The following is a 115,343-nucleotide window of genomic DNA, read 5'->3' as shown; positions in this document are numbered from 1 at the left end:
TTGATTCTGTATGGCTCTAGGCGTGTTCGCCATCCTTCACTCCTCCTATTAGGCTACAGCGATTAGCAAGAGTACCCCGGAAGGCTCGTAATAAACGCTCCTGCGTTCCAATTACGCCTCCCGGAAGACTCTATTTCACTTTTTCTATTTTTCCACTGTCCAGTTCTGAATCCGCCATTTCAATTGCTCGTTAATTCGGTCTTCATAAGCCTTCACATCGATTTTCTTGTATGCATCCTCATATTCGCTCCAGACAGAATCGAACTCATTTGCTTTGGACATGATCGCTCTAGGCAAGAACTTAAGGGAAGTATCGGTCATTTGCTTGTTAGCAACTGAAGCATCTGAACCTTCCTGCAGATCCACTTGCCATGCTGGATAATACACTGGGTTCTCAGGTGCAGGAGAGAAGAAATCACTCCATGTTTTGTAACCGTAAGCATCGAGCAACTCTTTATCCTCTGGCTTCAAACCGTCATAGAACTCTTCTGGTTGATTCGTTGCTCCGATCGCATTGCCGTCTTCAAAGGTTCCTTCCATCTTGGGTGCTGCACCGTAAAAGCCTTCCGCTTTGTTAGCCAGTCTCCAAGCTGGGTCTTCCTGCTCTGTGCGCTGCTCTGGTGTGCGATAGAATCGACCTTCTTCGTTCACCATGTAATCCACGCCTTCTTCACCCCAGGACAGCAGCTTCTGATATTTCTCATCCATGAGTGCATCAAGGAACTTGAGGACTGCTACCGGATCTTTGGCATCTTTACTAATACCAAAGCCGTTATTCAGGTTAATGACCGGACGATCTAAATAGTGATCCTTAATGCTTGTATCGTATACAAGCGGTAAGCCGACATAGGTTTGACTGATTTTGCCCTGAGCTACGAGTGGGTCTTCACCCTGCTGGAAGTTCCAGTGCTGGTCGAACATGCCGATAACCCGCCCGGAGGAGATTTTGGCCAAGTATTGGTCATAGTTTTGTACAAAGGCTTCCTTATCAAGCAAACCATCATTATATAGACTGTTCAGCTCTTTATAATAACGTTTGGAGATATCCTTATCCGCGAATACACTTGCCACCCCATTGTCATCTACAACAACACCGCCATCATTCGGATGACCCGTCAGATGCTCTGGTGGGTTAAGCAACGGGAACGTTCTCCAGTCGGATGCAAGTGTAGTGAATCCGATGGTTGGCTGACCATCCTCCGTTGTTGGGTGCTTGGCAGCATAATCACGAATCAGCTTCATATATTCATCCAGCGTCTTAGGTGTTGGATATCCGGCTTCTTTCAGAACTGCCTTTTGAATCCAGAAGGCAGGACCGGAGTAATAGTTACTAATGAATTCGCCGGTATAAACGCCATAGTTCGGTAACCAATAAATATGTCCATCGCTGGAATCCTTCATTCGCTCCCAATCTTTGGCGTAATGCTTCTTCAGGTTAGGTGCATGCTCCTCAATCAGTTCTTCCAGTGGAATAACGGCACCAGCCGCAACCAGTTTCGTATCTGCTGTGATTAGATCGGGGAAATCTCCACCTGCAATCATAACCCCCAATTTTTGCTGAAGATCACCCACTAGGAATTCCATGTTCAGCTTAACGCCAAGCTCTTCTTCGATCTGTTTGTATATCCGATTATCCTGAGCCGGCGCCTGGTTAGGCGTACCAATAAAAGCCGAGATGTTCAAAACTTCCTTGCCGTCCACCGTTGTTGTCTTGGCTTCCTCACCGCTGCAACCTACCAGCGCCAGGCTAATTGCCAGAACGAGTGAAACGGATCCCCATAATTTTTTCCTCTTCAAGACCCCCATGTATTGCCCCTCCTTGGAAGTTGGATTGCTTACAGGTCTTATTATGATGAAATGTATGCGTTTCCAAAATAGTTAAATTTAAGATCCTTCCCCCCTTAATTTCAGATGTTAACGACGAACAAGTCGTCTTTATCACGTTCAAAGCGTAGATTGCAGCCTGTATTCTGCTGGTTTCATGCCCACCCTTTTCTCAAACTGTTTCAGAAAATGCTGATAGCTGCGGTAGCCTACCTGTTCAGCAATAATATACAATGCCTGGTCAGTCTCTCGAAGCTGTTGCTTCGCTTCCTCCATTCTCAGATCATGCACGAGATCAAGCACCCCTTTGCCATATTTACGCATAAAGGATTGGCCTAGATGAACCGGATGAATATAGAATCGCTCGGCGAGCTCTTTAATCGTGATGGTTTCCTTATAATGATTGTGGACGTATTCAGCTACCATAGCCTGGGTTCCACCCACACGTCGTTCTCGCAGCGTCCCGATCTCCGATTGGCATTTGAGACAGAACGCTTCTAACATCCTGGCTGTCTCCTCAATATTCTGATAACGCCGTTCATGGAGATGGAGCGCTGAGTCCTGCATCAATGCATTCGGTTCTCCGCCCAGTTCCTTGAAGAGTGAAAGTCCGCGAAACATAATCTGGGTTGCAAAAATATGAACCAGCTCTGGTGCAGCCATCTGATCTTTGAATGTATTGAACGCTCGCCAGATAGACGTCGATAATTCTGCCCCGGAACCGTTTTCGATTAGCTCCATAATGAGATCTGCTTCCCTTAATGTATCTGGATCAAACAGCAAATGCTGCTCATTCATGTCCTCTGCGTACAGAAGCGGGGTATCATCAAAAAATAAAAAACGTCCTGCTTCTGCGGCAGCACGGTAAGAGACCGTTAATTCTTGCACTTGGCTGACAGGACAGCCTACAGCTATTTGCACCCGACTTTCTCCTGCGGGCTGATCAAGAAAGTGCTGGTCTAGAACGTTCAAGAGTCGCTCTGCAAATTGCCGTAAATCGTAATCCGATTCAGTAAAATCCTCGCTAGAGCCACCCCAAACTATGCCATAAGGACTCCATTCGGCATCCAGCAAATATCCGCAAGGCTCACCCTCCATAAATTGTTCGATTACCTGTTTGGCACTTGCGCCATCCCCTTGAATCATCACAAGCAAGTAGACCCACTTCCTTGCTTTGGCAGATAACTCATGGACAACCTCATCGATCTCCTCACCCAGTTCTGCCTGATCTTGATTCGTGACCATCGCAAGCAAAGCTTGCTTCGTTCGCTGAATATGAGCCTGATGCAACATGAGATCGTGCGCTTCCCGGTTCATCAATTCTTGTCTTAATCGTTGCAACACATCGTCCGCTTCAGACTCGATCACCGGTTTGGTCAAATAATGGGACACGCCGAGCCGTATCGCCTGTCTGGCATAATTGAAGTCACTGTACCCACTCGTGATGACAAACAACGTTGACTGATGACCCAGCCGGCGAGCTTCCTCAATGAGTTCTAACCCATTCATGACTGGCATCCTAATATCAGTTACAACCAGGTCAGGTTGCTCACGGGAAATTGCATCTACAGCATCCTCTCCGTTGGCACATACACCGTTTATTTCAAATCCATGCTTCTCCCAATCGATCAACAGTTGTAGCCCCTCAATCGCAAACGGTTCATCATCCACAAGAAGAACCTTATACATGTTCATTCCTCCTAACCTTTCGTCTCCATAATCGAGAATGGAATGAGAAATCCTGCTTCCGTTCCTTCATCTAGTCCACTACGAATGTTAAATATAGCCGCTCCCTCATAAAAAAGCTCAAGCCGTCTGTAGACGTTACGTATACCCACATGACCGTCCAACACGCGATCGGAACGTACGTCCCGCATGAGTTGATTCAGCTTCCCCTCATCCATGCCAACCCCATTGTCAATTACTCGAATATCCAAACCAGACTTCGTCAGCCTGGCCGTTACTCGAATTAGCCGACCATTCTTCCGAGCCTGTAATCCATGCTTACAAGCATTTTCTACCAGAGGCTGAATGCTCATGCGTGGAATTCGAAGTGAGTCCGCTTCAGGATCGATCTCGAAGGTATAATTGAACAGATCACCAAACCTAAATTTTTCAATCTGCAAATAGAGCGACGTGAATTGCAGCTCCTCCTGCAGGGGTACAAGGTTGTCTGATCTACTGAGTAATTGCCGCATGAGCAAGGATAAGCTTTTTATAATTTCAGTAACTTCCGTATAACCATTTTTCGTGCTGACAACGAGTAGTGCATTCAACGTATTGAACAAAAAATGGGGATTCATCTGACTTTGAAGCATCGACAACTCCGTTCTAACCCGATCAAGTTCGAGGTCCTTTTGTCTAATTTCTAATTTGTAGACATCGTTAATGAGGGAATGAATTTTGCCAACCATCATATTAAATGTACGGATCAATCCACCAATCTCATCACGGCCCTCTTGAATTTCAATCACATCAAAACGATCATTGCGCACTCTCTTCATATGCTTAGACAGCTTCTGAATGCGATAATGATACGAACGAAGAATAATATAAATCAGCACTGAAGGAATAATCGTGCTAATCAATGCGAGCCATAAGATCGAGTTACGTGCTTCTGCCAGCAACTGATCCAGATGAGCCGTGTTGGCGACCCCAATTAATTTCCATCCCTTTAGATAATCAAGGTTGCCTAATGTTTGCTCTAAACGATATCTGGAGTTCCCCTCATCTGTTGATGAAGACGAACTTTGGATTGCAGCCTGCTGGGACTGATCGCTAGACACGACAACCCGATTATTCTCGTCAACCAGACGAAGCTGCAGACTATTCGTTTCACGATTCAAAATGCTGTACACTCGACTGAGCTGCAGATCGATTTTTGAATATTTGGCATAGGTTGAATACGACGTATATGTATCCATTTTGCCAATCACACTAATGCGTTTGCCTGGATGAAACAATGTGGTTTCATCATAATCCACAACCAAAATTCCGCCTTTGGTTTCCTTCAAGCGCTCCATCCCCGGAACCGCCCGCTCCCCCTGCCCAATGACAGCGTAATGACTGCCCGTCTGAATGGTGTCGTTATCCGTTAATATGCGAACCTCTAGAATGTTGGCTGACATATATCGTGTCAACTTGTCGCGAAGAAATTCGTCATATTGATTGTAATACTCAACAGGCGAGTCATACGTCTGATCTAGCGCCTGATATAACGTATCATCGGCTGCAATAATCCGGCTCAAGGCCACACTCTCATCAATCATGCCCAGCAATTCTCCTGCCGCCCGTTCAATGGATTTACGTAAGTTTTCTTCTTCCCGTATTTTGATATCCGAAGAGGTCCGCTGATAGAAGAATACATTAATGATTATGACCGGCAGAAGAATGCTGAAGATATAGATTAGCAGTAGCTTCGATCGAAGAGGAATATCATTGACCTTGTGAAACATCCATCTATTTCTTCGCACATGATCACCCTTGACTTTTGTTTTTGTAGACAGATGGCAGTTCACCTGTAAGCGCTTTAAATTTATCTGTAAAATATTCTGCATCGTGATAGCCAAGCTTGGATGCAATATCCGAAATTTTCATATGGGTTCGGCGGAGTAATCTACGCGCTTCCTCAATCCGCAGCCTATGAATATATTCGCTGAAGCTTACGCCTACTTCCTGCTTGAACTGCTGACCGAGATAAGCCGAATTCACATGAATTCGCTGGGCGATATCTTGTAGTTTTATTTTCGTACAATAATGCTCATTCAAATATTCAATCGCTTCGGCTACCGGACTTCTCATGGAAGACTTCTTGGGTAAGGACTGAGATAGACGTTCTGATAATTGGATGCAAAGCCCTTTTAATTTGCCAGATGTCCAGCTCTCGGCTTCATGCCATGCTCTATCCTGGAGCAACAGCATACAATCTTTCTTTTCGCTGAACTTACGTAATAACTCACCATGCATATATCGGATGACGCTTTGAGCCTGGCTCAGGGACATTTCAGATCTCACGATCAAACGTAGTATCTTATCCACCACAGCTTGGATTTCACTAACTTCACCTGCTTCAATCGCACCCAACAGATGTCTCGACAAAGAAAGCATCCCTTCATGATCGTAATGCTCTGGCGCGTCTAATCCCATGGATCTGTGGGTAGTCACTTCATTCCCGGAATCAATTGTTCTGGTGTATTTTTTCTCATCTCTACGCTTGTTCAATGGTGTAATGAGCTCCAGCAAAATCTGATGAATCTCTTCGGTAACCAACGGTTTGAGCACATACTCGTCAACTTGATACTGGATCGCCTGCTTGGCATAACCAAATTCGGAATACCCTGTGGCAATAACGATTTTGGCATTATTTTTCATTTCCTCACGCATCGTTCGGATTAGACCCAGACCATCCAGCACAGGCATTTGAATATCGGTCACAACCAGATCCGGTTCAACCTGACCGATTAAGGAAAGTGCCTCTTCACCGTCCGTCGCCGTACCACACAATTCATAGCCACAAGCCTGCCAGTCAATCATCGTTCTCCAGCCTTCCAGTGTATACGGCTCATCATCTGCCACAATGACCTTGTGCATGAACCCACCTTCCATTTCCATTTTTGTATCCAGTATGGCATCATGTGACCCATGCGACAATAGAAATTTTTCTACATACATCCTGAAAAGCCTTACCTCCACAACCTTAATAAGGTCTGGATGAGTAAGGCTCTCCGTTATTCAGAACACATTAAGCACAACTATTGATAACCTCGTTATGTGAGACTTACTGGTCTAAGAGATTCCCCTACTTGTAGGTGCACTTCCTTTTGCCGTGTTTAACAGACGCGAGAACGATTCCTTGGGCTGTCGCTGTTGATCAAATACGAATGGCCAGTTCTTGCGTCCACGTACAGGAAAATTGTCTAACCATGTGTAGTGATCCGATGTTCCCCAGAAAGTCACCGAGGTAATCGAAGCCTGATATTCAAGGAACAGACGGAAAATCTCTTCATAGCGTTGCTCCTGTAATTCCATCATTTCAGCGGTTGGTTCGATCAGATCGATTCTTCGATCTTCATGGCGGAATACAGACAAATCCAGTTCGGTGATATGAAGCTGCACATTTAGTGATGCGTAACGTTCGATCGCCATGCGAATATCCTCAATGGATGGACCATGAATATTCCAATGCCCCTGCATGCCAATACCATGAATAGGCGCACCCTTTTCCAATAAACCTTTGACCAGTTCGTAAATCTTTTCCCGTTTCACCGGATCAGTCTCATTGTAATCGTTATAGAACAGCAAGGCTTGAGGGTCAGCCGCATGAGCTAAGCGGAACGCTTGGAGCAGATAGTCCTCCCCCAGAATCTGAAGCCACTTGGTATCCCGCATCGTCAGATCTGTCTTATCTTCAATGGCTTCATTAACAACATCCCAAGCGCTGATATGGCCTTTGTAACGTCCAACCACTGTATCGATATGTGACTTCAGGCGTGATAGTAATAATTCTCTAGACGCCGTACCACCAGCTGGATCTTGAAACACCCAATCTGATGTCTGGTTATGCCACACTAACGTATGTCCACGAACGGACATCCCGTTACGAACCGCGAAATCAACGATTTCATCACCTGCCTCAAACACATAACGTTCCTCTTCTGGATGAATCTCTTCAAATTTCATCTGATTCTCTGCAGTGATGCTGTTATAATGATGGGCAATAAAATCACCTTCTGTGCGTATAAGGCCTGTATGAACAGCGGCACCGATTTTGAAATTGTCTCGGAATGCATGGTGCAAAGATGGAATCTCTTTCGACATGTTTCATTCCTCCCGAAGGTTTTAATCTCATCATATCTCTTTATGAATACGCTTACTATGAACAAATTAAACTTCTTACCCCCATAGATTGAACCAATCGTCTGTTCATACAAAAATACGCCTCTCCTCATTCGTCGCTATTAACGACAATGGATGTGGAAGGCGTTTAGCTCATTTAACTCGCTTCATTTGTTTCATTGGCTACATTTGTTCCCTTGTGACTTACAACTTGTCCACCTGTAATAAGGTGACTGGCTTCACGGTAACTGCGGAGCTAATCTGCTCCTCGGAGAGCACATTGAGCTTGAGCAGACTCTTGAGCTTGTTGTTGTCCACCTTGGACAGTAAACGCCAGATTTCCGGATCTGGAAGAGCTGCGTATAGCTTCTGATCATCATATTCTTTCCGGTGCTGCAGCACCGTTTTTACAACATACCCACCAAGCTCTGTCTCATACACACCTTGCTCCGCGCAGTACCCCAAGATGTCATCCCGTAGGACAGAAAGACGTTGCTCGATCTCCTTTTGCTGCTGCTTTAACTCAAAATAATCCCGTACCTTCTGCTCCATCCTCATCACGCTCCCCTCTATACCATAGGTATGCGAGACATGAAGATTTAGGACAGGTTGTTGAGGATCACTCGCCAGGGCGTAGGTCCGTTCTCTTGAGGATGTAGAGCCATTACGATTATTTTTCAATGCTTACAATATGAGTCCTAGGAAAATAGTGTAAATTTTTTTATCGTATCGTTGTAGTGGATTTTTTAACACGTTTAAAAAAAGATCTCAATTCTACTCCATTATTTATGGTCGTTGTTTTAACACCACAAGCGAAAATGTTCTCGTGCACTTGTGGAAATAATCCCTCATTTGTTTTTTTGATATTGAGCATATGGTTATAATACTCTGTTCCTAAGTCAAACCCGATTAATTCAAACCATTTTGTAGCTAGTATAATGTTTTTTTCAATTTCACCTTCATAGCAGAATATACTTAGTTCATTTCCTTCATCGTAATCTTCTTTCACTATAGTCTCTAAAGGAGCTTTCAAATAAAATTTAATAATTGGATTACCAGACATATATTTAAACCAAATTGTATGATTGTTCGATGAGTCAACGATTATGTTATTTTGATTAGCAAAATTATCAGCCAACTTTAACAACTTTTCATATTCTTCTGAGACTTTCAAATATTTAAGTGAGTTTTTTGATTTCATATCTAACAATGAGTTAGGAAATAATATAGATAGACTTTCGAATACTTCTATTTTTTCCTCTGTAGTTACGTCAGTCTCCTCACTTAACAACAGATAATCACAGTATTTCTCAACCGACCTATCATTTTCAATTTGTATCAATCTATTATCGAACAAATCAAAATTATAGTGAGTTCCTGTGCTTGTTAAAGTCTCATAATCATCTGCTGTCCAATCACCTTCATGAACAGAATTCCAGAATGTCACATCGTTCAGTTCTTCATGATCGGTACTACTATTCGTTGAGTTTCTAATGTTATTCGTAGTTAAGTCTTTATTCTGATAATAAATTAATAAAACTTGAAGAATTGGAGATAGAAAGTCGGCATACCGTGATTCTTTGTAGGCTTCTTCCGCCATCTCCAGTGTGGATTGACTTTGGATCATTTTGAGTGCGATATTCAAATCTTCAACCAAGTTAATCTCACTAAAAATCGTGTCCTCGAAATCGTAATCTAATGTCACAATTCCCCTCCTCATACATATTAATCACTTCTTACAGTATCAGATTATCCGCCAAAATGAAAAAAACCGCGTGCTTCGCGGTCACTGTTTCACACGAGATGAAACCCATCTGTTCTTAATGTACAGGCCAACGTGTATAAAGAAATAGATTATTAGAACATTAATAATGAACGCACCTAGCCCAATGAATACATCTGAAATAAACCAAGGATGCCCCGTTGTATGTCCCAGATGATATTGCGTAAAAAATCGAAACGGGAACCCGTATTCTGTCCGCGATATTCCTTCGTTGTATACTTTTCCAGGAAGGAGCAGTACAGATAAGACCGTTAACCATGTTGATATATTAAGAACTCTATAGTTGATCTTCAAATCTATATCCTCCAATCTTTACAGGATTAGCTTATAACTCATAGACCTATTCGTCTTTCAGCCTTAGCTAATCTCTCTATTGATTCGGATACTTCTCTTGCAAGAAACGTACCGATTGTGCAATCAACGCTTGTAATACAAGTACGTCAATGTCTGCAACTTTGTTAATGTAGACACAAGCTTTTCCTGTTGTATGTTTACCAAAATCCTGTAATAGTTTCTCTCGCTGCGTATCTCCTGTCGCGAAATATAAACTGATCTTGGCTTTGCGGGGTGAAAAACCAACCAGCGGTGCATCACCTTCATGTCCTGATTCATATCGATAATGATAGCTACCGAATCCGATAATACTCGGTTCCCACATCTTGGCTTCATATCCCGTCGTTTCTGTAAAAATATCTAATAATTGATATGCATCCTCACGTTTCTTCGGACTCTCTACACTTTCAATAAACTCAATGACACTGCCGTCGGTTTCTTTTGTTTTTGGTTGTACCATGGTGATTTTCACTCCCTTCATTTCCACTACTTCCTATTTACTGCTATTAATTATACACGAAGTGACTACATATTTACCTTAATTATCCTCATTCAACAATTTGGTTGTTCAGTGTAAATTTTAATTTAGTTCCTTCCTTATCAGCTTCCAGTGTGTCTTGTTGGTACTTGCCAAGTGTATATCGCTCCAATGTCTTTTTCCAAAATTGCTGGGCCCTAACATTGATTTCCGCTGCATTCGTCTGCACCTCCCACGAACCTCGGTGCTGGTTCATCACATGAGTAGCCAAATGCTCAGCAATCCCCTTCCCACGGTACGGCCGCAAAATAAAAAATTCGTTCATATAAAAGTCGCTGCCATGAGGTGTGTATGGTGGTGTCGCCACCAAAGCAAATCCTGCCGGGATACCCTCTACTCGTACTAGATATGGATACAGTATGCCTGGCTTCGACCACCAGATATCAAAAACGTTATTCTGCTCTGCTAATGTCTTCGTCTCATCTTCTTCAAAGATTCCATAGGTGTTAGGTTTGAATCCCCATATTTCAGACAGATCGTGTAAGTACATGGGATATAGATTGTTAATGATGAATTTCGTTTGTTCATTGGTTAATTCAACAGTAATGTTCATTGATGTTCCATCCTCTCGATATAAGTTGTATATTAAGCAGTTGACGATTCAGTATCAGTATAAGGACATTCAAATGACATAAATAGATAAGGATTGAGTAGGACTCATTCTTTACATACTGAAAAATCCACATTAGAGATGGCTCTAACATGGATTTTCATAATTTACGCTTTATTTTTGCGAGAGTATACAATCTTTTTGATACTGTCCGAAGATAACGCGTATTGATCGATCAGCTGATCTACCGTAGCTCCTTCGGCAAACTTCTCACGTATTTCGCGATTTCTTAGGTTCAGCATAACCCGGGTGCCCGATTGTTCTCCCCACTTCGAATGGGTATCCTTGCGCTTGGGAATATAGATCATCCCACCATGCACATATCGTTGAATCTCTTGTAATAACTCTTCTGGTAATAATGAATCAGCATTTGTATATTTCATCTGGCTCGCTCCTTAAAAAAATTGATATTTAAGGTAGCAAAGTCAACCGATGAACTCTTTTTCGTGCAGAAAATGAAGGCGGACTATAATTTAGGCTCCATGCAAACAACCGCCGTTGTTCATACGTACTGACTTTGCATAGAGCAGATCGATAAACCTGTTATGACAAAATGCATGGTATCTCCCCTTTCTGGAACACTACTAGATAACTTGAATCAAAGAATATTTACACTTGCCACTCCGATGACAGAATAACCTTCCGATCGCTGTTATCCCCAGATTCTACAAATACTTCTTAAATGCCTTACTTCCTTCACCGTCATAACCTAACTTATCATAAAATTGATGCGCGTCTTGCCGCAATGCATTACTGGTAAGGAACACTTTAACGCAATTTTTCTCCTTGCAGACTTCTTCCAGGTGCTCCATTAATCTCGAACCATATCCTCTTCCCTGCATTTCCTGCGTCACGATCACTCGTTCAACTACACCGAAGGGTCTCGTTCCACTCAGGGCATCCAAACAAACATGTAAATGCGCCGTCCCCACAAGACTTCCATCCACATCATATACAAATAAGTAACTGTTCGGGTTGATTCGAATCTCTTCCAATCGTTCAGGCAATACATGAATTCCAGAATGATTCGGTAACAATTCTTGATATAGACGTTCAACTGCAATCGCATCCTTGCCCTCGGCTTCTCGAATCATTTGCATCACCTCTGTTCGTTATTTGCATTCCGTGCTTGGACTAAGCCCTTTATCCCTACATCAATCAAGAAAAATAACACCGCAGCAATGATGCCATATAAGGTCATGAATAAGACTTCTCTAACTTCTATTACTTTACCGATATTAAGCGCAAAAAGGTATAAATAAGTACCTAGGAAACCAACCATCGCATAAGCGATTACATGTATCCCTATGAAGTACACTTTGTTCTTATCGGCAATTGGGACTAACCACTTGTCTAACAGGATAGAGCTTGGGATACCAATCAGGAAGATAGGCGGTGTACCGAATAACAGAAATACGATCATATAGACTCTGAAACCCTCCATATCATTCACTGAAGGAATGCTCACAATGAAGGCAAAACTAAGAGAGGTTACGAGCGCAACGAGGAGTTTTCTCGTCAGATTTATCCGCCTTATACCTTGACCTTCTTGATCGAAATAGATCATCCTGCGTATAGACCGTTTTCTTTTCATACGTTGTTTCTCCTCTGAACTAGCATATGTTCGTTCATATCAACCCCGATGATTCGTTCCAAACCATACGAGATGAGACAGTTCATCACCTGAGAGGAATCCAACTTTAATATACAAATGCTCGGCGGGATTACCCTGTGTAACGAACAGACGAATGACAGGATAGATAGGTGCTAATGTCGTTATCGCATGATGTAACAAGTAACTTCCAAGTCCCTCTGATCGATAGGCTGGGGTCACAGCGATATCATAGATTAAAGGTAAATTTTCCCACAAGGTTACAAGACAGAAGCCAACTATACGTTCCGTATCTTGCTCAACCAAAATAGAAGAAGCACCGCGCAGTTCATCCTGCTCATAATGATCAAAATAATATGTGAGGTCATTCTGACAATCATCCATTGACTGTTCTTCTACTCCGCCGCGATAAGCCTCGATCATGATCTCAGCTAGTTTGGGCATGTGGACTCGTTCAGGCCGGATACGTTTTAACTTCGATGTCAGAGGATTTTCCAATGTCTCAGTGGGTCTGATCATACATTTCCGAGTGCTCAGCTTGTTGAATTCAGCATGTTCAAATAACGAAATATGTTCAGGCATAACATTATAGGCATGTAATTGATCAGGTTTGCTCTTCTTGCGAATCATATAATCTTTCAAAAATTCAACAGTTTCCTTCGTTAACGTATGCGGTGGAATCATAAATAAGGAACCTAGCTCATCATCAACCAAAGAAATTCCAGCAATCCGATGCTCTGCACTATAGATCCAATAACAATCCGTTGCTTCAAGCATCATAGAATGAATGTCCGACCAGCTCGGTCTGAACCAGACATTTTTGCGATATGTGGCGAAGTACGCTGCATATGTAGATGAGTCTGCTTGGATTAAACGATAGGGTATGTTCGGTCGCATGCTGCACCTCTCTTAAGATTTTATTTGCAAACGTATTTCTTCTACCCCTCAGGGTAAGTCACAATGTGATGACCGGGAAAAATATCATATGCTTTAATCCAGTGCGTTCCAGCTCCTGCGACAGTAATGATCTCCTTGATTTTGTTCTGCTCTCCATCTACTATGACATCCATCCAGCTTGTGTATAAGGTGTTACTGTCCTGATAATAGATCACACAGCTTACTCTCACCCGATAATCAGAACCTTCCATCGTCACATCCTGATAAGTCAGATCATGAAATTGCACGGCACCCTCACCGTAGGTACTCTTAAATTCTTTTGTCGTATACTTCCCGATCTCCGGATCGTTTTCTTCCACAGCCATAAAATATTTGGCAATCACATTTCTGAGCTTAATCCATTCCTCTTCGTGAAACTTAAAATAATCCCCATCCCAGATGTTAGGCTGTAGCTGTACAACACCTTGGTTCCGATCATACTTAAAATCCATATTTAGCGCCTTGGCTACTTCATTCAATGGAACCATCACTCGGCCATCTACAATCTTTGGCTCGACATTAGGTCGCTCCATCCCTTTAATGACTAGCTTCAAATGGGTCTTGGCTAACGTAATCGTCGAGATGCTTAGTAACAATACAACCAAGAATGAAGTTAATATCATTTTTTTCTTCACGAAGATTCCAGCTGCCTTTCATCGAAATATTTCATATACTTCCATCATAACCCAGATAATCATTTATGGACATATAATATATGGAACAAAAAAACCACGGTTTCCCGTGGCTAATGCATTCTCCATCTCTATATCATGCGTTGATCATTTTTGTTTATATCGATCCACTTACCAATTGCCCTTCATACCATACGGTCTGCCGTTTGGCTCTTCGAGCAACCGCCTCGGCGGAACAACTCGCGTGAACCAGCATAAAGCTGGCTGTATCGCCTACCTTCGGCCAAACCTGATTCCCTTGGGCATCGATTGGAGTTATGCCACCCGTAACGAATCCTAGCGATTGAGCTAAGGAAAGTTCATCCGAATATCCGTACAATTCTGCGTAACGTCCCGCTTTCTCCAATTGATCTCCATTTCCAAAAGGTGACCAGTGATCCGTCAAACTATCGGTTCCCAGCTTGACCTTCACCCCATGGCGGTGAAGCATCGGGAGAGGCATCATCGTTCTGCCGATTGGCACAGTAGATGCCACACTCATACCGAGGGATGCCATCTGAATGGCCATCTCTTCCGCTTCCTGCACGTCAGCATGAGCGAACCAGAACGCATGACTCACCGTGACTTTTCCATGAAGCCCTGCCTGTTCGGTTAGCTTAACTAATTGTTGCAACGTTTGTTTCCCAGCTTCATCACGTTCATGCAGATGGATATCAATACCTGCCTGATAACGAACAGCCAGCTCGACCATCGTATGCAACGATCTCTCAACATCTCCGTCCACAGTAGCTGGATCTAGTCCACCTACATGCGTTGCGCCTTCAGCCATGGCCTGATCCATCCATCCAACAGAATCGGAGCGAAGAAGTCCATGTTGTGGAAAAGCTACAATTTCGGAAGAAAGCTTGCCCGAGAATGCATCCAATGCCTGCTTGGTTGCTTCTAATCGTTTCAGTCCACTCACCGGCTCAATGTTACAGTGACTCCTTACATGCGTAGAGCCTAAGCGCTGAATAAGCTGTAAAATATGCTCTGCCTGACTTCTAGCTTCAGGCAGTAGTTTCGGGAGCAACTGCCGCTCCTCCTCAATACGCTCGAAGATGCTGCCTATGCGCTTAACCGCCTGCCACGGTTCTCCGTAATAGGTTTTGTCCAGATGAATATGAGCCTCTTCGAACGAAGGAAGCAACAACAGACCGTGACAATCGTATTTGGGTAGTGCACTTTGAAGCGCTGTTTCAATACCTCTGATCTCTGCAATAACTCCGTTCTCAATGCGAAGGTGACATAAGCTTGTCCGTGTTCCGGTCACTTCTTGTCCATCCATCACATAACTCTGCTCCAAATTTACGTTCGTTAACCAATAGGCCTGATTCAACATATGACCCTTCACTCCCACTCGGTTTTATTTAATATTTATCGTAGCATAACGGTTAACGCAGCAAAAATATGTATAACGTTGGCATACCATACGTTTAACGTTTGGAGTTTAGAGTCACTCTTAATAGACAGAAATACAGGCATGATTCATGCCTGTATTTCTAATTATTCATCCTATTTTTCTAGTGGATATATCTCATGTCTAACTCCGATTATGCACACACACACTAGCATAACGATCTAGAACCTAAACCTCGCATGCCCACCGTCAGATACACCCTCGATCTGTTCAATATCCAGCAGTCTGCGTTTCATGTCTAGCCCGCCACGAAATCCTGTCAACTTGCGGTTTGCACCAATAATGCGATGGCATGGCAATAGAATTGGAATGGGGTTAGCTCCGTTCGCTGCACCGACTGCACGAACTGCCGATGGTCTTCCGATCGCAGTCGCAATATCACCATAAGTTCGAGTCTCACCATAAGGAACTTGTCCAAGCTCTGTCCATACCTGCTGCTGAAATACTGTTCCAATCAGGTCCAATGGAATGTCAGCTGTGAATGCTACCTTTTCGCCGGCGAAGTACGATGTCAGCCACTCGGTAATACCTGTCTGCTTGATCGTCTGTTCATCCTCTATTAATTCAACTCCAGGAGCTATACGAGCAATCCAGCCTTCCCAATCCTGCAATGTTTCATTAGGCATAATAATACGACCTACGCCCTTCTCTGTTGCAAGTACGATCCAGGGCAGACCATCTAGTTCCAGCGGGGTCCACATGATCTTTTGCCTCATATCCATCATCCTTCCATCATGTTTCAATTGTATTCTTATGCGAATCAAACTGACCGCTTCAGCTTACGCTTCATTTCACGAATAACTTGTTTCGTCTGCGGATCAATACGAGTAGATTCCGTTATTTTCTGAAGTGCTTTGTTATACGTAAAATCATCGAGCGTATTGTCCTTAAGATAACGCATCGTAATATCGGGCAATTTAATGTAAGCAATCGAAATCGCCCATGCAACAGCCATTTTCACATAATATCCTTCATGTCTGATTTGATCCAATGAAGCAAGCACCTGATGGATATACGGTTCTTCCATATAATAGTTTAAGCACATCACGACGCCGAAGCGAATATCGTACTCAAGCTCGGACGCCAAGTAAGGCTGTATAAATTGCCACACCCGTTCTTGTTCTTTCTTCGTAAATTTCAATCCACCACAGAAGCTATCGCATACAGACCAGTTATTGATTTTGGGGACAAACCAAGCAATATGCCGTAGCCATTCTTCTGGATCTGTGCGGATATAACCAATAACCAGTGCCTGCAACATCACTTCTTCAAAGTAGTCATCGTCTGCGTTCTCCAGATAGACACGCCAATCTGCTGCAACAATCTGTTTCGCCAGCTTACGTAGTGCGGGTATTCTAACACCCAACAGATTCGTAATGTTAGGAATGAGTGCTGCCGTAAATTTCTGATACTCTGGCTCAGCCAGGCTGAGTAACTGTGTTCTAATATCTGCTTCCACTAGTGCATGTCCCCCTCGTTTGTTGCTGTACATCAAGTATATCCTTGCAACGCATGTTTGTAAGCCCATATTGCATGTTTGAGCAAGATTTCCATATCCTAAGACATCCCCTGAGGACTTCGGTTTCCCTGACCTGTTCCAGACAAAACGTTTCCTTTTTATTCATGCCTTGTTTAACTGCCAATCTATTTCGTTTAAAAATATGAAGTTGACCATACAGAAAGGAGTGTCGATATGAACGGATCTCATACTAAGAAAGATTTCTCCGTAGAGGAGATCACCGAACAACTTGTCCATCATGTGCAGTCCCAAAATCTACCTGAATTCTATAAACTGGTGAAGGAGCTGCATCCCTATGATCTTTCACTTATATATAAAAAGTTCCCTGAAGAAGAGAGAAATCGGTTTCTGTTGCTGTTCAAACCTGATGCGCTAGCCGATCTGGCTGAGAACCTGAAGCTGCATGAACAGATTCAGCTGTTCGAACGACTCGGGCCAGAACGAACGCTTGAAGTCATGCAACAGATGGACAAAAGCGACCTGATCCGGTTCATGCACGATATCCCAGCCAAACGTAGGGAAGAATTGCTGTCGGATATGAATCTCGATCACTCTGCCATCATCCGGTCTGTGTTGAATTATCCGCCGGAGACGGCTGGACGGATTATGACAGATCGGTATCGAACCCTGCTCATCCATGAGACCGCCAAGGAAGCGCTAAGACAATCGCAAGGCACCATGCATATCTCCGCCTCCAGTTATCTCTATGTGACCGACAATGAGGGTAAACTCGTCGGTGTCGTAAGTTATCGCTCCCTTGCTTTGGCAGATGACAAAACCAAGGTTGAAGAGCTGATGACCAGGCGTGTGATCCACGCTACGGTTGATATGGATCAGGAAGAAGCCGCGCAACTGCTGCAACGTTACGAGTTCATGGCACTTCCAGTCGTAGATGAAAATCACAGGCTATGCGGGATCATTCAGATGGATGATGTCATTGATATTATTATGGATGAAGCGAGTGAAGATATAGCCAAGATGGGGGGCGGTGGTAAAGATATTGATTTTGATACCAAACCACTGGTTGCGGTCAAACGCAGACTTCCCTGGTTGATCTTGTTATTACTAATCGGATTAATATCCGGAAGTATTGTAGACTTTTTTGAAGATACGTTAAACCAAGTCGTTGCGCTCGCCTTCTTCATGCCCATGATTGCCGGGATGACAGGCAATACAGGGACACAGTCCCTGGCTGTCGTTGTACGCGGACTGATCGGACGTAAGTTGGACAAGTCAACGGTGCTGGCACTGATTGGTCGGGAGATTAAGGTGGGCACGATGATTGGTTTAGTCTGCGGAATCCTGATTACCATCATCGCTTATTTCTGGCAAGGAGACTGGCTGCTTGGCGCGATTATCGGGGTATCTCTCTTCTTCACTCTCGTGATTGGTACGCTGACTGGAACGTGCATCCCACTCCTACTCAGTCGCTTCAAGGTAGACCCCGCTGTTGCCTCAGGGCCGCTGATTACAACGTTAAATGATATTCTGTCGCTCTTTATCTATTTCGGCATTGCCACTCGCTTCCTTGGCGCACTGATGTAAACGCAGCAGGAATGCAACTGTAATAAAATAAACATGTAAAGCAATAAACAGACCCTGATCCCGTGATCCAGGTCTGTTTATTGCTTTGCGAATCTTAAATGATGAGCGTAATATCAAGCTGTATTCATACATATAACACACGATTAGATTGAGCATCGGTTTATAACCCCGACATCAGCTATAACCATTTTACACTTAGGCAGCTCTTTTATTTTTGTTATAGATATCAAACGCAACGGCGAGCAGCAGCACGAGACCTTTGATCCCCTGTTGCCAGTCAATACCGAGACCAATCAAGGACATTCCGTTATTGAGTACACCCATAACCAGACCGCCGATGATGGCGCCGAAGACAGTCCCAATGCCTCCGGAAGCTGAGGCTCCACCGATGAAGCAGGCAGCAATCGCATCCAGCTCAAAGTTGGTACCTGCCCTTGGTGTAGCTGCATTCAGACGCGCGGCGAAGATTAAGCCTGATACTGCCGCAAGTGTGCCCATGTTTACAAATACCCAGAACGTTACTTTCTTCGTTTTGACGCCTGACAGACCTGCTGCCTTCTCATTACCTCCAAGAGCATATACGTGACGGCCCATCACCGTACGGTTCATGATGAATGAGTAGACAACGATCAAGACAAACAGCAGCACCAATATATTCGGAATACCTGCGTAACTTGCAAGCACCAAGGTGAACAGGTTCGTTACCACTGCAACCACAATCAACTTAAGCAGGAAGAGTCCCTGAGATACAACTTGGAAGCCGTATTTGCGCTGTGAACGACGTTCACGTAGTTCATTGAAGATGTACCACAAGGTAAGCAGAATCCCCACAATAATGGACACCAATCCAAGCCCCGAGAATTGAATATCCGGTAGAAAGCCTGAACTTATTTTCTGGAATCCACCTGGAAAAGGAGAAATTGATTGACCCTCTAGCACAATCATCGTCAACCCGCGGAACAACAGCATCCCCGCGAGAGTTACAATAAAGGCGGGAATTCGCACATATGCGATCCAGAAGCCCTGCCACGCACCAATCAAGGCTCCTACCAGCAAAGACGCAATCACCGCAAGCCATGCCGGAAGCTGCCAATCGACCATCATAATGGCTGCAACTGCACCAACAAAGGCTGCAATGGAACCAACCGATAGATCAATATGACCAGTAATGATGACCAGCACCATGCCGATGGCCAGTACTAGAATGTAGCTGTTTTGCAAAATTAGATTGGTTATATTGATGGGCTTAAGTAACAACCCATTGGTAAGTACCTCAAACAAAAGCATAATGACGACTAAAGCAATGATCATACCATATTGGCGAATGTTACCTTTAAACAGTTTCGTTATTGATTCCATGCTTCCCGCCTCCAGACTTGGTCATATATCTCATCAACGTTTCCTGCGATGCTTCTTCACGACTAACTTCTCCGGTCATTCTTCCAGCATTCATCACGTAGATCCGGTCACAGAGGCCAAGAACCTCCGGCAGTTCGGATGAAATAACCAGTACACCTTTACCTTCAGCGGCGAGACGATGGATGATGGTATAGATTTCAAACTTGGCTCCCACGTCGATGCCGCGTGTTGGTTCATCCAGAATGAGAATATCTGGTCCGGCAAAAATCCATTTGCTCAGCACCACCTTTTGTTGATTGCCCCCACTAAGGTTACCGGTCTTCTGCAAAATATTAGGTGCCTTGATGTTCATACTCTTTTTCATCTCTTCCGCTACGAGCACTTCTTCATGCTCATTCACAACCGCATTTTTCGTTAGTTTGTTGAGGCCTGTCAGCGAGATATTGCGTTTGATATCGTCCATCAAAATAAGCCCGTATTCCTTGCGATCCTCGGTGACATAAGCAAACCCATTTTGAATAGCCTCGGTAACACTATTGTTTTGGATGGGCTTGCCATCCTTTATGAGTTGTCCTGATATATTGCGTCCATACGATTTGCCGAATATACTCATGGCAAGTTCGGTACGTCCAGCGCCCATTAGCCCCGCAATACCCACAATCTCACCACGTCTAATATTCATGTTGATCTGATCCAGTACTTTTCGTTCAGCATGTTGCTCGTGGTACACGGTCCAATCCTTCACTTCCAGAACGATGTCGCCAATGGTTGCATGACGCTCAGGATAACGGCTCGTGAGATCCCGTCCGACCATTCCACTAATGATCCGGTCTTCTGTAACCTGATCTTTTCTCATATCCAGCGTCTCAATGGTCTTGCCATCCCTCAATATGGTTACGGCATCCGACACTTTGGAGACCTCATTAAGCTTGTGAGAGATGAGAATGCAGGCGATGCCCTGCTTCTTGAATTCCAGCATCAATTGCAGCAGGTTTTCACTGTCGTCCTCGTTCAATGCAGCCGTGGGCTCATCCAGAATAAGCAGGCGGACCTTTTTGGAGAGTGCTTTGGCAATCTCAACCAGCTGTTGTTTCCCCACCCCGATGCTGGATACCAGCGTATTCGGATCTTCACTTAAACCTACTTTGCTTAACAGTTCACGCGTACCTACAAACGTTTCCTTCCAATTAATAATTCCTTTGCTTGCACGTTCATTGCCCAAATATATATTCTCAGCTATGGAAAGATAGGGGATCAGAGCTAACTCCTGATGAATAATGACGATCCCCAGATCTTCACTCTGCTTGATGTCTTTAAACTCGCACGGTTTGCCTTGAAATAAAATATCCCCTTCATACGTGCCATAGGGGTACACACCGCTAAGCACCTTCATGAGTGTCGATTTGCCTGCCCCATTTTCGCCGCATATCGAATGAATCTCACCCTCACGAATTTGCAGATTGACATTTTCCAGTGCTTTGACGCCAGGGAATGTTTTGGTAATATTTTTCATTTCCAGAATAATTCCGGCCATGGGATATGCTCCTTTCGTTCCTTATTTCAAGCCGATTTCTTCCTTCGTGTAATACTTACTGCCAACAATATCCTGCTCTACATTGGTTCGGTCCACAGAGATGGGATCAAGAAGATATGCCGGAACTATCTTAATTCCGTTGTTATATGATTTCGTATCATTCACTTCCGCCTGTTCACCTTGCAAAATGCTATTAGCCATTTCCACCGTTTGCTCCGCCAGTTTCCGTGTATCCTTGAATACCGTCTGTGTCTGCTCCCCGGCAACAATGGACTTGATTGAAGCAAGCTCGGCATCCTGCCCTGTTATCACAGGTAATGGCTTGTTTGTTGTTCCGTAACCGATCCCTTTCAAGGACGAGATAATTCCGATACTAATGCCATCATATGGAGATAGGACTGCATCGAGGTTGTCACCAGAGTAATAGGCACTGAGAAGATTATCCATGCGTGACTGTGCAAGTGCACCGTCCCAGCGTAAGGTGGCGATCTGTGCCATCGTCATCTGTTTACTACGAACAACCAGCTTGCCGGAATCCATGTAAGGCTTCAGTACAGACATTGCACCGTCGAAGAAAAAGTAGGCGTTATTGTCGTCCGGCGATCCGCCAAACAGTTCAATGTTATATGGCCCCTTCCCTTCCTTAAGCCCAAGCTTCTGCTCGATGTAGGAGGCCTGGAGCACACCCACCTTAAAGTTATCGAACGTGGCATAATACGTCAGATATGGGGTGTTTCTAATGAGCCTGTCATACGAAATGACCTGTATCCCTTCATCATGCGCTTTCTTGATCACATCGGTTAGTGTGTTGCCATCCACAGATGCGATGACCATCACATCCACGCCCTTCGTGATCATGTTCTCAATCTGTGAAATCTGATTTTCGACCACATCCTCAGCATACTGAAGATCGGTTTTATAACCTTGCTCCTGGAACAGTCGTACCATGTTCTCTCCGTCCCCAACCCATCGTTCCGATGATTTGGTCGGCATCGAGATACCGACATAACCTTTTTCCTTGCTGCCCAGATCACTTTCAGCTAGATTACAAGCCGAGAGCATCAAGGCCATCACCAGAAGCCAGATCCATATCGCTCCTTTTTTCATATGAAGTTCCCCTTTCCTCAGATCATACGATTGTTCACAATAGCTGAGATAACGCTTACAACGAATGAAGTGTAGTATGTGCCTTGTCACTTCCTGTTCGAGAATTATCGTAGCATTTCAGCAGCAGGCAGGTCTTTGCAGGTTTTCAACCTTTTTTATAAAAATTTAACTTTTGATGGAAGTGAAAAAGAAGCCATCGTTATATTGTTGGAATCTTGCAAAACAATCTACAAGGTAAAACAAAAACAAAAAAGACATGTTCCACTTCACTTCACCGAAGTAGAACATGTCCTTGTGATCGCTAATCATGTTTTAACTTTCAAAATCACTGTACCGAAGAACGATCGCCCGTTCCTCCGTCCTTTCGATACTGAGCCGGCGAGATGCCCATCGCTTTCTTAAATGCAGTACTGAAATAGTGCTGCGTGTCATAACCTACCCGCTCCGCAATCGTATGAATGGGTAGCGTTGTTGAGTCAAGCAGTTGCACAGCCTTGCGAATGCGAGCTTGTGTGACGAGTGTAACGAAGGAGTTGTCCAGCTCTTTCTTAAGCACTCGGCTAAGGTATACAGCGGACACTTGCAGTCTAGAAGCGAGCGACTCCAGCGTTAGCTCCCGCTCCGCGTATTCTTCCTGAATGAGTTGTCTTGCTCTGCGAACTAGCGGAGACAACCGAACTTCTCCATAGACCCGCTCACGGCAAAGACGATACGTATCCGGGGTTTCCTCTAGTGTTCCTGAATGAAGCTCTACATGGGCATGAATGGCGATATTTAAGCAAGAAGTGATCTGTTGTTCTAACAGCGTAGCGATTTCCTCCGGGGCTTCTTGCCACACACATATGCCGATTAAACCGCTGGCGTCCCGAAATAAGACATGTGGGCAGTCTTCCAGCAGTTCACTAATAATATTCTCCACAGCATAAAGGAACAGTTGACGATCATTCTCTCTCATGACGTTCTTGCGCGCTTCAGCGGCAGGCCAACGCACAGCTCCAATCTGTACAGGTGGCGTGGAAGGCAGACGCAGAAAGGTAAGTTGCTCCATCAGATCTCTCTCTCCAATCTGCCCTTCAAGCCATTCCAGACAGAAGCGCTGTCGTAACAGCGGAATGTTGCGCTCAATCTGATCGGCTGCCTGTCTTACGTAGGCTGTCCGCTGGTATTCTTCATCCAACCGCTGACGCAGGCGCCCAAGTGCAGCGTACAATTGCTCAGCTTCAACGGGCTTCAGAATATAATCCTCCACCCCCAGACGAACAGCCTCTTGCGCATACGCAAATTCATCATGTCCCGAAATGATCAAATAACGACATCTTGGACACGTTTGCTGAAGAGCCCGAATCAGTCCGATTCCGTTCAGAAATGGCATATTCATATCAACTAGTACGACATCAACATGCAAATCGACCACACGTTCCAGTGCTTCCTCACCATCCTCGGCTTCACCAACAACTTCCATGCCGAGAGTGGCCCAGTCAATTGCATCCCGAATGCCCTCCCGAATGATTGGTTCATCATCCGCAATCAGCACTCGGTATTTTGGGGTTATCGCTGTTGGATCCATAGGCTCCTTCATTCCGTCTCCTGCCTCTCTTCATTATTAAGTCGCTGCGCTGGTGGGAGTGATGGCAGCTCTCGCATCAGCGGATGAACAATAGTTACACAAGTTCCCTCGCCTTCCCGGCTTGATAGTTCGATTCCGTATTCATCACCGAAGGACAGTCGTAATCGGGCTTGTACGTTCAACATCCCATAGCTTTTACCGGTCATGCTCGGAGAGGCTGACTCCAAGCTCTCTAGGGGAACATCAAGCAATTCTACCATTTCTGCAAGTCGTTCCGCGGACATTCCCGCTCCATCGTCTTCCACCATAAGAAGTAATTTGCCACGTTCTACCCTGGCCTCCACACGGATCAGGCCTGGCCCGCGACGTCCTTTGATCCCATGGTAGATTGCGTTCTCCACCAATGGTTGAAGCAATAACTTCAACATGTACAGGTTCTGCAGTTCCTCAGGAACATTCAGTGTGTACTGCAGTCGATCACGATATCGTGTCTGCTGAATCTGCAGGTAACTGCTAATATGCTCAAGCTCGGAACGCAGCGGAATGTAGTCCTGACCTTTACTAAGCCCAATTCGAAATAGTCGAGACAGCGCACCCACCATGCCCGATACATCATCTGCACCCTCTTTGCGAGCCATCCAGTGAATCGTATCCAGTGTATTGTATAAAAAATGGGGTTTAATATGCTCCTGCAAACTGCGCATCTCCGCTTCCCGCTTCTGTCGCTCCCGTAGTTCATTCAGCGATATGAGCTGCCGAATCTGTATGAGCATTCGATTAAAGCTGTTCCCCAGCATGCCAATCTCATCGGCACGATCACTCCAGCGACCTGCTCTAAGATTGCCCGTCTCTGCTCTACGCATATAAGACATTAAACGAAAAATAGGCTGAGCAATAGAACGTGAGAACCACAAAGAGGCACTTAAACCAAACAAACACACTACAAATACAAAACTGACTACATAAAATTGTATCTGGCGTACCTCCGTAATGGACTCCCTTGTTGGAAATACCCCTACGGTTCTCCACCCGGTAAAGGTGGAGGACTGATACATGAATAACAAAGTGCCACCATCTGTCTCGGCGGTAAATGTCCCGCTGTCCTCGGAGGGAAACCAATCCGCAGGGATATCTTCAATCAGGGGATGTTGAGGCTTATACACGCTCTGTCCCTCTGCATCCGTTACCATGACGTACCCGGATTTACCCAAGGTTACGTTGCGTGCGGCCTGCGAGACAGATCTCAGCTTGAGATCAATCATGATGACTCCTCGAACACGTCCCGATTCTTCATCTGTAATGGAGCGTGCAACCGATACAATCTCATCATCCTTGTAGCGAACATGCGTCGTAATATTACGCTCTTTAGGCTGACCAAGTACAGTAAAAATGCCTGGATGAGCTGAAGCTTCGCGGTACCATGCCTCTTCGGTCAGCCCCTGCTCCGTCCGGGGATACATCTCATTACTAATATAGTCCCCGCTGCCATTGACGAGCACGATGCCAGCGATTTCCGGGTACAGCGTTGTGAATCCCTGTAAGGTTTGTTTGATGTCATACAGTTGCTGCTGCTCCAATTGGGCACTCTGATCACTCTCTGCGTTGCTTATCGAACCCAGATCCTCATCCACATCCGAAGGAGTATTTCCGTGCATAAATGCATCGATATCCGGGTCAAATGCTATCAAGTAGGTCATATTCTGCAAATTTTCCATTTTGGTGTTCAGACCTTCATTCACTTTGCCAATAAGCTGCATCGTATGCCCCTCAACTTGTCTCTCCACCACCCGCTCTACCGTCCAGTTCACGAGCAATCCGAGTCCAACGGAAGGTACAATAGCAAATAACAAAAACAGCAGCATCAACTGGTAGCGAAGCGGCATGTTACGCAGCCATAACCGCTTAATACCGTTTCGGAGCGAAGAGCGCCAAGTTTGCCGACTCCAAGCACTATTTTCCTCAACATGTTCCTTGTTATTTGGCATAATAATCATCCACATTCGAGCGTGTCACCACAGAGATCCCCGTGTCTACCATTACCGGTAACGGCGCATTTTCACCAGAAGAGGATGGAGCAGGCACCGTTAACTGATGATGCAGATGGAACAAATATTGTAGCGACCAATACCCCATATTCCAAGTTCCCTGCGCAATCGTGGCTGATATCGTACCATTCTTGATCATGTCGAGTGTGACTTTGTTTGTGTCAAAAGAGATGATTTGCAGCGCATGACCTTGCCCTGCATTTTGCACAGCTTCGCCGACCCCTGCTCCACCTGTTGCCTCGGTTACAAAAATACCTGCCAATTGCGGATGAGCCTTCATCATCCTTAACGTCTCTTCTCTAGATATCACCGCATCTCCGTGTCCATCTGCAATTTCAACGACCTTCATGGACGGATATCGTTCCTGAATCGTATCCCGGAACCCCTTCGTCCGCTCTTCATGATTTTGTTGTCCGGGTAGGGTCAGAACGGCAACCTCTCCCTCACGCCCCAATAACTCAGCCATTTTATCCGCTGCCGTTACACCAGACTTGTAGTTATCCGTCCCGAGGAAGGAATAGGCCTGGCTATCCGGAGCATCTGCATCGAACAGGATGACGGGAATGTCCGCTTCGATCGCCTTATTAATCGCCGGGATCAACGATTGCGGGTCAATGGCAGATATAGCAATCCCTGCGGGTTTACGCGCGATCGCCTGCTCAATTACGGTTGTCTGCTCCTTTGCGTCATATCGGGTAGCTCCGCGGTATTCAACAGTCACACCAAGCGTATCCGCGGCGTCCTCGAATCCTTTGAGCGGACTCTTCCAATACTCTAGCCCGGATTGGAACGTTATCATGATGTATGTCTCACCAATATCACCACGCAGTCCCCGGTTCTCCCAAGAACTGTTCGCCTGGCTGGTGTATTCAAATCTCAGAACATACAATGCAAATGCTGCAATAAGCAAAATGTATACCAACAGCATTTTCTTCATTCCGTTCACTTCCCTTAAATGGTCTGATCACCTTACACTTCGTTCTAAATTGTAAACGCAATCATTCAAAAAGAAAACCACTCTTCACTTTTGGAAATAAACTGCTGTTGCTCTCGTCGATGATTCTGCTGCAATAATGTACTATAAGCTCCCAGCCCCTCTGGCATATGATCATAGAACCATATTACTTCTAGAGGGGACTTCAGATGAATATTACATCCTTTTTGATCTATTGCATTATCGTTACCTTCACACCTGGCCCTAGCAACATTGTTATTCTATCTTCTACGCAGAAGATTGGCGCACGCAAAACGATGAACTATGTGTGGGGTGCCACACTTGCGTTCAGTCTGCTGCTTGCCGCTTCCGCCTTTCTTAATCATCTGCTCGCAGGGGTTCTACCCAGTATGGTGAAAATAATGCAGATCGTAGGTAGCCTGTACATGCTATACCTCGCTTACCAGGTGTACAAAATGGGTTCCAGTGCGGAAGCACCGAAACAGGTTACTGGTTTCCTGAATGGGTTCATCATGCAATTTCTGAATCCCAAAGTCATTCTGTTTACGTTCACCGTCATGCCTAGTTATGTATTGCCCTATTATAATAGTTCACTATCTTCGTTTATGTTCGTTATGCTCATTACACTCATTGGATTTTTGGCCTACTCCAGTTGGGTCGTGTTCGGGTCTATCTTCAGAACGTTTCTTAATCATCATCAAAAAGCAATGAGTATCCTCATGGCCCTATTTTTGTTATACTCAGCCATTATGGTATCGGGAATCATCTCGTGATCGGAGGTTAGCTTGGTGGAATTGTTTAATTACAAAAAAACAGAGGATGTGCTGGCTCTATCCGCCAGCTTTACGGATTTCACTTACAAAAAACATTGTCACGAGGAATATGCCGTAGGCGTAACCCTTCGAGGCATTCAACAATATAATCTGGATGGTCATTATCAAGCTTCTCACAAAAATGGCGTCATGTTATTTAATCGAGAGCAGACGCATGATGGTAGCTCCTATGACCGTGAAGGAATCGATTATGTCATGTTATATTTCAAGCCAGATCTGATGTCTGAGGTGCTGGGAAAGAAGGAACTACACTTCTCAACACCCATCGTTTATGACCCTGAACTTGCGCGAGCAATCCTCAGGGTAAACGATGCTGTTCAGCATGGCCGAGATGAAGCTTTATGCAGCGAGCTACTGCTCAATCTAGCAAACCTACTAGCTAGAGAAAACGAAGTAAACGTACCGCATAAAGCTACGAGCAGCCTTGTGAGTACAGCAAAAGAAATGATGTTTTACAGCATCGACGATGTGCTTAAATTAGACGATCTCTGCACCCAACTCGGCATGTCCAAATACCAATTCATTCGTGAGTTCAAAGCACAAGCTGGCATATCACCGTACCAGTTTTTCCTGAATTGCAAAGTAGAGCGCGCACGCCAATCTTTGGAGAACGATAAGGACATCTACGCTGCTGTAGCTCAGTGCGGGTTCGTCGATCTCACGCATCTTAACCGTCATTTCAAACGTTTCTTCGGCATTACCGCCTATGAATATATGAAACAACTGAATTAAGGCTTGTCTACACACTCTCGTCGTTCAGAGTTTTCAGACAAGCCCTAGTGAAGCCGTTACTTCTGTCGTCTACGGACATATATTATTGCTACAACAATAACAAGAAATAGACCTATACTACCTAGAATGAGTGGGAATAAATAATTAGGAGATGAATTCGTTGAACCTGAGTCATCTTCAGTGACCCACTCTCCTGCTCCTAGTAATTGTACATCTTCATCCGCTTGGGAAATGAGTTTATTACCACTGCATAGCGTCGTTTTCAGTGTATGGTCTTTTTCATCCGAGGAAGCAAATACGAGATAGGTTTCACCTTTGGTAAATTGGAAGCCACATGATGAGGAACCATGATCCAGACTATGAATCGTAACCTTCTGCCCATTCACTCCCTTCCATGCTCTTACTGCTTCAAACGTATATTTGCGATATTCGCCAAATCCGAACTGGCTTCGGGCGCCTTTTTCAGTGACCTTCCCCTCAAATACCGCCGAGTAGGTATCTAGCTTTTCTAGGGCTGTGCTGTCTACACAGCTGCAGGCATAAGCTTTCTCTCCCGGGTAGACGGTAAATCCTAACGTAACGAGGACAATGAGTATGGTTAGAAAGGATATTCGTTTCATAACTTTCCTCCATTTCCTTTTTTTCATGATTATACCATATGGTTGAGAATCTACTATCTATGTATCTCTATAGTACGGTAGAGTAACGTAACTATAGACTAATAAACCCGCCCATCCCTATTACAGGATAAGCGGGTTTCATTTTGTTATCTTATCGTCAGCCAATGAATTGAATTACAGTTGTTCACCATTGGATTCAATCACTTTTTTGTACCAGTAGAAGCTCTTCTTCGGTGTTCTGCTCAGATCACCATTGCCATCATTGTCTTTGTTGACATGGATAAAGCCATACCGTTTTTTCATTTCCCCTGTAGAAGCACTCACAAGGTCGATACATCCCCACATCGTATAAGCAATAAGGTCTACGCCATCTGCTACAGCTTCTTTCATCTGCTCGATGTGACCTTTCAGATAGTCAATCCGGTAGTCATCGTTAATGGAGCCATCTTCCTCTACCACGTCAACCGCGCCCAGACCATTCTCTACTACCATCAGCGGAACCTGATAACGGTCATACAGGTGGTTCAGCGTGTAACGCAGTCCTTTCGGATCGATCTGCCAGCCCCAGTCGGAAGCTTCCAGATACGGATTTTTAATACCGCCGAGTAGGTTGCCTTCCGCTCTTTCCAGCGTCTCATCTGCACTTTCAACCAAAGACATGTAATAGCTGAAGGAGTAGAAGTCTACGCAACCTTCGCGCAGTGTCTGTGCATCATCTGGATGCATTTCAATGTGGATACCTTGCTCCGCAAAGAAACGTTTAGCAAATCCAGGGTATGCGCCGCGAACCTGCACATCTCCACAGATCATATTCGAAATCTGATCCTTCTTCTGTGCAAGCAGCATGTCATCCGGGTTACATGTATTCGGATATGTCGTCATGAAGGCGATCATACAGCCAATTTGGAAATCAGGATTGATCTCATGAGCAAGCTTAACTGCCTTGGCACTCGCAACGAACTGATGATGCAATGCTTGGAAACGAGTCTGTGGCACATCTACTCCATCCGTCAGCGTCTCTTTGCCTTCAAATCGAATACCACCAGCCATATATGCACCAAGCGGCATTGTCAGACAGTTAATTTCATTGAACGTCAACCAGTACTTCACCTGATCCTTGTAGCGGTTGAAGAGGGTTGTACAATATCGAATGTAGAAGTCAATCAAATCACGGGATGCCCAGCCATTATACTTCTCAGTTAGACCAAATGGTGTCTCATAGTGAGAAATCGTCACGAGTGGTTCAATGTTATATTTTTTCAACTCAGCAAAGACGTTATCGTAGAACTTCAATCCTTCTTCGTTCGGCTCCAGATCGTAACCGTTAGGATAGATTCTCGACCAGTTGATGGACATACGGAACATTTTGAAGCCCATCTCAGCCATAAGTGCAATGTCCTCTTTGTAATGACCGTAAAAATCAACCGCTTCATGGCTCGGATAATACGTTCCCTCTTCCAATACAGATGTAATGCGTCGTGGAGTCGTGTGCGTACCCCCTGTCATCATATCGGAAGTGCTTGGCCCTTTGCCATCCTTATTCCATCCACCTTCAAATTGATTGGCAGCCGTAGCGCCACCCCAGAAAAATCCATCATTCATTTTCATATGTTCGTTCCTCCTCTGTTCGTCTCTATTCGTTTAGCAACACTATATATCTAGTCTAACATCCATACCCTGACACCTTCTGTCATGGTATAATCACAACATGGAAAATAACCGACTATTCAGAATGCTACTGTTGTTATTGGAGAAAAAGAAATCGACTGCGCCTGAACTGGCACGGCTGTTTGAAATATCGGTGCGCACCGTGTACCGCGACATTGATCGATTAAGTGCGGCAGGCATTCCCGTGTATACCACAACCGGTAAACATGGCGGTGTACATCTCATGGACAACTATGTCATGGATAAGTCGCTTCTATCTGAAGATGATCAGAATGAGATTTTATTAGGTCTTTATAGCGTGAGTGCCATCCCGCATCTGAACAGCGCACATATGTTGAAACGGCTAACCGCCATGTTTGACCATGAGCTGGACTGGATTGAATTTGATTTTTCCCCTTGGGGTAGTATTCCCATGCAAGAGAGAGAACTATTTAATCAGGTGAAGCTCGCCATCCTAAGCAAGCAGCTCATGACATTTCATTATGTCGATTCAGAAGGCGAGTCTAGTATAGAAACGATTGAACCGATCAAGTTAATTTTCAAAAACAATACTTGGTACTTCAAAGGCTATGACCGGAATCGCCCTCACCACACCGAAGCCCAGACGTATAAAATGAAACGCATATCTGAACTCAAGCTGCGATCCACGCTTATGGACGAGAACACAACGATTGAGGGCTCGGGCACAAAAGACCACATTGCCAACACGCCTATTTCGTTAAAGCTACAATTCTCAAGCGCAATTGCGTACCGAGCCTATGATTATTTTGACCCCTCCCGGATTGAGAAGCTGCCTGATGGTAGATTGCTTGTGTCGCTAGAGATTCATGAGGGCGAACGCTTATATTTTTTCCTTATGTCATTCGGTGCTGAACTCACGATTCTGGAGCCAACGTATATCCGGCAGGAACTGCTCCATCGCCATCGCATGGCTGTCGCAAATTTGCAGGGACAATGCACCGATCAATCCAGTCTAGATCCGGAATGAATGGTATACTGTAAGAGATTGGGTTGGAAACATTGTAGTTGATTATGTTGTGGTATCTCATCCATCTATTCTCAGAAGGAGGTTTGTCCATGCAAGACATCAGACGTAACAATGTAGATCGATTTACCGGCTTTGGTGCGTTATACGACCAAAATCGCCCTTCTGCTCCCACCGAAGTTGTAGAGATTCTAACGACGTACTTAGGTCATAAACCGCGTATGGTCGCAGATGTAGGCTGCGGAACAGGGTTATCCTCATGGATCTGGCTTCATGAAGCAGATCGTATTATCGGATTTGAACCAAGTGATGATATGCGGGCAGTAGCCGAGTCCAAATGGGAGTCTGCAGGCAAACCGGATAACCTCCGATTTGTGTCTGGCTTATCGCATGAGCTTGGCTTACCTGACGACAGTGTAGACATACTGACCTGCTCACAATCCTTTCATTGGATGGAGCCTCAGTCCACGCTCTCCGAGTTCGCTCGTGTTTTGCGACCGGGAGGCATCTTCGCCGCTTACGACTGCGACTGGCCTCCAATGCTGGATTGGCAGCTGGAACAGGCATACCAGCAATTAGTGCTCACTGCAGACAACCGCGCATTGCAACTATCCAGTCCAGAGAGTCAGGCTTATAAATGGAGCAAAGACGGACATTTAGGGCAGATTCAGCAATCGGGATTGTTTCGCTATGTTCGTGAGATTGTATTCCACCATCGCGAAACATTCGACGCAGAGCGGTATGTCAATCTGGCTCTTAGTCAAGGTGGATTGCAAACTGCTCTGAAGCTTGGCGCAGATGAGGTTCGGACTGCCGCAGATGAGTTCAGACAACTGGCAGTGAAGGTATTCGATGGGCATGACAGATCAGCTTTATTTTCGTATCGCATGCGCCTGGGCATCTTATAGTATTCATGAACGAGAATACGTAAAATTATGTACAGATCTGAATTCATAAGGAGGTGTGTACAACATGCAGCAATTGGAGCAGGATCGCACCTTCATTGTGAATACGTTGGAGGCTTATTTTGACACCCCACATCGGGATATCCTGATGTCTCATCCTGCCAAAACGGCTGAGGATGATTATGGTGTACCTCATGAGATGCAAGTGGGTGAGGTCGATGAAGAGGGCTGGGTTCGTTGGAGGATGATCCCTTCCACGGTGACTGAAGAGCAGGTTCGAAGATTGGAACAATTGCATAATCTTCCGCTTCCGGTTCCCCCATTGTATTTGGCCTACCTTACAACCCGGCATGTCCTAAATGTGTATCTGCGCTATGACCACTTCATGGTTGGGCTCCCAGACTTGCCATCAGACAATCCATTGCGGAGTTTACATACGTTATGGGAAACATGGCAGCCCTTGATTGCGCAGGGGTATATTCCTTTTGCAACCTATGCAGATGATGCAGGGCCCGTGTGTTGGGATACTCAGAATCCCACTGAGGATCATGATTATGCCGTTGTTTGGTTTGACCACGAGGCTCTGGTTGGCCAGCCATCATGGACTCGTACACAGCTTGCTCCATTCGCACAGCCTTTGTTTCCTTCATTTCGAATGATGCTAACCTCGCTACATTCATCATAAATCGAACGGATGACGTGGCTATGCAGCCTTATATCGAGCAAGGCTAATTGATATAGTGAACACAGCTTCATTTTCTGTTTGTTCTAAGACAAATCCCCGAATGCTCTCTTCCTGCTGAAAGAGAACATCCGGGGACCATTATTTTTTAGGAGGAGAACAGCTTATTCATCTGATCTTCCTGCACATTCAAAGCGAGCACTAACTTCGAAGGATCTTGCTTGGAATATATGACGTTAATGATGTGCCCTTGTTGTACCTGTGGCAGTGCCGAAGATAGTAGCTCTTTTTGCGTTGTAACGTTAAATGTCTCTCCATTCGTCTTCGTCACACTTAGTGTAAGCTGTAGCTTCACTTTCCCTTCGCTTGCTCCCCCTAGTGGAGTAACATCGAGGATTTTGGCCATCGCTTTCTCGCCTGTACGAGCGATATCCATCATCTCAGGAGCCACGCCCTCCTTGATCATTTTCTCATTCAGTAATTCCTGCATATCCTGCTGCGATAATTGTCCATTCAAGTCCAACCCGACCTTACGTTCATCCTTCTCCGAAACAAGCAATGGAATGAAGCTGCCTGGCTGGAACTGCGCCATCGAAGTCAACGGAATGATCGTTTTGAACGTTGTATCGTACTTCTCATGACCTTTACGGGAGACGGTCACACTGATACGTACTTCAGGTTGCTCGTTAATATATGTACCCGTCTGTTGTACACTTGTAATGACTCCAAGGGCAGGTATGCCTGTCTTCACACGGCTTCTGCCGAACATAGCGCTTAGAATTGCAGGGACAAAAATCAACGCAAATCCCGTATAAATCGCAGGTCTATACCACCAAGCCTGCATCGTAATAAACGGATCATTCCACAACTTTTCCGCCAAGAATGGCGAGAATCCAACACCAAATACAAGTAATAACCCAATAAGTCTCAAAAATCCTACCATCAGAAACACCCTTCCCATATCTAAATCTAGTTGTTAAACGTACTTTTGATCTTTGTTTATACTTCAATAAAATCTACTTACTCCTTAATGACTTCCATACATTAGACCGATATTAATCCCATATAGATCAATTCTGTCGGGTTTGCCGGGTTCTGTCCCAGCCCCACTTGATCACCTACACGAGGAATCTGCATTTTGGATACCAGTGTTTCCAGTGTTCGCTGATATTGCTTCCCATTTGTCTCCGTCACATCAATCACAATTATAACGATGGGGTCAAAATTAATTAGTTTACCGGTATCCGTAATCTTTAACACTGTAGCCGTGGCAGTCAGAGGTAGTGAACCCGTTGCCGCCCATTGTGCTTGCTTCGCCGTATCTAAACTCTGATTAATCGCCTCTCGATGTGCCTTTGGAACCAACCCCTTCATCATCATACCTGTAAGTCCTTTATTCATCATGTTGTCCGCTTTCGCAATCGCATCTTCCTGCTTGTTCTTTCTACTAAACCATCCCATGATAAGCACCTCTTTTGTTTGTGTTATTTGTTATATATTAAGTATAAACATAACAACCCGTGCTTGAATACACTTCTAGGCACATACAAAAGAAACGACGAATGTGGAGATTCTATCCTTTAACTCATCGCTTATATGGTGAACATATTGAAGATTTCCACAATAAAATGAGGCTATATTCAACTTCATTTCATGTTTTAGAGCAATTTTTTGTGCTCATCCTCTAAACGAGAGGGAATTTATATATTATTTTTATATATATTTACAAACAAAACGAAGGTCATGTATACTTAGCAGCAAATATCATGTATGTGTGACTGGCGTAGAAGTGGAGCAAACCACGAGGAAGCACATATTTCATATGCCGTACGCCTGGGCTAAGTGTTTGATCTAATGATCAAACACTTTTATTCATTTTATATGAGATGAAAGGACGGGATCAGCAATGAAAATGGCATTTGTGATATTTGATGGAATGACAAGTATGGATTTCGTTGGATTTTATGAAGCTGTGACCTGGCTATCCATACTAAAAGCAAAGGAAGACGTATCATGGACGTTCTGTGCGGACAAAGCAGAGATTACGGATGATCGTGGACTGAAAATGAAATCCGATGCAGTGCAGCCTAATCTGGGGGATTATGATCTCGTATTTTTCCCTGGCGGATTATCCACCAGAACGCTTCGATTCGACGAGAATTTTATGGATTGGATTCGAACGGCGGAGCCTGTATCGTATAAAATTTCTGTATGCACAGGGGCTTTATTGATGGGTGCGGCTGGTTTTTTGAATGGAAAAAGGGCTACTACTAACTCATCCGCATATGAGCTACTAGCTCCCTACTGTGCGGAAGTCATATCTGCGCGCGTCGTACGTGATGGTCATACAATCACAGGCGCCGGTGTTACAGCCTCCATTGACCTGGGATTATACTTGGTTGAAATGCTGACAAATACAGAGACTGTACTTCAAGTTCAGCAGAAGCTAGAGTATCCATACTACCAAGCAGGTAAACTTCAAGATGTATACATGCCCACTTGACCCTAGGAGGACAAGATTAAGTCAATGGAATAAACGAGGAGGAGCAACATGAAGAAATTATGTTTACTTGTACTTCTGTTACTCAGCGGGCTTGCCGTTACGGCTTGTAACGAACCTCAAATCGAGAAGCTGACCACCAAAACGTTACAACAATTCTACCCAGGGGATATGGCAAAAGTAGATTCTATTGAGATTACGGATGGTAGCTCAGGCGTAAGAAAAGTATTCTCTAACAAAGAACAGATCCAAGAATGGATCAATCAAGTAAAGGACATGACCTTCGTGCCTGATTCAAACCAAGAAGACAGAAGTGGCTTTCTGTACGCGGTATCTTTGCTGGAAAACAATGAGATTAAGCTAGGATTTACTCCAAGTTCACAGGGTGGGCATTATTATATCCACAACGAAGAATTAACAACACAAATTCAAAGTTTATTAGCGAACGGGAACCTCTCCAAAAATGATTAATAGGAACGTAGATCATGAAAGCTATAGTAAAAAAACTCATCCACAGCACGACAAGCATAGGACAGTCAAAGGTTATTGCCCAAGCTGCCCTATACTTTTTTTATTGATCGATCAGAGCGATAACTCGAAGAGAAACCCTATTTATTACGCAACAGATAAACCAGCTTCTTATAATATATCGCCGCTTCTTTGTACTTTCGCTGATCCTCTGACACAACAGCTAGCCCTTCATACAAATGCTCCAGCCTTAGGAAATGCTGTGCGGATTCGAAATAAGGTAAACATGCCAAAGCTCGCTCCATAAATACACTTTGATTCCCATGTGCTAGCGCAAGCTGGCTTTGATAAAAGACTCCGCTCATCTGTTGATCCTGTGTCGTCGCACAGTGCAACAGATGATCCACACTTAGCGCAAGCATGCCCCAATCTTTGCGTGCCAGGGCGATTTCACAGCGATAAATGAGAATGAGCGGCTTCATACCGTGCTGCGTTTCTTCTGATTCCTGTTGCAACAGCGACTCGAATCTTTCAATTTCAGTCATGGCCTGATCCAGCTCACCTGATATCGTCAGCATGACGATCCGATTGTTCGCAATAGCGGTCATCAGCTCCCCCTGATTGCTGGTGTACACCAAGTTTGCCTCCGCCATCGTCAGCGCTGAGAGCGCCTCTTGCACAAGCCCCATGGTGAAGCAATATCCACTATAAGCTACATACAGTCCAGATAAACGATGAAATAATCGCTGATCTACAACATGACGCATCGTCTGCTCGAACACCTGCTTGGCCTCTTCATACTGTCTGACCTGAATGTACGCTTCCATCTTGATGTTCTGCATTGACAACCAAAACTCGCTTCCTTGAAGAAGCAACGAACTAAGGCGAGTCGCGTGTGTAAGAACCTCCACAAAAGCATGTTTAGAACGATAATATTGTATTTTGTAATATAACAATGCCTTGTATAATGGGCGCGGTAGATCCGAATCATCCGGACGACCGTACTTCTCCAGATAGAAGTTCAGATATGAGCTATGTATATATTCATGTGCTGACGCATCATTTAATTGCTGGTAATAGACCGCCTTCATTAAGGCAGTGGTTAACTCCACCGTAAGTGTATCATCACGGTCATCCAGTGCATGCACCTGCTCCTCTGGGATCGCCGAGGCGGCAACAGACAATCGGTCAAAGATCGCTTCGGCACGCGAAAGTGTCTCTTCATCCTGCGCAGCAGCAAGTAATAAGTACGATGGCTGTACCCCTAACCGCTCTGCGATGGCTTCTGCCAAGTCTTCAGGAAGTGCGTAGCGTTCTGCCAAAATATTAGCAAAGTGTGCCTGGGTAACCAGGCCATCCACCAGATCCTTGCGCGAGATTTGTTTCTTTTTACTTAGAAATTCAATTCGTTCCTTGAGCATAATTTTATATATCCTTTCTATCATTTTGACAAATAAAATAGATGAATAGTCGTCTTCATGCTATGCACTATCATCGCAAACTTAAACGCCGAATGCCACACTATTCCTAAAAATGAATCAAACGGTTTCCGTTTCGGAGCCAATTGTTTTACAATAGGGAGGTATGTAACATTTGAGCTGAATATGAAAGGATGCCAATATATGATTATTAAACCAAGAACACGTGGTTTTATCTGTACAACTTCCCATCCTGTAGGCTGTGCTGCACAGGTACAGGAACAGATTGAATACGTTAAATCCCAGCCTGAAATTAAAGGTCCGCGTAATGTGCTCGTCATCGGCGCTTCAACTGGATATGGACTGGCTTCACGCGTGGTCTCTGCCTTCGGAGCAGGTGCCAATACAATCGGTATTTACCGCCCAAGCACGTCCACAGACAAACGTACAGCTTCCGCAGGTTGGTACAATTCTGCCGCGTTTGAGACAGCGGCCGAACAAGCCGGTCTTCAATCGTACAGCATTACGGGCGACGCATTTGCAAACGAAACGAGAGAGAAAGCTGTTGAACTGATCCGTAGCGAATTCGGTCAAGTGGATCTCGTTGTATACAGCGTTGCTTCCGCACGCCGCGTTGATCCCAATACAGGTGAAGTGTTCAACTCCGTTCTGAAACCGATCGGACAATCGTACACGAACAAAACGGTTAACTTCCATACGGGTGAGGTTAGTTCAGTTACCTTGGAACCAGCAACCGAAGAAGAAGTTCGCCAGACCGTAACCGTCATGGGCGGAGAAGACTGGGAACTGTGGATCGACGCATTGCAACAAGGTGGCGTACTTGCTGATCATGCTACAACGATCGCGTTTTCTTACATTGGACCAGAACTTACGCAAGCCATCTACCGTGAAGGTTCCATTGGTCAGGCGAAAGATCACTTGGAAGCGACAGCGCACAAGCTGAATGATCGTTTGAGTACTACGGGTGGACGTGCTTACGTTACCGTTGCCAAAGCACTCGTTACTCAATCCAGCTCAGCTATTCCGGTGGTACCGTTGTATATTTCCGCATTGTACAAAATCATGAAAGATAAAGGATTGCATGAGGGCTGCATCGAGCAATTACAGCGTCTCTTCGCGGATCGTCTCTATGCAGGTGGCGATGTGCCAACCGATGAACAAGGTCGCATTCGCATTGACGATTGGGAGATGAGAGACGACGTGCAGGAGGAAGTTGCGAAGATCTGGAACGAGCTGACCACCGATAATATCTATGATCTGTCTGATCTCGAAGGTTACCGTAAAGAGTTCTTCCAACTGTTTGGTTTCGAAACCGACGGCATAGATTACGAAGCAGATGTTGATCCTAATGTAGAGGTTCCACACCTTCGCTAATTGAAAATTGATTTATTTCATCCCGTACAATCTCCAGTAACAAACTCTAGGTTTTAGTTAAAGTTATGATCATACCTAAACGGCAGTCCAAGATGCTATTAGCACCTCGGACTGCCGTTTATTATTTGATAGGTTTATTTCTTTTATTTAACCATGCCTGATTTCGCTCATTAAATACGCCATTATGTGAAGAAACATAAGCTGTACTTGCGGATTGCGGATCAATATATAGCTTGGCTCCATTTACAGCTACAGCAGCATCGTTGAACGCCCCAGCAATAAGCTTCAGCTTATCGGGGTAATAGGCCATGTCACCCGCTACGAAAATCCCTGATAGATTCGTAGTAAGCTGATCATATGCATAAACACTGCTCGATTCCATATCAAGTCCCCAGTTTAGTAAGTCCGCATGATTTCCTGATGAGCCATGATTGATAATGACATCATCTATAGCAATGTTCAGGGTTTCGTCTGTATGATCCCCATTGTTATCCACCCCCGCAAGAGTAACTGCGTCAATTGCATTTCCCTTCCCATGGAGCTGTGCGATTTGATAGGGATGAAGCACTTGGATGGATGATTGCATGACGTAGCTCACATTTTTTTCATGACCACCCAGACGCTCTCTACGGTGAACCAATATGACCTCTGACGCAATGTTCTCCAAGGCCATCGCCCAGTCTACAGCCGTATCGCTTCCACCCGATAACAGTACGCGTTTGTTTCGAAATCGCTCCAGACTGGTGACCGTATAATGCAGATTCGTCACTTCGTAACGATCCGTCCCCTCCAGTTCCAGCTTAGTGGGCTGCCAGACACCGTAACCACCTGCCAAGATGATTGTTCGTGTATAGTGACGTTCACCCGAATGGGATGTCATCAGCCATGTGCCGTCATGCATTCGTTCAACATGGGCAACTTGCTGTTCGAGTACAATGGTGGGATCGAAAGTCTTTGCTTGCTCGATTAATTGCTCAATCAATTGGTCACATCGAATTGGCGTTATCCCGCCCACATCCCATATGATCTTCTCGGGATAGATTAGCAGCTTACCACCCAGCTCATTCTTCGCTTCAATCAGCTTTGTTTTCATATCCCTCATCCCGCTGTAAAAAGCGGCATATAAACCAGCCGGGCCTCCTCCAACAATGGTTACATCATACAACTCATCTTCATGCTGCATCGCGTTTCTCCCCCTTCCTCCCTGACATTAATTAACTACTCCTGTTAACACGTGAACCGCTTCTTCCAACGTCACGCCTACCGAGATCGGATCATACGTAAACCAGGTTTTTGCGGGTATTTCATATACTTTATTATTTTTGACCGCCGGCAGCTCTGACCAGATCGAAAGTTTCTGTGCTTCTTTATACGCGTTATCACCATCAGAATCGGTGACCACTACAACCATCCGATCGGCAGCATACTTCGCAATTTCTTCAAGGGAAACATCCTCTGTGCTAGTGAAATTTGGATTTTTCTCCATCTCTTCCAAAATGAGTTCAGATGGCTTCATACCTAACCCATTGTAGAAGGCATGACCGATATCTCTTCCTCCGTACACACGAATGGATTTCCCGAAGAATCGAATAATGGACAACGTTTCATCAGCCTGAATGACATCCTGTACACTCTCTTTCGCTGCAACAGCTTGCATATCATAATCTTTAATAAAGTCCTCAGCTTCTTTTTCCTTACCGAATATATTGGCAAACGTACGCAACTTGGTCCATACATCATCACTGCTCCATGGGACGATTACAGTAGGAGCAATTTTGGCATAGGTCTCATAATCGATCCCGTCAAAGTCAGTAGCTATAATTAAATCGGGCTGGAGTCCAGCGATGGCCTCGAGATTCGGCGTTTCGCCTATATCCACCACGCCTTCGGTGAACTTGGCCAGATTGGGACTTGCTTCGCCTAATAGGCGGGTAACCGTTCCAACCGGTTTAATGCCTAAAGCGCTCAATTCACCTACATAATATGTGGCAACAACACGCTGCGGAGCCTTTGGAATAAGCACCTCTCCGTTCACCGTGTTTACACTTTTCATTGCGGTCTGTTCTACCGCTACAGAGTCATTTCCGGTTCCATTTGTTACGGTACTTGTTGTCTCAGACCCAGTGCATGCTGAAATAATCAGCAGAAGTATTGCCATACAGCCACCAAAAATCGATTTTTTTATCCAATGCATTCGTCTATCCCCATCCATTCAATAATGATAATCATTATCATATTATAAAAATAGAACAGGTTCACCGCTAGATCGAATCGTTCACTTTTACTGGTCCTATTGTTCGATTAATGGACGCTGATCAGCCAAAATAGATTGTACCTTTTCCAACTGGATGGCGATATTAATCGGATCATAATGCAGCCATTCACGGTGATCCAAGAAGATGATCGACTGATTGACTGCAACTTCAAAGCTTCGCCAATGTGCGTTTGTTCTCAAAAAGTCAATTTGCTCCTCCCCGCCAGGGTACAATACAACAACATTCAACTGTCCTCTAAAATCAACCATTTGTTCCATGCCGATCTCTACGCTATGAAAATTCGCGTTCTGATCCAAACACCGCCGAACGTAGGGATGCGGTTCATACTCCAAAAGTTCATAGAAAATGCAGCCTACATCACGATTACCGTATAGGTAACAATGCTCATGGGCGATTTTGAACACGCTAATCCGGGTATCAGGAGAGATACGGGAGTGGAGCTGATTGCGAATATGTGCCGCCCGGTTATCCAGTTCCTGTATGTATTCAGATGCGTTGCTCTCCTTGCCAAAAAGTCTAGCCAACGTCATCATGTGCTCACGCCAATTCATCGAAAGCCAGGGAACATGTACAACTGGAGCTAGCGCTCGTAACCGATTTTGCCATTTTTCATTATCGTAGCTTAAAATAATCTCCGGAGCATACTGCGCCAAAAACTCAGCCTGCGCTTGGACAGATAACGTTCTTGGTAATTCTGCTACCAGCTCACGGACCTTCTCATCGAATTCCTCACCCATACTATTAAAGCTAGCCACTTGGGGAAACACACCACACGCGAACAAATGATGTGTAAGCGGGTAGCTAAGAGATGCCACAAGTTGAGGCACAAATTGGTGCTTAAAAGCCGAAGGGGAAATGCCCATCATTTTACGAAACCGTTTGCTCAAATACCAAGCATCGCTGAACCCAGACAATCTCGCAATTTCCGTAAGATCGGTATGTTCTCCTTCCAATAATAGTTCAATGGCACGATGCACACGTAAGCGATCCAAGTAAATCGAAGGCGTTACATCAAAACTTTTTTTGAATCTAACCGAGAAATAGGCTGGTGTAATTCCTGCTTGAACGGCCAGTTCGTCTCTAGTAATGATATCCATGTAATGGTCTTCCATAAAGTGCTTAACCTCAACCATAACTTGATCTGTGGTCAGAAGAGAGGCTTGTTCTTTTTCCCTATGATCCATCCACCATAGAAGCATTTGTTGCAAAAGAATATGCGCTTCCAGATAGCCTCGCTCAGTCTCGATCTGTTCAATGGCAAGAGTGTGCAGACGATTAGAAAGCACCGCCAGCTCTTCTGCATGAACAACATAGCAGCTAGTTGGACGATCTGTTTCTCGTTCCCATGTATTCCTCTTCTGCGCCTCATTCGGTTGGTTCATAAGCTGAAGTGGAGCAATCTCCACCCAGATCATCTCCCACTCTCCACCATGCTTCATGGTCTGCAGTTCGATGGTTCCCGGCTCACCAAGAATGGCGCTGTCTGGAATCAAAGCATAGCTGTGATGTTCTGTATGCACCATACCGCTACCTGTTACCCCCACAAGCATCCACGGAGAAGCCGTCTGTAGATGCTGCTTACCTTCAAGCGCTAGCCTCTTCAAACGTCTGATTGATTCAAGCACATACACCTTTTTACCGTGAAACTGCATCTCACTGCCCCTTTCCTAACACCTTATGCGGCTATCAGATTTCCGTCGTCCGGTGAACCTACAAAGATAAAAAAAGAAGCACCACCCTCTTGGATGAACTGCTTCTTATGTTTGGTCTTTTGCAATTGCTCCTGTTTGGTCGGTTTAACTCTGACATGCTGGGATAATGCTCCGTAGTTTGCGTTAACTCTGCGGCTCTGCTCCGGACAATAGACGCCAGCGCGCTCTGCTTTGCGTAATGCCTTTTGTGTTTGTGTTCGTGCCATGATGACAACACACTCCTTGAATTGGGATATCCCCAATATATCATGTGTATCAGGAGAATGTGAAGGCATGAATGCCCGGAGGCAGTACATCTTACCGACACATTCAACAAACTATTACTCTTTAGACAGGAAGCCAGTGATTGTTATTTTTCTGCTTTGGTCGCTATCTTTTGCCGGGTTTGCCACGTTTCAATCGGTTCGTGATCCTCTTCCTCAATTAATTCCATCGCCTCTTCGATTCTTCTCGATTTGAACAAAGTAATTAAGTCCATTAGATCTTCTCGATCCAGTAACTTTACACCATTCACAGCAGCGAGTGTGCGACACGCCTCCGTGTATCTAGCCGACGTTAATACAATCGAACGATCAGCTTCATAATAACGCATGGATGTAAAGATCTCCTGCACAGCACTTAGCCCTACGGGATGGTTAGCGCCATATCGCTTCGCCTGGATGACATTTCTTCGACCCAATCTGTCGGTAAACACGAGGTCTGCTCCAAAATCTCGGCTGCTTGTCGTCTTGTGTACCTCGTCATATCCCATCTGTTGAAATAAATGAAATAGATACAGCTCGAATTCCGATCCATCCTGCATTTTATCAATGTCTCGAATTGTAATTTTGCGGGGATTGGCTTCTCTGCGTATGCGCTGCCCTCGCCCAATAATACGGCGAATAATCCATACAAATAGAAGTAATGCAGCGATACAGCCGATGACCCAGATGGTCCAATTGTCGTTCCAATTCATGTCTGTTCTCCTTATCCATTCCTTATCAAAATGATGCCAAATCTATGATTCCTCTTCACCACCGGACTAAATATATCAGACTTCCATCTCGACCGAAAGAAGATGAATTCCTTGTAACCGCCAAAATTCTGCAAACAACTACAATTACCTATTTATTGTGATAAAAGGTTACAGCGCATTAGGTTGAATTCAACTAGATATAAATGGTAGAATTCAACAATCGGTTCTATTGCGAACCGCAGAAAGGTGGTTTATAACTTGCACACACTTAACAAACGAAATACCAAAACATGGGCTGCCCTCATTCTTAGCGGCATGCTCCTCTTCAGCATGAATACACCAAGCTACGCAGCAACTTCGTCGGAAGCGTTGACCAAGCCTTCCTGGACTTCCTCATCGCTCATGCTCTCTGAAGTGAACGCTCAGGAAGACGTTAGAGTTAAGGAGATTCACGCCGTGCCCTCCAAAAATCTCGTGTACGTGCACTCTTATCAGCCTGTAACCAAAATCAACAGCAAAACGACGCTGGATTGGAATCTGGACTCACTCCAGGCACTGGATGCTACAACAGGTAAACTGAAGTGGAATGTTATTTTCCATGAGAAAAGTGGCCCTTATACTACATACTCCAATTCATTGTACGCCGATAACGGAACAGCCTATGTATACATGGAATATTCCGATGGAACGAAAAAAGTGTATTCCTACAATACATCCGGTAAAACGAACTGGGTCAAAGCGGTAAACGCGCCATCTGACTTATATCTAATGAATAACGGCACGATCATGATCGCTTCCAGCACAGGGCCTCTATCAAACGGTTCTGTTCGTTCATCCATTTCACTCTATGACGCGAAGGGCAAGCTGATCACAGCGAAAACCATCAATGGTGCTGTGCTAAAAGCAGGGAATGACCGCATCGTTGTAGATGCCAGCAAACAGACCAAAGTAGGCAACAACTGGCAGCAAGCAGGGAATCCGAAAGTCGAAATTTATGATCTCACGTTGAATCGTCTTTCCTTCTACCAATTCCCTGCGAACGCTAACACAATTGGAGACGGCGGCGGCGAATCACTGGCAATCTTGGAGGATGGCTCAGTCATTATGCGTGCCAACTTCGACAATACAGGCAACAAACTCATGGGCTTTGGTTCAGATGGTAAACTCTCTTGGGGTCGATCCATTGCTGGCAATGCCTTTGTGCAAACAGCAGGTAACGGATATTCCGTGTTTACAGGACAGAAGCTTGAACTGTATACGATGAAAGGCAAAGTAACGGAGCGCATGTTCAAGGATCAGCAAGATGTATTAACCGTCGTAGAACACACACAGGATGGGAATTATAAGATTGATTTTGCTAACACAGGGTATATTCTTGATCCTACGACGTTGGAAAGCATTCATGAATATACATTTACCTCCTCTCCTGAAGATATGAAGGGTTACTCCACCTATACGGATGATATGATATATACCTTCAAGGACGAGGCACTGTCTAAGTATGTCCTGAACACAGCGAGTAATTAATACGTAAATGTTTATAAACATCTGTTTCCTGTCTACTACATTTATAATGAAGTAACAGAATATTTTACAGGTAAGTCATCGTGCAGATGCAAGCAAAAATCCAGGAGCGTTCCAACCGGAACTCCTGGATTTTTCACTTTTCGTCGCCCTTTAATCTTGTTGACCTTCAGATTACCACGACGTTATTTCCAATTCTCTTCAATGAATTCATCGCGCCCAGATATCGCACGGTCTTCTTTATAATGCTTCTCGTTTTTCTTATGGTAGTCTTGATGATAGTCCTCTGCTGGGTAAAACACTACTGCATCACGAATCTCTGTTACAATCGGTTGATTGAAGCGACCGCTAGATGCTACAGCCTGTTTGGATTGTTCTGCAAGTTCACGTTGACGTTCATTATGCACAAAAATAGCTGTTCGGTACTGTGAACCCCGATCCTGGAACTGTCCGCCATCATCGGTAGGGTCAATCTGAGGCCAATATAATTCCAGTAATCGTTCATAAGGGAATACCTCAGGATCAAACGTGATTTCCACCACTTCAATATGTCCCGTCTCTCCTGTTTTGACCTGCTCATATGTTGGATTATCGACGTGACCGCCGGTATAGCCGGATATGATACCATGTATGCCCGGTTGCTCTTCAAACGGTGTAACCATACACCAGAAGCAACCTCCAGCAAATGTAGCTTTCTCCACTCCACCTCATCCTTTCTAATTAAGCAACACGCGCCCTAACCAAAGTATAAGAAATACATCTATTCAAGTAAATATAATAACAAATAAGAGGTTGATGCAAATCCACTAATGTGGACTTGCATCAACCTCTTCGTCGTCATCCGTTATGTGATCGAGCCCTTGCGTTACCTACTACACACACCTTCATGCGTGTTTGCAAGAATTCGCAGTATCTTGGATTTCGTTACCCGCGGCTACGACCCATAGAACGGAAGATCAAGCTCACGATGGCTACCAGAACGATAGCACCGATTAATGCCGGTACGATGAAGAATCCGCCCATTTCTGGACCCATATCTCCCAGAATGACTCCACCTAACCATCCACCGATGAAACCAGCTACGATGTTACCAATTACACCGCCGGGAATGTCACGACCAACGATAAGTCCTGCCAACCATCCAATGATACCACCGATAATTAATGACCATAACCAACCCATATCATTCACCTCTAATTAAAAGTTTTTGTTGTTGTCTGTCTACTATTAACCGCTACGGAAGCATTTAAACACCTATACGAAATTTGTTGTATATTACCTTATTTCCATAACATTCATTTCTAGGCTGCCACCCACGACGGTATCAGATTCATTCTTGATATAACTTCCGGTAACGGATTACTTACACAGCAGAGCTGTTTGCTACCTCCCGAAAGTCATTGTATGTCTTACCAGACAACGTTAGTATAACCAATTGAGATTTATAATATTTTGGGTGCATCCGATCATGATCGTACAACAGGATAGGGGCAGATCAATAAAAACCAGCACGTCCTTTGCCAGGCTGCGTCATCCAATTATGCTTGTGGCTCTTGTCCAACTCACCACGCATGGCTTGAATGATCTTCACCATATCTGTCTCTCCGTTCTGGTGCCATTCCAATGCTGTACTAACATACAATTCTCCTAGCTGTGCGAGTGAAAAGGTATCCGTCAAACGCGCTGCTTCCTTCGTGCCTTCCTCACCAGCGAACACTGCGAAGCCCCGCTGCTGCAAATATTGCAGGCGCAATGCTTCATCTGGCATTGGAATCTCATACGCACGGTCGAAACGTCCGGCACGGTTCATCAGACCCGGATCTATTTTCTCTGGATAATTCGTTGTCCCGATCAAGAAAATTCCTTCTTTGGACGTCGCACCATCCAGCGTGTTCAGGAAGAATGAACGTACCTCCTCCGGCATGGAATCGATATCCTCAATAATTAGCACCATCGGTGCTAAACGCTTCGCTGCGTCGAACACATCACGTACCGATTCACTATTCGTGTATTCCGTGATCTGCCAATAAGCAGCAGGACCCGGAATGCTTCCCGCAATCGATTTGACCAATGTTGTCTTACCGTTACCCGGATGACCGTAGAGGAGAATTCCACGTTTGTAAGGGATATCGTAATCCCGATAAAAGGATCGATCCGCTTCGAAGAACTGATCCAGTGAGCGGAAAATATCTTGTTTGATCTGTGGCGATAATACCACCTCATCTCTGGTCACTGAACGAGTAATCGACTCCGAATGACGGTCACTGCCATTGCGCGCATCGGTGTACACCGTTACTTTTTTCATATTTTGCTGTCGTTCACGCTCACGCACACTGCCGAGAAATTGCTTCAGCTCTTCTTCGCCGATGGCAAAAACAAAGTCCTCGTTATATATTCCATTGTCCCGGAAAAAAGGAATCCGTACAAGCGCCACACCCCAGCTTGGATAAGCAAACACATTGTTGCGGATGGAGTAATGCACACCATAAGATGGCATATCTCCCTCGTCATCATAATGCAATGTACGCAGCTCCAAATCATCGAAGATTCGAGCGACAAGCTCCACTTCAGAATTGTCGCTACGTAGATCCTCTTTCAGCAGATCCCAATATTCACTATTGGGATCATCGCTCGCAAACAGTTCATAACGAGTTCCATATCGCTCATAGAGCGCCTCCGAAATGCCGCGAATAAGACGTGCATATGCTGAATATCCTTCAATTCGACCATCATTATGTTCGTCGAAGGCATAAATTGCTCTCGTTGAATTTGTTTGCTTCACATGTTCCTTGTGTACTGTCATTATTTAGCTCCCTTCACAGCGGCAAGCGGTTTACATTTGGCAACAACTTGAGCCAATCCCGCGCCGGTAACACTATCAATAATTTCATCAACATCTTTATAAGCCTGTGGTGACTCATCAATAATTGATTCAAGTGAACGCTGGTTGACCACAATCTCATTCTCTGTCCCTACGCCCAGCGCGCGTTCAAAATCCGCCAAAGTGACTAGACGCTTCGTTGCATTACGTGAACGGATTCGCCCCGCACCATGACAGATGGAATAGAAGTTATCTTCTCCTTGCGGTTGACCCACCATGATATATGAAGCTGTGCCCATGGAGCCTGGAATTAGCGCAGGGTGTCCAGTGGCGAGATATGGCTTCGGATTATCAGGATGATGCGCTGGCAATGCACGTGTTGCCCCTTTGCGATGTACGAAGACTGTGCCTTGATCTGCATGGGTTTCCTCCCAAGCATAATTGTGCATCAGATCATACAGTGTTCGGAATTCACATTTGGAGCCAAATACCTCACGGAAGGCTTCACGAATCGAGTAAGCAATCAGGTGACGGTTCACCACAGCGTAGTTTAGTGCGGAGTACATCATATTCACATAATGACGGCCTTCGGCATGTTCTAATGGGGCAAAAACCAATCTTGGATCAGATGTGCCGAGCCCATTTCGCTGCATCATTTTGGCGATTGCCGTTGAACTGGTCTGACTTATATGCCCTCCCCAAGTGCGAGAGCCCGAATGGATCATGACTACAATTTGTCCGTCAACTAGCCCCCATGCTTCAGCAATATCACGATTCTCCTCGGCGATCTCAATTGCTTGAATTTCGGCAAAATGATTCCCTCCCCCCAACGTACCTAGCTGGCGGTGAGAACGATGCCACGTCATATCCGGGACAAGATTCAACACTTCCTCGTCAAATGTGAACTTACTGCTCTCCACATGAGTAATGGACGTAGACTTCTTAGGGGTGTAGCCGTCCGGAATATATTTCTTCGGTAATCCAAGTAATCCTTTGCGAACAATATGCTCTAATCGAATATCCGAATAATGCCCCCGCTGGTTCGCTTCCATTGGCAATACCTTTTCAATCGCCTTGACAAGTTTTCGCCGTAATTTTACATCTTTCAAATCATCTTTATGCAAATTGGTCATATGCACTCTCATGCCACAGCCAATGTCGCTGCCTACAATCGAGGGAGATACATAGCCATTGGTGGCATCCCACACTGCTGTTGTTCCAATACATGTTCCTACACCAACATGAACGTCAGGAGTATAGCTCATATACGAAATTCCAGGGATCTGTAGATTGTTATTGGCCATCTCGAACACTTTATAGTCTAGAGAGGAGAATAGCTGTTGTGCGGCATATACCGTTAGATCTCCCGCCGGCAACTTGACCTCATGCCGGTATCCGCCCAAGGAATCATTGGCATCCGCAAATAAATTAGGTTGTGTATTCATAAAATTGGTTTATTCCTTTCATTTATCCGTAAGTTTTAAACATTTTCTATATTGCCGTTATATCCAGATTCGTTGTCCCTCTTCTGCAAAAGGCACAAAAAAAGAAGCCATGGACAGAACGCCCATGACTTCTTCATCACCATATCGGAAAACAGTTGCAGCATGAAGAAGCTGCGACTCTATTTTCCATCGCTAAATTAGCGGAGAACAGCCTATCCATACAGAGTCGTTCTGACTCTTCACAGATACGCTCCATCTCCTATGTTGCCCGTATGAGGCCGATGAGACAATGAGCTGGATATGCAATTGTGTGTGAACTGCGTTGTGATTTCTGTTGCGTGTTATTCCAATTGTAGCCCAGCGTCATGACTCGCGACCTCCCTTCGTAAATGATATATACAATATTAAGCGGATTTCTTTCCATGTGTCAACCCTATTCTTGGAAATTCTATAAGCTCTGCGATCGGAAACCGTATCCAGTGGTGTAGCTCTTTAACATGATGCACAACAAAAAGGCAAGATCCGCTGTAAGCGAATCCTGCCTCTTTACTGTCCTTTATACCTGTTATTTCAAGAAAACTTAAGCTTACTTTCCTGCTTGTTGCTCCAACTCTTCGACCGGATTTTCGTTCTCTTTTTCCGGTACTTTGGAAGAGAAGAACCAGCCGCAAACGGCAATCGCAATCAGGACAATATAGAATCCGAATTTCCAAATTTTATTTTCCGGGAAATGCTCATCCAGTACACCGAGGGAAGGATGGGCAAGTGTGATAACTGAAAGCTTAACCCCAACCCAACCTACGATGACAAACGCAGCTACTTCAAGTCCTGGACGGGAGTGCAGCAATTTAACGAAGAATGAAGCTGCAAATCGCATAATCACGAGACCAATGAATCCGCCCAAGAAAATAACGATAAACTGTCCGCCGTCGAGACCACCAATTGGTGCTAATCCACTTGGCGGCAACGCAACAGCAAGAGCAACAGCGGCCAAGATCGAGTCTACAGCAAATGCAATATCTGCTACTTCAACTTTGAAGACGGTCATCCAGAAGCCAGCTTGTTTCTTCGGTTTCTTCGGTGTCTGATCGGCCGCTTCATCTGTTTTGTTACGACTACCCAAAATCTTCTTGACGATATGGTTGATGGAGATATACAAGAGGTACAGTGCACCAATCGCCTGAACCTGCCACACATCAACGAGGAACGAAATTAGGAACAACGATCCCAAACGGAATATAAATGCTCCTAACAAACCATAAAACAACGCCTTTTTGCGTTTATCATCTGGTAAGTGTTTGACCATGATTGCGAGCACCAATGCATTATCTGCTGCCAGCAATCCCTCCAGGACAACTAAGACGGCGAGAACCCATCCATACTCCAATAATAATGATAACTCCAAAATTGACTCCTCCTTAGTATCCTTATGATGTACAAAAAAAAGGACCTTTACCATCGCTGGTAAAGATCCTTTTTATCCACAAAAAGAGACCTTTACCCAGCATGAAAACTTGGTAAAGGTCTCGCTAACAACAAATTGCTGCCAATAAAGCCGGGGATAAATCCCGAATTGACGACTTTACTGTGAAAGCTACTCCCCTTTAACATCAGGATATGTAGTTTTAGATGAAACAGGCTTAAATAACCTGTTCTCATCATATTCATAACGTTAATTAAAGTCAAGCTTTATTTAACGAACCATTTTTCGAATAATCAATCCGTTAAAATGTTATCTACGGTATACGCTTCTGAACCAAAAGCTTCATCTGAACATAGGATATGACGAAGATTGTTTAAGCTGGAGGGACAAGGAGGAGACAGGTTGATGAAAATAGCTATGGTTGCACCAGAAAAACTGCCTGTACCTGGAAACGGATCTGTCGAGATCTGTATCTTAGGTATCGCTCGCGAACTCGCCCTCCGACATGAAGTTACCATCATCAGCCGTGAAATGCCCGGACTGCCCACAACGGAATATGCCGAGGGAATGACTATACGGCGTTTACCTGCCTCCAGTACAGAGAAATATACTCAAGCAGTTATTCGTTTATTGAAACACCACAATTTTGACCTGATTCAAGTCGACAACAGGCCGCGCTGTATGGCTGCCATTAAACGAAGCCTTCCTCACATTCCTGTAGTACTCTATCTCCATTCCCTTACGTTCGCACAGCCTGGATCAGCACGTCTTGCTTTGATGCGACAGGCCGATCTGATTGCTGTCAACAGCCTTTCACTCAAACAGCGACTCAGCCGTCGATTCCCCCAATTAACAAGGCTCATGTCTGTCATTCCGTTAGGTGCCGATCTGGAACGCTTTAAGCCTGCTACAACGATTGAACGACTATACCTTCGAACAGAATTTAATATATCAGAGCCTTTCTCCGTCCTCTATGTTGGCAGACTCATCCCTGGCAAAGGAATCGATGTACTGATTCGTGCGATAGCACTCCTGCAACAAGAAATATCGGTCAAACTCATTATTGCAGGCAAAGGGCCACCCCAATACGTTCGTAAACTTCGTCAACTAGCCAAAAAAATGAACGTACATGCTTCTTTTCGTGGACAGATTGCGCATAAACGCATCGACCGTTTATACCGAGCTGTAGACTGCCTTGTGTGCCCCTCTCAACAACATGAAGCTTTTGGACTGGTGAACGTTGAAGCTATGGCCTCAGGTATTCCTGTTATCGCCTCAGACAATGGCGGAATACGAGAGATCATTGATTCTGGGCATAATGGTTATTTAATATATCCATATAACAGACCCGAGCCTTTTGCTACAATCCTATATAAGCTAGCTGATAATCCTTCGCTGGCTCGTTCCTTAGGGGAAAACGGAAGAGAGCACGCCGTTCAAAAGTTTAGCTGGGAGCGCACGGCATTACATCTAGAAGCTGCCTATACCCGGATGATTCGCGAATAGTTCTGTTTATGGCTTCAAAAATCCAGGCAGACTTTCACATTGAACGAAGCTTGAGAGATCAAGCCTTTTCACGTGATTGCCAGCCTGTTATAAAAGTATCCATATGTGGAACGGGTACCTGCACAATCTCGATTAGCTCAACGATTATCATATCCTTCATCGCAAATCTTACCTTAGCGCAAGTCTGTTGACTGAAGATATCATAGAAGTCTGAACCGCTCCAACAGCCGTGAGGAATTAGATGCGGATCGTTAACAATATATCCTACGGTTCCAATTGGGGGCATGACAACCTTGATTGCGTGTTGATCCCTACGATTATCAGGATCTTTGACCAGAAACAACATGTCTCCTACATGTAAAGCTCCAACACCGTGATAGTGTTCCATCCCATACATGGCTGTAAATAACTCTTTACTCATGAATTATACTCCTTTATGTTTTTTCATCATTTCACTTGGGAACTTACGCTTCCCTATCATAAAGCTCCAACCATTGATTTAATTGATTACGAATTTCCTTTCGGAATTCACGGGGTTCTAACACCTCAGCTTGAGGCCCGAATTGATACAGCCACTTCAGAAATTCACGACTGCTGTTCAACGTCACTTCGAATAACAACCCACCGTCAGGCATATCTGTCATACGTGGACGAACAAACATCTCCTCTTCCTTTATGTAAGGGGCTACTTTATCCGAAAATCTAACTTTAAAATGGATATGTTCGTCCCCACGGTCGATAGACCATGTATTCTTCATGTACTGCGTTATGTTGAAATCACTTTTGTCAAAATGATTGTTGATTCGAACTACGTCAAGAAATCGACTGATTCGAAATAAACGCACCTTTTGCAGCAAATGACAATAACCAATTAGATAAAAGCGTTGATCACGCGGTATAAGATAATAGGGGTCAATGTCCCGAATTGTGATTTCATTATTCGTCAGTGTATGGTACTGCGTTCGAATCGTTTGTTGATGAAGAATAGCTTCAATAATCGGAATTAACAAATTGGGATCTTTACCTTCTTCCCGATAGGCAGGAGTGCCCATACGAATAATACCTGCAATATTTTCCACAATTTCACTGCTTTTGGCATTTGCTCTGGAATGAGCGGACATCACTTTATCAAACGCAGAATCGAATTCAATAGGCAGCTTAGAGGTATCCACGACAGATGGAAGCATGGAGAAAACCATCGCTTCCTTTTCCGTAAAATCAAGAGGATACATGGAAAATCCCCCAATAAAACGGTAACCTTTGCCATAACCTTCATTTGTTATAGGGGCAACCCTGTCCAAAATCCGTAGGTCACGATATATCGTGCGTACCGTTGTATTACATTTTACAGCCAATTCTTTGGCTGTAATACCGGGATTTGCTTGTATAGCCTGAAGTATACGTAGCAGACGAATTAATTTCTCTGTCATGTAGTTTCTCCCCTTCGATACTTTATCGGCAAGGAAAACTAGTTCCTTTAGTACACTTGTAAATCTTTAGACCCAATTTTATTTCGCAATTTCACCACCAACATCTAGTTCTCTTGCACTTATAACGCTATTCCAATATACATTCTCTTACTTGCTTGCGTAAATTAATAATTCAAAGCCCTATTACCCATGTCTGATTACCTATATTAATTTTCACAAAAAAAGCCTTATCTCTGATTCAAGAGACAAGGCTTTAGCTTATAAGGTATGCAGTACTACCAATTGCGTTAGTACATGGATCATGTGCTCGGCAAGTTCAGGGATATCCCCCATCTGTTCCTCGTTCACGTTACGGTCAAAATGAACTTCGGCGGAGACATGATATACCCTGGGCACCTCTTCATATACGTACTGAAGCTTCAGGACAATGCTCTGCTGCGGCCAGCTCTGTTGCAACAACATATGTATTCTCTCACAATCTGAGTCAGGCTGTACAACCTTCATACCAAACCGAAGTTGCAAACGACAACCGGGTACCCCATCAGGCTTCTCTAATATTTCAGCAGCAATGGCTTCAAGAGAACTGCTTAATACCACTTTCCCAGTCACTTCAGGGTGTGACCGCAAACTGAATTGCAACGTAAACTCTCTGGACATGCTCGCCATCTCTAGGCGATCTTGGCGATCCGTAATATGAATGAGCTCATCCAGATTATCGAGGTCATAGAGCGTATTCTCGAAGCCTACTTTCAGATTATCAAATACGATTGGATCAAACATGATACATACCTACCTTCTTTTCCTTCAACTTAACTAGACTCAGCCATTCCTATATTATAAACGCATGAGCACCCTAATTCGTTCCTACCTCATCGTTTCATCTGGCAGTGGTTACATCTTATCATCTGATGAGGGTTGTTCATACGTCCATTTGCTCTCCTATCCATACAATTAAGAATAGCCCAGTCCAATGGACTGGGCTTGATAAGGTGGGAATCCCTCAGGATCTTACACCTTGCTTATTCTTCTGAAGACTTCTCTTCCTCAGACGCTGGTTCTGCTTCATCTGCAGAAGCCGTAGGCTCTTCCTCAACCGCTTGTGGCGGCATCACGGAAGCGATAATAGAATCAGGTGACGTAATTAGCGTCAAGCCCTTATCTAGTTTGATATCGGCAGCTGTTAGACGATCACCGATCTCCAGTCCACTTACATCTACCTCGATAGAAGTAGGCAAGTCAGCTGGCAAGCCTTCAACCTCCAACTGAGTTTCCTGTGTCTGGAATACGCCGCCTGCCTTTGAGCCAGCCGCTGTACCTTGGAAATCAAGAGATACACTTACGCTGATTGGTTTATTCTTAGAAATCTGCAGAAAGTCTACATGCAACAAGCGTCCGTTACGTTCCTGTTGATCCTTGATCAACACTGGAACCGTTTTGCCACCCTCGACATTGAGGTTGAACATTTCGGAGCGTCCTGTACGCGCTACCTTCAGCATTTCTTTTTCATCTACATGTATTGAGGTGCCATCTTGTCCTGGGCCATACACGACAGCCGGAACTCGTCCGCCCTGTCTCAGCAGGCGCAAGGCTGCACCTTTCTTTTCAGTTCTTGGGGTTGCCGTAAGTTGAGCCATTTTTCCGTTGGATTTCATGATTGAACATCCTCCTTCAAGGGATCCCTACTTCATATTGGTTTGAGGAAGCCAGATGCTTCGCAATTAAACCAAATGGGTCTTTATATTCTGTGGCCTAATTAGGAGCCATATCTATATTTACCCCATTGAAAGAGGTTCTCAAACATGACTTGTACATTTTTTTATTTTTTGGCTATCATGTCCTCCCATTCCTACAACCAATTATGCTTATTTCATCATTGGATTGTGTCTGCTATTTCAATTAATGTTTCGTAGTCATATAAGGGTTCAAGATTGTTATTTTTTCCTGCAACCAGTGAGTAGGATAACCCCTCATTCCTCCAATAGACCGCACTTACATGCTCATTTCCTTGATCCCATGTTTGCGAGCCGTTGGCTAGTTTTAACCCTTTCTTTCCATTAGGAGACGTATTAACCTTTGAGTTGGTAATCATCATAATCAGGTTTAATCCCTGGTCTGTATTGGCATACGTAATTTCTACAGCATCATATGGCTCATTGGCGGCTAGAACTCTTGTTGATTTTTCAGTCACTTGAAATGGAATTGAAGGTTGTTTGATCTCAAATGGAATCTTCGCCTCTGCCTCTTCAAATGGAATTTCGACTGGAGGATTCAGATCCGAATCATAGGTCAGTTGAGGACTTTCCGTGTTATGTAAACAAGAAGACAGCAGGATAGGAATCATACAGAGAAGCAGCAGCTTACTTATAGCCTTCATTACATCACCTCATTATAGAGTCGTTACTTTCATTACGTTCCCAAGCACTAAAAAGTTCCATAATTTTACCAATTAAGGATATAACGAATACTATACATCCAGAATTATTGTGGTCATCTTTATTCTCTTCAAGCGATTAACCATGTATCTATATTGCATTAAAAAGCAGCCGGAATTCCTTCCGACTGCCTGCACGTAATGTGGTTTTATGTTTTGTTTACACCTTGTCGATTACAACCTGATTAAATTATGCACTATCCTGTTTTTCTTCAGCCGTTGCCCGAATAACCTGCATCTGATCTGACCCACTGCGCACGATAATTTGCACATCTCCATCTTCAGGCACGATATCCACATAGCGGTCTCCGCACGTATCTTTGGCCTCCCACTCGTTCAATCGTATGATCAGGCCAAGATGATGCAGACCTGCGGCAACACGGAATCTAGCTTCTGCCGCATTTCCTACACGTTCTAGAGGAACAGCTCCATCTTGCATACCTGTGCCCCAGACCCATACATCCCATCCTTCATAGCGCTGATCCTCTCGTTCATATCGAAGGGTAACAACGCGTGAAATTTGCTTATGCACCTTTGTCGTCACCGAGGCACGAATGCCATCAGCCTCTGCAACGATGTCGCTTGATCCAGGCGTTAGCGCACGTACAATGCCAGCAGTACTAACTGCCGCTACTTGTGGATTCGATGAACTCCAACGAAGTTTGCTTCCTTGAAGCGGTTGCCCAAATTGATCCAGCACCAATGCTCGAAAACGGCTAATGCGCGTGGTGTACATAATCGGCTCACCCACGATCTCAATTCGCTCAGCATAACGTTGCTCCACCTGCAATGTACAGGTCGAGGTAAGTTCGCCAGAATGAACAGTGATGGATACTTCTCCTGTCTGCACGGCCTGAATTGCACCATCAGGCTGGATACGCATCACATCAGGATTAGAAGAAGTCCACCGTACCGCTGTGTTCTCCACAACATTGCCCAGAAGATCCCTCACGATGGCTCTTAGCTCTGCTGTCTCCCCAGGACTGTACACCTGGCGTGGACTATTAATCTCAACCACGGCTGGTTCTGCAACACATGCACGCTCTGTATCATATAGCACCATCAGCGACCACCGCTCAACAGAGACGGTTGTATTAACGGTTGTGATTGGCTCCGTACCCGCATGTTGATCATCCACCACAACATGCCAGTTTCCTTCCGGCAGATGAACCTGCTGCTGATTAGCGGAGCCGTTATAAATAACGATGATCTGATTCCACGTATCTTGATTCGCTCCATCGTGGAGCATAAAAACAACGACGTGGCCCTCAGCACGCATTATGCGCAGATGATTTCGTACCTGCTGGGCTTCGATCATGCGAAAAGCCGGATGTGTACGACGTAGATGAATTAATCCACGATAATAATCAAACACAGGACGGAACCTTACTTTATTAGCCCAAGTAATCGTATTAACCGCATCTCCGCTACGATAGCTGTTCTGATCCCCTGCTTTGGAACGGAGCATTTCATCCCCAGCATGCAGAAAAGGAATGCCCTGAGAGGTCAATAGAATACCTGACGCTAACAAGGAGCGACGAACCATCTCATGATCCAGGACATGATTCTCATCAATATATCGGTAGGGGGCAGCTGCTTTTACCGCAGATTCGGCACTGCCACCTTCTACAGGCTGACCATCTTTCCACGTCGGAAAACCAAGTTCATGACGGAGGTTCATCGTGGTTGCGATTTTGTCCCATAAATTGAGGTTATCATGAGCCGTTACATAGTTGACCGTTTCTAAAGGTGATGATGTAAAATCATCCAATGCTCCCGCTACTCCTGTGATCAGATCATACTCTTTTCCAGCAGCCCCGGTGGCAAATCCGGTACCCGCTGCGTCACTATCCCCTTTAATGGCACTGCGAAAATGATCATTGAACACGGCAAACCCCTGACCCCGCTGCGTTCCTTTAAGTGTTTTTCGCTCTAACGGCGAGTCTCCTCCCGTCCAAGGTTCACCGTAAATTAACATCGACGGGTCGATATGCTCTCGTAGCTCACGTGTTAATTCATTCATCGTTTCTGTATCAATCAGTCCCATGAGATCAAAACGAAAACCATCGATATGATACTCTTCTGCCCAGTATAAAAGAGAATCTACGATATATTTTCGCACCATAGGACGCTCGGTAGCCAGCTCATTCCCCACGCCTGATCCGTTGCTAAGCGTACCATCCCCATGATGACGATAGAAATATCCAGGTACGATGCGTTCGAACGGGCCTTCCTCTACGCTATACGTATGATTGTATACGACATCAAGGACCACACGTATCCCTTGCCGATGTAGCGACTGTACCAAGGACTTGAACTCCCGAATCCGAACTGCCGGATCATGCGGATCAGTCGCATAAGAACCTTCAGGTACATTATAGTGCTGTGGGTCATATCCCCAATTATACGGAACCCTAGCCCCCGGAGTAACTTCGGAAGTAAGCAATTCATTGACCGTCTGATAATCGGCTATAGGCAGCAGGTGTACATGTGTGACGCCTAACTCAGCAAGGTGATCCACGCCGATGGAATTGCCCGCATTGTCCGTCAGTCCCGAAGCCGTAAATGCAAGATACTTCCCCTTATACGGAATGTTGGCATGTGGATCTGATGAAAAGTCTCGTACATGTAATTCATAGATCACGGCATCTACCGGGTGCAGAAAAGTAGGCTTCACATCCTGCTCCCAATCCATTGGGTGTGTATCCTCTAGATCAATAATTGCTGTCCGCTGTCCGTTAGCAGACACAGCCCGAGCATAAGGATCAGCCACCACTTCTATGCGTTCATCGGCGTGAGTGACCTGATACATGTAATAATAGCCCGCCCAATTCCCTTCAAGACTCAAGCTCCATATTCCATCTGCCTCTCGAGCCATTAAATACTCTTGACCATCTGTATGTTCAGTTACTTTTCCCTTTGCATCATAGATCCCAGCATCTTCAAAAAGGAGTAGTGAAACCTGTTGTACCGTTGGTGCCCACAGTTTAAAAAAACTAGCAGCACGAGTATATGTTAAGCCAAGATCGTTGCCATCATAACGAAAAGATGTCCATTCCGGCATCGTTCCCACCGCCTTTATAAGCTTGAATTTCATATTGTCCCGATGTTACGAAGTGGGACGCCATTTGTCAACCCAGGGTTGTCTGATACTCAACATATCGGTTTATGTTCACTTTTGATGAAGTGCAAATCTGGACAAAAGTTCCATCGTCCGCAGCAATCGCTTTCAAAATACAGCATATGTAAACAAGCGCCATAGATTGACAGCATTTGTACCTGTCCAGACGAAAAAGGCATGAAATGTTCAATACAATTCATCACTCTAATATCACAACCGAAAAAGCCCCTCTTTCAAGAAAGAGAGGCAGATCAATTCTATACCAATTTTGTTAGAGGTTAAGATTATGAGCAATACATGACTGTCATTGAGATTGCCGGAACGCTGAGTTCTCCGCCCATCATTGTACGAATCGTATCCGTACCTGCTCGTCCTTGCTCCACGACCACATGCCACTCTGCTGAGGGAATGGACAATGTTCGCGTTTGTTTGGCAGCGTTATAGGCAACGATGACTCTCCTCCACGAATCGCCTGATGCTGTGCCGAGCAGCTCATATGCCAAGACACCGTTTCCTTGTTCAAGCAATCGTATATTCTGCTCAATCTCCTCTCGGGTACGAAGCCGAAAAACGGGATGTTCGCGCCGCAGACGAATCAAACCTTGATAGTAATCAAATACCGGCTTGAACTGCTTTTTGTATTCCCAACGGATAGCGTTAACTACATCCCCGCTCTCGTGGCTATTAGCGTCACCAAACTTGGTACGCAGCAATTCATCACCAGCCGCCAGAAAGGGTACACCTTGAGAGGTCAATACAATGCCATTGGCAAGCAGACATCGCCGTACCATTTCATTCTCTAGAACATGTCCAGCTTCGATCTGCTTATACGGGCTTGCTTGTTGTACCGCTTGCTGTACATTGTCGCATCCTTTGACACTGCCATCCTCATCATAGCTGATAAAACGGAGTGTATCCTCCAGTCCTTGCGTATAAGCAACCTTGTCCCACAAATTAAGATTGTCATGCGCGGTAACATAATTAATTGTCTCTGTAGGAGCTGCGGTAAAATCGGTAATAGCTCCCCTCACTCCAACCCACACGTTCTCCTCCGCTGCTTCTGCACCGGTTGCAAACCCTGTTCCGGCACCATCACTATCCCCCTTGATAGCTCCGCGAAAGTTATCATTAAAGACAGCAAATCCAGAATCACGTTGGTCGCCCTTAAGCGTCATATCGTCTCCGAGAGGCGATTCAAGTGCACTCCAAGGTTCTCCATATAACAGGATGGATGGTGAAACCTTCTCATGTAGGTCTGCTGCCAGACTTTTCATCGTTGCTGTATCAATGAGCCCCATCAGGTCAAACCGAAATCCGTCCACATGGTATTCCTCTGCCCAGTATCGCACAGAATCCATAATGAATTTACGCACCATATGACGCTCTGTCGCGACTTCATTGCCTGTTCCCGATCCATTACTGTACGTACCATCCTGCAATTGACGGTAGTAGTATCCTGGATACAGCTTCTCAAACGAACTTCTCGCAGTGTCAAAGGTATGGTTATAGACCACATCCATAATGACGCCGATCCCCTTTTGATGAAGAGCCATCACCATCGATTTGAACTCTCGAATTCGTGCCTCTGGTTCATCCGCGCGTGTTGCATAAGAGCCTTCTGGCACATTGTAGTGGAGAGGATCATATCCCCAATTATAATTAGATCGATCCGAATTGCACGTATCCACCTGAGCTTCATCTACTGTAGCAAAATCAAATACGGGGAGCAGATGCACATGCGTAATGCCAAGCTCAGCCAAGTGATCAATACCGATGGAATTACCTTCCTGATCAAGTAAACCCGTCTCGGTAAAAGCTAGATATTTACCTCTATATTTCATTCCAGATGAAGGGTGGATTGAGAAATCTCGTACATGTAGCTCATACAGCACCGCATCCACCGGGCTCGCAAGTTCTGGCCGAACATCATCTTTCCATCCCTTGGGGTCTGTATGCTTCATTCTGACGATCACCCCCATTTCTCCATTCATGGTGACAGCCCTGGCATAAGGATCTACGGCAATCTCGCGTCGTCCGTCACCAAAGGTAACCTGAATCATATAACGGTAACCATACCAATCTCCACTGATCTCGGCGTGCCAGATGCCTTGAGCTTGTTTATGCATGGGAATTTCATTTGGTTTGGATTGTCCCGAGCGCTCGGAATATTCTTCAGGACTCCCATCTGTAGATGGGGGATATAACAGCAGATGAACCTCAGCAGCCTTCGGTGTCCATACTTTGAAGCAACATGACCCTGGTTGCACCGTAACGCCTAGATCGTCTCCCTCATATGTATCATTTACATTCTCATCAAACCGTTGATCCTCGTGTTCTTGTTGCTCAATCATGACTGTGTACTCCTCTCTGTGGACATCAAGTTGATTAGGCTATAAGTGCTCCTCTACTCTTATACCCCTTCCACAGTCCATTCATAATAGAAAACATAAAAAAGGTTACGAACCCGAAGATTCGCAACCCTTACTTTAAAATGTAGATGATAAGCGTAAGAGTGATACGCCACCATTTCATAAACTACTTGAATCAATTTCATAACTCACTAAACATGAATTTATGATACTAGATATAGATAAAATGAATCGTTTTGATCTATATCTAGCCTTGACTGAAGCAGCTAAAGGTATTATGAAATTAATTCACTTACCGTTCAATTCTTTATACGATGCCTCAAACTCGGAGATCAGTTGGTCACCACCGGACTTTTTCCAGTTTGCCACTTCCTGCTCCCAACCCGCATCATCTAGTTTGCCCATGATGTACTTGGTCTGAGCATCCCAGATCATCTGATCTAACTCTTGACCTCTCTCCGTATAGATCGCTGATGAGAGAGTCAGTGCAGGGTTCGGAATCGCATATTGCTCATTCTCACGTGCCATCTTCGTACCTTTCATACCAATTGGTACGTCTACCAGTTCTGCTACATTGTAGCCTTCAACACTTAGCAGATTATCACGGTAAGGCTTCACTTCCCGTTGATATGCATCAAAATCCTTCAGCTCCGTTTTACCATCAGCAGTCTCGGTATAGTGTACATCCTTCAAACCGCGCAATTGTAACGTACTAAGCTCTTCATCCATGAGCTGATCAAGGAAAGTGAGCACCTTCTTCAATTGCTCTTCATCAGGTACGGCTGCTTTCGGAATAACGAGCATACCATAGTTTCCTGGCTCCCCAGCGATGCGAATACCATCTAATCCTTGGAATGGAGCTACATCGATCTCTCCATCCGGTGCATTAGGTGTAAGACGTTGCTGGGATGACTTGCCGTTCTGGGCTACCCCGTTCAGCTTCATACCGATGAGCCCAGAATCCATCTTTTTGTCCGCATCGGATGGATCAAGCGCTGGGAAATCACTGTTAATGAGTCCCTCGCTAAACAGCTTCTTGAACAGCTTCATCGTGTCCACATATTCCGGAGTCAGGAATTCTGGTGTCAATTTGCCCGAGTCATCCACGCCCCATTTATTTACGCCCCCAATGCTCACTGCAATACGTGTAAGTGGGGAAGATACGCCTTCATTGTACCGTTTGAACAGTAACGCACCATAGGTGTCCTCTTTGCCATTTCCATCAGGATCATCCTTGCGCATGGAATGCATCACGTTGTACCAGTCATCCAATGTTTTGGGTATTTCCAAGTTCAACTTGTCGAACCAGTCCTTACGATACACAATCGCGGTACGGCCGATGTCGCGGAAATTGGGGATACCGTAGATTTTGCCTTCTATTTTGATATTCTCAAAATACGCCTCGGATTGGGCAGACAGGTTTTTGTAATCCTTCAGGTAAGGGCCAAGTTCCCAGAACAACCCTGTTTTGGCTGCATTAAACGTTGTCGGTACATAGTTCACCCGCATAATGGTGGGCATCTCGCCTGAAGCAACCATGACATTCACTTTATCATCAAAAGCAGACTGCGGAATCCATTGCACATTCACATCGGTACCCGTATATTCCTCAATCTTTTGCTCAATCCCGTTCTCCTTCGCAGGTACATCGCCTACCTGCATCAAAGAGATGGAAATGGGAAACTTGCCATCCCCTGTCGCAGCAGGTGATTTCTCTCCCCCACATCCTGCGAGCAGTCCTGCGGACATTGCACCGATGACAACCAATCCGCTTAAACGAGACATCCGTACTTTTGGGCTCATGAACCATCTCTCCTTTTGGATAACCTAATTATGACATGCCTCCATTAACTAGAAGATGCTCACGGGTGATAGGAGCCATATGATGGATTGAAGCAAAACCAATAAAATGAATGCGCTATCATAAATGTTCTGAAGAAAAGAACGGGAGTGTCTGAAAACTCCGAAGGACGCAGATTTTGCCGAATTTTCGTTCCAGGCCAGGAAGTTTTCCGCAGGCGTGCCGGGGCACGTCAAGGGAAAGTAACGCAGCAGGGGGCGAAAAGGCGGTAAAAGATGCACTTCAGCGAGTTTTCAGAAACGACCTAGCGCGTAGCTAGTTCCATCTCCACTCCTGCAAGAATAAACGGAGCGACCGATTTCGGATCATTAATGCGAATGGATTCTGTTACATAGTACTCATATGAACCGTCACGATAAGGACTTCCGCCAAGACCAGCTCCACCATTACATTGCGTTAAGGAGAGCACGCCTTCTCGATCTGTCTGCAGCAAATGCTGTAACAGACCCTGATATCCCTTTTCCGCAATCGCCTTGAATTTACCACTCAGATAACCTTTGCGTACACCTTTAGCTAAGGCATACACAAACATTGAACTCCCCGATGCTTCCAAGTAATTACGCTCACGGCCTGGTTGATCCAGAAGATGCGGCCATAATCCAGTCTGTTGATCCTGAACATGTACAAGCGCATTAGCCAGTCGTTCAAAGATACCTACAATCTGTCCACGCTGTTCATGATCAACTGGCAGGTAATCCAATGTGTCTGCCACAGCCATGACATACCAGCCGACAGCTCTGCTCCAGACATGGGGAGAACAACCTGTCTCCCCCGAGCTCCAGCGTTGCTCCTTACTCTCATCCCAAGCATGGTATAACAGACCACTCCGCGGATCACGCGTGCGCTGTTCTACCAACAGCAGCTGTAGTGCTGCCTTGTCGAACCACTTGTCTTGACCTGTGACGGCACCATATTGCGTCAGGTAAGGGGTCGCCATGTACAACCCGTCTAGCCACATTTGAAAAGGGTATATCTTTTTGTGCCAGAACCCACCTTCGCTTGTACGCGGCTGGCCTTTCAGCTGTACCATGAGCAGATCTGCCGCTTGACGATACTTCTCCTTTCCCGTTTTGTCCAAGAGTAGAAATAACGATTTTCCTTGATTAATCTGATCCAGATTATATTCCTCAACATTGTAGTTTCGAATCGTACCATCTTCCTGCACAAAATGATCCATCAGTTCCTGGATATAGTCGAAATACTTTTGTTCTCCCGTATGGGTATGCAGCTCTTCTAAGGCTTTCAATATACAACCATTCTCATAGTGCCAGGTGGAGTACAAGTCATGGCTACGATAACTTTCCATGAACTGTTCAGCCATACGTACTGGCGTAAATTGTAACGTTTCCTTCATGGTGTTCCTCCGTTTCCAGCTCATTATTGAGCTTGCTTTTTGTAATCCTCCGCGTATTCTTCACGGATTTTGTTTCCGCCTGCATTCGCCCAATTCTCAATTTCCTTCTGCCAGCCTGCTTCATCGATTTTGCCCATAATGTATTTGGTCTGCGCATCTGCGATCATCTGGTCGAGATCCGCGCCACGGTCACCATACGTAGGGGAATACAACGTAAGTGCAGGGTTAGGAACAGCGTGCTCCGCAAGCTCTTTCGCAAGTTCAGTTCCTTTTTCACCCAGCTCGGTATCTTTCAGTTTCGGTACATTGTAGCCCTCAACATAAGGGAAATTATCACGATACGGCTTCACTTCACGTTGGAAAGCGTCGAAGTCGCTCATCTCAACCTGATCTTCGCCAAGCTTGGTGTAATGTTTATCTTCGATACCACGCATCAAGAGTGTAGCCATTTCAGGATCCATCAGCTTATCGATGAATGCTAACAAATTCTTCAGCTCTTCTTCCGATTTTACCGTGGATTTAGGGAATGCCAGAATACCCGAGTTACCCGTCTGTCCTGCGACACGATCTCCATTCGCTCCTAACAATCCAGCGATATCTACTACACCGTCAGGGTCGTTTTTGGATAAACGCTCCTGCTGACTTTTACCATTCTGTGCAACACCTACACGCATACCTACTAAACCTGAATCGTATTTCTTCTCAGCTTCTGTGGAATCGAATACTGCGAAATCTTGGTTAAGCAACTTCTCATCATACAAACGCTTCAGAAGATCCATAACTTGTTTATATTCAGGCGTCATAAATTCCGGAGTAAAGCTTCCATCGTCCTCCACTTTCCACTTATTTGGCGCGCCAAAGCTTACACCAAGACGAGTTGTGAAGGAATATTGATCCTCGTTGTAACGCTTGAACAACATCAGACCAAATGTATTATCCTGACCATCTCCATCTGGATCAGAAGTGGACAACGTTTTGATTGTCTCGTACCATTCATCTGGTGTTGTTGGTACTGTGAGATTCAGCTTCTCAAACCAATCTTTACGGTAAATGACGGTTGCCCGGGCAATATCGGAGAATACAGGTACGCCGTATATTTTCCCTTCAACCTTGATGTTGTCAAAAAAGCGCTCATTCTGTGCAGACAGATTTTTATAATCTTTCAGTAACGGCCCAATTTCCCAGAACACATCATTACGCATCGCACTCGTTACCGTTGGGTTATATTGGACTTTCACAATTTTGGGCATATCGCTGGAAGCGATCATGACATTAATTTTGTCGTTATATGCTGAAGCCGGAATCCACTGGACGTCCAGTTTCGTATTGGTGTACGCTTCGATCTTTTTCTGAACCTCATTGTCCTTGCTAGGAACATCCCCTACTTGTGCGATCGCAATGGATACATTTTGCACGCCGCCTTCGGCAGCCTGCCCCTCATCTGATCCGCATCCCGCCAGCAATCCTGTAACCAGTGCAAGTGTGCTCAGAACGGCTACGGCTTTCTTTTTTGTTGCTTTCATTGAATGAAACCTCCCCTTTTTATGCAGCTTTAACTGTTTTAAAGTTCCGATTTCTTAACATGTGCCAACTCAACCTTTCACCGAACCTAGCATCACCCCTTTAGCAAAGTGTTTTTGCAGGAACGGATAGACGAGCATAATTGGAATGGTCGAGAACACGATAACCGCCATACGAATGGTGAGTGGTTGAATCTCCGTTTCCTCGATGCTTGTATCCCCAATCCGGCTCTGTGCCAGAATGACAATCTCACGTAGCCAAACCTGTACTGGCCATTTCTGACTATCGTTAATATAAATAACTGCGCTGAAGAAACTGTTCCAATGAGCTACGGCATAAAACAAGGAGAACGTTGCCATCGCCGGCATGGATAAAGGCAATACGATTCGGAATAATACGCCGACGTCGTTACATCCATCGATTTTGGCCGCATCCTCCAGTTCATCTGGGATGGCCTGGAAGAAGTTTTTAAGCACGATCAGGTTAAACGCACTAATAGCCGTAGGCAGCATGAGCGACCATAACGTGTCTGTAAGATGCAGTGATTTCACGACGAAGTAGGTCGGAATCATGCCTCCGCTAAATAACATGGTGAACAGTACACCTAGCAAAATCGGTTGACGTCCACGCAAGTATCTTCTTGAGAGCGGATATGCCATAAGTGATGTAAATAACAAGTTAATCAGTGTTCCAACAACGGTAATGTAGATGGATACACCCAAACTGCGAATTAAGGTATCTGTGGAGAAAATATAGCGATATGCAGCAAGTGAGAATTCTTTAGGAAAAAGGATGAATCCTCCCTTAGCTACTTCACTCGGGCTAGTAAAGGAGACCGCCAAAATATAAATAAATGGGATGACGGTCACAATTCCGATTAACAACAGCAAGCCATGATTGAGAAAGTCAAAAATCCGGTTGCCCCACGTTTTATCCTGTTGCATCTTAATGTTCACTCCTGTCTGGTGAAGAGCGCCTGCTCATTATGTCAGTAGACGCCTTCCTCCCCGAATTTTTTGGCCAACTTATTGGCACCTAATACAAGCGCCAGACCGACGACCGACTTGAACAATCCTACGGCAGCACTGTAGCTGTACTGTGCTTGTGTCAGACCTTTGGTGTATACGTAGGTGTCAAACACCTCGCCCACATCGCGGTTTGTCGGAGTCAGCATCAGGAAGATTTGTTCAAAGCCTGTATCCAGGAAGTTGCCCAGACGCAGAATGAGCAGAATGACAATGGTACTACGAATAGCAGGCAGCGTAATGTGCCACGTCTGACGCCAGCGGTTGGCGCCATCGATTCTTGCCGCTTCATAGAGCTGTGTATCTACACCAGAGAGGGCAGCAAGGAAAATGATTGTACCCCAACCGACTTCTTTCCAAATGGATTGTCCAACAATCATCGTACGGAACCAGCCTGGCTCAAGTAAGAAGGCAACTTTTTGTCCCGTCAGGTTGTAGAGCAATTCATTAATGGCACCGCCTTCGGTGGTGAACAGCATGTAGAATACACCAACAACAACAACCCATGATACAAAGTGTGGTACATAGACAAGTGTTTGTACGAATCGCTTGAAACGTTCACGTCGAACTTCATTCAACATCAGTGCCAGTACAATTGGCAGTGGGAAGAAAAACACCATGTTATAGATGGCAAGCAAGAACGTATTTCGGAATAAAGTCCAGAACTGCGGTTCCCCGAAGAAACGTGAAAAATGCTTAAATCCAACCCACTCACTGCCGAGGATACCTTTGTAAGGCGTGTAATCCTGAAAAGCCATCGTAATGCCATACATAGGTATGTATTTGAAGATAATAAAGTAAAGCACACCGGGTATTAACATAATATAGAGCCACCGGTTTTTGATGATGTCCCTCCACAGCAGGTTTTTGTCACTGCGGGTAGCGGGCCGTGTCTGAGCCGCCGTTTCGGCTTTCATAGTGTCTTCCTCCCCACATTGGAAACGATTACAAAATATCACTTCCTGAATTCATGTCTTCATTGTGGAGGATAAACACATCACTGGCTATCGTCTCATTTTAGCTTCTTGTTTTTCCTTATGCAGCAAGGGTTTTCAGCTTTTGTGTAATTGGATTTCAACTATCAATGAACCGCTTTTAACCTCAATATCTCTGTCTTAACTCCTGCGAATAGACGAGGACAATCCTCTACAAAAGCCTGCGATCCTCTGATTCATCTTGTCCATAGGAAAAGTTAGCGTTGAGATCATTCGCATCACATTACCTCAAAAAAACCTGCCCGCCATAGCAGGCGAAGCAGGTCTATTTCTATCGTTGTTGCTCCCGATATTTCCCCGGGGTTGTGCCGGTAATTTTACGAAATGTGCGTATAAAAGCTGTTGGATTCGTGTAGTTTAATTTCTCTGCGATCTCTGATATTTTCAGATCCGTCGTCTGCAGCCAGGTCTTGGCTTTTTCCATACGATATTCAGCTAAATATTCTGTGAAATTCACCCCTGCTTCTTTCTTGAACACACGACTCAAATAAACAGGATGAAAATTCAACTCCTCCGCACAGGCCTCTAGTGACAGCTCACGATCATAACGTTCTTCGATTAATCGAATCATTCGACGAGCGATGTTCATGTATTGGGATTCTTCCTGCTCCCGCCAGAAATGGATGACTGGTTGGAATAAACGTTTGCGGAACCAATTCGTCATCTCATCCAGTGTGGACAGCTTCAACAACCGAGCCATCGAGGCTTTCTCCCCCAACACTTCCGCTACATCTCCACCCTGTTCCTGTACTAATTGATATACACGGGACAACAATTGCACCATAATGGCTGGATACTCACTGAAATGCAGTTTCTTATCTGCGAGCAATCCCAGGTACTGTGTGAAGTAGGCATCCACTTTTTCCTCATCCCCCTGCTTCAGCGCAGAAGCCAATTGATCCTCGATCATCCTTAACTGTGTGTATAAAGCGGCTTCCGTCTGACCTCGTGGCTGGATATCCTCATAATGCAAAATAATACGACTACCCAGGCTCACTCGCCCTTGTAGTGCTTCCCGGCTCTCCTGATAAGCCTGCGGCGTATCACCTATGGCACGATAAGATCGGCTGATCCCAATACTTACGGGCAGATTCAGATAAGTCACCACACGCTCCCGTATGCCTTCGGCTTGCGTGTGCATCCATTCTTTCAGTTGCAGTTCATCATGCAATTCAGAAGCCAGAACGGTAACCTGAGCATCATCAATCATGACAGGTGTGAACCGAATTTCCGGAGGAAGCCATTCTCCAACAATGTTATTTACCGCGAAAAGCAACAGATCCCGATCCTGCTCTTCATACCGCGTCCCCTCAATGGTATCCATCTGAAGTGTAAGTACACCAAGGCTAGACCAATTAGTTGGAAAATCATACAGATCCCCCTGATATCTAAAGTCCTCCTCCGATATTTTCCCTGTTAATAGTTTAGTCATAAAAAACTCTTGTAAATGAACGTGTTGTCCTTTCATTTGCTCTCGCATGGTCTGCTCAGAACTGAACAAGGTTGACAATCGCTCTTCGATATAACTGAATTCATCCTGTCTTCGACCTTTCGAATCCACAGGTGAGTCCAGACCTTTCGTGAATTGAAGCAGCCTTGAAATAGGTGAATACATCCGGCGGCTACCGTAGAATGCAACTAATCCGGTTAATCCTAACATCACAAGTGTGGCTACTCCCGTTACCAGAGCAATTTTCTGAGATTGAGCAGTAATCTGCCCAAGCGATACAACAGACACATACAACCATCCGTTAAGCTGTGACTGCCGATAACTAACAGCCACCTGATTCCCCTCTACCTCCGCATTAAAGAAACCTTCCGATTCCCCTGTTACTTGCACTTTCTCTTGAATTTCCTCGTTCAGTGCAGTGTACTTCCCATTCTGTTCCATATCGTTCAGGAAAAACTTCTGATCCCGATCAAGGACATACATATCTCCGGAATTGGTATTACGACTCAAATAAGAGCTAAGCTCTGTATCAGAAATATCAATCACTAGAAATCCTTTCGGTTTGACATTCGTCGGCATCATGGGAATCTTGAATACCATACTCACCACATTGTCTGAAGAAATGAGTGTGGGAACGATCTCCTGTGTGGAATCGCCCACGCCTGCCGATACAGGTACGCTCTCTTTTGCTGAGTTTACATTCTGCGTTACCCAGAATAAACTGTTGGTATACTTCAGATACGAGCCGATTCGATCCCGGATACTAAAATCATCTAGTTTGCCAAATGAACGCATCGAAACAACCCAGTCCTCATCTAGATTGACTAAATAAGCCTGATCAATATTAGTCACCGCCTGCAAATTATTAAACCCAGACGTCAGATCACGGATTTGCTGAAATTCGCTGCTATCGAGTGGTTGTTTCATCGCTTGTAAAACCAAAGGCGAATTTACGTATTGAATAGATGATAATTGCAAACTGCGCAGCACCTGCTCCACCCTCATCTGAGTCTGATGTAAAATCTGCAGATTGCTCTCGCGCACCTTTTGTTCAATATCCTGTGAAGCTATCGTATACGAGACGGAACCAATAACGATGACTGGAAGCGCTCCAAGGATCATGGTGAAGCATAGCAGACGCAGCAAGTATTTTGGCAAAAAAGAGCACCTTCTTTCAAAAAACGTTCTATTCCATAATATCGCTTACATTGGGTTAATTTACTATTGTTATTTTAAAACCCATTCTTATTCAAGTCCACTTATTTATTCTGAACGATGAACTTCCGGGTTGACTTTGAGGTAATTTCCAGTTTATATTAGTTGCATATTCCTCAATCAAAGGAGAGATTTTGATGTCGGTGAGCGTTCTTAACTAACCAAGTTTCATATTCAGGAGTTTGGCCTTTCATGTCGCTTATGCCTTATGGCGTACGTGTATTTTCTGATGTGCCAGAACCCTGTACTTAGTTAAGAACAGCGGATATCATAAATCGCCTCCGGGATTGTACTTGTCCGGGTCTATTTCCGCGCTGTGTTCAGCGTGGATTTTTTTGTTATAGACCTTATTGGACTTTGCTTTTCCATACAGCTTAGGGCGGAGAATGACGTTTGTTCATTCTCCGCCCTTTTTGCGTTTTCCAGGAATAAGTCAGCTGCAATAAACCAAACACCATATTTTAATATTAAGGAGAGATCCCCCATGAACGAAAACACTTTACGCACACTTCATTACTTCGAAATTCAAAAAAACGTAGCCTCCTGCGCCCGATCTTATTTGGGCAAGCGTCATGCGCATAATATGAAACCGATGAATGATGTCCATTGGATTCAGACACGTCTAGAAGAAACAGCAGAAGCCGCTCTCATGCTCCGTTACGGCGCAAGCATTCCCATTCCATCCCTGGATGGCATGGAAACCATCATGGATCTGCTAGGCACAGGATATTTGTTCAGTGAACGTGATTTCAGTCATCTTGCACAATTTCTGCGAAGCTGTGCGCAGCTGTTGAAGTATATGGAGGGTAAATCCGAGATCGCTCCAACGGTCAGCCGTTATGCTGCATCTATGATGCTGATGGAATCGTTGCTAAGCGAGATTGAACGTAGTATCCACAACGGACGTATTCAAGATCTGGCGAGCAAAGAGCTTACAAGAATCCGCAAAAAAATAATGGTAAATGAAGAGCGTATGAAGCGTAAGCTCGATTCACTGCTCAGCAAACATCGCTCCATCATGCAGGAAAATGTCATTAGTCAACGTAATGGAAGAACCGTACTACCGATCAAGAAGGAATTCCGCAAGCTGGTCAAAGGCAGTGTGTTAGACGAATCAGGGAGTGGGCAAACGGTGTACATTGAGCCGGTAGAACTCATGAGTCTTCACAGTGAACTCGCTACATTGCAGGGGGATGAATCTCGAGAAGAGATGAAGATTCTTGGCGAGTTGACCACACTCACAGAGTCATACAGTCGTGAAATTGCTCTGAATACCGAGACGGTGGGCATACTAGATTTTCTACTGGCAAAAGCAAAATATGCGGTCACGATGGACGGACGCGTTGTTCAAGTTAATGCAGAAGGAAGAGTTCAGATCCAACGTGCACATCACCCATTAATGGGCGAATCTATGGTTCCACTGGATTTTACAATCGGCACGAACTATCGTTCACTCATTATTACAGGGCCAAATACCGGGGGGAAGACGATTGCACTCAAGACACTTGGGCTACTTACCCTTATGATGCAATCCGGGTTGCTTGTCCCTGCTGGAGAAGGTGGCACGATGTCTGTATACAGTGAAATTGCGGTGGATATCGGAGATGGTCAGAGCATGGAGCAAGCACTTAGCACGTTCTCTGCTCATATTCGCAACATGATCGGTATTCTGGAACAGGCTAATTCCTCAACACTCGTACTCATTGACGAGATGGCTTCTGGTACAGATCCAGGGGAAGGAGTCGGATTATCCATCGCGATGCTTGAAGAGTTACATCGACGCGGAGCAACGGTTGTAGCCACCACTCATTTTGGAGAAATCAAGCATTTTGCCGCTGCTACACCAGGTTTTGAAAATGCTCGGATGGAATTCGACACGGCAACGCTCCAGCCTTTATATCGGTTGCGAATTGGAGAAGCTGGACAGAGTTATGCTTATGCCATCGCACTCAAACTAGGAATGGCACAACACATTATTGATCGTTCCAAGTCTATCTCCGATCAGGGCGTTCAACAGAACCATTCATCAACAGAGAAATGCATAACAGAGCATTTACCAACCCTATCAGGTGAAACAGAAGCAAATGTATTCGTTCAATCGGAAGCAACAGATGCACCGCCAGTGGCTGACATAGCCAAACCGATCGTGCCTACTAATGCTGCCTCTCAGACTACATCGGCAATGAAGTCTATGAAGGCCGAAGAAACAGAGACATCTGTACCAGCGACTGTATTCCAAAAAGGGGATCGAGTCTATATTGGTTATCTTGATCAGACGGGAACCGTGTGTGAAGTCGAGGATGCTCGTGGCAATATCGGGATTATGCTGCGTGGTCGCAAGGTTAAAATTCACAAGAAGAGATTGAAACTGCATATTGCTGCAGACCAACTCTACCCAGATAACTATGACCTCGACATCGTATTCGAGAGCAAAGAAAACCGGAAGAAGCGTAAGTTGATGGGACGTAAACATGTGGAAGGACTGCAGATTGAACTGCCCCCTGATGAGTAAACAGTGAAATAGGATACTAAAATAGATACCGTGGTGCAAAGTTCACTCCCTGCTTGTAAAACACATATCTGTTATACTGGAATTTGTATGTATTCACTTCAGATCGTGTTTATTAACAGGGAGGGAAAGAACCAAATGTCTTCAGAACAGGATGCTACTCATCATCAGAATACCGATGTTCTTGTCTGCCCGTTATGCGGAGAAGCTAATCGCTGTTCCTATGCGGCTGGACACCCTCATTCGGAATGCTGGTGTAACCGGGCTACTTTCCCCGAAGGTATATTTGACCGTATTCCAGCAGAACAGCGCCGCAAATCATGCATATGCCAGCGCTGTTTGGATGCCTATACCAACAAGCTTACATTAAAACAAGAGCCATACAGTCGTTAACTGTACGGCTCTTGTTTTATGATGCATGCTACCATGTTAGATCATGGCTACTTTGACCCACTACTTTACATTTCGTGGTATTGAGCAACAGCTTGTTTAAGTACCGGATGATGCTCATCCATGGACGTATAATGCTGCAGTGCAGCAGCAATCCCCTTCTGACGAATCATGTCCTGCAGTTCAACAGCTTCCGGATCATCGGAAACATCGAATTTGCAAGCTGCGGCCATGCCCATAGCCAGATAAGTTGTTTCCGTTCCATCCGCATATGCAAGAAGAGCCGGGCGAACCAGACGATCATTCGGGGACAGCTTGCGCAGCGGGGAACGACCAACACGAGTAACCTCATCCGTGATATACGGGTTGACGAACCGTCCCAATATTTTCAAAATATACTGCTCATGCTCTTCCGGATTGAATCCAAATCGCTTCACCAGCACTTCTCCGGTTTCCTGCAAAGCACCATATACAATGGATTTTACTTTTTCATCGGCGATAGCCTTCTGAATGGTGTCATACCCGTGCACGTTACCAATATACGCAGCAACGCAGTGTCCTGTATTTACAGTGAACAGCTTGCGTTCGATATACGGCTCCAGCTCATCAACATATACAATGCCCTCAACCGGTTTGAATGCAGGAGCCATCTGAGAACGATCCACCACCCATTCATAAAAAGGCTCCACCTGTACATGCAATGGATCTTCATGGTGCTGAATAGGTACAATCCGGTCTACAGCCGAATCGGGAAAATAAATGTACTGATCCGCAAGTGAGCGTACTTGCTCATCAAGCAGAGCATATACATGCTCTTTCAGTTGCGTACTGGCTCCAATTGCATTTTCACATGCAATAATATGAAGAGGTTTCTGAACAAGATCCGAGTGAAGTCTCGCCTTAAGCCCCTTGGCAATGCCTGGTGCAATATATTTCAGCACACCCACACCAACTGCAGTTGTAATCAGATCTGCTTCCACAACCGTTTGGGCAACCGTCTCCAACTGGGTTCCATCGATTGCGTTTACACCCGTAACGGTCTCCTGATCCTTACTCTCGTTAGCCAGTTCCACCGTATACTGTCCTCGTTGCTGTAGAGCCGATACCAATTCCTGATTCACATCTGAGAAAATAACCTCGTATCCTGCACGAGACAGTATTAACCCGATAAATCCGCGTCCTATGTTACCTGCGCCAAAGTGTAAGGCCTTCATAGTTCCATTTCACTTTCCAGAATAGCAATAACTTCTTCCGCTGTTTTGGCTAGACGCAGAGCCTCCATATTTTCATCCTCAGCACAGATTACTGCAATGCTAGTCAGGATCTCCATATGTTCCCCACCTTGAGCCGCAATACCAATCACCATATAAGCTTTTTCCTCGCCAAAATCCACACCTTCTGGATATTGAATGACTGAGATACCTGTGGATAAAATGAATGATTTAGATTCCTTCGTACCGTGCGGGATCGCAAGGCCATTTCCTACATAAGTTGAAACAATCTCTTCACGCTCAATCATTTTCTCGATGTAATCAGCGGTAATATGACCCGCATCCTTCAAAATCTGTCCTGCCATACGAATCGCTTCGTATTTATCCTGAGCCTTCGCATTCATAATGACTTTATCTGTTGTTAAAATACTCATAATGGTTAACCTCCAATTTCGGTTTTACTGCGATAGAATCCAACGAGTTCCTTGGACAGGTAATGAATGAGTTCATCCCTGACTCCCTTTTCCAGCAATGTAATCATTTCTTCCTGCAATAACAGTGCGCTGATCTCACTAAGAACCTCCAAGCTTTCCTTGGATAATTCTCTCGGGCCCAGCATCAAGAGAACATGGGTAACTCCTGCCGGATCAGCTGACGTACGAAGGAGCGGCTCCGTGAGCTGGAAGAGACTGATCGACGGACGATAGATTCCCTCACTGCGTGTATGAAACAGCGCAAGTGTTGTACCCGGAATCTTCTGACTCCCTACTGCTTCACGTTCCTCCAACCGTTTCGCGATTTCCTCTGGTTCCTTCAGCACCCCGGATCCATGAAGTACGTTGCACATCGCATACACCGTTTTATAGAAACCGGCACCTTGATTGTCCAGCGGGTAGACCTGAAACTTGCCAATGATTCGGACGATTTCAATCAGAGTGGCTTCCATTCCGTCTGGATCCGAGTAATGACTTGGCGTCTGGGTTTCTGTTTCCCTTGACTTGTTATGCTGTCGTTGTAACGTTGTTGTTCTAATAAAATGACGCAGATGTTCACTCTCTTCTGCTGTAAGCAGTGGACTCACTTTGTAGTACTGATGCTCATCCATCGGCAGATCAACAGTGGATAACACCAGATCGTATTGATCCGTTGGAATCCGGGTAGCTTCATACCAGGAGACGCTGTCTATAATTCGAATCTCGGGAAACTCCTTCGTCAGTCGGCTGGACAGCATGCGTGATGAACCAATTCCGCTTGTACAGACAATGATCGCCCTGATTTCCCGTTTTAATGTGCGTAATCTCTCGATGGATGCTCCAAAGTGCATGACTAGAAAACCAATTTCCTCATCGGGAACATCTATACCTGGCCAAGCCTGGTACACGGATTTTTTGACATCTTCGAACAGTGAATCATAATCCTTGCGAATCTGCTGCAGTAGTGGATTACGGATCATCTGTTGTCCTTCAATACGTTCCATTACAGGTGCCATATGCCCAATCAGACCTTCACGAAGCATACGATCCTCATGAAAGGCATAATGGGTTCTCGCCTGCATCTGATCAATCAATGAATGTACCCTATCGAGTAGAATCAAGTCGTCTATTGGCAACAGCCTTGAAGAGTGTATCCTCTGCTCTGTCTCAATTAATAATCTGTGAAAATAAGCCTGCTCATCTTGGGAAAACGTCAGCCCTAGCTGGGTAGATAGTACGCCGCACAATCGGGATGCCATATAAGGCGGAACCTTCATCTCATCCTGCTCCGCAACGTCATCTCTCGCTTTCTCACGTGGAGAAAGACGACCAATGCCAAAGCCTTTACGAATACGTACAACCGCAACGGATAATTGAATCAGCAGTTTCATATATTGCCGTTCCGGGATGTTCTCCAGCCATTCGATATCTGGTTGCCATAATGCATTTTCGACTGTAAGCACATCACCATGCCCAATCATATTCAGCAACTTCTGGTTTACGATGGAGCCCCCTTGTTCAGGCTGTCTTCCGAACAGATCGGACTCATCCAGAAATTCCAGAGCAAGCGCAGCTATGGCAGTACGATGAATCGTCTCATTTCCGTTAATCTTGACTCCATATCCACGTCTGCGAACCAGCTTTAGTCCAGCCTGACGAATCCGTGACTCCAGATCATCGAGATCATTGGTCACCGTTGATACTGTCACTTTCAGATCTGAAGCTAGTGCAAGCAGCTTTACAGGTTCCGACTCATCCAGCAAAATACAAAGCATGAAGAGCTTACGCTCTTCCGGCGTAAACTCAATAGATTCCTTACCCTCTAATTGCTGGCGCAATACGGCCAGATTACCGGAACCGGCATCAATTCGAATACCGGTTCCTGATTTTTTTTCAAGCCTCATGCCCAAAGGTTCCAGCCACTGTTCAATCATCTGAAGCTCTCGGTGAACTGTTCGCGTACTAACTTTGACTTCAACGGCGATCTCACCAGCAGTGACTTCTTGTGGATGCTCCAGCAGAAACTCCACGATTTCACGTTGTCTTTTGGTAATACTCATATCTCTAGCCTCCGGCTCAGAGAAGACGAATGCGTCCGATTTATTTCAGTCGTTCAACGAGCGCATCGTATTCCGGGCTTTTTAGGAAGTTGTCAATGGATATATGTTCTGCGTTTGGTGCAACGGAACGGGCACGATCGGTTAATGTTTTCTGTGTGATAACCACATCTGCATCCTGCGGGATCTCACTGATGGCGGTATTGGTCACCGCAACGTCAATCCCTTCCGCCTTCATTTTCTTACGCAGAATGGAAGCGCCCATTGCACTTGATCCCATGCCTGCGTCACAAGAGAAGACGATTTTTCTCACATCTGTCTTCACTGTAGAAGCAGTACGATCCGCAACTTTGTTTTCTTCACCGCCATTAGCCGTAATTGCAGCATTTGGCGTAGTTCCTTGACTCTTCATATCCTTCATTCGGCTGGATGCAGCCTCCAGATCTTCGTCCTTTTGTTTACCGGTTTTCAGCAATACTGCTGCAATCAGGAAGGATACTACCGCTGCTACAAGCACCCCTGCAAGCATAGGAAGATATCCGCCTTTTGGTGTTAGAGCGAAATAAGCGAGAATACTACCTGGTGATGGTGCTGACACCAATCCTGCTCCAGTAAGCATAAATGTTAATGTACCCGCAACACCGCCGCCAATTGCGGCAAGAATTAGAATCGGTCTCATCAGAATGTAAGGGAAGTAAATTTCATGTATTCCCCCGAAGAAATGAATAACAACCGCACCTGGTGCAGAAGACTTAGCCATACCCCGTCCGAAGAAGCAGTAAGCAAGCAGAATACCCAGTCCCGGACCCGGGTTGGATTCAAGCATGTATAATACAGATTGCCCTAATTCTCTTGCCTGATCTGTTGCAATCGGTGTGAGAATTCCGTGGTTGATCGCATTGTTCAGGAACAATACTTTACCCGGTTCAATGATCAGGTTAACCAGTGGCAACAAGCCCAGATTCACTAACCCCTGTACTCCGGCAGATAATACTTTACTAACTGCTTCTATAGCAGGCCCGATGCCCACGAGAGCAGCAATCCCCAAGATTCCACCTATAATACCTGCGGAGAAGTTGTTAACCAGCATTTCAAATCCAGCTTTAATTTTACCCTCGATGGATTTATCAAACTTCTTGATGATCCATGCTGCCAGCGGTCCGGCAATCATCGCTCCGAGGAACATCGGAATATCGCTACCCACGATGACTCCTATGGTCATTATGGCACCCAGGACACCACCCCGTTGTCCATGTACCATTGTTCCGCCTGTGTAACCAATTAATAGTGGGAGCAAGTAGTTTATTATCGGTCCCACAAGCTGTTCTATCGTCGCATTTGGATACCAGCCTGTTGGAATGAACAGAGCCGTAATTAATCCCCAGGCGATAAAGGCGCCCATATTCGGCATGACCATACCACTCAGGAATCGGCCAAAACGCTGTACACCTACCCGTAGCCCACCTTTAGAATTGGACGTTTGGTCCAAATTACTCATTGTTATATCCTCCTTGGATCAAGTCATTATGATAATGAAAGGGGTATCATTTTGCCCCTGCTGCAATCCTAAGCGAGAATGCTCTCCTGTTCAATAAAATGAAAGCGTACTTTCGTCATGAACAATGATGACAACATTAGGTTATGTAATCATAGTTCGTCTATGCATAATGGCTGGATACGTTGATACACAAGGATTTTTTCGCCTATGACTTATGTCACTTTCAGAAGCAATTTCTGATCCAGAACTGGATTCAATCAGACAATTAACAACCAAAATCAGTGTGAGTTATCATTCCCAACAATCCTCAGAGAGCACAAAAAACCTGTGCAAGCATCTGGCTCACACAGGTTAAAATGATATAAAGCAACACTCTATATGTTATTAAATGAGTCCATTTATAACCACTAAAGGTTGATTTTTGATCTATATCTGGCTGCGTTTGCAGCACCAAATAAGATATTATGAAATCGATTCAAACATATGTTAATAAGTCCATTTCAGAACATATTATTCTTCCGTGTGTTTGCGATAAGCATCCGCGTTCATCAGCTTGGATAAGGCTACACTCAAATCGCCATCCACCCGGATCTCAATCATCCATCCTTCTTCATAAGGAGAGCTATTCACAAGCTCTGGTGAGTCTTGCAACGCATCATTGATCGCAATAATGGAGCCACTCACAGGTGAAAATAAATCCGAAACCGTTTTGACGGATTCAATCGTACCAATACTTTCTTCCGCTTGTACACTGGATTCAAGATCAGGCAATTCAACAAACACAATGTCACCCAGCTGATGCTGTGCGAACTCGGTAATACCAATACGTACAGTATCCTCCCCTACGGTCTGCACCCATTCGTGCTCTTCACTGTACAGGAAATCACTTTTCAATTCGCTCATCGATATCCGCCTCGCTTTTCATTAATGAGTGCATGCGTTCTTTGGCCAAATCCCTTTCCCCAGAACATAGCGTATGATATTTTCGAATCAAATGTCAAGATACCTTACAATTTGTTCATATTTTCTGATCAAAAGCGAGATCATCTAAATACGAACTTACATATACTAGTTATTATTGGAATAGTAAGCGCACTCTTTTTATTTAAACGAACATTAAATTGCATATAAGCTTAAATTATTCGTCTTTCTTTGAAATCAGATGACATTGTTCTTGACATCAGCAGGCAATTCGCGTATTAATGAAAGGAGTAAAACTGTTTTCGTTGTGTGCAATATCGCGGATGAATGTAAAGGGAGAGATTACCCAAGCATCTGGATCTGGATGTTCATGCGGTAACGCCGAAGGAGTAAACCACCCGACAAGCGGGCGGTGAATCTCTCAGGCAAAAGGACTTTTACGGGACGCAACTCTGGAGAGCATCTACCCGCCCGGTACGGGCGTTAAGATCACCCAAGGGGAAACCTGCTGCATTGGCGGCGGGGTAACTCTCAGGTACCAAGGACAGAGCCTAAGAATACAGCGTGCTTCTGGCATGCAGTTTCTTTGGCCTGTCCTTTTCCTTTTTCCCAAAAAAGATAAACACAGCAACCAAACCGTGCAGCATAACCGGATCTCAGAAGTACGATTTTACGTACGATTTATATTCATTACTCAAAATACTTATACCACTCTAATAACGATCATGCCTATTCAACATTAATCCATATGCAGCACATTCAGCCGCTTGACGGCTAATGAAGAGGTGATTTGATGTCCGATTTACTTAGAACTCCACTCTTTCCCTTATATCAACAGTACGAAGGCGTACGTTGCATTGACTTTGGTGGCTGGGAGCTTCCGGTACAGTTTAGCGGAATTCAGAAGGAACACGAAGCAGTTCGTGAACGTGCAGGGCTGTTTGATGTATCCCATATGGGCGAATTCACCGTACAAGGTGAACAAGCGGAGGCTTTTTTGCAGCACATGACCACCAATGACGTAACCGCACTTGTTCCGGGTCAGGCACAATATACGTTGATGTGTTATCCCGATGGCGGTGTGGTCGATGATCTACTGGTGTATAAACTGGAGGAACAGCACTATATGTTAGTTGTTAATGCCTCCAACATCGATAAGGATTGGGCATGGCTAGTGGAACATCTCGCCCCTGGGGTAACCATGACAAATGACTCCAAGCAGACTGCTCTTCTAGCACTGCAAGGTCCATTGTCTGTTGATATTCTCCAAAAAGTTACGGACATTGATGTAGCTACCATTGAGCTGTTTCGTTTTGTACAGGATACGGAAGTATGCGGTGTAAAATTGCTGTTATCCCGCACTGGATATACCGGCGAAGATGGCTTTGAGCTGTATGTTCCAGCAGATCACGCAGCTACAGTGTGGAATGGATTGATGCAGGCAGGGGAAGAACACGGATTGGTTCCGGCTGGACTTGGTGCACGGGACACCCTGCGCTTTGAGGCAAAATTGCCATTGTACGGGCAGGAACTGTCACCCACGATCTCCCCGCTGGAGGCAGGTGTTGGCATGTTTGTGAAACTGAATTCCGGACCTTTTATCGGACACGACGTTTTATCACAGCAAAAAAATGACGGGACTGCTCGCAAATTAGTCGGCATCGAAGTGCTGGAGCGCGGGATTCCACGTCCCCATTACCCTCTCTACGCAGATGGTGTACAGATTGGTGAAGTAACGACAGGCACACAATCACCTACGCTAAAAAGGAATCTTGGGCTAGCCCTTATTGACAGCAAATATGCTGCACTAGGTACGCCACTGGAGATTGAGATTCGCGGCAAAAAGCTAAAAGCCGAGGTCGTAAAGACCCCTTTTCATAAACGGACACGCACGCCTAAGACACCTACTCAAGGAGCTGATCAAGCATGACCAAGCACCGTTACATTCCTATGACCGAGCAGGATCAGAGCGCTATGCTGGCAACAGTTGGTGTGGAAACGATCGAAGACCTCTTCCGAGATATCCCGCAGGAGATTCGTTATCAGGGTGAGTTACCCGTATCCTCTCGGCTAGATGAATATGCACTTACGCGTCATATGTCCAAACAAGCTGGTGCCAATGCCAACTTCGAGACACACGCAAGTTTTCTGGGTGCAGGCATCTACGACCACCATATACCTTCTGTCATCAATCATGTGATCTCCCGTTCGGAATTCTATACTGCATATACACCGTACCAACCTGAAATTAGTCAAGGCGAGCTTCAAGCGATATTTGAGTTTCAATCATACATCTGCGAATTGACAGGCATGGCCGTTGCCAATGCAAGTATGTATGACGGTGCCACCGCTTTTGCAGAAGCAGGGAATTTGGCAGCAGCAGCTACTCGCCGTAAACAATTGATCGTATCTCGTACCGTTCATCCGGAAGCACGTCAGGTACTGAAAGCCTATGCTCATGGTCTAAGTCTGGAGATCGTCGAGATCGGGTATCAAAATGGCGTAACTGACTGGGATGCCTTACAAGCCGCCATCTCGGAAGACACGGCAGCAGTCATGATTCAAAGCCCAAACTTCTTCGGTGCCATTGAACCTATCCAGCAAGCAGCTGACCTAGCTCATGCACACAAAAGCCTGCTTGTAGTAAGTGCGAATCCACTTTCACTAGGATTGTTAGAGGCTCCTGGGAAGCTTGGCGCTGACATTGTTGTCGGTGACGCTCAACCTTTGGGGATCGCCGCATCTCTCGGCGGACCAACATGTGGATATTTTGCTGTATCACAGGCTCATATGCGCCGTATTCCTGGTCGAATTGTAGGTCAGACGACTGACCGTAACGGCAAACGTGGCTTCGTACTAACACTACAGGCACGCGAACAGCATATCCGCCGGGAAAAGGCGACGTCTAACATTTGTTCCAACCAAGCATTGCTTGCACTGAGCGCATCCGTATACATGTCTACAATGGGAAGACAGGGCATGATCGATGTAGCGGATCTCAATTTGCAGAAGAGTCATTATGCACTTGAAGTGTTCAAAGCTATACCTGGTGTAAAAGCAACCTTCAACGCACCAACGTTTAACGAGTTTGTCATTCAGTTGCCTGAAGGAACAAACGTCGATGCCCTGCAACTAGAGTTGCTGGATAAAGGTTTTATCGGTGGATACGAACTCGGTCGGGATTATCCTGAACTTGCTGGACATATGTTACTCGCAGTAACGGAGCGACGCACCAAGGAAGAAATTGACGAATTCGCACGAGCATTGGAGGGATCGTTGTGACTCAAGAAACGAAGACAGCAACAGGACAAACCGAGTTAACGCATTCTAGTACATCTTCGCTAAGCACCGACACAGAATCAAAGAGTTCAGCATCGACAGCATCTCCCGCTCCTGAGCAAACACTCATATTTGAACTGAGCAGCCCTGGACGTGTGGCTTATTCCCTACCAGAATGTGATGTGCCTCGCCAAGATCCCGGAGCTTTGATTCCCCGGGAAATGCTGCGGGCAGAAGCGGCTGCGTTACCAGAAGTATTTGAAGTCGATGTCATTCGTCACTATACAGCTCTCTCCCTTCGTAACTTCGGCGTAGATAACGGGTTTTACCCGCTCGGCTCCTGCACGATGAAATACAATCCCAAAATCAATGAGGATGTTGCACGCTACAGTGGATTCGCCAAAATCCACCCATATCAGCATGAGTCTAGTGTTCAAGGTGCTCTTGAGCTGCTGTATACGCTGCAAAATGACCTTGCTGGTCTGACCGGCATGGATGCCGTGACTCTACAACCAGCTGCCGGCGCACATGGCGAATGGACGGGGCTCATGATGATTCGAGCCTACCATGAAAGTCGTGGTGAAGTACGTACCAAAGTCATCGTGCCTGATTCATCCCATGGTACAAATCCAGCTAGTGCAACAGTTGCCGGGTTCGAAACTGTAACCATTCCTTCCCGTGCTGATGGTCTTGTTGACCTGGATGCACTCCGCGGGGCAGTGGGTAATGACACGGCTGCATTAATGCTTACCAATCCTAATACGCTTGGTCTGTTCGAGAAGGATATCCAGGAGATTGCTTCCATTGTGCATGAGGCAGGCGGATTGTTGTATTATGATGGTGCTAATTCCAATGCCATTATGGGCATTACCCGTCCGGGAGACATGGGCTTCGATGTCGTACATCTGAACTTGCACAAAACGATGAGTACCCCACATGGTGGTGGTGGCCCTGGTGCTGGCCCTGTCGGTGTGAAAAGCCGTCTCGTGCCGTACCTGCCTAAACCGATGGTAATCAAAAACGATCAAGGCCTTTATGCTCTGGATTATGAAGGCGATCAATCCATTGGACGTGTCAAAGCGTACTATGGCAACTTTGGCATCTTGGTACGTGCTTATGCTTACATGCGCACATATGGCCCTGAGGGACTTCGACGTGTATCCGAATGTGCTGTGCTTAATGCAAATTACATGATGGCACGACTGGCACCATATTATGAGATTCCATATCCAGGTGTATGTAAACATGAATTTGTGATGTCCGGCCGCGGGTTGAAGCAATATGGTGTTCGGACATTGGACGTTGCCAAACGGTTGCTTGATTTTGGCTATCATCCACCAACTGTGTATTTCCCACTCAATGTGGAGGAATGCATCATGATTGAGCCTACCGAGACCGAAAGCAAAGAAACGCTTGATGGATTCATCGATACGATGATCCGCATTGCGAAGGAAGCGGAAGAAACACCTGAATTAGTTCTTAACGCCCCTTACGGCACACCGGTAACTCGTCTGGACGAAACAACCGCTGCTCGTAAACCTGTATTGAACTGTGCTTGCAGTTAGGACGTTCTTGAATCTTACTTGAATTTGTGTGTAATCACACTTGAGGGTATCTTTCAGTGAGTTTTCGGTGAGTTTTCTCAGTGGCTTTTCAGTGGCTTTTCAGTGGCTTTTCAGTGGCTTCCCAGTAGCATCTTAGAAAATTCTCAGGAAATTCTCACTGCCTTTCCGCCATACTGCGCCTTCGTCACGATCTCTTGACTTAGCCGATACGCTTGTGAGTAAGCTTCCTGGCTTGGAACGAAAATGTGGCACAATCTGCTGCTTACGGAACGATAATTCGGCAAAACCTGCTCCTTTCGGGTTATAGAATGTACCCTGAGTAAATCATTGTTCTCACAAAAGCTCTTGCGGGATTGGACATCCGCAAGAGCTTTTGTGTTGCTTTTCTTTTACGTGCGCCATTGTTGGTGCTCAATTGTTCTTCCCCTTCTTACGGTTACTATTGAGCCGCTCTATTGCTTTCCCCTTCTTACGGTTACTATTGGTGCTGCTCAATTGTTTTTCCCTTCTTACGGTTACTATTGTTTAGCGCCACATTTCTGTTAAAACATTTCTTGAACTCAAGTAAACTGTAACAAACCTTTGGCGGAGTCTATAGTGCTGGAGTCTAGATTCGCTTACGAATCACATGGTGGCGTTCGTCGTAGTTGCCGAAACTCCATATTGATTGATGCCTGTGACGGATAGCGCTGACCCAGAAGATGTTCTGAGGAATCCATGACACTTTATTTGGTCTCCAGGCTTACTTTTTCAATTCTTAGGAACACCAGACACGTTATTCCCCGAAATTCCCGCCATTATAATGAAAAACAGCTTATATTCTCCGAAATAACGTGTCACAGGTTCTTTAAATTTCTGAGGGCGCTTCAAACCCCAGAATAAGGCGTCTCAGATTCTTTAGAGCTGAGAGCCTATTACTCACCTCCTAGTAGTTCATGCTTGGAACCTAGAACTTGGAACTTGCACTCAACACTTAGCACTTAGCACTTAGCTTTAACTCTTAACTATTCGCACTTTTGCTCTTAGCACTTGAACTTGCAGTTGGTTCTTGGTTCTTGGTTCTTGGTTCTTGGTTCTTGGTTCTTGGTTCTTGGTTCTTGGTTCTCGGTTCTCGGTTCTCGGAACTTAGCCTAGCTATCAGCACTTTTAACTCTTAGCACCTACTCCGGCTCCTGCACTTGCACTTGCACTTGCACTTGCACTTGCACTTGTACTTGTACTTGGCCTTGCACTTGCACTTGGTCTTGCCATTAGCTCTCAACATTTACACTTAATTTTCAGCACCTGTCACTCTAGACCAGTTATCTTGGCACCTACATCTACATCTACATCTACATCTACACCGCACTTAGCTCTCTCCCTTACAAAAGGCACAGTTTAGCTTATGAAGGACGCATTCCGTATTCATGCACTAAAAAGTCCCAACTCGCAATTTCAAGAATACAGTCCCCTTCAGTTTTCAGACTGAGGTTTAAATCCAGACTAACCTCCAACGCAACAATTCCCTGCTTAAATCAAAAAAAGCCGGTATCCACTGGTTAAGTAGATACCGGCAACATGCTGCTAGTAGCAGCTTTAATCGGAAAAAGAAGACCTTTAAGCTCCGGAGGAAACCCCGGCAAAATTACGCTTGAATGCTTTGAACCAATTCAACGACTTGTTCAGCCGTTTGCATATCCAATGCTTTTGCAGCCAATTCCTGCATGTCCGCACGGGACAATTTCGTGATTTGGCTACGTGCTGGCAGAATGGATGTTGCGCTCATGCTGAACTCATCGAGTCCAAGACCGAGCAGCAATGGAATAGCGGTTTCGTCTCCCGCCATTTCTCCACACATGCCAACCCATTTTCCTTCGCGGTGAGCTGCATCAATGACCATTTTAACCAAGCGCAAGATCGCAGGGTTGTATGGTTGATACAGGTAAGATACACGTTCGTTCATACGGTCAGCAGCCATCGTGTATTGAATCAGATCGTTCGTTCCGATACTGAAGAAATCCACTTCTTTAGCAAACTGATCCGCGAGAACTGCAGTCGAAGGAATTTCGACCATGATTCCAAGTTGGATGCTGTCTGAAACTGCGATACCTTCAGCAACGAGCTCCTCCTTCTCTTCGAGCAGGACAGCTTTTGCTTCACGGAATTCACCCAGTGTTGCGATCATTGGGAACATGACACGCAAGTTACCATGCACGCTTGCACGCAACAATGCACGCAATTGTGTACGGAAGATATCCAGGCGATCCAGACACAGACGAACTGCGCGGAAGCCGAGGAATGGGTTCATTTCTTTTGGCAGATCCAGGTATGGAAGCTCTTTGTCTCCACCGATATCGAGTGTACGAACAACGACAGGTTTGCCTTCCATTTTTTCCAATACAGCTTTGTAAGCATTATACTGGATGTCCTCAGAAGGAAGTTTGTCTCTGCCCATGTACAAGAACTCAGTACGATACAGACCTACAGCTTCTCCACCGTTCTCTAGAACGCCAGCAACATCATTCGGAGTACCAATATTTGCTGCGAGTTCCACATGAACGTTATCCACAGTTACGGTTGGCTCGTCACGCAGTTTTCTCCACTCCGCACGTTGTGCGTCATACTGCTCCTGTTTGGCGCGGTATTCAGCAACAACCTCGTCTGTAGGATTAACCAAGACATGACCATCCAGCCCGTCCACAATAATCAGATCGCCTTGTTTCGCTTGAGCCAGAATGTCTTTTGTTCCAACGACAGCTGGGATTTCAAGCGAGCGCGCCATGATTGCGGAGTGAGAAGTACGTCCACCAATGTTTGTTGCAAAACCTTTAACGAATTGGCGATTCAGTTGAGCCGTGTCGGAAGGAGTCAGATCCTCCGCAAGCACGATCACTTCTTCATTGATCTCAGCCGGACTCATGAAGTCGATACCAAGCAAGTGATTTAGCACACGTTTGGTAACGTCGCGCATATCTGCTGCACGTTCTTGAAGATATGCACTCTTCATGTTCTCGAACATGGAGATAAATTGAGATGCCGTTTCATTCAATGCATATTCTGCATTAATCATGTTATCGGCAATACTAGCTTTAACCGGATCTATCAATTCCGGGTCATTCAGAATGAGCAAATGCGAAGCAAAAATCTCAGCTTTTTTCTCGCCAAGCTCTTGTAAAGTACGCTCTTTGATCGCCTCAAGCTCAGCCTGGGATTTACCCAGAGCTGAGTCGAGTTTCGCGATCTCTGCGTCAACGTCGTTAATTTGGCGTTTTTCTACAGAGTAATCAGGATGCTCCAAGATAAACGCCTTGGCGATAGCAATACCCGCCGAAGCCGCGATCCCGGAAACATTAAGCATTAATTTCGCCCAGCCCTTCGTTAACCATAACGTCAGTCAAAGCTTGAAGCGCTTCTGCTTCGCCTTCACCTTCAACGATGATGCTGATTGTGTCACCTTGCTCCAAACCAAGGGAAAGAACGCCCAGGATGGATTTCAATGTTACTTTTTTACCGTTAGCTTCTGCAAAGGATTCTGCACCTTTGAATTTGTTTGCTGTATTTACCAAGGCTGTCGCCGGACGTGCGTGGATACCATCTTCGTCTGTAATTCTGAATGTTTGTTGCATTACAATCATCTCACTTTCGCAATTTGTTTTTTTAGGCATTGCATATATTTACACTTGCTTGCCATCATCGTAACACTTCTTATTTTATCTCAATGATTGGCTGATCGCCAATCTTCAGCACGCCACTCTTCTTGAGAGTGACTGTAGAGCCTACTGGCAGGTTGGTGAAAATGACTGGTGAGATAATCGATGGAGCGTTCGCTTTCACATACTCCAGATCGACTTCCATAATCGGCTGTCCTGCCGATACCAAGTCTCCTTCCTGAACAAGCACGTTGAGGCCAAGACCTTTCAGCTTCACCGTGTTAACACCTATATGAACAAGCACTTCCTTACCACCGTTAGACATAATGGCTACGGCATGTTTGCTTGGAAATACATTAAACACTTTACCATACACAGGCGATGTTATCGTTCCATCATGTGGCAGAATTGCGAATCCGTCACCTGTCATTTTCTCGGCAAATACCGGATCAGGTACATTCGTAATATCCAGCAGCTCCCCATTAGCTGGCATGACGATATCTTCTGCAACAATACGTTCACCTTGCTCTCCTTGCGCCTTCTCTTCATCTGGCGTTGGCTTCACATCAGCAGCCGAATTTGGAACAAGTGTACGTCCTGCGATAATGTCTTGCATTTGAGATTTAATCGTATCTGAACGTGTACCGAAGATGGCATGTACATTATTACCCACTTCTAGCACGCCAAATGCACCCAATTGCTTCAAACGATCTTTATTTACATTCGATTTCTCATTCACTTCAATTCGCAAGCGAGTAATACATGCATCCAGATGTTTGATGTTTTGTTGTCCACCAAATGCAGCAAGAATATTATGCGGTAGGTCGTCTATCAAACCCGCACCTCCGCCCGCTGTAGTTTCCATGGTTACTTCTTCACATCCTGGCATCTTGAGATTGAATTGCGAATGATCAACCGGAGGCCAAACAAGAACGAGAATTCTAGTGGTTCTGTGAATCCTGTCAGAATGAGGTCAGCGTTGCCGAACCCCATATGCCTGCTACGTACTTTTTGTACTCCAGTATTGGTGCGAGCAAGGGGACACAAAAAAAGCATGAATTAATAAAGGAATCGAACTAACCTTTTCGGGTATAGCATACCCGGGTTAAGGTAAGAACAATCACACTTTAATAACTCATGCCTGATCGAGTCAGTAACACGTCGCTTATGTTATTCAATTGCTTGATTACGGAAATTATTGTAGCATCACTTTAATTGCAGTGCAAGCCTTTACAGGTAAATTCCCAAAAACTATTCCACATGTGGGAATATATCACTTCTTCTCTTCTTCTTTCCTCTGATACAACCGCTGAAGATGAATGGTAAGATAACCTACTTCTGCTGGATACACAGGCAGATTCAGCCTTTTCTCCATCACTTTCGTCAGCTTCCATGCAAGCGAGTACATTTCAGGGTATTCCAACTTCAAAAGAGAATCCAATTTGTGAAGCTCTTCGACTTTGTCTCCACGACGAATACGCTCTAGAGCAAACCGCAGATGCGTTAATAAACGGGAATAATCCAGCGATTCCGTTTCAAATGAGTAGTCCAATTGCTTCGAGACAAGGCTCACGAGATCCGTAATTAATTGAGAATGCTCTCGCACTTGGGATATGTTCTGGTTCGTCATAGCGCTATAGATATGAAGGGCAATAAACCCGATCTCATCCATCCCCAAATCAACGCCCAGCTTCTCTTTTATCAAACGAACAGCGTAATCTCCCATACGATATTCTTCCGGATAGATCTCGCGTGTTTCATACAAAAATGGATTTTGAATGACGATTCCCTGTTCCTTACGCTTCAAAGCAAAAGAAATATGATCAGTTAATGCAATATGGATATGCTCATTTAATGGAACATCCGTGCGTTCAGCAATATACGTAATGACTTCGTTAATAATCTCGATCAACGCTTCATCCACTTGTGGAAGAAGCTGCTTGTACTGCTCTTGCTCCTGCTGATTCTTCAAAATGAACATTTTCTCCACAGCCATGAGTGGGATGTTGTCACTTGTTTTGCGGTTAAAGCCGATGCCTTTACCAATGACGACGACTTCCCCATGTTCAGGATGCTGTGCAATGATTACATTATTGTTTAGCGCTTTATCTACATGCAGGCTGCTCATTGTTTGCACCTCTTTTTTTCACACCATCTTGGGCATAATGAAGTCACACCCTGTTACAAACGAAAAGACATCCGGAGCGGGCAAACCGCGCCGGACATCTTGCTTAAAAAGTAACAAAAATTCGCCTCAAGGTCAATAGAGCTCACCTCTGAAAATACCTGTGATACTTACTCGTCAGTTCTCGTTTTTTCCACAATTTTATCAACGATGGACGGGGGCGTTACAGAATCGCTCTGTTGCACAGCAACTGGTGCAGCTGTTTTGGTTTTGGTAAGGCCTTTAATCAACTGCTCTACATCGATTCCGGACACACTTTTCAACATCTCTGGAGCTGTTGCCATCAGTTCTGTTACATAGTTACTAACACGTGTTGCTCCTTCGCCTTTACCCGTATCTACCACCGTCAATTTATCAATGGACGAGATTGGCTCTGCAATTTTACCAGCCAGTTCAGGCAGCATTTTGACAATGATATCGAGCACGGCTGCTTCTCCAAACTTTTGGAAAGCCTCGGCCAGCTTCTCTTTTGCTTCCGCTTCGGCAAGTCCACGCAGACGGATAACTTCAGCATCTGCTGTACCTTTAGCACGCTCTGCATCTGCCACAGCCTGACCTTCGAGACGTTTCTGTTCCGCAGTTGCCTTCGCTTGTGTCTCAATCGAGTATTGCACGGCATCCGCTTCACGCATTCTTTTCGCTTTGTCTGCTTCCGCCGCCTGCTCTACCGCGTAACGATCTGCTTCTGCTTTTTTCTTCACTTCAGCATCATATTGCTTCTCACGAACGGTAATCTCTTTTTCCTGCAAGTCAATCTCGCGTTCTTTACGAACCAATTCAACCTTCATCTGCTCTTCTACTACCGTTTGTCTAGCACGCGCTTCATGGATATGATATGCCTGATCGGCTTCCGCTTTGGCTGTATCCTGATCCCGCTTAAATGCCGCAACTTTCAGTTCCTTTTCCTTCGCAGCTTCAGCGATATTGGTATCACGTAGCAATTCTGCCTTTTGCCCTTGTTCCTCCGCATTTGCCTTCTGTATACGAGCATCCCGCATTGCTTCGGCTTCTGCGATCTCAGCATCACGCTTAACGGCAGCAATTCTTGGTTTACCGAGTGCATCCAAATAACCTTGTTTATCTCGGACATCTTTGATCGTAAATGAAACAATCTGTAGACCCATTTTCTTCAAATCTCTTGCGGCTACACCTTGAACCTCTTGTGCAAACCGATCACGGTTCCGATATACTTCTTCTACAGTCATTGTACCGAGGATAGCCCGCAAATGCCCCTCTAATACTTCCTGTGCTTCGCCTCTAAGCGATTCTACCGGTTTACCGATAAATTGTTCGGCTGCGGTAGCAACGTCCTCTACAGCGCCTCCAACCTTGATGATCGCGACACCGTCTGCAATAACCGGTACACCCTGCTCGGTGTAAACCTCTGGTGTGGAGACATCCAGCTTATGAGACAACAGTGAGATAAACTCGGATTGCTGGAACACAGGCAGAATAAATGCACCGCCACCACGAACGATTTTAATTTTTCGACCTGACTCATCCTCAGAAATATTCTTATTTCCCAGGAATGAACCCGTAACGATCATCGCTTCGTCTGGTCCAACCGTCTTGTATCTTGCCCAGAACGCCAAACCTAGAATCAAAATTACACCAACTACGACAACAGGAATCAACAATACATCCCAATTCAAATCCATTCCACATCTCTCCCTTTAATCATTGATGAATGATTCATCTTACTTCTGTTCTTACTTACACATCATTAAGTACGTCATCTTCCCATTCGGACACTCGCAACACACCATCTACTACATCCACAATAACAACACGCGCTCCCGCCGCAATGGGGCGATGTTCAAAACTGGATGCCGTTTGAATTGTACTGCCAGAGGCGAAACGGATCATCACTTCACCAAAACCCTTTTCCGGCACCGGAATCGTAATCTCTCCAATTTTGCCCGATAGGTCCTTCATCGAAAATCCAATGGAGACATCGCTATTACGCATCGGTTTGATATATGCGAAAAATACCAGCATAGCTGCAGCAATACCTATTAGCAGGGATAATATTAGACCCGTCATCGCACTTACCGAGCTATAACGTGTCAGCATAATGCCTGCCCCACCAAAAGCTGTAATGGATCCAGCCAACACAACGGGTTTGAAAAAATCAATACCAGGTAACTCAAAGGCTCCATCCAGCAAACCGTCAATTAAGTCACCTAGCACAAGACTCACAACTGCAAATATGGCTCCACCGATAAGACAGCCCCAATAGATTGACTCCATTCCCCGTTCCTCCTTTCCTCTGCCGCAATCTCAATTCTAACTGGGCATTCCACATGTAAATAAATACGTACCAATCGGCAAAATGTTTCAAAATCTTTCCTCAAATGTATTCAGAAGCCGATAATGGGTATTATCATCATGTTCTCCACACCATACTTCACAATGCTCAGTCAAGCTTCAGCGTCCCATCACACTCATGTAAAAACATAATAAAAACCGCAGGTTTCCACGAAGGAGACCTGCGGTTAATTGTAGATCATTATGCATGTATTCCCTGTTCAATTACAATTACAGAGAAGCTTTGTAGATAGATACAACATCTTCACGTTGCAGCTTTTTGAAGTTACCAAATGGTCCAAACAACATCGCTTTATCAGCCATTACATCGATCTGACTGTCATCGATATCGTAGTCTGCCAAACGGTTAGGCGCTCCAATGGATGTCCAGAATTGGCTGAGCGCATCAATACCTTCTTCAGCTACCTGTCTATCCGATTTGCCCTCAGGGTTCACGTCGAACACGTTAATAGCCAGACGCTTGAAGCGATCCACGTCCACATCTAGATTATGCTTCATCCAGTGCGGGAACAGGATTGCGAGTCCGCCGCCATGTGGGATATCATACACAGCGGATACCGCGTGCTCAATGTTATGTGTTGCCCAGTCACCTGCAAGACCCATGTTAAGAACGCCGTTCAAAGCCATCGTTCCGCAGTACAGGATCGTTTCACGCAGCTCGTAATTCTCCAGATCGTCAACGAGGCGAGGTGCTGCATCCATTACCGTACGAAGAATGGTCTCACAGAATCCGAGTTGCACCGGTGTATTGGCATCCAGATGGAAATAGTGCTCCAGCACGTGTGACATCATATCAACCATACCATAGACCGTTTGATCACGAGGAACCGTGTATGTATTGACTGGATCAAGGATGGAGAATGCTGGGAATGAATATGCACTGCCCCAACCTAATTTTTCCTGTGTATCTTGATTCGTAATAACGGAACCGGAGTTCATCTCGGAACCTGTAGCTGCCATTGTCAGCACTGTTCCAAGCGGGAGAGCATCTTGTGCTACAGCTTTACGCTGTGCAAAGTCCCACATATCGCCGTCATACTTCGCACCAACAGCAATCGCTTTGGCACAGTCGAGCACACTACCACCACCGACAGCCAGTACGAGGTCAATGTTATTCGTTTTGCAGAGGTCTACCCCTTTGTGAACTGTCGAAAGACGTGGGTTAGGCTCTACGCCTGCCAGTTCAGTTACTTCCGCGCCAATTTCGCCCAGCAAGCCGATGACTTGATCATACAAGCCACTACGTTTGATGCTACCGCCACCATATACAAGCAAAACCCGTTTGCCGTATTTCGGAACTTCCGTCTTCAATGCTTCTAGTTGTCCTTTACCGAAAATCAAGCGGGTTGGATTATAAAATTGAAAAGATCTCATGATCTATATCGCCTCCATTGGAGATTTATATTTGTAACGCAACTCCCATTATAGTACCCCATATCTAGAAAAACAAATCTATAGATGCTAACTTTATAACAATCCGTTAATCTGCAAATGTGCGCGGAACATTTCACTGGAGGATGGCAAATCCTCCGATTGTGCCCAAGTTTCAGAATCCCACAACCCTGCCTGTTTAAACGCACGAGGACAATGGATAAAGCATTCTTCCACATCCACAATCACAGCCGCACCAATCGTTTTACCGTTCCAATTCATACTTCCGATAAATTCGGCATCCTTCGTAATAGAGGCTGTCCCATTAATACGCAGCACTTCATTCATACCTGGAATCAGGAAAAGCATACCTACCCCTGGGTTAGACAATATATTCATTAATGAGTCAATACGGCGATTGCCCGGACGTTCAGGGTAAACTAAACGAAATTGGTCTAATACTTTCACAAATCCTGCTTCATCGCCCCGAGGAGATACATCGCTCTTCCCGTCTTGATCGGACGTGGATAAGAAAAACAAGGGTGACATGGATACAAAATTCTGAACATGTGAATCTACATAGGAGATTGCCTTATTCCGTACATGTTCATGCGGTTCTCCTACCATGCTCTGCAATTCATTCGCGTCAGTAATCAATGGAATATTCAATGCCTGCTTTTCCAATTATTCGTCCCCGTTTCTTCATAATCATTGTGCTTCTACACACTTCTTCTCATTATACATGGGTGAGAATCCCATTCCAAACGATCTGCAAAACACCAAAAGCACTCGCTCCTGATTGAGCGGGTGCTTTGGATTTCATAGATATTCTTTTGTGAAGAAGATTGGAATGTCTATGTTATTCGGTATAGCCCATGCTAGTTACAAAACGACGGAACGCCTGACGGCCGGCTTCATCATGTTTGTACACACCTGCATGTTCCAGAATTTCAGCAAATTTCAAACCAACTTGTTGCTGCACAAGCGCAACCGCTTCTTCTTTGGTTAAGTTAGCGCCATGGTTCTGCTTCAATTCTTCGGTCCAGCGCAGATGCTTGTTCAGATCATGATCCGCAGCCTGTGCCGCCTCAGCAAGCTCGTTGTCTCCTGCCAAAATGTTAGCAATACCATCCAGCTCTTCTTTCAGACGCCCTGGCAGAATCGCAAGACCCATAACTTCAATGAGTCCGATATTCTCCTTCTTCAGGTGGTGCATCTCACGATGCGGGTGGAAAATACCTTCAGGATGCACATCATTCGTCCGGTTGTTACGTAGAACGAGATCCATCTCATAACCACCATCTGCACTACGGCGAACGATTGGGGTTACCGTGTTATGTGGTACCTGTTCCCCGTCCACATCGCTGAACGCTTCGATATCCACTGTGGAATCACTGTAGACCTTCCACGCTTCATATACAGCGTTACCTGCTTCAAGCAACTCTGCTGGGTCATGGGAAGCCAGTCGCATAACAGACATCGGCCATTTCACCAGGCTCAGCGTAAGACCAGGTGCATCCGCGTGACGGAATACTGCCTCTGGCTGTGCATTTTGGATCGCAAATGTATGACGTCCACCTTGGAAATGGTCATGCGTCAGGATTGAGCCACCTACGATCGGCAGATCGGCGTTAGAGCCGATAAAGTAATGTGGGTACTCTCCAACAAAAGCAAGCAGTCTGCGCAGCGTATCTTTAGTCAGTTTCATTGGTACATGATCATGATGGAAAATAATGCAGTGCTCGTTGTAGTACACATATGGCGAGTATTGGAACAACCAAGGCTCACCGTTCAGCTCCAACGGGATTACACGCAGGTTTTGACGAGCGGGGTGATTCACCCGACCCGCATACCCTACATTTTCACGACACAACTGACATTTCGGATAGACCGGTGGTGGCAGTAATTTTGCCATAGCGATCTCTTTCGGACTTTTCTCCGGTTTCGATAGATTAATGGTAATCTCCATATCACCGTAAGCCGTGTCCTGTGTCCAGTATACGTTCTTCGCGATCCGGTCCATCCGGATATAGTTAGAGTGAATCGATAGCTCATAAAACTGCTTGGTTGCCGCCTCGATCCCTTCGGTCTGATCCGTATGACGGAAAGCACGAACGACTTCGGATGGACGAGCCATAAGATGACCCATAATTTTGGCATCCAGCAAATCACGGTACGTATCTGTATTTTCAGGTATAAGACCAATTGTGAATCCATAATCAATCAATGTATCCAGCATGGCCTGTGGACCATGGGGTACAGAATTGTCTAATGTTCCAGCATAAGGTTCTGAGAATCCGAACTGTTCAAGCAGGAGATTACGGCTATAATCCCAGTCTGCTTCTTCAATCAGCTTATTGTGCAGAGCAAATGCAACCAGACGTTCAATGGCATGCAGTGCTTCCTGCTGCTCGGGTGTCCGCTCTGTGGCACCTGCTGCATTATGAGTCTGTGACATATGGGTATTCGCCTCCTAGTTTTTCCCGTAGCCATTAGGGTGAGACTGGTGCCAGCCCCAAGCGCTCTGAATGACATCTTCCAGGTTGGTACGTGTTGGGTTCCAGCCCAGCACGGTTCTTGCTTTAGCAGACGAAGCAACCAGAACTGCTGGGTCACCTGCACGACGTGGCTCTTGTACAACCGGAATATCCAATCCAGTCACTTTCTTAGCTGTTTCGATGACTTGTTTAACTGAGAATCCTGTACCGTTACCAAGGTTAAACACGTTGCTGTTCTCGCCTTTACGAAGGTAATCTACAGCCCGCAAATGCGCATCTGCCAGATCACTTACGTGAATGTAGTCACGGATACATGTTCCATCCTCAGTGTCATAATCGTCACCAAACACAGCGATATGTGAACGTTGTTTCAGTGCTGTTTGCAACACGAGTGGAATCAAGTGACTTTCCGGTTGGTGATCTTCACCGATCTTGCCGCTGTCATGAGCGCCGGCTGCATTGAAGTAACGCAGGGATACATACTTGATATCCTGTACTTTATCGAACCAAGACATCATGCGCTCCATCATGAGCTTTGTTTCACCGTATACGTTGGTTGGTTCTGTACGGTCGCTCTCTTCGATTGGCACCTTCTCAGGCTCGCCGTAGGTTGCTGCTGTAGAGGAGAATACAATTTTACGCACATTCGCTTCGTTCATAGCTTCCAGCAAGCACAATGTACCGAAGACATTGTTGTCATAGTATTTAACCGGAGCTGTCATGCTCTCGCCTACCAAAGAGTTCGCTGCAAAGTGAATAACTGCGTCAATCGAGTTCTCTGCGAACAGCTTCTTCAGAATTGCTTTGTCACGAAGATCCCCTTCATACAATTTACCGCCGAGCAATGCTTCGCGATGCCCTGTTTGCAAGTTATCCAGAACAACAACCTCTTCACCACGTTCCAACAAAGCCGCTACCGTATGCGAACCAATATATCCTGCTCCACCTGTCACCAAAATTGCCATTTTACTTCGCCTCCTTCAATTCTTTAACACCGTCGCCTACTCCGCACACATAAAACTCACCTTGGAGACTCGTACGTGCTTCATACGCTGCCCCAACTTCACTAACAAAGCGTTCTACATCATCTTCATGCACCAGAGATACGGTGCAACCACCGAATCCTGCACCCGTCATCCTAGCACCAAGTGTACCTGGAATCCGCTGAGCTTCTTCCACCATAACATCCAGTTCTTCGCAGCTTACTTCGTATAAAGAACGAAGCGATTCATGTGAAGCATTCATCAGCTTGCCGAAGGTAACGAGGTCATTCTCGCGCAATGCTTCTACCGATGCCAGTACACGTGCATTCTCTTCGACGACGTGCTGTGCACGCTGTCTCACTTTCTCATCTGTAATTTGATCCTGAAGTGTTACGAACTGCTCTGGCGTCAATTGCGCCAGGTAATTCAGTGCAGGCAGCTGTTCCTTCAAAATGGCAAGTGCCTGCTCGCATTGAGAACGGCGTTCATTATAAGCCGAATCTACCAACCCACGACGTTTGTTCGTGTTACCAATAATCAGTTTATAAGAACCTGTCCGGAAAGGCACTTTCTCGTATTCAAGGGTATCACACATCAGCAGAATCGCATGATCCTCTGCACCGTTGGCGACAGCGAACTGATCCATAATTCCGCAGTTGACGCCAACAAACTCATTCTCCGCCTTCTGCGACAGCAGTGCTAGCTGCACGGTATCAATATCGGATACGCCCTCTAATGATTGGATCGCGTATCCGGTAAGAACTTCCAAGGAGGCAGACGATGAGAGTCCTGCGCCGTTTGGAATTTCACCGTGGTATAGGAAGTCATACCCTTTCGTTACCTTCACACCTTTACCTGCAAGCTCAACCATGACACCAACAGGATAATCCGTCCATTCACCCGTTTTCTCTTCACCAACAGAAGAAGTTGTCAACGTCCCTTTGTAGGACATGTTCGTGGAAGCCAGTTGTAGCTTGTTGTCCTCTCGCTCCCGAATAACCAAAGTTGTACCAAATTCAAGTGCTGCCGGAAGGACATATCCGCCGTTGTAATCAATATGCTCACCGATCAGATTCACACGACCAGGCGCATGAAATACACGGATGTCCGCTCCACTTTCTCCGTACTTATCAATAAACTTTTGTTTCAATTCATTTATGTTCACTGCTGCTGCACCTCATCTCAATGTTGTGTGTTTTCTTAATGTAATTATATAAGAAAGCGATACCCCTTGAAATGCAACCATGTGTGTTTCATATGGATAAATGTGACCTTAACACGTATAATGGAGCAAATAACACATTCTCAATGGAGATAGAAAGAAGGCTTGTACTCATGACCGAGTCCCGATCAGAGCAAACCCCAAACCTGCCAAACCCGAAGCTACAAGAGACGTCGGGCAAAAGTGGTGCTCTTAGTTATTCGGTAGCCTCCAATCCCGTATATTATGAAAGAGGCGCACTGCATGTCCTGTTTGCAGGAGCAAGTCAGACGTTACCTGGACACGCGCTTGGACCGAAATTGTATGATTATTACCTACTACATTATGTAGAGAAGGGCGCCGGAACATTCCGTACAGAACTGCATTCATACGAGTTAACAGCTGGAGACTGCTTCCTCATTCACCCTGGACAATTGGTGAGCTATCAATCCAATGCACGTAATCCTTGGCAATATCGCTGGATCGCCTATACGGGAACTCAAGCGAGCCAACATACAGACGCTGCTGGGTTCCGACCAGAGAAATCCGTATTTCATGCTGGGACGGCATGCGGCATTGCGGACTGGCTATCTGTCATGCAAGAGGCTTTTGCCCAGCGCAAGGAAAGCTCTCATTTTACCTCTCTAGGCACACTGTATATGATTCTCGCCGAAGCGCAAAATCACCTTGCTGAAGATCAAACTTTAATTCCAGGTGAATCTTCCATACGCAGAACGGTCAAACAGATGATCCAATACATGTCGACGCAGTATGCCTATCCTGTGTCTATTGAACAGATGTCAGCCAGCCTTGGTTACAATCGCGCCTATCTATCACGTATATTCAAACAAGAAACTGGTCTTACTCCAGTCACGTATCTGCTCAAGCTGCGCATTGATAAATCGCGACAGTTGCTACGTGAACGACCAGACCTATCCATTGAACAAATCTCTGACTCTGTAGGGATCGCGGATGCGCTCTACTTCTCCAAACAGTTCAAACGATTTCACGGTGAGGCTCCTAGTCTATATAGAGAGAACATGCTTTCCAGAAGTAACTCAGCCAAGAAAACATAAGAAAAATGCTTACCGTCGTACTTTTACAGAAGACAGACCACGTTTAGTTATGATTTTTCTTGCGATAATTGAATTGTTCAACTCTGTTGAAACCTTATAAATTCGAATACTTAAAAAAAAGGTGCATTTATTTAAAGCATAACTTCGGTCTTCAGCTCCCTATAAGTTCGTGTTCAAAATGGACTTTTAAACACCCTCTATAAGGAATGCCTGGAACAGAGAAATTATTGCTTATCAGCATGCTCAGGACGAAGGATGGATTCAATGCGCTCCAATTCTTCGGTAGAGAAATCCAGTTGGCTTAGCGCTGCTACATTCTCCTCAATCTGAGCAGGACGGCTTGCACCGATCAATGCAGATGTCACTTTGCCACTCCGTAGTACCCAAGCAAGTGCGAACTGAGCCAGACTCTGGCCACGCGCAGCCGCAATCTGATTGAGCGCGCGGACTTTCCGCAGCGTCTCTGGTGAGATGTTATTTTCATTGAGAAATACAGACGGCCCTTTTGCACGAGAATCCTCAGGAATACCATTCAGGTACTTGTTCGTGAGCAACCCTTGAGCAAGTGGACAAAAAGCAATGCTACCCGCACCATATTCCTCCAGCACATCCTGTAAACCATCTTCAATCCAGCGATCCAACATCGAATATTTGGGTTGATGAATCAAAAGCGGTGTTCCAAGGCCTTTCAGAATTTCTGCTGCTTGCTTGGTCTGTTCTGCAGGATAGTTTGAGATACCCACATAGAGGGCTTTACCTGAACGCACGATATGGTCTAGAGCCATCATCGTTTCTTCCAGTGGTGTTTCCGGATCATAGCGATGGGAATAAAAGATATCGACATAATCGAGTCCCATCCGTTTCAGACTCTGATTCAGACTAGATACGAGATTTTTGCGGGAGCCCCACTCGCCATAAGGCCCAGGCCACATATAATACCCAGCCTTGGTGGAGATGATAAGCTCGTCTCGATAGGGCTTCAGATCCTGTGCCAGCACCTGTCCAAACAATTGCTCTGCTGAACCTGCCGGAGGTCCGTAATTGTTGGCAAGGTCAAAGTGTGTAATACCTAGATCAAACGAACGCGTAATCATGTTACGTCCATTCTCTGCATTATTAATACCACCGAAATTATGCCAAAGTCCAAGTGAAATAGCCGGCAGTTTCAAGCCGGAACGTCCAACTCGATTATACTTCATTACCTCGTAGCGTGTATCGCTGGCCACGTAGACCATATTGAATCCCTTCTTTCCCCAGATTCCGCTTCTATTCATCCGGCACCATACCGGAGCGTGCGGTTATTTGATTTGCTTTCTAACCCAGAAGCTGGTCCACAGTATTCATTACCTCACCGATGGGCTCTGTAATCAGTAAATCAGCCTGACGATCATACGCGGTAGGTGTAGCGTTAAGCAGTACGGTATGCTTGCCTTGAAAGTACGTAATAAGCTGGGCTGCAGGCTGTACGGTAAGTGACGTCCCACCTACCAATAATAAATCCGCTGTAGAGATCGCATCCACAGAGAGATACAGCGTATTCTGATCCAACTCCTCTTCGTACAGCACCACATCTGGCTTGACTACCCCTCCGCAGGAGGTACAGCGGGGAACGATATCTTGAGAACGAATGATATCATCCAGCGAGTAGAAACGTTTACAATCCATACACGCATTACGATGAACAGATCCATGCAATTCAAGCACGTTCTTGCTACCAGCCTTCTGATGTAAACCGTCGATATTTTGCGTGATAACCGCTTGTAGACGCCCTTCACTCTCCAAGCGTGCAAGCAATCGATGGCAACCATTTGGCTCGGCATCTGGATGAAGCATTTTCCCCCGATAAAAATCATAGAAGATATCCGCGTGCTGATCAAAAAAATGACGACTCAGCAGTTCCTCCGGTGGATAAGGGGAATGCTGCTCCGTTTGATACAGGCCTGCGGCAGAACGAAAGTCGGGAATTCCGCTTTCTGTTGAAGTCCCTGCCCCGCCGAAAAAAACAATTTTTGTACTCTCCTGAATCCAGGAGGTCAATTGTTCTGTTGCGTTCATCCTCTCTCCCCCTCTACTGAAATGAACCGCCGAACCTTCAATTTTCGTTAGGAAACAAGCTTAGCTCCTCATAAGCTCGGATAATGACATCGGCATCATGTAAATGGTCAGTAGCTTGATCTTGTGGGCAGAACCCAATAACGCAAGATGTCCCTGCATTACGTCCCATTTGCATATCCCCGTTACTGTCACCAATCACAATCGCTCGATCAGGACGAATATGTAATTCCTTACAAGCCAGCATAACCGATTCTTGATCTGGTTTGCCTAATGTAACCCGATCAGAGCCAACGATAGATGTAAAAAAGGATCGAATTCCCATCCAATCCAGATGTGTTTCTGCTGCTGCGGTGCTGTCAGAGGTTACTACCGCCATCGGAATGGATGAATCTCTGCATTGCTGCAAAAATGGCAGGAGACCTGCCATAGGCTCTGCAAGCTTATTTTGACGCACCTCTCGCATAGCTACACTTGAGAACTTGCGAATCATCGTGATTGATTCGTTCCATGGGATGCCAGAAGTATACAACTGTCCAGCCAATAATCCATTGCTTTCATCTACTGTAGCAATCGCGAATGGCCCCTGAGGATCGTATCCGATGATCTTGCCTGCACTGTCATGCTTCGTGCCTAACACGTCACCACGATCAACCGTAAACGTGGCCCCCCGTTCGGTAAGTGCCTCTTCCAATTGACGTAACATGGTCTCTGCCCAAGGCCCCCATAATTGCAGAAACTCCAGCAAAGTTCCATCTTTGTCAAAGAGAATGCCCTCGCAGGGGTACGCTACATTTTGTACATGAAGCTTGAAGGTCATATGGTATCCTCCCTGTAGCAACAGGCTATCTATTGAATGCCCTGCAGCCAATCTAAAACAGTTTTTACCGTCTGTGTTAACTGCTCTTCTTCGCTGATTCCAGGTTCTCCATCACCGCTCTGGTGACCATAATCACCGAATTGGGAGTGATTCCCTCCTTCGATGGTATAATACACGGTATTCTCAGGCAAGTAAGCGCGCCCACTTTGATATTTCGCCGAATTTACAACCTCATCATTCGTTCCCAGAATAGACAGTGCTGGAATATCCAATGATTTTACGCTACCTTTTTCATCTGGATAAGATGCCAAGAAAAATATACCTTTAAGTGCATCAGGATGAGCAGCTGCATAACGCGCAGCCATTGATCCACCTAGAGAGTGTCCACCCATGACGAATGTTTCGTCAGGATAGGCATTCCGAATCTCATCAGCTAGATCTTGCTTGAGCACCGCCAGATTGACAGGCATTTTGGCGATAATCGTATGATGGCCTGCTTCCGCTAATTGATGGGCGAACGGTGCATAACTTTCCGGCTTAACCAATCCACCCGGATAGAAAATAACGCTCACACCTTCAGGCTTATCAGGAGCAAAATCAATCCAATTCTCTTGCTCACTCACCGTGACCTGATCCGCAGTTTCCATAGCGTTTTGAGCCACTTCTTGTGGTCCGTAAGGGGTTAACAATTTATAACCAACATATCCTAAACCAATGACAATGAGCGCCAGAAGAACGAGCAGGAATTTCCATATGCCCCTTTTCTTGCGCCCTGTGTTGTACCGATTCCTATTTCTCAACTTCATTCACCTTTCTTCGCTTCCGCAGGTGCCGCGGCTCGCAAGAATGAGAGCCACAGACGTCCCGGCTCTCATTCCCCGCATATTCATCCTATTCGGCTTTGGCCTTACGATAAGCGTCCATATATTGTTCCGCTTTGCGACGGACATGACTCAAGTCCCCCGTTTTTACTGCTTCGGTCGTCAAGTCGGAACCAATTCCTACCGCTACCGCACCACCCTTGATCCAATCACCCAAGTTAGACAAAGAAACCCCACCTGTTGGCATAAAGTTCGCCTGCGGCATTGGGCCTTTCATTGTTTTGATAATTGAAGGATCATACAGATTACCTGGGAATAATTTCACAATATCAACGCCAAGTTCCAAAGCACGCTGAACATCTGCAATCGTCATCACACCTGGCAAAATAGGGATACGATACAAGTTGCAGATCTGAACGGTATCTGGATTCAGAGATGGCCCAACGACGAATTCAGCACCTGACATAATAGCTGCACGCGCTGTTTGGGATTCTAGAACGGTGCCCGCACCAATAATGGCAAACTTCTCAGGATCCTGTGTATTCCAATGATAGACACGACTTAATTTCTCAATCGCTTTGAGGGCACTGGGAACTGTCATGGTGATCTCAATGACTTTGATCCCACCAGCAATGGCTTGTTCCGCCATCGCGATAACTTGATCGGCAGAATCCGCACGCAGGACGGCAACGACGCCGTTGTCCGTTATTTTTTGCAGTAGCTGAAGCTTCTTCATTTCATTCTCTCCCTTGTCAATGTGATCGTCATTGCAATCCTTACATTTAGAACGAAGATGAGACATTCATGATATCAGCAGCGACTAGCGCTCAACATGAGCTACGTTGTTCAGCTTAGCCTCTACCTGCTCCCGCGTCGGGAGTGCTTCCCAGTCCCCCACAGCCTGTATCACCATAGAACCTGTCAGGTTTCCTAGTCGAGTAGCCTCTTGAGGGGAATAACCTTTGATGATGCCTGACAGGAATCCTGCACAGAAACCATCACCCGCTCCGACCGTATCCAGCACATGATCCGCTTTGAAGTACGGAACTTCCGTTAGGGTACCATTCACTAATACATAGGTCAAATCAGGACCGCCTTTTACAATGCAGACCGCATCCAGAGCAGATAAGCGATCAAGCACCTTTTGATCATCTTCTTCGTTGTATAACAGCTTCATCTCATCCAGACCAGGCAAGAAATAGTCTGCCTGTTCAGCCAGCCGAAGGATGACAGGACGCGCTTCTTCGATCGACCAGAGCTTCAAGCGCAGATTCGGGTCAAAACTTACCTTCACACCAGCCTGTTTGGCGATATGTATAGCAGCTTCAACGGTAGCAAGACCTGCTGGACTGATCGCTGCTGTAATGCCAGTAACATGCAATATTTTTGCACCTGCAATATAGTCCTGATCCAGATCCTGTGGTGTCATCGCGCTAGCAGCAGATAACTTCCTATAATAATGAACCGATGCTTTCCCGGAAGCGTTCTCACGAATCATTAGACCCGTAGGTTCCGTATCACTCAGACTTACTCTAGATACATCTACACCTTCACCCCGAATCGCCTTCAGGATCATGCTACCCAATGCATCTTTACCAAGACGTCCAAACCAGCCGCTTGAATGGCCAAGACGTGCGACACCAATCGCCAGATTGCTCTCTGCGCCACCAAATGATTTATCTAATGAAGCTGCGTATTCCAATCCACGAGTATCCTTGGCTGTCAGAAGCCCCATACTCTCACCAAACGTGATAATATCAGGGCTTTGGCTCGTTTTCGTTGACATATTTCATCCCTCCTTATATTTACAGTTTCTCATCTTCTTGTACCATTGTCATCCCGTATGCAAGCGTTGTCAATCCCAAAGCGTTCATTTTGTTGTCACAGCTTGGTGAAAGGATAACGCTTTCTATTGTGAAAAATATCACAATAGATGAACCACTTTCATATTACCCTTATTGCAGAAGCACTTTTCGCATACAAAGGGGTAACAGGAGGCTACATCATGAACATTCGGACAACACGTATCGATGATCCAGATTCGTTTTTTTACAATTTAAGATTCATGCTCATCGTCTGTGTTCTTGTAGGTAACGCACTCGAACCAATTATTGCACGTTTTGCTGGAGCAGAGACATTGTTCCTGTGGATATATACGTTTCATATGCCATTATTCGTCTGGGTAACTGGGTATTTTGCTAGACACTCTCTTCAAGGAGAATCGGGTAAACGTGTGCTTCAGCACATCGCTATCCAATATGTACTATTTCAATCCTTGTACGCATTGATGGATTTCACCGTGTTCCACACACCACATATGCGCTTATCTTTTTTTGCACCTTACTTGTTATTATGGTTCCTAGCCAGTCATTTCTGCTGGAGGCTCTTGCTTCGTGTCACATTATCTTGGAAACCGATCTATCGGTTGATTGGCTCCATTATTCTTGGAATCATCGCTGGATATTTACCTGTAGACGGTTTCTGGCTCAGCTTCTGTCGCACATTTGTATTCCTTCCGTTCTTTATCATTGGTTATGACTACGGGGCAGCCATTCGCTCCCATCTGAAATACAACTGGAGTCGTTATGTAGCCGCACTCTTCTCCGTGGGTGTACTGATCTTGATTGGCATAGGGGGAATTCCGCTTTCACCTGGCTGGCTCCTAGGAAGTATGACTTATGCTGAACTAGGTCATTCCGAATGGTATGCAGGCATCTACCGTCTAGGCATGTACGCAGTACAGCTTGGGTCAGCTGCATTATTTCTAGCTTGGGTTCCTACACTTACTTCTAAAATAACTGAAATGGGACGCCGCACTCTTTATGTGTTCCTGCTGCACGGATTTCTTGTTCGTCTGGTGGTCTGGTCTGGCGTATACAATTATATGGAAAGTAGTTTATATATTCCGGTCATCATTGCAATCGCAGTCCTGTTCGCTGTTATCCTTGCACATCCGGCGGTTCGCCATACATTCAGACCGCTTATTGAACCCAATCTTTCGCGCTTCGCCTTCCACCGTCAGGAGGTTTCGAAACGCTCTGCGTGATTTTAATGTTGTCCGAGTCATTTGTTTCAGCCTGGAAAAACCGTGGTAAATAGGCATACGCGCTACAAAAAACAACTTATCAACTAAGGAGTGATTTGTAATGGCACGTCCACAAATGTCTGAACACAAAATGACTCGCGAGGAAGCAGGACGATTGGGGGGCAAAGCCACCTCAAAAAAATATGATCGTAGCTTCTACCAAACCATTGGTAAAAAAGGCGGTGAAGCGACCTCCGATGCCCATGATACAGACTTTTATAAAGAGATTGGGCGCAAGGGCGGAATCGCCACTTCCGAGACACATGATAAGGAATTCTATCGAGAAATTGGACGCAAAGGTGGAAGCAACTAATTGATCTTGGACATGTTGATCCGAAATATATAGGAATAGCTGTGTTTCTAACTTAGAAGTCGAACTCCATGGATTTGGAAGACGGCTTCTTTCTATTGATTGTAGAAATATGACGACGATTGTGATAGACTCTATAAAAAAACCGGGTTGTTCACGGGTTTAAAGCAGCAAAGAATTTCACAAACTACGGGAAGCTCGAACCGGCAATTGTCGGTCTATTTTTTTAGAGTACGGATGAAATTTAACGACAGAGCCACTGCCATTTTATTTCCATTCATGTTGCTCGAATACATTATATAATTTGGGGGGAAATACACCATGTCAGCCAATAAGATGCGTTCCGATATGATCAAAAAAGGTTTTGACCGTGCACCGCACCGCAGTTTGTTGCGTGCCGCAGGCGTAAAAGAAGAAGATTTTGGCAAGCCGTTTATTGCCGTATGTAACTCTTACATTGATATCGTTCCTGGCCATGTGCATCTGCAGGAGTTTGGTAAAATTGTAAAAGATGCAATCCGTGAAGCTGGCGGCGTTCCATTCGAGTTCAACACCATCGGTGTTGACGATGGGATTGCAATGGGACACATTGGTATGCGTTACTCCCTTCCAAGCCGTGATATCATTGCCGATTCCGTTGAGACGGTAGTATCCGCTCACTGGTTCGACGGTATGGTATGTATCCCGAACTGTGACAAAATCACACCAGGTATGATGATGGGTGCACTTCGTTGTAATATCCCTACCGTATTTGTAAGTGGTGGACCGATGAAAGCTGGTCGTGATAGCAACGGTAAAGCTCTCTCCCTGACTTCCGTATTTGAAGGTGTGGGTGCTTACCAAGCAGGTAAAATTGATGACAAGAGCTTGCTTGAGCTTGAACAGTTCGGCTGTCCAACTTGTGGCTCATGCTCCGGTATGTTCACAGCTAACTCCATGAACTGTCTGGCGGAAGCAATGGGACTGGCTATGCCAGGTAACGGAACTATTCTGGCTGTTGCTCCTGAGCGTCGTGAGTTTGTTAAACAATCTGCTAAACAATTGATGGAACTCATCAAGCTCGACCTGAAACCACGCGATATCGTTACAGTTGAAGCAATTGATAACGCGTTCGCTCTGGATATGGCTATGGGTGGTTCTACTAATACTGTACTGCATACGTTGGCACTGGCTCATGAAGCAGGCATCGATTACCCAATCGAGCGTATCAATGAAGTAGCTAACCGCGTACCACATCTGGCTAAGCTTGCTCCAGCTTCTGATCTGCACATCGAAGATGTTCACAATGCAGGTGGCGTAAGTGCAGTTCTGAACGAATTGCTGAAGAAACCAGGCGCGATCCACGCAGATTGCATTACCGTAACAGGTAAAACGATCCGTGAGAACGTTGAAGGTCAAGAAATTCAAGATACCAACTGTATCCACACAATAGATAATCCGCACTCTGAAAAAGGTGGACTGGCTGTATTGTTCGGTAACCTTGCACCTCAAGGAGCTATTATCAAAGTTGGCGCAGTAGATGCTTCGGTTGGCGGATATCACAAAGGTCCAGCAATCTGCTTCGACTCTCAAGATGAAGCTCTGGCAGGCATTGCGAATGGCAAAGTTAAAGAAGGACATGTTGTAGTTATCCGTTATGAAGGACCAAAAGGCGGACCAGGTATGCCTGAGATGCTTGCCCCAACTTCCCAAATCGTTGGTATGGGTCTCGGTGCTAAAGTCGGTCTGATCACTGATGGACGCTTCTCTGGCGCATCCCGCGGAATCAGTATCGGACATATCTCCCCAGAAGCGGCTGAAGGCGGTCCAATCGCCTTTGTTGAAGAAGGAGATATCATTGAGCTTGACCTGAACAACCGGATCATCGAGTTGCACATCAGTGACGAGGAGTTCGAACGTCGTCGTGCAGGTTGGAAAGGCTTTGAGCCAAAAGTGAAAACCGGATTACTGGCTCGTTACTCCAAACTCGTAACGAACGCAAGTAACGGTGGCGTGTTGAAAATCTAATTTAAATGGTTCCATAACATTTATTAGAAACCATAACAAAAGGGAGGTTGCTTACCAATACGGTAAGTAACCTCCCTTTTTCTTTTACACATTAGAAGTATAGAACAAAGTAAATATGACACTTGTATCTGTAGTTATACATGCGGCCTTACCGCATTGGTGGAACGTTTTTCAATTCAGCTCCTGACAACAACTCTTGTTGAGGCTCCTTCAAAGTAGCGTGAACCTGCTCAACCGTCGCTGTAGCGACGCTTCTCGTTCCATAGTGCTGCAATAGATGTCCCATCGGCATGGAAATCACTTTGGGTACGAGCTGTTCGGAACGCTGTTTCAGACGTTTAGTTCCTGCAGGATGAATCACACTGAGCAGTAATTTCAAATAGATCTTAGAAGCAGCGCTAAACGGCCCAGGGGGCAAATCCCGAACAGTAAAGCCAAACTTCTCCGGTCCACGATTAATCATGCTCACGCCATACAATGCTTTAGCTGAGCTAAGCTTCGGATCGGAAGCGATCTGTCGAGCCAAATCAGGCAACTGCTGCTCTATTGCACGAATCATCCGAATGGCTAAGTGCATACTGGAACGGGAGGTCATGCCAAGTTCGAATAATTTTTTATTATCAAAATGAAGTTCAATAACCTGATCCCCGTTCTGCATCACATGTCCATCGTTCATTTCAACCATGGCACCGTGATACACACGTGCGCGGTAATGTAACATCGGGTCTTCCGGCGAAGCTGTCCTCAGATGATACATCCAGTGAAATATGTTCTCCCAGAGTAGCCATAACGCGACAATGCCTCTCTTCCAGAAGGATAACTGAACTTGAGAATGACTGCTCTTTTGAGATTCACTCATTGATACGCCTCCTTGCATCATCAAGGTATCCACACGCACACTGTGCAGCCCCCGCCTATTGGCCTCTTGGAGCACAGTCTCCAAAGCCTCAAGCATATGTTCTGGCGCTTGTGCATCAGCTCCCAGCGTTGTACCACGGTCATGCAATAGCATAACCTCGCCACCTCTTAGTTCCTTCAGCATTCGTTTAGTAAGTTTCTGCACCCCTACATGGCTTTTCCAATCTTCAAACATGGATGACCACAATATGATCTTCCGATCTTTTTTGCTGAAAAAATCAAACAGATTCATAATGCCCCATGGCGGTCGGTAATAACAGGTTTTCACCCCGGTCACTTCATGAATAATCTGCCCTGTCTGCTGAATCTGCTTACGCACAGTTTGAGGTCTCATTAACCAGTTCGTCTTATGAATATAATTATGAATTCCGATTAGATGCCCTTCCTCATGCATTCGCTGAATTAAATCCCGATGATGGTCTGCATGCTCCCCAACAACGAAGAATGTCGCTTTGGCATTGTATTGCTTGAGCAGCTGCAGCAGCCTTGGTGTATACACCGGATCCGGCCCGTCGTCGAATGTTAGAGCGAAATCGGTCTCGCTTTTTCCTCGCCTGAATACCCGCAAACCAAAAAGTCTACTAATCAAACTTGGAATAAAGGCGTAAAACGATGAAATATACAATGCCCATAAAAATAGGCTGTAAAGTAAACTCGTCATGCTTCAATTCCCCGTCTCTCTCGCTGAATTATGGCCACCACGTTGTGTGCTATGGAAAAGAAACCACCTATCATTTTATCACAATTCAGACTTATCTTGAATCCTATTTTCCCAAAAAGAGCATGATCGTGTACAATGAATGCATTCCTATTTTTACCTTTCACCTTATACATACGAAGGAGTAGAGCCTATGTTACCGTTATACAAAAAATATGGACGCACCGTCTTCGACATCGCGTTACTCGTGTTGACCGTTTATTTTATCATGTACGGTTTCAGCCGTTTGTATCAAATTGCTGCCCCCGTTTTTCTTTCCTTTATTGTGTATTGGATGATTGAACCACTGGCTCGTTTTCTACATCGAAGAGGATTACCGAAGACACTCGGGGCTGCTGTTTCGGTTTTGTTATTTCTCGGGGTCATTGTGGCTGTATTTTTTGGATTGGGGCTAATCATTATCTCCCAGATCTCCAACCTGCAAGACAATTTTCCGTACTATATTGAAATGGTTCAACAGCAATTTACGAACCTTGTTCATTTCGCACAGGATAAATCCGATGCATTGCCTGTAACCGTCATGGACAAAGTAAACGAGTATTTTGCTACGCTGACTGGATTTATCTCGACATGGGTAACGAGTGGTGCTCAGTATCTGATCGGATTCCTAAGCTCCTTCTCTTCGTTTATAACGAACTTCGGGATTGCCATTATTCTGGCCTTTTTCCTGAGTATTGAGATTGAATCTTGGCGTAAATTTGCCCGTGCCAAAACACCAAAAACACTAAAGCTGGCGATTGAATTCATGCGCAATCATGTGTTCAAAACCATTCGTTCCTATTTAAAGGCGCAGATGATCATGATGTTAATCACCTTTGTATTGATCTATGCTGGCCTGTTGATCTTAGGAACAAGCAACGCCTTTACGATTGCTGCAATCTGTGCAGTCTTTGACCTAGTTCCACTGCTCGGTGTGCCGGTTGTATTCATTCCTTGGATCGTCTATCTGTTTATTGTCGGCAACAGTACATTAGCCATCGGTCTTGTTGTCCTGCTCGCAGTTACGATGCTGACACGCCAGTTGCTGGAGCCCAAAATATCAGGTAATTCCATCGGTGTCTCTTCCGCTTACTTGATGCTATCATTTATGCTTATCTCGCTCTCGATCTTCGGACTTGCAGGCGTGGTACTGTCCCCAGTGTTGTTAATCTTGCTGAAAGAACTGCTGCAACAAGGATATCTACAACAATGGATTCACTTGCCAAAAGATGAGTTTGACTCCTCTCCACTCGTCATGGATACACCAGCTGCTGGAGCAGCAAGTCAATCTACAGGAGACGTTGAACGTCATAGCAACGCTTCTGCACAGGCGTCTCAACCTGCTGACGATGGCGATGCCTCCGCCAAGTAATCCATAATGTTGCGAAACAATGCCGTGGCTTGGTGAGAGCTTCCCGGTGCGACATGCTGAACCAGCACAGCGACTGCATATTGTGGATTTTCTACTGGTCCGTAACCGATAAACCATTGATGGTTCAGCTTATGACCTCGCAGCTCAACTTGAGCCGTTCCAGACTTCCCTGCAACATGCCACTTGGCTTGCTGCAGGGTTTTTCCCGTTCCATTTGTCACGACTCCTCTCATCCACTTCAATAACTGATGCGCGGTGGCTGGTGAGATCTGACCTGTATGAGATGGCGAATCATGTAAAGGCATTTCCAGCATCGTGTCACCGTCCGCATAGCGTATACGTTGGACTAACCTTGGTGCACTCACTTTACCTCCGTGCAAGAGCGTAACGATTAGATTGGCTGCTTGAAGAGGTGTGACCAAGGTGTCTCGCTGCCCAATCGAAGTCTGCACTTTAGCCCCTTCATCTTGCGAGGAAACTGCTGTAGTGCGAACCCGACCTGCATCTTCATGATCAAAGTGTCGCAGAATTGGCATTCCTCCAACATGCTTGCTCTCCCAACCAATCGTACGCGCAAGCCCTAATGCATCGGCAGTACGTTCCAACTGTTCCATGCTTAATCGGCGAGCCGTCTCGGCGAAGACGATGTTACAGGATTGAGCAAAACCTTCTTTCAGGTTTAACGTTCCATGTCCATGCTCTTTCCAGCAAGATAGTCCGTATTTCCCCCATTCCCCGTTACAATGAAAGGTTTCCCGTGAAGACACGACATGGGATTCAAGTGCCGCAGCGGCTGTAACGATTTTGAAAATAGACCCAGGAACGGCTCCTTGAATCGCGCGATTGGCCCACAATGATTGTGTCGGTTCCACATGTAGCGGCGTATACATGGGCATAGAAATCATCGCTCGCACATCGGCTGTAGCGGCATCCAGTACAACGATAGCTCCTTCCTGGATACCCGACCGCTTCGCAATGGCCTCCAAGTCCTGTTGGATATCTGCATCAACCGTCGTCTCTACTCGTAATGGGTAATGGCTATTCGTTGGAGCGATAACACGTGGCTGCATCTCGGGAATGACCTCACCAGCGCCTGTAACCATGCGTGTTAGCAATGTGGGTCCAATTCCCATCATCAAGGGCTCTAGCGTCCTTTCTAGCCCTGCTGCTCCCGACTTCATGGCAAATGGTTGCTTCACTTCATTGATATGTGCTGTTGGTGATATTAAACGATCAGGCTGCTCAGCTAAATACCCAAGCCATTGCATCCCCGTATATCTCTGATCATATCGGCTCATCATCGGATAAACATATGCCCCCACATCCTGCAATTGACGAATCTGGGTTACTTGCGAATCACTTAATACAACAGGCTGCTGATTGCCTGCCGTCCATAAACGAGGTGTATGATCTTGTTCCCATTCTTGTTGTAACTTCATGACATCCGTATGTAAAATAGCAGCTAGCTGGTTCAACTGTGATTCTGCATGTTGAGTGGTCGCTGAACTGGTAGCATGTTGATGTGGAAAAAGAACAAGCACCCATTGCAATGTTCCCGTTAGTGGCTTCCCTTTATAATCTGTAAATTGCCCCCGACCCGAATCAAGCATCACACCCCGTTCTCGTTGTAATACAGACATCTCCCGCAGAGAACGAGTGGTGCCCGGAACCACCTGGTTCACTTGGATAATCTGAATCCAAGCTAGACGGAGCAGAAGAACAGCAAGTACACCTGTCAAAAGCATACAAGCTACAAAAATTCTGCGTTTCAAGTGTACATTCATCGTGTTCACCCTTTTACGTTTTGGCATAGTATGCGCAAAGGATATGCATTTATCCAATAAATAACAAAAAGCCTGTTCCATCATCGGAACAGGCCTTCTCATTAATAATACAATTATTCTATTACAGATGGTGTATTGCCACTTTCCACATGCTACATCTGATATAGATAAGATTACACGGTGAATCGTGACAAGGTGTCTTTCAATTCGTTGGATACGTTCTGCAGCTTATCAGACAGGTTAACCAACTGATTACTAATATTTTGCTGTTCACTACTGAGCGAAGCAACCTCTTGTGACGTAGCTGATGACTCTTCAGCTACAGCGCTAACGTTACTCATCGCTTCCGATAGCGTAACCTGTGATTTGTTCAAATCTCCAATCGAGTTTGTCGCCATATCCAGTCGTTCAACAAATGCACCCATTTGTTGCTGAACTGAAGCAAAGATGACGTTGGTATCCTTCACGGA

The 115,343-nt window shown here is 45.4% G+C and carries 96 protein-coding genes, 1 pseudogene and 3 riboswitches (1 of these 100 only partly in view); of the genes and pseudogenes, 21 read left to right on the top strand and 76 right to left on the bottom strand.

The window, feature by feature from the left end; genetic code table 11:
* Window positions 1-144 precede the first annotated feature (144 nt).
* The 17 genes from M3636_RS00780 to M3636_RS00700 form a co-directional block, all read right to left on the bottom strand.
* Window positions 145-1,806 (bottom strand): ABC transporter substrate-binding protein, encoded by a 1,662-nt coding sequence (locus M3636_RS00780; RefSeq protein ID WP_251380975.1) that lies wholly within the window; start codon window positions 1,804-1,806, stop codon window positions 145-147.
* Window positions 1,807-1,944: 138 nt separating this feature from the next.
* Complete coding sequence (locus M3636_RS00775) at window positions 1,945-3,513, bottom strand: response regulator (protein WP_251380974.1); 1,569 nt, start codon at window positions 3,511-3,513, stop codon at window positions 1,945-1,947.
* Between the two features lie 11 nt (window positions 3,514-3,524).
* Entirely contained in the window at window positions 3,525-5,297 is a 1,773-nt protein-coding gene (locus tag M3636_RS00770) for a sensor histidine kinase (RefSeq protein ID WP_251380973.1), read from the bottom strand.
* Window positions 5,298-5,301: 4 nt separating this feature from the next.
* On the bottom strand, window positions 5,302-6,495 hold the full coding sequence (locus M3636_RS00765) for a helix-turn-helix domain-containing protein (protein ID WP_251380972.1): 1,194 nt from the start codon (window positions 6,493-6,495) through the stop codon (window positions 5,302-5,304).
* Window positions 6,496-6,609: 114 nt separating this feature from the next.
* Complete coding sequence (locus M3636_RS00760; RefSeq protein ID WP_251380971.1) at window positions 6,610-7,641, bottom strand: endo-1,4-beta-xylanase; 1,032 nt, start codon at window positions 7,639-7,641, stop codon at window positions 6,610-6,612.
* A gap of 222 nt (window positions 7,642-7,863) precedes the next feature.
* Window positions 7,864-8,217, bottom strand: a complete 354-nt coding sequence (locus tag M3636_RS00755; RefSeq protein ID WP_251380970.1) for a hypothetical protein — start codon at window positions 8,215-8,217, stop codon at window positions 7,864-7,866.
* A 163-nt stretch (window positions 8,218-8,380) separates the two neighbouring features.
* Window positions 8,381-9,364 (bottom strand): hypothetical protein, encoded by a 984-nt coding sequence (locus M3636_RS00750; RefSeq protein ID WP_251380969.1) that lies wholly within the window; start codon window positions 9,362-9,364, stop codon window positions 8,381-8,383.
* Window positions 9,365-9,812: 448 nt separating this feature from the next.
* The gene (locus M3636_RS00745; RefSeq protein WP_251382464.1) at window positions 9,813-10,235 is read right to left on the bottom strand and encodes a DUF1801 domain-containing protein; all 423 of its coding nucleotides are present in this window, start codon (window positions 10,233-10,235) and stop codon (window positions 9,813-9,815) included.
* 88 nt (window positions 10,236-10,323) lie between these two features.
* Entirely contained in the window at window positions 10,324-10,866 is a 543-nt protein-coding gene (locus M3636_RS00740) for a GNAT family N-acetyltransferase (protein ID WP_128103178.1), read from the bottom strand.
* 164 nt (window positions 10,867-11,030) lie between these two features.
* A complete protein-coding gene (locus M3636_RS00735; protein WP_128103179.1) occupies window positions 11,031-11,306 on the bottom strand; it encodes a CD3324 family protein in 276 nt (91 codons plus the stop codon).
* 282 nt (window positions 11,307-11,588) lie between these two features.
* Complete coding sequence (locus tag M3636_RS00730; protein WP_251380968.1) at window positions 11,589-12,017, bottom strand: GNAT family N-acetyltransferase; 429 nt, start codon at window positions 12,015-12,017, stop codon at window positions 11,589-11,591.
* A gap of 5 nt (window positions 12,018-12,022) precedes the next feature.
* Window positions 12,023-12,517: a hypothetical protein gene (locus M3636_RS00725; protein WP_251380967.1), complete on the bottom strand. Its 495-nt coding sequence runs from the start codon at window positions 12,515-12,517 to the stop codon at window positions 12,023-12,025.
* A gap of 39 nt (window positions 12,518-12,556) precedes the next feature.
* The gene (locus tag M3636_RS00720; protein ID WP_251380966.1) at window positions 12,557-13,432 is read right to left on the bottom strand and encodes a GNAT family N-acetyltransferase; all 876 of its coding nucleotides are present in this window, start codon (window positions 13,430-13,432) and stop codon (window positions 12,557-12,559) included.
* Window positions 13,433-13,473: 41 nt separating this feature from the next.
* Window positions 13,474-14,106 carry a stalk domain-containing protein gene (locus M3636_RS00715; protein WP_251380965.1) on the bottom strand — a complete coding sequence of 211 codons (633 nt, stop codon included), beginning with the start codon at window positions 14,104-14,106 and terminating at the stop codon, window positions 13,474-13,476.
* A 154-nt stretch (window positions 14,107-14,260) separates the two neighbouring features.
* Window positions 14,261-15,484, bottom strand: coding sequence for an amidohydrolase (locus M3636_RS00710; protein ID WP_483311496.1), 1,224 nt, complete (start codon window positions 15,482-15,484; stop codon window positions 14,261-14,263).
* A gap of 239 nt (window positions 15,485-15,723) precedes the next feature.
* Window positions 15,724-16,278, bottom strand: coding sequence for a methylated-DNA--[protein]-cysteine S-methyltransferase (locus M3636_RS00705; protein WP_251380964.1), 555 nt, complete (start codon window positions 16,276-16,278; stop codon window positions 15,724-15,726).
* 44 nt (window positions 16,279-16,322) lie between these two features.
* Entirely contained in the window at window positions 16,323-17,021 is a 699-nt protein-coding gene (locus tag M3636_RS00700; RefSeq protein WP_251380963.1) for a DNA alkylation repair protein, read from the bottom strand.
* 234 nt (window positions 17,022-17,255) lie between these two features.
* On the opposite strand from M3636_RS00700, the gene mgtE reads away from it, so the two are divergent.
* Window positions 17,256-18,626 (top strand): magnesium transporter, encoded by a 1,371-nt coding sequence (gene mgtE / locus M3636_RS00695; RefSeq protein ID WP_251380962.1) that lies wholly within the window; start codon window positions 17,256-17,258, stop codon window positions 18,624-18,626.
* Between the two features lie 195 nt (window positions 18,627-18,821).
* Here mgtE and mmsB read toward each other — a convergent pair whose 3' ends face one another.
* The 6 genes from mmsB to M3636_RS00665 all read right to left on the bottom strand — a co-directional run bounded on the left by mmsB (window position 18,822) and on the right by M3636_RS00665 (window position 27,175).
* Window positions 18,822-19,985 (bottom strand): multiple monosaccharide ABC transporter permease, encoded by a 1,164-nt coding sequence (gene mmsB, locus M3636_RS00690; protein ID WP_251380961.1) that lies wholly within the window; start codon window positions 19,983-19,985, stop codon window positions 18,822-18,824.
* On the bottom strand, window positions 19,960-21,519 hold the full coding sequence (gene mmsA, locus M3636_RS00685; RefSeq protein WP_128103189.1) for a multiple monosaccharide ABC transporter ATP-binding protein: 1,560 nt from the start codon (window positions 21,517-21,519) through the stop codon (window positions 19,960-19,962). The genes mmsB and mmsA overlap by 26 nt, the downstream gene beginning before the upstream one ends.
* Window positions 21,520-21,540: 21 nt before the next feature.
* Window positions 21,541-22,626, bottom strand: a complete 1,086-nt coding sequence (chvE, locus tag M3636_RS00680) for a multiple monosaccharide ABC transporter substrate-binding protein (protein WP_128103190.1) — start codon at window positions 22,624-22,626, stop codon at window positions 21,541-21,543.
* Window positions 22,627-22,951: 325 nt separating this feature from the next.
* On the bottom strand, window positions 22,952-24,205 hold the full coding sequence (locus M3636_RS00675; RefSeq protein WP_251380960.1) for a response regulator: 1,254 nt from the start codon (window positions 24,203-24,205) through the stop codon (window positions 22,952-22,954).
* Window positions 24,202-26,076, bottom strand: a complete 1,875-nt coding sequence (locus tag M3636_RS00670; protein WP_251382461.1) for a cache domain-containing sensor histidine kinase — start codon at window positions 26,074-26,076, stop codon at window positions 24,202-24,204. Before M3636_RS00670 ends, M3636_RS00675 begins: the two co-directional genes overlap by 4 nt.
* A gap of 91 nt (window positions 26,077-26,167) precedes the next feature.
* On the bottom strand, window positions 26,168-27,175 hold the full coding sequence (locus tag M3636_RS00665) for a substrate-binding domain-containing protein (protein ID WP_251380959.1): 1,008 nt from the start codon (window positions 27,173-27,175) through the stop codon (window positions 26,168-26,170).
* Window positions 27,176-27,381: 206 nt separating this feature from the next.
* On the opposite strand from M3636_RS00665, the gene M3636_RS00660 reads away from it, so the two are divergent.
* Together M3636_RS00660 and M3636_RS00655 are read left to right on the top strand one after the other, a co-directional pair.
* Window positions 27,382-27,966: a LysE family translocator gene (locus M3636_RS00660; RefSeq protein WP_251380958.1), complete on the top strand. Its 585-nt coding sequence runs from the start codon at window positions 27,382-27,384 to the stop codon at window positions 27,964-27,966.
* A gap of 15 nt (window positions 27,967-27,981) precedes the next feature.
* The gene (locus M3636_RS00655) at window positions 27,982-28,758 is read left to right on the top strand and encodes an AraC family transcriptional regulator (RefSeq protein ID WP_251380957.1); all 777 of its coding nucleotides are present in this window, start codon (window positions 27,982-27,984) and stop codon (window positions 28,756-28,758) included.
* A gap of 56 nt (window positions 28,759-28,814) precedes the next feature.
* On the opposite strand, the gene M3636_RS00650 is transcribed toward M3636_RS00655, so the two are convergent.
* Together M3636_RS00650 and M3636_RS00645 are read right to left on the bottom strand one after the other, a co-directional pair.
* Window positions 28,815-29,378: a hypothetical protein gene (locus M3636_RS00650; protein ID WP_128103195.1), complete on the bottom strand. Its 564-nt coding sequence runs from the start codon at window positions 29,376-29,378 to the stop codon at window positions 28,815-28,817.
* 174 nt (window positions 29,379-29,552) lie between these two features.
* Window positions 29,553-30,986, bottom strand: a complete 1,434-nt coding sequence (locus M3636_RS00645) for a glycoside hydrolase family 1 protein (protein WP_251380956.1) — start codon at window positions 30,984-30,986, stop codon at window positions 29,553-29,555.
* A gap of 100 nt (window positions 30,987-31,086) precedes the next feature.
* Here M3636_RS00645 and M3636_RS00640 point away from each other — a divergent pair, with 100 nt between their 5' ends.
* The 3 genes from M3636_RS00640 (at window position 31,087) to M3636_RS00630 (ending at window position 33,621) form a co-directional block, all read left to right on the top strand.
* Complete coding sequence (locus M3636_RS00640) at window positions 31,087-32,034, top strand: helix-turn-helix transcriptional regulator (RefSeq protein ID WP_251380955.1); 948 nt, start codon at window positions 31,087-31,089, stop codon at window positions 32,032-32,034.
* An 89-nt stretch (window positions 32,035-32,123) separates the two neighbouring features.
* Window positions 32,124-32,939, top strand: a complete 816-nt coding sequence (locus M3636_RS00635) for a class I SAM-dependent methyltransferase (protein ID WP_251380954.1) — start codon at window positions 32,124-32,126, stop codon at window positions 32,937-32,939.
* A gap of 64 nt (window positions 32,940-33,003) precedes the next feature.
* A complete protein-coding gene (locus M3636_RS00630; protein WP_251380953.1) occupies window positions 33,004-33,621 on the top strand; it encodes a hypothetical protein in 618 nt (205 codons plus the stop codon).
* A 145-nt stretch (window positions 33,622-33,766) separates the two neighbouring features.
* Here the strand turns inward: M3636_RS00630 and M3636_RS00625 are convergent, their stop codons facing one another.
* Window positions 33,767-34,561 carry a hypothetical protein gene (locus tag M3636_RS00625; RefSeq protein WP_251380952.1) on the bottom strand — a complete coding sequence of 265 codons (795 nt, stop codon included), beginning with the start codon at window positions 34,559-34,561 and terminating at the stop codon, window positions 33,767-33,769.
* A 101-nt stretch (window positions 34,562-34,662) separates the two neighbouring features.
* Window positions 34,663-35,079, bottom strand: a complete 417-nt coding sequence (locus tag M3636_RS00620; RefSeq protein WP_251380951.1) for a hypothetical protein — start codon at window positions 35,077-35,079, stop codon at window positions 34,663-34,665.
* Between the two features lie 303 nt (window positions 35,080-35,382).
* Window positions 35,383-35,464: riboswitch (ZMP/ZTP riboswitch) on the top strand.
* Between the two features lie 60 nt (window positions 35,465-35,524).
* Between M3636_RS00620 and M3636_RS00615 the strand changes: the two genes are divergently transcribed.
* Window positions 35,525-36,121: a DJ-1/PfpI family protein gene (locus tag M3636_RS00615; RefSeq protein WP_251380950.1), complete on the top strand. Its 597-nt coding sequence runs from the start codon at window positions 35,525-35,527 to the stop codon at window positions 36,119-36,121.
* Between the two features lie 48 nt (window positions 36,122-36,169).
* A complete protein-coding gene (locus M3636_RS00610) occupies window positions 36,170-36,589 on the top strand; it encodes a hypothetical protein (protein WP_251380949.1) in 420 nt (139 codons plus the stop codon).
* A gap of 137 nt (window positions 36,590-36,726) precedes the next feature.
* Here M3636_RS00610 and M3636_RS00605 read toward each other — a convergent pair whose 3' ends face one another.
* Entirely contained in the window at window positions 36,727-38,007 is a 1,281-nt protein-coding gene (locus tag M3636_RS00605; protein WP_251380948.1) for an XRE family transcriptional regulator, read from the bottom strand.
* 201 nt (window positions 38,008-38,208) lie between these two features.
* On the opposite strand from M3636_RS00605, the gene fabV reads away from it, so the two are divergent.
* Entirely contained in the window at window positions 38,209-39,399 is a 1,191-nt protein-coding gene (fabV, locus tag M3636_RS00600; protein WP_251380947.1) for an enoyl-ACP reductase FabV, read from the top strand.
* Between the two features lie 121 nt (window positions 39,400-39,520).
* Here fabV and M3636_RS00595 read toward each other — a convergent pair whose 3' ends face one another.
* The 5 genes from M3636_RS00595 to M3636_RS00575 all read right to left on the bottom strand — a co-directional run bounded on the left by M3636_RS00595 (window position 39,521) and on the right by M3636_RS00575 (window position 44,342).
* Complete coding sequence (locus tag M3636_RS00595; protein WP_145408191.1) at window positions 39,521-40,582, bottom strand: NAD(P)/FAD-dependent oxidoreductase; 1,062 nt, start codon at window positions 40,580-40,582, stop codon at window positions 39,521-39,523.
* A 27-nt stretch (window positions 40,583-40,609) separates the two neighbouring features.
* Window positions 40,610-41,593: an ABC transporter substrate-binding protein gene (locus tag M3636_RS00590; protein ID WP_251380946.1), complete on the bottom strand. Its 984-nt coding sequence runs from the start codon at window positions 41,591-41,593 to the stop codon at window positions 40,610-40,612.
* A 96-nt stretch (window positions 41,594-41,689) separates the two neighbouring features.
* Window positions 41,690-43,327, bottom strand: a complete 1,638-nt coding sequence (locus tag M3636_RS00585) for a helix-turn-helix domain-containing protein (RefSeq protein ID WP_251380945.1) — start codon at window positions 43,325-43,327, stop codon at window positions 41,690-41,692.
* A gap of 23 nt (window positions 43,328-43,350) precedes the next feature.
* Window positions 43,351-43,593 carry a hypothetical protein gene (locus M3636_RS00580; protein ID WP_145408188.1) on the bottom strand — a complete coding sequence of 81 codons (243 nt, stop codon included), beginning with the start codon at window positions 43,591-43,593 and terminating at the stop codon, window positions 43,351-43,353.
* 143 nt (window positions 43,594-43,736) lie between these two features.
* Complete coding sequence (locus M3636_RS00575) at window positions 43,737-44,342, bottom strand: restriction endonuclease (RefSeq protein WP_251380944.1); 606 nt, start codon at window positions 44,340-44,342, stop codon at window positions 43,737-43,739.
* A gap of 258 nt (window positions 44,343-44,600) precedes the next feature.
* On the opposite strand from M3636_RS00575, the gene M3636_RS00570 reads away from it, so the two are divergent.
* Entirely contained in the window at window positions 44,601-45,869 is a 1,269-nt protein-coding gene (locus M3636_RS00570) for a PQQ-binding-like beta-propeller repeat protein (RefSeq protein ID WP_251380943.1), read from the top strand.
* A gap of 182 nt (window positions 45,870-46,051) precedes the next feature.
* On the opposite strand, the gene msrA is transcribed toward M3636_RS00570, so the two are convergent.
* From msrA to M3636_RS00545, 5 genes are all read right to left on the bottom strand, one after another.
* The gene (gene msrA, locus M3636_RS00565) at window positions 46,052-46,567 is read right to left on the bottom strand and encodes a peptide-methionine (S)-S-oxide reductase MsrA (protein WP_128103209.1); all 516 of its coding nucleotides are present in this window, start codon (window positions 46,565-46,567) and stop codon (window positions 46,052-46,054) included.
* 223 nt (window positions 46,568-46,790) lie between these two features.
* Window positions 46,791-47,048, bottom strand: coding sequence for a GlsB/YeaQ/YmgE family stress response membrane protein (locus tag M3636_RS00560; RefSeq protein WP_056701367.1), 258 nt, complete (start codon window positions 47,046-47,048; stop codon window positions 46,791-46,793).
* A gap of 313 nt (window positions 47,049-47,361) precedes the next feature.
* A complete protein-coding gene (locus M3636_RS00555) occupies window positions 47,362-48,669 on the bottom strand; it encodes an AAA family ATPase (RefSeq protein WP_251380942.1) in 1,308 nt (435 codons plus the stop codon).
* The gene (locus M3636_RS00550) at window positions 48,669-50,132 is read right to left on the bottom strand and encodes an RtcB family protein (protein ID WP_251380941.1); all 1,464 of its coding nucleotides are present in this window, start codon (window positions 50,130-50,132) and stop codon (window positions 48,669-48,671) included. Before M3636_RS00550 ends, M3636_RS00555 begins: the two co-directional genes overlap by 1 nt.
* Before the next feature lie 586 nt (window positions 50,133-50,718).
* Entirely contained in the window at window positions 50,719-51,537 is an 819-nt protein-coding gene (locus M3636_RS00545) for a TerC family protein (RefSeq protein ID WP_128103211.1), read from the bottom strand.
* Window positions 51,538-51,960: 423 nt separating this feature from the next.
* On the opposite strand from M3636_RS00545, the gene M3636_RS00540 reads away from it, so the two are divergent.
* Window positions 51,961-53,061, top strand: a complete 1,101-nt coding sequence (locus M3636_RS00540; protein WP_251382460.1) for a glycosyltransferase family 4 protein — start codon at window positions 51,961-51,963, stop codon at window positions 53,059-53,061.
* Between the two features lie 58 nt (window positions 53,062-53,119).
* Here the strand turns inward: M3636_RS00540 and M3636_RS00535 are convergent, their stop codons facing one another.
* The 13 genes from M3636_RS00535 to M3636_RS00475 all read right to left on the bottom strand — a co-directional run bounded on the left by M3636_RS00535 (window position 53,120) and on the right by M3636_RS00475 (window position 71,776).
* Complete coding sequence (locus M3636_RS00535) at window positions 53,120-53,482, bottom strand: HIRAN domain-containing protein (protein WP_128103212.1); 363 nt, start codon at window positions 53,480-53,482, stop codon at window positions 53,120-53,122.
* Between the two features lie 43 nt (window positions 53,483-53,525).
* The gene (locus M3636_RS00530; RefSeq protein ID WP_128103213.1) at window positions 53,526-54,491 is read right to left on the bottom strand and encodes a helix-turn-helix transcriptional regulator; all 966 of its coding nucleotides are present in this window, start codon (window positions 54,489-54,491) and stop codon (window positions 53,526-53,528) included.
* 258 nt (window positions 54,492-54,749) lie between these two features.
* The gene (locus M3636_RS00525) at window positions 54,750-55,271 is read right to left on the bottom strand and encodes a hypothetical protein (RefSeq protein ID WP_251380940.1); all 522 of its coding nucleotides are present in this window, start codon (window positions 55,269-55,271) and stop codon (window positions 54,750-54,752) included.
* A gap of 239 nt (window positions 55,272-55,510) precedes the next feature.
* Entirely contained in the window at window positions 55,511-56,143 is a 633-nt protein-coding gene (locus M3636_RS00520; protein ID WP_251380939.1) for a 50S ribosomal protein L25, read from the bottom strand.
* A 218-nt stretch (window positions 56,144-56,361) separates the two neighbouring features.
* Window positions 56,362-56,865, bottom strand: coding sequence for a hypothetical protein (locus M3636_RS00515; protein ID WP_251380938.1), 504 nt, complete (start codon window positions 56,863-56,865; stop codon window positions 56,362-56,364).
* 247 nt (window positions 56,866-57,112) lie between these two features.
* On the bottom strand, window positions 57,113-59,986 hold the full coding sequence (gene pulA, locus M3636_RS00510; RefSeq protein ID WP_251380937.1) for a type I pullulanase: 2,874 nt from the start codon (window positions 59,984-59,986) through the stop codon (window positions 57,113-57,115).
* 341 nt (window positions 59,987-60,327) lie between these two features.
* Complete coding sequence (gene pulA / locus M3636_RS00505) at window positions 60,328-62,394, bottom strand: type I pullulanase (protein WP_251380936.1); 2,067 nt, start codon at window positions 62,392-62,394, stop codon at window positions 60,328-60,330.
* Between the two features lie 306 nt (window positions 62,395-62,700).
* Window positions 62,701-64,215: an extracellular solute-binding protein gene (locus M3636_RS00500; RefSeq protein WP_251380935.1), complete on the bottom strand. Its 1,515-nt coding sequence runs from the start codon at window positions 64,213-64,215 to the stop codon at window positions 62,701-62,703.
* 302 nt (window positions 64,216-64,517) lie between these two features.
* Entirely contained in the window at window positions 64,518-65,627 is a 1,110-nt protein-coding gene (locus M3636_RS00495; RefSeq protein WP_251380934.1) for a glycoside hydrolase family 88/105 protein, read from the bottom strand.
* 23 nt (window positions 65,628-65,650) lie between these two features.
* Entirely contained in the window at window positions 65,651-67,150 is a 1,500-nt protein-coding gene (locus M3636_RS00490) for an extracellular solute-binding protein (protein WP_128103221.1), read from the bottom strand.
* Between the two features lie 69 nt (window positions 67,151-67,219).
* A complete protein-coding gene (locus M3636_RS00485; protein WP_128103222.1) occupies window positions 67,220-68,092 on the bottom strand; it encodes a carbohydrate ABC transporter permease in 873 nt (290 codons plus the stop codon).
* 44 nt (window positions 68,093-68,136) lie between these two features.
* On the bottom strand, window positions 68,137-69,090 hold the full coding sequence (locus tag M3636_RS00480; protein ID WP_056701329.1) for an ABC transporter permease: 954 nt from the start codon (window positions 69,088-69,090) through the stop codon (window positions 68,137-68,139).
* Window positions 69,091-69,439: 349 nt separating this feature from the next.
* Window positions 69,440-71,776, bottom strand: coding sequence for a helix-turn-helix domain-containing protein (locus tag M3636_RS00475; RefSeq protein ID WP_251380933.1), 2,337 nt, complete (start codon window positions 71,774-71,776; stop codon window positions 69,440-69,442).
* 541 nt (window positions 71,777-72,317) lie between these two features.
* Here M3636_RS00475 and M3636_RS00470 point away from each other — a divergent pair.
* Together M3636_RS00470 and M3636_RS00465 are read left to right on the top strand one after the other, a co-directional pair.
* Entirely contained in the window at window positions 72,318-74,345 is a 2,028-nt protein-coding gene (locus M3636_RS00470) for an endonuclease MutS2 (RefSeq protein ID WP_251380932.1), read from the top strand.
* 135 nt (window positions 74,346-74,480) lie between these two features.
* Complete coding sequence (locus M3636_RS00465; RefSeq protein ID WP_128103225.1) at window positions 74,481-74,735, top strand: cysteine-rich CWC family protein; 255 nt, start codon at window positions 74,481-74,483, stop codon at window positions 74,733-74,735.
* A gap of 65 nt (window positions 74,736-74,800) precedes the next feature.
* Here M3636_RS00465 and M3636_RS00460 read toward each other — a convergent pair whose 3' ends face one another.
* The 5 genes from M3636_RS00460 to gcvH all read right to left on the bottom strand — a co-directional run bounded on the left by M3636_RS00460 (window position 74,801) and on the right by gcvH (window position 80,874).
* Window positions 74,801-75,946, bottom strand: a complete 1,146-nt coding sequence (locus M3636_RS00460; protein ID WP_251380931.1) for a mannitol-1-phosphate 5-dehydrogenase — start codon at window positions 75,944-75,946, stop codon at window positions 74,801-74,803.
* Window positions 75,943-76,377: a PTS mannitol transporter subunit IIA gene (locus M3636_RS00455; RefSeq protein WP_128103227.1), complete on the bottom strand. Its 435-nt coding sequence runs from the start codon at window positions 76,375-76,377 to the stop codon at window positions 75,943-75,945. Before M3636_RS00455 ends, M3636_RS00460 begins: the two co-directional genes overlap by 4 nt.
* A gap of 5 nt (window positions 76,378-76,382) precedes the next feature.
* Complete coding sequence (locus M3636_RS00450) at window positions 76,383-78,476, bottom strand: BglG family transcription antiterminator (protein ID WP_251380930.1); 2,094 nt, start codon at window positions 78,474-78,476, stop codon at window positions 76,383-76,385.
* 40 nt (window positions 78,477-78,516) lie between these two features.
* On the bottom strand, window positions 78,517-79,971 hold the full coding sequence (locus tag M3636_RS00445; protein ID WP_251380929.1) for a PTS mannitol transporter subunit IIBC: 1,455 nt from the start codon (window positions 79,969-79,971) through the stop codon (window positions 78,517-78,519).
* Between the two features lie 510 nt (window positions 79,972-80,481).
* Window positions 80,482-80,874 carry a glycine cleavage system protein GcvH gene (gene gcvH, locus M3636_RS00440; protein ID WP_128103230.1) on the bottom strand — a complete coding sequence of 131 codons (393 nt, stop codon included), beginning with the start codon at window positions 80,872-80,874 and terminating at the stop codon, window positions 80,482-80,484.
* Window positions 80,875-81,215: 341 nt separating this feature from the next.
* A riboswitch (glycine riboswitch) is annotated at window positions 81,216-81,339 on the top strand.
* A 3-nt stretch (window positions 81,340-81,342) separates the two neighbouring features.
* A riboswitch (glycine riboswitch) is annotated at window positions 81,343-81,442 on the top strand.
* A gap of 243 nt (window positions 81,443-81,685) precedes the next feature.
* Between gcvH and gcvT the strand changes: the two genes are divergently transcribed.
* The 3 genes from gcvT (at window position 81,686) to gcvPB (ending at window position 85,736) form a co-directional block, all read left to right on the top strand.
* Window positions 81,686-82,822, top strand: a complete 1,137-nt coding sequence (gene gcvT / locus M3636_RS00435) for a glycine cleavage system aminomethyltransferase GcvT (RefSeq protein ID WP_251380928.1) — start codon at window positions 81,686-81,688, stop codon at window positions 82,820-82,822.
* Complete coding sequence (gene gcvPA / locus M3636_RS00430) at window positions 82,819-84,174, top strand: aminomethyl-transferring glycine dehydrogenase subunit GcvPA (RefSeq protein WP_251380927.1); 1,356 nt, start codon at window positions 82,819-82,821, stop codon at window positions 84,172-84,174. Before gcvT ends, gcvPA begins: the two co-directional genes overlap by 4 nt.
* A gap of 125 nt (window positions 84,175-84,299) precedes the next feature.
* Window positions 84,300-85,736, top strand: a complete 1,437-nt coding sequence (gene gcvPB / locus M3636_RS00425) for an aminomethyl-transferring glycine dehydrogenase subunit GcvPB (RefSeq protein ID WP_251382459.1) — start codon at window positions 84,300-84,302, stop codon at window positions 85,734-85,736.
* A 1,624-nt stretch (window positions 85,737-87,360) separates the two neighbouring features.
* Here the strand turns inward: gcvPB and ptsP are convergent.
* The 11 genes and pseudogenes from ptsP to M3636_RS00370 all read right to left on the bottom strand — a co-directional run bounded on the left by ptsP (window position 87,361) and on the right by M3636_RS00370 (window position 99,895).
* Window positions 87,361-89,073 (bottom strand): phosphoenolpyruvate--protein phosphotransferase, encoded by a 1,713-nt coding sequence (gene ptsP / locus M3636_RS00420; protein ID WP_251380926.1) that lies wholly within the window; start codon window positions 89,071-89,073, stop codon window positions 87,361-87,363.
* Window positions 89,066-89,341 carry an HPr family phosphocarrier protein gene (locus M3636_RS00415; protein WP_036617010.1) on the bottom strand — a complete coding sequence of 92 codons (276 nt, stop codon included), beginning with the start codon at window positions 89,339-89,341 and terminating at the stop codon, window positions 89,066-89,068. The genes ptsP and M3636_RS00415 overlap by 8 nt, the downstream gene beginning before the upstream one ends.
* A 79-nt stretch (window positions 89,342-89,420) precedes the next feature.
* Window positions 89,421-90,384 (bottom strand): annotated as a pseudogene (locus tag M3636_RS00410) (glucose PTS transporter subunit IIA); the annotation flags it as partial.
* 254 nt (window positions 90,385-90,638) lie between these two features.
* Window positions 90,639-91,493, bottom strand: coding sequence for a glucose PTS transporter transcription antiterminator GlcT (gene glcT / locus M3636_RS00405; protein WP_251380925.1), 855 nt, complete (start codon window positions 91,491-91,493; stop codon window positions 90,639-90,641).
* Between the two features lie 167 nt (window positions 91,494-91,660).
* A complete protein-coding gene (locus M3636_RS00400; RefSeq protein ID WP_145408169.1) occupies window positions 91,661-93,208 on the bottom strand; it encodes a flotillin lipid rafts scaffold protein FloT in 1,548 nt (515 codons plus the stop codon).
* Window positions 93,209-93,263: 55 nt separating this feature from the next.
* Window positions 93,264-93,800: an NfeD family membrane protein gene (locus M3636_RS00395; RefSeq protein WP_128103236.1), complete on the bottom strand. Its 537-nt coding sequence runs from the start codon at window positions 93,798-93,800 to the stop codon at window positions 93,264-93,266.
* 288 nt (window positions 93,801-94,088) lie between these two features.
* Window positions 94,089-95,252, bottom strand: a complete 1,164-nt coding sequence (locus M3636_RS00390; RefSeq protein WP_251380924.1) for an iron-containing alcohol dehydrogenase — start codon at window positions 95,250-95,252, stop codon at window positions 94,089-94,091.
* A gap of 93 nt (window positions 95,253-95,345) precedes the next feature.
* The gene (locus M3636_RS00385) at window positions 95,346-95,933 is read right to left on the bottom strand and encodes an MSMEG_1061 family FMN-dependent PPOX-type flavoprotein (protein ID WP_251380923.1); all 588 of its coding nucleotides are present in this window, start codon (window positions 95,931-95,933) and stop codon (window positions 95,346-95,348) included.
* 175 nt (window positions 95,934-96,108) lie between these two features.
* Window positions 96,109-97,707 (bottom strand): UDP-glucose--hexose-1-phosphate uridylyltransferase, encoded by a 1,599-nt coding sequence (locus tag M3636_RS00380; protein WP_251380922.1) that lies wholly within the window; start codon window positions 97,705-97,707, stop codon window positions 96,109-96,111.
* A gap of 15 nt (window positions 97,708-97,722) precedes the next feature.
* Window positions 97,723-98,712 (bottom strand): UDP-glucose 4-epimerase GalE, encoded by a 990-nt coding sequence (gene galE / locus M3636_RS00375; protein WP_145046926.1) that lies wholly within the window; start codon window positions 98,710-98,712, stop codon window positions 97,723-97,725.
* 1 nt (window position 98,713) lies between these two features.
* A complete protein-coding gene (locus tag M3636_RS00370) occupies window positions 98,714-99,895 on the bottom strand; it encodes a galactokinase (RefSeq protein WP_251380921.1) in 1,182 nt (393 codons plus the stop codon).
* A gap of 170 nt (window positions 99,896-100,065) precedes the next feature.
* On the opposite strand from M3636_RS00370, the gene M3636_RS00365 reads away from it, so the two are divergent.
* Entirely contained in the window at window positions 100,066-101,007 is a 942-nt protein-coding gene (locus M3636_RS00365; protein WP_128103240.1) for an AraC family transcriptional regulator, read from the top strand.
* Window positions 101,008-101,231: 224 nt separating this feature from the next.
* Here M3636_RS00365 and mgrA read toward each other — a convergent pair whose 3' ends face one another.
* The 6 genes from mgrA to M3636_RS00335 form a co-directional block, all read right to left on the bottom strand.
* A complete protein-coding gene (gene mgrA, locus M3636_RS00360) occupies window positions 101,232-102,242 on the bottom strand; it encodes an L-glyceraldehyde 3-phosphate reductase (RefSeq protein ID WP_128103241.1) in 1,011 nt (336 codons plus the stop codon).
* A gap of 79 nt (window positions 102,243-102,321) precedes the next feature.
* Window positions 102,322-103,062, bottom strand: coding sequence for an NAD-dependent protein deacylase (locus tag M3636_RS00355; RefSeq protein WP_128103242.1), 741 nt, complete (start codon window positions 103,060-103,062; stop codon window positions 102,322-102,324).
* A gap of 37 nt (window positions 103,063-103,099) precedes the next feature.
* Window positions 103,100-103,879 carry an HAD family hydrolase gene (locus M3636_RS00350; RefSeq protein WP_251380920.1) on the bottom strand — a complete coding sequence of 260 codons (780 nt, stop codon included), beginning with the start codon at window positions 103,877-103,879 and terminating at the stop codon, window positions 103,100-103,102.
* Between the two features lie 29 nt (window positions 103,880-103,908).
* Window positions 103,909-104,685 carry an alpha/beta fold hydrolase gene (locus M3636_RS00345; protein ID WP_251380919.1) on the bottom strand — a complete coding sequence of 259 codons (777 nt, stop codon included), beginning with the start codon at window positions 104,683-104,685 and terminating at the stop codon, window positions 103,909-103,911.
* Between the two features lie 85 nt (window positions 104,686-104,770).
* Window positions 104,771-105,436, bottom strand: coding sequence for a bifunctional 2-keto-4-hydroxyglutarate aldolase/2-keto-3-deoxy-6-phosphogluconate aldolase (locus M3636_RS00340; RefSeq protein WP_251380918.1), 666 nt, complete (start codon window positions 105,434-105,436; stop codon window positions 104,771-104,773).
* Window positions 105,437-105,520: 84 nt separating this feature from the next.
* Window positions 105,521-106,486, bottom strand: coding sequence for a sugar kinase (locus M3636_RS00335; protein WP_251380917.1), 966 nt, complete (start codon window positions 106,484-106,486; stop codon window positions 105,521-105,523).
* 219 nt (window positions 106,487-106,705) lie between these two features.
* Between M3636_RS00335 and M3636_RS00330 the strand changes: the two genes are divergently transcribed.
* The 3 genes from M3636_RS00330 (at window position 106,706) to ilvD (ending at window position 110,102) form a co-directional block, all read left to right on the top strand.
* The gene (locus M3636_RS00330; protein WP_145408161.1) at window positions 106,706-107,746 is read left to right on the top strand and encodes an acyltransferase family protein; all 1,041 of its coding nucleotides are present in this window, start codon (window positions 106,706-106,708) and stop codon (window positions 107,744-107,746) included.
* A gap of 100 nt (window positions 107,747-107,846) precedes the next feature.
* A complete protein-coding gene (locus M3636_RS00325; protein WP_128103247.1) occupies window positions 107,847-108,098 on the top strand; it encodes a KGG domain-containing protein in 252 nt (83 codons plus the stop codon).
* Between the two features lie 318 nt (window positions 108,099-108,416).
* Window positions 108,417-110,102 carry a dihydroxy-acid dehydratase gene (gene ilvD, locus M3636_RS00320; RefSeq protein WP_128103248.1) on the top strand — a complete coding sequence of 562 codons (1,686 nt, stop codon included), beginning with the start codon at window positions 108,417-108,419 and terminating at the stop codon, window positions 110,100-110,102.
* 148 nt (window positions 110,103-110,250) lie between these two features.
* On the opposite strand, the gene M3636_RS00315 is transcribed toward ilvD, so the two are convergent.
* Window positions 110,251-111,681, bottom strand: a complete 1,431-nt coding sequence (locus M3636_RS00315; RefSeq protein WP_251380916.1) for a polysaccharide deacetylase family protein — start codon at window positions 111,679-111,681, stop codon at window positions 110,251-110,253.
* A 190-nt stretch (window positions 111,682-111,871) separates the two neighbouring features.
* Here M3636_RS00315 and M3636_RS00310 point away from each other — a divergent pair, with 190 nt between their 5' ends.
* Window positions 111,872-113,089, top strand: a complete 1,218-nt coding sequence (locus M3636_RS00310; protein WP_251380915.1) for an AI-2E family transporter — start codon at window positions 111,872-111,874, stop codon at window positions 113,087-113,089.
* Here M3636_RS00310 and M3636_RS00305 read toward each other — a convergent pair.
* Both M3636_RS00305 and M3636_RS00300 read right to left on the bottom strand, forming a co-directional pair.
* Window positions 113,053-114,873 carry a peptidoglycan D,D-transpeptidase FtsI family protein gene (locus tag M3636_RS00305; protein ID WP_251380914.1) on the bottom strand — a complete coding sequence of 607 codons (1,821 nt, stop codon included), beginning with the start codon at window positions 114,871-114,873 and terminating at the stop codon, window positions 113,053-113,055. The genes M3636_RS00310 and M3636_RS00305 overlap by 37 nt on opposite strands.
* Window positions 114,874-115,046: 173 nt before the next feature.
* Window positions 115,047-115,343, bottom strand: the 3' portion of a protein-coding gene (locus M3636_RS00300) for a methyl-accepting chemotaxis protein (protein WP_145408326.1). The gene runs 1,965 nt beyond the window's last position; the window shows 297 of its 2,262 coding nt (coding positions 1,966-2,262); its start codon lies beyond the right edge, outside the window; it ends in the stop codon at window positions 115,047-115,049.

The sequence above is a fragment of the Paenibacillus sp. MER 99-2 genome (assembly GCF_023714095.1).
In the GTDB taxonomy this organism is placed as follows: domain Bacteria; phylum Bacillota; class Bacilli; order Paenibacillales; family Paenibacillaceae; genus Paenibacillus.
This window is presented reverse-complemented; position numbering and strand designations above follow the sequence as displayed.

Coding starts and splice junctions, on each gene's coding strand:
- M3636_RS00780 (WP_251380975.1), bottom strand. CDS start 1,806: ATGGGGGTCTTGAAGAGGAAAAAATTATGGGGATCCGTTTCACTCGTT.
- M3636_RS00775 (WP_251380974.1), bottom strand. CDS start 3,513: ATGTATAAGGTTCTTCTTGTGGATGATGAACCGTTTGCGATTGAGGGG.
- M3636_RS00765 (WP_251380972.1), bottom strand. CDS start 6,495: ATGTATGTAGAAAAATTTCTATTGTCGCATGGGTCACATGATGCCATA.
- M3636_RS00760 (WP_251380971.1), bottom strand. CDS start 7,641: ATGTCGAAAGAGATTCCATCTTTGCACCATGCATTCCGAGACAATTTC.
- M3636_RS00755 (WP_251380970.1), bottom strand. CDS start 8,217: ATGAGGATGGAGCAGAAGGTACGGGATTATTTTGAGTTAAAGCAGCAG.
- M3636_RS00745 (WP_251382464.1), bottom strand. CDS start 10,235: ATGGTACAACCAAAAACAAAAGAAACCGACGGCAGTGTCATTGAGTTT.
- M3636_RS00740 (WP_128103178.1), bottom strand. CDS start 10,866: ATGAACATTACTGTTGAATTAACCAATGAACAAACGAAATTCATCATT.
- M3636_RS00735 (WP_128103179.1), bottom strand. CDS start 11,306: ATGAAATATACAAATGCTGATTCATTATTACCAGAAGAGTTATTACAA.
- M3636_RS00730 (WP_251380968.1), bottom strand. CDS start 12,017: ATGATTCGAGAAGCCGAGGGCAAGGATGCGATTGCAGTTGAACGTCTA.
- M3636_RS00725 (WP_251380967.1), bottom strand. CDS start 12,517: ATGAAAAGAAAACGGTCTATACGCAGGATGATCTATTTCGATCAAGAA.
- M3636_RS00720 (WP_251380966.1), bottom strand. CDS start 13,432: ATGCGACCGAACATACCCTATCGTTTAATCCAAGCAGACTCATCTACA.
- M3636_RS00710 (WP_483311496.1), bottom strand. CDS start 15,484: ATGTTGAATCAGGCCTATTGGTTAACGAACGTAAATTTGGAGCAGAGT.
- M3636_RS00705 (WP_251380964.1), bottom strand. CDS start 16,278: ATGAGGCAAAAGATCATGTGGACCCCGCTGGAACTAGATGGTCTGCCC.
- mgtE (WP_251380962.1), top strand. CDS start 17,256: ATGAACGGATCTCATACTAAGAAAGATTTCTCCGTAGAGGAGATCACC.
- mmsB (WP_251380961.1), bottom strand. CDS start 19,985: ATGGAATCAATAACGAAACTGTTTAAAGGTAACATTCGCCAATATGGT.
- mmsA (WP_128103189.1), bottom strand. CDS start 21,519: ATGGCCGGAATTATTCTGGAAATGAAAAATATTACCAAAACATTCCCT.
- chvE (WP_128103190.1), bottom strand. CDS start 22,626: ATGAAAAAAGGAGCGATATGGATCTGGCTTCTGGTGATGGCCTTGATG.
- M3636_RS00675 (WP_251380960.1), bottom strand. CDS start 24,205: ATGAAGGAGCCTATGGATCCAACAGCGATAACCCCAAAATACCGAGTG.
- M3636_RS00670 (WP_251382461.1), bottom strand. CDS start 26,076: ATGCCGCTTCGCTACCAGTTGATGCTGCTGTTTTTGTTATTTGCTATT.
- M3636_RS00665 (WP_251380959.1), bottom strand. CDS start 27,175: ATGAAGAAAATGCTGTTGGTATACATTTTGCTTATTGCAGCATTTGCA.
- M3636_RS00660 (WP_251380958.1), top strand. CDS start 27,382: ATGAATATTACATCCTTTTTGATCTATTGCATTATCGTTACCTTCACA.
- M3636_RS00650 (WP_128103195.1), bottom strand. CDS start 29,378: ATGAAACGAATATCCTTTCTAACCATACTCATTGTCCTCGTTACGTTA.
- M3636_RS00645 (WP_251380956.1), bottom strand. CDS start 30,986: ATGAAAATGAATGATGGATTTTTCTGGGGTGGCGCTACGGCTGCCAAT.
- M3636_RS00640 (WP_251380955.1), top strand. CDS start 31,087: ATGGAAAATAACCGACTATTCAGAATGCTACTGTTGTTATTGGAGAAA.
- M3636_RS00635 (WP_251380954.1), top strand. CDS start 32,124: ATGCAAGACATCAGACGTAACAATGTAGATCGATTTACCGGCTTTGGT.
- M3636_RS00630 (WP_251380953.1), top strand. CDS start 33,004: ATGCAGCAATTGGAGCAGGATCGCACCTTCATTGTGAATACGTTGGAG.
- M3636_RS00625 (WP_251380952.1), bottom strand. CDS start 34,561: ATGGTAGGATTTTTGAGACTTATTGGGTTATTACTTGTATTTGGTGTT.
- M3636_RS00620 (WP_251380951.1), bottom strand. CDS start 35,079: ATGGGATGGTTTAGTAGAAAGAACAAGCAGGAAGATGCGATTGCGAAA.
- M3636_RS00615 (WP_251380950.1), top strand. CDS start 35,525: ATGAAAATGGCATTTGTGATATTTGATGGAATGACAAGTATGGATTTC.
- M3636_RS00610 (WP_251380949.1), top strand. CDS start 36,170: ATGAAGAAATTATGTTTACTTGTACTTCTGTTACTCAGCGGGCTTGCC.
- M3636_RS00605 (WP_251380948.1), bottom strand. CDS start 38,007: ATGCTCAAGGAACGAATTGAATTTCTAAGTAAAAAGAAACAAATCTCG.
- fabV (WP_251380947.1), top strand. CDS start 38,209: ATGATTATTAAACCAAGAACACGTGGTTTTATCTGTACAACTTCCCAT.
- M3636_RS00595 (WP_145408191.1), bottom strand. CDS start 40,582: ATGCAGCATGAAGATGAGTTGTATGATGTAACCATTGTTGGAGGAGGC.
- M3636_RS00590 (WP_251380946.1), bottom strand. CDS start 41,593: ATGCATTGGATAAAAAAATCGATTTTTGGTGGCTGTATGGCAATACTT.
- M3636_RS00585 (WP_251380945.1), bottom strand. CDS start 43,327: ATGCAGTTTCACGGTAAAAAGGTGTATGTGCTTGAATCAATCAGACGT.
- M3636_RS00580 (WP_145408188.1), bottom strand. CDS start 43,593: ATGGCACGAACACAAACACAAAAGGCATTACGCAAAGCAGAGCGCGCT.
- M3636_RS00575 (WP_251380944.1), bottom strand. CDS start 44,342: ATGAATTGGAACGACAATTGGACCATCTGGGTCATCGGCTGTATCGCT.
- M3636_RS00560 (WP_056701367.1), bottom strand. CDS start 47,048: ATGGGTTGGTTATGGTCATTAATTATCGGTGGTATCATTGGATGGTTG.
- M3636_RS00555 (WP_251380942.1), bottom strand. CDS start 48,669: ATGACAGTACACAAGGAACATGTGAAGCAAACAAATTCAACGAGAGCA.
- M3636_RS00550 (WP_251380941.1), bottom strand. CDS start 50,132: ATGAATACACAACCTAATTTATTTGCGGATGCCAATGATTCCTTGGGC.
- M3636_RS00540 (WP_251382460.1), top strand. CDS start 51,961: ATGAAAATAGCTATGGTTGCACCAGAAAAACTGCCTGTACCTGGAAAC.
- M3636_RS00535 (WP_128103212.1), bottom strand. CDS start 53,482: ATGAGTAAAGAGTTATTTACAGCCATGTATGGGATGGAACACTATCAC.
- M3636_RS00530 (WP_128103213.1), bottom strand. CDS start 54,491: ATGACAGAGAAATTAATTCGTCTGCTACGTATACTTCAGGCTATACAA.
- M3636_RS00525 (WP_251380940.1), bottom strand. CDS start 55,271: ATGTTTGATCCAATCGTATTTGATAATCTGAAAGTAGGCTTCGAGAAT.
- M3636_RS00520 (WP_251380939.1), bottom strand. CDS start 56,143: ATGAAATCCAACGGAAAAATGGCTCAACTTACGGCAACCCCAAGAACT.
- M3636_RS00515 (WP_251380938.1), bottom strand. CDS start 56,865: ATGAAGGCTATAAGTAAGCTGCTGCTTCTCTGTATGATTCCTATCCTG.
- pulA (WP_251380937.1), bottom strand. CDS start 59,986: ATGCCGGAATGGACATCTTTTCGTTATGATGGCAACGATCTTGGCTTA.
- pulA (WP_251380936.1), bottom strand. CDS start 62,394: ATGATTGAGCAACAAGAACACGAGGATCAACGGTTTGATGAGAATGTA.
- M3636_RS00500 (WP_251380935.1), bottom strand. CDS start 64,215: ATGAGCCCAAAAGTACGGATGTCTCGTTTAAGCGGATTGGTTGTCATC.
- M3636_RS00495 (WP_251380934.1), bottom strand. CDS start 65,627: ATGAAGGAAACGTTACAATTTACGCCAGTACGTATGGCTGAACAGTTC.
- M3636_RS00490 (WP_128103221.1), bottom strand. CDS start 67,150: ATGAAAGCAACAAAAAAGAAAGCCGTAGCCGTTCTGAGCACACTTGCA.
- M3636_RS00485 (WP_128103222.1), bottom strand. CDS start 68,092: ATGCAACAGGATAAAACGTGGGGCAACCGGATTTTTGACTTTCTCAAT.
- M3636_RS00480 (WP_056701329.1), bottom strand. CDS start 69,090: ATGAAAGCCGAAACGGCGGCTCAGACACGGCCCGCTACCCGCAGTGAC.
- M3636_RS00470 (WP_251380932.1), top strand. CDS start 72,318: ATGAACGAAAACACTTTACGCACACTTCATTACTTCGAAATTCAAAAA.
- M3636_RS00465 (WP_128103225.1), top strand. CDS start 74,481: ATGTCTTCAGAACAGGATGCTACTCATCATCAGAATACCGATGTTCTT.
- M3636_RS00460 (WP_251380931.1), bottom strand. CDS start 75,946: ATGAAGGCCTTACACTTTGGCGCAGGTAACATAGGACGCGGATTTATC.
- M3636_RS00455 (WP_128103227.1), bottom strand. CDS start 76,377: ATGAGTATTTTAACAACAGATAAAGTCATTATGAATGCGAAGGCTCAG.
- M3636_RS00450 (WP_251380930.1), bottom strand. CDS start 78,476: ATGAGTATTACCAAAAGACAACGTGAAATCGTGGAGTTTCTGCTGGAG.
- M3636_RS00445 (WP_251380929.1), bottom strand. CDS start 79,971: ATGAGTAATTTGGACCAAACGTCCAATTCTAAAGGTGGGCTACGGGTA.
- gcvH (WP_128103230.1), bottom strand. CDS start 80,874: ATGAGCGAATTGAAAAGTGATTTCCTGTACAGTGAAGAGCACGAATGG.
- gcvT (WP_251380928.1), top strand. CDS start 81,686: ATGTCCGATTTACTTAGAACTCCACTCTTTCCCTTATATCAACAGTAC.
- gcvPA (WP_251380927.1), top strand. CDS start 82,819: ATGACCAAGCACCGTTACATTCCTATGACCGAGCAGGATCAGAGCGCT.
- ptsP (WP_251380926.1), bottom strand. CDS start 89,073: ATGCTTAATGTTTCCGGGATCGCGGCTTCGGCGGGTATTGCTATCGCC.
- M3636_RS00415 (WP_036617010.1), bottom strand. CDS start 89,341: ATGCAACAAACATTCAGAATTACAGACGAAGATGGTATCCACGCACGT.
- glcT (WP_251380925.1), bottom strand. CDS start 91,493: ATGAGCAGCCTGCATGTAGATAAAGCGCTAAACAATAATGTAATCATT.
- M3636_RS00400 (WP_145408169.1), bottom strand. CDS start 93,208: ATGGATTTGAATTGGGATGTATTGTTGATTCCTGTTGTCGTAGTTGGT.
- M3636_RS00395 (WP_128103236.1), bottom strand. CDS start 93,800: ATGGAGTCAATCTATTGGGGCTGTCTTATCGGTGGAGCCATATTTGCA.
- M3636_RS00390 (WP_251380924.1), bottom strand. CDS start 95,252: ATGAGATCTTTTCAATTTTATAATCCAACCCGCTTGATTTTCGGTAAA.
- M3636_RS00380 (WP_251380922.1), bottom strand. CDS start 97,707: ATGTCACAGACTCATAATGCAGCAGGTGCCACAGAGCGGACACCCGAG.
- galE (WP_145046926.1), bottom strand. CDS start 98,712: ATGGCAATTTTGGTGACAGGTGGAGCAGGATATATTGGTTCGCATACG.
- M3636_RS00365 (WP_128103240.1), top strand. CDS start 100,066: ATGACCGAGTCCCGATCAGAGCAAACCCCAAACCTGCCAAACCCGAAG.
- mgrA (WP_128103241.1), bottom strand. CDS start 102,242: ATGGTCTACGTGGCCAGCGATACACGCTACGAGGTAATGAAGTATAAT.
- M3636_RS00355 (WP_128103242.1), bottom strand. CDS start 103,062: ATGAACGCAACAGAACAATTGACCTCCTGGATTCAGGAGAGTACAAAA.
- M3636_RS00350 (WP_251380920.1), bottom strand. CDS start 103,879: ATGACCTTCAAGCTTCATGTACAAAATGTAGCGTACCCCTGCGAGGGC.
- M3636_RS00345 (WP_251380919.1), bottom strand. CDS start 104,685: ATGAAGTTGAGAAATAGGAATCGGTACAACACAGGGCGCAAGAAAAGG.
- M3636_RS00340 (WP_251380918.1), bottom strand. CDS start 105,436: ATGAAGAAGCTTCAGCTACTGCAAAAAATAACGGACAACGGCGTCGTT.
- M3636_RS00335 (WP_251380917.1), bottom strand. CDS start 106,486: ATGTCAACGAAAACGAGCCAAAGCCCTGATATTATCACGTTTGGTGAG.
- M3636_RS00330 (WP_145408161.1), top strand. CDS start 106,706: ATGAACATTCGGACAACACGTATCGATGATCCAGATTCGTTTTTTTAC.
- M3636_RS00325 (WP_128103247.1), top strand. CDS start 107,847: ATGGCACGTCCACAAATGTCTGAACACAAAATGACTCGCGAGGAAGCA.
- ilvD (WP_128103248.1), top strand. CDS start 108,417: ATGTCAGCCAATAAGATGCGTTCCGATATGATCAAAAAAGGTTTTGAC.
- M3636_RS00315 (WP_251380916.1), bottom strand. CDS start 111,681: ATGACGAGTTTACTTTACAGCCTATTTTTATGGGCATTGTATATTTCA.
- M3636_RS00310 (WP_251380915.1), top strand. CDS start 111,872: ATGTTACCGTTATACAAAAAATATGGACGCACCGTCTTCGACATCGCG.
- M3636_RS00305 (WP_251380914.1), bottom strand. CDS start 114,873: ATGAATGTACACTTGAAACGCAGAATTTTTGTAGCTTGTATGCTTTTG.